At 67.4% G+C, this 113,199-nt stretch carries 104 protein-coding genes, 2 tRNA genes and 1 pseudogene (2 of these 107 only partly in view); 59 read left to right on the forward strand and 48 right to left on the reverse strand.

The window, feature by feature from the left end:
* Window positions 1-1,148, reverse strand: partial view of a DNA mismatch repair endonuclease MutL gene (gene mutL, locus SPHPH_RS0111060; protein WP_028966751.1) — the 5' portion only. The gene continues 667 nt to the left of window position 1, outside the view; only the first 1,148 of its 1,815 coding nucleotides appear in the window; it begins with the start codon at window positions 1,146-1,148; its stop codon lies off the left edge, out of view.
* 140 nt (window positions 1,149-1,288) lie between these two features.
* Between mutL and SPHPH_RS0111065 the strand changes: the two genes are divergently transcribed.
* From SPHPH_RS0111065 to SPHPH_RS19535, 13 genes are all read left to right on the forward strand, one after another.
* Complete coding sequence (locus tag SPHPH_RS0111065) at window positions 1,289-2,329, forward strand: rod shape-determining protein (protein ID WP_028966752.1); 1,041 nt, start codon at window positions 1,289-1,291, stop codon at window positions 2,327-2,329.
* Window positions 2,330-2,504: 175 nt separating this feature from the next.
* A complete protein-coding gene (gene mreC / locus SPHPH_RS0111070) occupies window positions 2,505-3,407 on the forward strand; it encodes a rod shape-determining protein MreC (protein ID WP_028966753.1) in 903 nt (300 codons plus the stop codon).
* Window positions 3,404-3,913: a hypothetical protein gene (locus SPHPH_RS0111075; protein ID WP_028966754.1), complete on the forward strand. Its 510-nt coding sequence runs from the start codon at window positions 3,404-3,406 to the stop codon at window positions 3,911-3,913. The genes mreC and SPHPH_RS0111075 overlap by 4 nt, the downstream gene beginning before the upstream one ends.
* Window positions 3,910-6,039, forward strand: a complete 2,130-nt coding sequence (gene mrdA / locus SPHPH_RS19515; RefSeq protein WP_037488464.1) for a penicillin-binding protein 2 — start codon at window positions 3,910-3,912, stop codon at window positions 6,037-6,039. The genes SPHPH_RS0111075 and mrdA overlap by 4 nt, the downstream gene beginning before the upstream one ends.
* Complete coding sequence (rodA, locus tag SPHPH_RS0111085; protein ID WP_028966755.1) at window positions 6,036-7,148, forward strand: rod shape-determining protein RodA; 1,113 nt, start codon at window positions 6,036-6,038, stop codon at window positions 7,146-7,148. Before mrdA ends, rodA begins: the two co-directional genes overlap by 4 nt.
* A 100-nt stretch (window positions 7,149-7,248) precedes the next feature.
* Window positions 7,249-7,324 (forward strand) — tRNA-Lys (locus tag SPHPH_RS0111090).
* 1,338 nt (window positions 7,325-8,662) lie between these two features.
* On the forward strand, window positions 8,663-10,348 hold the full coding sequence (locus SPHPH_RS0111100; RefSeq protein ID WP_028966757.1) for an Hsp70 family protein: 1,686 nt from the start codon (window positions 8,663-8,665) through the stop codon (window positions 10,346-10,348).
* Complete coding sequence (locus SPHPH_RS0111105) at window positions 10,345-12,054, forward strand: hypothetical protein (RefSeq protein ID WP_156025983.1); 1,710 nt, start codon at window positions 10,345-10,347, stop codon at window positions 12,052-12,054. Before SPHPH_RS0111100 ends, SPHPH_RS0111105 begins: the two co-directional genes overlap by 4 nt.
* A 146-nt stretch (window positions 12,055-12,200) precedes the next feature.
* Window positions 12,201-13,682, forward strand: coding sequence for a DUF4153 domain-containing protein (locus SPHPH_RS19525; protein ID WP_156025984.1), 1,482 nt, complete (start codon window positions 12,201-12,203; stop codon window positions 13,680-13,682).
* A gap of 32 nt (window positions 13,683-13,714) precedes the next feature.
* Complete coding sequence (locus tag SPHPH_RS0111115) at window positions 13,715-14,419, forward strand: response regulator transcription factor (protein WP_028966759.1); 705 nt, start codon at window positions 13,715-13,717, stop codon at window positions 14,417-14,419.
* Window positions 14,416-15,969, forward strand: coding sequence for a sensor histidine kinase (locus SPHPH_RS0111120; RefSeq protein WP_028966760.1), 1,554 nt, complete (start codon window positions 14,416-14,418; stop codon window positions 15,967-15,969). The genes SPHPH_RS0111115 and SPHPH_RS0111120 overlap by 4 nt, the downstream gene beginning before the upstream one ends.
* 55 nt (window positions 15,970-16,024) lie before the next feature.
* Window positions 16,025-16,369 (forward strand): ribosomal maturation YjgA family protein, encoded by a 345-nt coding sequence (locus tag SPHPH_RS19530; RefSeq protein ID WP_238303048.1) that lies wholly within the window; start codon window positions 16,025-16,027, stop codon window positions 16,367-16,369.
* A 78-nt stretch (window positions 16,370-16,447) separates the two neighbouring features.
* A complete protein-coding gene (locus SPHPH_RS19535; RefSeq protein ID WP_037488470.1) occupies window positions 16,448-17,227 on the forward strand; it encodes a DUF1206 domain-containing protein in 780 nt (259 codons plus the stop codon).
* Window positions 17,228-17,245: 18 nt separating this feature from the next.
* Here the strand turns inward: SPHPH_RS19535 and SPHPH_RS0111135 are convergent, their stop codons facing one another.
* From SPHPH_RS0111135 to SPHPH_RS0111155, 5 genes are all read right to left on the reverse strand, one after another.
* Entirely contained in the window at window positions 17,246-18,040 is a 795-nt protein-coding gene (locus SPHPH_RS0111135; protein ID WP_028966761.1) for a hypothetical protein, read from the reverse strand.
* Window positions 18,041-18,115: 75 nt separating this feature from the next.
* Window positions 18,116-18,655, reverse strand: coding sequence for a hypothetical protein (locus tag SPHPH_RS0111140; protein ID WP_028966762.1), 540 nt, complete (start codon window positions 18,653-18,655; stop codon window positions 18,116-18,118).
* A 15-nt stretch (window positions 18,656-18,670) separates the two neighbouring features.
* Window positions 18,671-18,865, reverse strand: a complete 195-nt coding sequence (locus SPHPH_RS0111145) for a hypothetical protein (RefSeq protein ID WP_028966763.1) — start codon at window positions 18,863-18,865, stop codon at window positions 18,671-18,673.
* 61 nt (window positions 18,866-18,926) lie between these two features.
* Window positions 18,927-19,172 carry a hypothetical protein gene (locus tag SPHPH_RS0111150; RefSeq protein ID WP_028966764.1) on the reverse strand — a complete coding sequence of 82 codons (246 nt, stop codon included), beginning with the start codon at window positions 19,170-19,172 and terminating at the stop codon, window positions 18,927-18,929.
* A gap of 43 nt (window positions 19,173-19,215) precedes the next feature.
* A complete protein-coding gene (locus SPHPH_RS0111155) occupies window positions 19,216-19,524 on the reverse strand; it encodes a hypothetical protein (RefSeq protein WP_028966765.1) in 309 nt (102 codons plus the stop codon).
* Between the two features lie 190 nt (window positions 19,525-19,714).
* On the opposite strand from SPHPH_RS0111155, the gene SPHPH_RS0111160 reads away from it, so the two are divergent.
* Both SPHPH_RS0111160 and SPHPH_RS0111165 read left to right on the forward strand, forming a co-directional pair.
* Complete coding sequence (locus tag SPHPH_RS0111160) at window positions 19,715-20,323, forward strand: hypothetical protein (protein WP_028966766.1); 609 nt, start codon at window positions 19,715-19,717, stop codon at window positions 20,321-20,323.
* 713 nt (window positions 20,324-21,036) lie between these two features.
* Window positions 21,037-21,330 carry a hypothetical protein gene (locus SPHPH_RS0111165; RefSeq protein ID WP_156025986.1) on the forward strand — a complete coding sequence of 98 codons (294 nt, stop codon included), beginning with the start codon at window positions 21,037-21,039 and terminating at the stop codon, window positions 21,328-21,330.
* Window positions 21,331-21,370: 40 nt separating this feature from the next.
* Here the strand turns inward: SPHPH_RS0111165 and SPHPH_RS0111170 are convergent, their stop codons facing one another.
* Genes SPHPH_RS0111170 through SPHPH_RS19540 form a run of 7 tightly spaced genes read right to left on the reverse strand, consistent with a single transcriptional unit; the run spans window position 21,371 to window position 25,882 of the window.
* A complete protein-coding gene (locus SPHPH_RS0111170) occupies window positions 21,371-21,724 on the reverse strand; it encodes a LuxR C-terminal-related transcriptional regulator (protein ID WP_028966768.1) in 354 nt (117 codons plus the stop codon).
* A complete protein-coding gene (gene sctT, locus SPHPH_RS0111175; RefSeq protein WP_028966769.1) occupies window positions 21,721-22,512 on the reverse strand; it encodes a type III secretion system export apparatus subunit SctT in 792 nt (263 codons plus the stop codon). The genes SPHPH_RS0111170 and sctT overlap by 4 nt, the downstream gene beginning before the upstream one ends.
* Window positions 22,509-22,778, reverse strand: coding sequence for a type III secretion system export apparatus subunit SctS (gene sctS, locus SPHPH_RS0111180; RefSeq protein ID WP_028966770.1), 270 nt, complete (start codon window positions 22,776-22,778; stop codon window positions 22,509-22,511). The genes sctT and sctS overlap by 4 nt, the downstream gene beginning before the upstream one ends.
* A 13-nt stretch (window positions 22,779-22,791) precedes the next feature.
* Window positions 22,792-23,466, reverse strand: a complete 675-nt coding sequence (sctR, locus tag SPHPH_RS0111185) for a type III secretion system export apparatus subunit SctR (protein WP_028966771.1) — start codon at window positions 23,464-23,466, stop codon at window positions 22,792-22,794.
* Window positions 23,467-23,469: 3 nt separating this feature from the next.
* Window positions 23,470-24,429 carry a FliM/FliN family flagellar motor switch protein gene (locus tag SPHPH_RS0111190; RefSeq protein WP_037488474.1) on the reverse strand — a complete coding sequence of 320 codons (960 nt, stop codon included), beginning with the start codon at window positions 24,427-24,429 and terminating at the stop codon, window positions 23,470-23,472.
* A complete protein-coding gene (locus tag SPHPH_RS0111195) occupies window positions 24,426-24,743 on the reverse strand; it encodes a FliO/MopB family protein (protein ID WP_028966773.1) in 318 nt (105 codons plus the stop codon). The genes SPHPH_RS0111190 and SPHPH_RS0111195 overlap by 4 nt, the downstream gene beginning before the upstream one ends.
* The gene (locus tag SPHPH_RS19540) at window positions 24,743-25,882 is read right to left on the reverse strand and encodes an EscU/YscU/HrcU family type III secretion system export apparatus switch protein (RefSeq protein WP_051272972.1); all 1,140 of its coding nucleotides are present in this window, start codon (window positions 25,880-25,882) and stop codon (window positions 24,743-24,745) included. The genes SPHPH_RS0111195 and SPHPH_RS19540 overlap by 1 nt, the downstream gene beginning before the upstream one ends.
* A 458-nt stretch (window positions 25,883-26,340) precedes the next feature.
* Here SPHPH_RS19540 and SPHPH_RS20480 point away from each other — a divergent pair, with 458 nt between their 5' ends.
* The 14 genes from SPHPH_RS20480 (at window position 26,341) to SPHPH_RS20490 (ending at window position 39,031) form a co-directional block, all read left to right on the forward strand.
* Window positions 26,341-27,054, forward strand: a complete 714-nt coding sequence (locus SPHPH_RS20480) for a lytic transglycosylase domain-containing protein (protein WP_156025988.1) — start codon at window positions 26,341-26,343, stop codon at window positions 27,052-27,054.
* A 3-nt stretch (window positions 27,055-27,057) separates the two neighbouring features.
* The gene (locus SPHPH_RS0111210) at window positions 27,058-29,046 is read left to right on the forward strand and encodes a flagellar biosynthesis protein FlhA (RefSeq protein WP_028966774.1); all 1,989 of its coding nucleotides are present in this window, start codon (window positions 27,058-27,060) and stop codon (window positions 29,044-29,046) included.
* A gap of 15 nt (window positions 29,047-29,061) precedes the next feature.
* Entirely contained in the window at window positions 29,062-30,963 is a 1,902-nt protein-coding gene (sctC, locus tag SPHPH_RS0111215) for a type III secretion system outer membrane ring subunit SctC (RefSeq protein WP_162143926.1), read from the forward strand.
* Complete coding sequence (locus SPHPH_RS0111220) at window positions 30,960-32,078, forward strand: SctD/MshK family protein (protein ID WP_028966776.1); 1,119 nt, start codon at window positions 30,960-30,962, stop codon at window positions 32,076-32,078. The genes sctC and SPHPH_RS0111220 overlap by 4 nt, the downstream gene beginning before the upstream one ends.
* Window positions 32,079-32,103: 25 nt before the next feature.
* Window positions 32,104-32,412, forward strand: coding sequence for a hypothetical protein (locus SPHPH_RS0111225; protein ID WP_028966777.1), 309 nt, complete (start codon window positions 32,104-32,106; stop codon window positions 32,410-32,412).
* A 15-nt stretch (window positions 32,413-32,427) separates the two neighbouring features.
* Window positions 32,428-32,826, forward strand: a complete 399-nt coding sequence (locus tag SPHPH_RS0111230) for a hypothetical protein (protein ID WP_037488476.1) — start codon at window positions 32,428-32,430, stop codon at window positions 32,824-32,826.
* A 16-nt stretch (window positions 32,827-32,842) separates the two neighbouring features.
* Complete coding sequence (sctJ, locus tag SPHPH_RS19550) at window positions 32,843-33,577, forward strand: type III secretion system inner membrane ring lipoprotein SctJ (RefSeq protein WP_051273286.1); 735 nt, start codon at window positions 32,843-32,845, stop codon at window positions 33,575-33,577.
* Window positions 33,574-34,041, forward strand: coding sequence for a hypothetical protein (locus tag SPHPH_RS21320; RefSeq protein ID WP_028966779.1), 468 nt, complete (start codon window positions 33,574-33,576; stop codon window positions 34,039-34,041). The genes sctJ and SPHPH_RS21320 overlap by 4 nt, the downstream gene beginning before the upstream one ends.
* The gene (locus tag SPHPH_RS0111245) at window positions 34,038-34,658 is read left to right on the forward strand and encodes a FliH/SctL family protein (protein WP_028966780.1); all 621 of its coding nucleotides are present in this window, start codon (window positions 34,038-34,040) and stop codon (window positions 34,656-34,658) included. Before SPHPH_RS21320 ends, SPHPH_RS0111245 begins: the two co-directional genes overlap by 4 nt.
* Window positions 34,648-35,973, forward strand: a complete 1,326-nt coding sequence (locus tag SPHPH_RS0111250) for a FliI/YscN family ATPase (RefSeq protein WP_028966781.1) — start codon at window positions 34,648-34,650, stop codon at window positions 35,971-35,973. The genes SPHPH_RS0111245 and SPHPH_RS0111250 overlap by 11 nt, the downstream gene beginning before the upstream one ends.
* Entirely contained in the window at window positions 35,970-36,431 is a 462-nt protein-coding gene (locus tag SPHPH_RS0111255; protein ID WP_028966782.1) for a hypothetical protein, read from the forward strand. The genes SPHPH_RS0111250 and SPHPH_RS0111255 overlap by 4 nt, the downstream gene beginning before the upstream one ends.
* Window positions 36,428-37,069, forward strand: a complete 642-nt coding sequence (locus tag SPHPH_RS0111260) for a hypothetical protein (protein WP_028966783.1) — start codon at window positions 36,428-36,430, stop codon at window positions 37,067-37,069. The genes SPHPH_RS0111255 and SPHPH_RS0111260 overlap by 4 nt, the downstream gene beginning before the upstream one ends.
* A gap of 118 nt (window positions 37,070-37,187) precedes the next feature.
* Entirely contained in the window at window positions 37,188-38,108 is a 921-nt protein-coding gene (locus tag SPHPH_RS20485; protein ID WP_051272974.1) for a Tle-like phospholipase domain-containing protein, read from the forward strand.
* Window positions 38,081-39,031: an ankyrin repeat domain-containing protein gene (locus SPHPH_RS20490; protein WP_051272975.1), complete on the forward strand. Its 951-nt coding sequence runs from the start codon at window positions 38,081-38,083 to the stop codon at window positions 39,029-39,031. Before SPHPH_RS20485 ends, SPHPH_RS20490 begins: the two co-directional genes overlap by 28 nt.
* A gap of 172 nt (window positions 39,032-39,203) precedes the next feature.
* Here SPHPH_RS20490 and SPHPH_RS0111275 read toward each other — a convergent pair whose 3' ends face one another.
* Entirely contained in the window at window positions 39,204-39,578 is a 375-nt protein-coding gene (locus SPHPH_RS0111275; protein WP_028966784.1) for a hypothetical protein, read from the reverse strand.
* A 63-nt stretch (window positions 39,579-39,641) separates the two neighbouring features.
* On the opposite strand from SPHPH_RS0111275, the gene SPHPH_RS0111280 reads away from it, so the two are divergent.
* Window positions 39,642-40,385 carry a dienelactone hydrolase family protein gene (locus SPHPH_RS0111280; protein WP_028966785.1) on the forward strand — a complete coding sequence of 248 codons (744 nt, stop codon included), beginning with the start codon at window positions 39,642-39,644 and terminating at the stop codon, window positions 40,383-40,385.
* 104 nt (window positions 40,386-40,489) lie between these two features.
* Here SPHPH_RS0111280 and kduD read toward each other — a convergent pair whose 3' ends face one another.
* From kduD to SPHPH_RS0111310, 6 genes are all read right to left on the reverse strand, one after another.
* Complete coding sequence (gene kduD, locus SPHPH_RS0111285; RefSeq protein ID WP_028966786.1) at window positions 40,490-41,245, reverse strand: 2-dehydro-3-deoxy-D-gluconate 5-dehydrogenase KduD; 756 nt, start codon at window positions 41,243-41,245, stop codon at window positions 40,490-40,492.
* Window positions 41,242-42,078 carry a 5-dehydro-4-deoxy-D-glucuronate isomerase gene (gene kduI / locus SPHPH_RS0111290; RefSeq protein WP_028966787.1) on the reverse strand — a complete coding sequence of 279 codons (837 nt, stop codon included), beginning with the start codon at window positions 42,076-42,078 and terminating at the stop codon, window positions 41,242-41,244. The genes kduD and kduI overlap by 4 nt, the downstream gene beginning before the upstream one ends.
* Window positions 42,079-42,093: 15 nt before the next feature.
* Window positions 42,094-43,206 (reverse strand): glycoside hydrolase family 88/105 protein, encoded by a 1,113-nt coding sequence (locus tag SPHPH_RS0111295; RefSeq protein WP_028966788.1) that lies wholly within the window; start codon window positions 43,204-43,206, stop codon window positions 42,094-42,096.
* The gene (locus tag SPHPH_RS0111300; RefSeq protein ID WP_028966789.1) at window positions 43,203-44,489 is read right to left on the reverse strand and encodes an MFS transporter; all 1,287 of its coding nucleotides are present in this window, start codon (window positions 44,487-44,489) and stop codon (window positions 43,203-43,205) included. The genes SPHPH_RS0111295 and SPHPH_RS0111300 overlap by 4 nt, the downstream gene beginning before the upstream one ends.
* 60 nt (window positions 44,490-44,549) lie before the next feature.
* On the reverse strand, window positions 44,550-47,492 hold the full coding sequence (locus SPHPH_RS0111305; RefSeq protein WP_238303050.1) for a TonB-dependent receptor: 2,943 nt from the start codon (window positions 47,490-47,492) through the stop codon (window positions 44,550-44,552).
* 84 nt (window positions 47,493-47,576) lie between these two features.
* On the reverse strand, window positions 47,577-48,299 hold the full coding sequence (locus SPHPH_RS0111310) for a FadR/GntR family transcriptional regulator (RefSeq protein WP_028966791.1): 723 nt from the start codon (window positions 48,297-48,299) through the stop codon (window positions 47,577-47,579).
* A gap of 114 nt (window positions 48,300-48,413) precedes the next feature.
* Here SPHPH_RS0111310 and SPHPH_RS0111315 point away from each other — a divergent pair, with 114 nt between their 5' ends.
* Entirely contained in the window at window positions 48,414-49,349 is a 936-nt protein-coding gene (locus SPHPH_RS0111315; RefSeq protein WP_028966792.1) for a DUF4861 family protein, read from the forward strand.
* 2 nt (window positions 49,350-49,351) lie between these two features.
* Window positions 49,352-50,623, forward strand: a complete 1,272-nt coding sequence (locus tag SPHPH_RS0111320; RefSeq protein WP_037488484.1) for a DUF2264 domain-containing protein — start codon at window positions 49,352-49,354, stop codon at window positions 50,621-50,623.
* A 131-nt stretch (window positions 50,624-50,754) separates the two neighbouring features.
* On the opposite strand, the gene SPHPH_RS0111325 is transcribed toward SPHPH_RS0111320, so the two are convergent.
* The 3 genes from SPHPH_RS0111325 to SPHPH_RS0111335 are packed head-to-tail and all read right to left on the reverse strand — an operon-like array spanning window position 50,755 to window position 52,697.
* On the reverse strand, window positions 50,755-51,837 hold the full coding sequence (locus SPHPH_RS0111325; protein ID WP_238303057.1) for a glycoside hydrolase family 43 protein: 1,083 nt from the start codon (window positions 51,835-51,837) through the stop codon (window positions 50,755-50,757).
* Window positions 51,838-51,885: 48 nt separating this feature from the next.
* A complete protein-coding gene (locus SPHPH_RS0111330; RefSeq protein ID WP_028966795.1) occupies window positions 51,886-52,461 on the reverse strand; it encodes a sugar O-acetyltransferase in 576 nt (191 codons plus the stop codon).
* 5 nt (window positions 52,462-52,466) lie between these two features.
* Window positions 52,467-52,697: a hypothetical protein gene (locus tag SPHPH_RS0111335; RefSeq protein ID WP_028966796.1), complete on the reverse strand. Its 231-nt coding sequence runs from the start codon at window positions 52,695-52,697 to the stop codon at window positions 52,467-52,469.
* 75 nt (window positions 52,698-52,772) lie between these two features.
* Here SPHPH_RS0111335 and SPHPH_RS0111340 point away from each other — a divergent pair, with 75 nt between their 5' ends.
* On the forward strand, window positions 52,773-53,531 hold the full coding sequence (locus SPHPH_RS0111340; protein WP_028966797.1) for a ZIP family metal transporter: 759 nt from the start codon (window positions 52,773-52,775) through the stop codon (window positions 53,529-53,531).
* Between the two features lie 10 nt (window positions 53,532-53,541).
* Here the strand turns inward: SPHPH_RS0111340 and SPHPH_RS19565 are convergent, their stop codons facing one another.
* On the reverse strand, window positions 53,542-54,897 hold the full coding sequence (locus SPHPH_RS19565; RefSeq protein ID WP_051272976.1) for an alpha-L-fucosidase: 1,356 nt from the start codon (window positions 54,895-54,897) through the stop codon (window positions 53,542-53,544).
* 64 nt (window positions 54,898-54,961) lie between these two features.
* Window positions 54,962-56,083, reverse strand: coding sequence for a glycoside hydrolase family 43 protein (locus SPHPH_RS0111350; protein ID WP_028966798.1), 1,122 nt, complete (start codon window positions 56,081-56,083; stop codon window positions 54,962-54,964).
* Between the two features lie 316 nt (window positions 56,084-56,399).
* Here SPHPH_RS0111350 and SPHPH_RS0111355 point away from each other — a divergent pair, with 316 nt between their 5' ends.
* The 4 genes from SPHPH_RS0111355 (at window position 56,400) to SPHPH_RS0111370 (ending at window position 60,738) form a co-directional block, all read left to right on the forward strand.
* Window positions 56,400-57,320, forward strand: a complete 921-nt coding sequence (locus SPHPH_RS0111355; RefSeq protein ID WP_028966799.1) for a formylglycine-generating enzyme family protein — start codon at window positions 56,400-56,402, stop codon at window positions 57,318-57,320.
* Between the two features lie 8 nt (window positions 57,321-57,328).
* On the forward strand, window positions 57,329-59,167 hold the full coding sequence (locus tag SPHPH_RS0111360) for an arylsulfatase (RefSeq protein WP_202900661.1): 1,839 nt from the start codon (window positions 57,329-57,331) through the stop codon (window positions 59,165-59,167).
* A gap of 61 nt (window positions 59,168-59,228) precedes the next feature.
* Window positions 59,229-59,405 (forward strand): YezD family protein, encoded by a 177-nt coding sequence (locus SPHPH_RS20810; protein ID WP_081668608.1) that lies wholly within the window; start codon window positions 59,229-59,231, stop codon window positions 59,403-59,405.
* A gap of 412 nt (window positions 59,406-59,817) precedes the next feature.
* Window positions 59,818-60,738 (forward strand): TauD/TfdA dioxygenase family protein, encoded by a 921-nt coding sequence (locus SPHPH_RS0111370; RefSeq protein ID WP_028966801.1) that lies wholly within the window; start codon window positions 59,818-59,820, stop codon window positions 60,736-60,738.
* 80 nt (window positions 60,739-60,818) lie between these two features.
* On the opposite strand, the gene SPHPH_RS0111375 is transcribed toward SPHPH_RS0111370, so the two are convergent.
* On the reverse strand, window positions 60,819-63,716 hold the full coding sequence (locus SPHPH_RS0111375; RefSeq protein WP_028966802.1) for a TonB-dependent receptor: 2,898 nt from the start codon (window positions 63,714-63,716) through the stop codon (window positions 60,819-60,821).
* Window positions 63,717-64,334: 618 nt separating this feature from the next.
* Between SPHPH_RS0111375 and SPHPH_RS0111380 the strand changes: the two genes are divergently transcribed.
* The gene (locus SPHPH_RS0111380; protein WP_028966803.1) at window positions 64,335-64,538 is read left to right on the forward strand and encodes a hypothetical protein; all 204 of its coding nucleotides are present in this window, start codon (window positions 64,335-64,337) and stop codon (window positions 64,536-64,538) included.
* Between the two features lie 188 nt (window positions 64,539-64,726).
* On the opposite strand, the gene SPHPH_RS0111385 is transcribed toward SPHPH_RS0111380, so the two are convergent.
* Window positions 64,727-64,802, reverse strand: a tRNA-Thr gene (locus SPHPH_RS0111385).
* A gap of 163 nt (window positions 64,803-64,965) precedes the next feature.
* On the opposite strand from SPHPH_RS0111385, the gene SPHPH_RS0111390 reads away from it, so the two are divergent.
* The 3 genes from SPHPH_RS0111390 to SPHPH_RS19570 all read left to right on the forward strand — a co-directional run bounded on the left by SPHPH_RS0111390 (window position 64,966) and on the right by SPHPH_RS19570 (window position 71,797).
* The gene (locus SPHPH_RS0111390; RefSeq protein WP_028966804.1) at window positions 64,966-66,192 is read left to right on the forward strand and encodes a PAS domain-containing protein; all 1,227 of its coding nucleotides are present in this window, start codon (window positions 64,966-64,968) and stop codon (window positions 66,190-66,192) included.
* Between the two features lie 73 nt (window positions 66,193-66,265).
* Complete coding sequence (locus tag SPHPH_RS0111395) at window positions 66,266-70,894, forward strand: NAD-glutamate dehydrogenase (RefSeq protein WP_028966805.1); 4,629 nt, start codon at window positions 66,266-66,268, stop codon at window positions 70,892-70,894.
* Between the two features lie 207 nt (window positions 70,895-71,101).
* Window positions 71,102-71,797 (forward strand): FkbM family methyltransferase, encoded by a 696-nt coding sequence (locus SPHPH_RS19570; RefSeq protein WP_162143927.1) that lies wholly within the window; start codon window positions 71,102-71,104, stop codon window positions 71,795-71,797.
* Between the two features lie 102 nt (window positions 71,798-71,899).
* Here the strand turns inward: SPHPH_RS19570 and SPHPH_RS0111405 are convergent, their stop codons facing one another.
* The 9 genes from SPHPH_RS0111405 to cobS form a co-directional block, all read right to left on the reverse strand.
* Window positions 71,900-72,583: a Fe2+-dependent dioxygenase gene (locus tag SPHPH_RS0111405; protein ID WP_028966806.1), complete on the reverse strand. Its 684-nt coding sequence runs from the start codon at window positions 72,581-72,583 to the stop codon at window positions 71,900-71,902.
* Window positions 72,584-72,808: 225 nt separating this feature from the next.
* On the reverse strand, window positions 72,809-75,211 hold the full coding sequence (locus tag SPHPH_RS0111410; protein ID WP_028966807.1) for a TonB-dependent receptor: 2,403 nt from the start codon (window positions 75,209-75,211) through the stop codon (window positions 72,809-72,811).
* A gap of 59 nt (window positions 75,212-75,270) precedes the next feature.
* Window positions 75,271-75,546 (reverse strand): ribbon-helix-helix domain-containing protein, encoded by a 276-nt coding sequence (locus SPHPH_RS19575; protein WP_051272978.1) that lies wholly within the window; start codon window positions 75,544-75,546, stop codon window positions 75,271-75,273.
* Between the two features lie 32 nt (window positions 75,547-75,578).
* Window positions 75,579-77,402 (reverse strand): cobaltochelatase subunit CobT, encoded by a 1,824-nt coding sequence (gene cobT / locus SPHPH_RS0111420; protein ID WP_028966808.1) that lies wholly within the window; start codon window positions 77,400-77,402, stop codon window positions 75,579-75,581.
* Window positions 77,402-77,788: a type II toxin-antitoxin system VapC family toxin gene (locus tag SPHPH_RS0111425; RefSeq protein ID WP_028966809.1), complete on the reverse strand. Its 387-nt coding sequence runs from the start codon at window positions 77,786-77,788 to the stop codon at window positions 77,402-77,404. Before SPHPH_RS0111425 ends, cobT begins: the two co-directional genes overlap by 1 nt.
* A complete protein-coding gene (locus SPHPH_RS0111430; RefSeq protein WP_028966810.1) occupies window positions 77,788-78,072 on the reverse strand; it encodes a type II toxin-antitoxin system Phd/YefM family antitoxin in 285 nt (94 codons plus the stop codon). The genes SPHPH_RS0111425 and SPHPH_RS0111430 overlap by 1 nt, the downstream gene beginning before the upstream one ends.
* 126 nt (window positions 78,073-78,198) lie before the next feature.
* Entirely contained in the window at window positions 78,199-78,504 is a 306-nt protein-coding gene (locus SPHPH_RS0111440; RefSeq protein WP_238303059.1) for a HepT-like ribonuclease domain-containing protein, read from the reverse strand.
* Between the two features lie 25 nt (window positions 78,505-78,529).
* On the reverse strand, window positions 78,530-78,823 hold the full coding sequence (locus SPHPH_RS0111445; RefSeq protein WP_028966812.1) for a nucleotidyltransferase family protein: 294 nt from the start codon (window positions 78,821-78,823) through the stop codon (window positions 78,530-78,532).
* Entirely contained in the window at window positions 78,820-79,824 is a 1,005-nt protein-coding gene (gene cobS, locus SPHPH_RS0111450) for a cobaltochelatase subunit CobS (protein ID WP_028966813.1), read from the reverse strand. Before cobS ends, SPHPH_RS0111445 begins: the two co-directional genes overlap by 4 nt.
* 204 nt (window positions 79,825-80,028) lie before the next feature.
* On the opposite strand from cobS, the gene SPHPH_RS0111455 reads away from it, so the two are divergent.
* The 15 genes and pseudogenes from SPHPH_RS0111455 to mazG all read left to right on the forward strand — a co-directional run bounded on the left by SPHPH_RS0111455 (window position 80,029) and on the right by mazG (window position 96,364).
* The gene (locus tag SPHPH_RS0111455) at window positions 80,029-80,442 is read left to right on the forward strand and encodes a VOC family protein (RefSeq protein ID WP_028966814.1); all 414 of its coding nucleotides are present in this window, start codon (window positions 80,029-80,031) and stop codon (window positions 80,440-80,442) included.
* Window positions 80,439-81,215, forward strand: a complete 777-nt coding sequence (locus SPHPH_RS0111460; RefSeq protein ID WP_028966815.1) for a VOC family protein — start codon at window positions 80,439-80,441, stop codon at window positions 81,213-81,215. Before SPHPH_RS0111455 ends, SPHPH_RS0111460 begins: the two co-directional genes overlap by 4 nt.
* Window positions 81,212-81,685 (forward strand): VOC family protein, encoded by a 474-nt coding sequence (locus SPHPH_RS0111465; RefSeq protein WP_028966816.1) that lies wholly within the window; start codon window positions 81,212-81,214, stop codon window positions 81,683-81,685. The genes SPHPH_RS0111460 and SPHPH_RS0111465 overlap by 4 nt, the downstream gene beginning before the upstream one ends.
* A gap of 139 nt (window positions 81,686-81,824) precedes the next feature.
* Window positions 81,825-82,607 (forward strand): succinate dehydrogenase iron-sulfur subunit, encoded by a 783-nt coding sequence (locus SPHPH_RS0111470; RefSeq protein WP_028966817.1) that lies wholly within the window; start codon window positions 81,825-81,827, stop codon window positions 82,605-82,607.
* Window positions 82,608-82,897: 290 nt separating this feature from the next.
* Window positions 82,898-83,992 carry a cell division protein ZapE gene (zapE, locus tag SPHPH_RS0111475; RefSeq protein WP_028966818.1) on the forward strand — a complete coding sequence of 365 codons (1,095 nt, stop codon included), beginning with the start codon at window positions 82,898-82,900 and terminating at the stop codon, window positions 83,990-83,992.
* A 117-nt stretch (window positions 83,993-84,109) separates the two neighbouring features.
* Window positions 84,110-85,075, forward strand: a complete 966-nt coding sequence (gene mdh / locus SPHPH_RS0111480) for a malate dehydrogenase (RefSeq protein WP_028966819.1) — start codon at window positions 84,110-84,112, stop codon at window positions 85,073-85,075.
* A 63-nt stretch (window positions 85,076-85,138) separates the two neighbouring features.
* A pseudogene (locus SPHPH_RS19580) lies at window positions 85,139-85,429 on the forward strand (GIY-YIG nuclease family protein).
* Window positions 85,430-85,481: 52 nt separating this feature from the next.
* The gene (sucD, locus tag SPHPH_RS0111490) at window positions 85,482-86,372 is read left to right on the forward strand and encodes a succinate--CoA ligase subunit alpha (RefSeq protein WP_028966820.1); all 891 of its coding nucleotides are present in this window, start codon (window positions 85,482-85,484) and stop codon (window positions 86,370-86,372) included.
* Between the two features lie 130 nt (window positions 86,373-86,502).
* Window positions 86,503-89,472 carry a 2-oxoglutarate dehydrogenase E1 component gene (locus SPHPH_RS0111495; protein WP_028966821.1) on the forward strand — a complete coding sequence of 990 codons (2,970 nt, stop codon included), beginning with the start codon at window positions 86,503-86,505 and terminating at the stop codon, window positions 89,470-89,472.
* A 72-nt stretch (window positions 89,473-89,544) separates the two neighbouring features.
* Entirely contained in the window at window positions 89,545-90,756 is a 1,212-nt protein-coding gene (gene odhB, locus SPHPH_RS0111500) for a 2-oxoglutarate dehydrogenase complex dihydrolipoyllysine-residue succinyltransferase (protein WP_028966822.1), read from the forward strand.
* Window positions 90,757-90,852: 96 nt separating this feature from the next.
* Window positions 90,853-91,143 carry a GIY-YIG nuclease family protein gene (locus SPHPH_RS0111505; RefSeq protein ID WP_028966823.1) on the forward strand — a complete coding sequence of 97 codons (291 nt, stop codon included), beginning with the start codon at window positions 90,853-90,855 and terminating at the stop codon, window positions 91,141-91,143.
* 91 nt (window positions 91,144-91,234) lie between these two features.
* Window positions 91,235-92,629: a dihydrolipoyl dehydrogenase gene (lpdA, locus tag SPHPH_RS0111510; RefSeq protein WP_028966824.1), complete on the forward strand. Its 1,395-nt coding sequence runs from the start codon at window positions 91,235-91,237 to the stop codon at window positions 92,627-92,629.
* Window positions 92,630-92,769: 140 nt separating this feature from the next.
* Complete coding sequence (locus SPHPH_RS0111515) at window positions 92,770-93,081, forward strand: hypothetical protein (RefSeq protein WP_028966825.1); 312 nt, start codon at window positions 92,770-92,772, stop codon at window positions 93,079-93,081.
* Between the two features lie 85 nt (window positions 93,082-93,166).
* Window positions 93,167-95,608 (forward strand): T6SS phospholipase effector Tle1-like catalytic domain-containing protein, encoded by a 2,442-nt coding sequence (locus tag SPHPH_RS20495; RefSeq protein WP_028966826.1) that lies wholly within the window; start codon window positions 93,167-93,169, stop codon window positions 95,606-95,608.
* An 18-nt stretch (window positions 95,609-95,626) separates the two neighbouring features.
* Complete coding sequence (gene mazG / locus SPHPH_RS0111525; protein ID WP_028966827.1) at window positions 95,627-96,364, forward strand: nucleoside triphosphate pyrophosphohydrolase; 738 nt, start codon at window positions 95,627-95,629, stop codon at window positions 96,362-96,364.
* Window positions 96,365-96,597: 233 nt separating this feature from the next.
* On the opposite strand, the gene hflX is transcribed toward mazG, so the two are convergent.
* From hflX to SPHPH_RS0111585, 12 genes are all read right to left on the reverse strand, one after another.
* Window positions 96,598-97,890: a GTPase HflX gene (gene hflX / locus SPHPH_RS0111530; RefSeq protein WP_028966828.1), complete on the reverse strand. Its 1,293-nt coding sequence runs from the start codon at window positions 97,888-97,890 to the stop codon at window positions 96,598-96,600.
* A gap of 10 nt (window positions 97,891-97,900) precedes the next feature.
* On the reverse strand, window positions 97,901-98,410 hold the full coding sequence (gene hfq / locus SPHPH_RS0111535; protein ID WP_028966829.1) for an RNA chaperone Hfq: 510 nt from the start codon (window positions 98,408-98,410) through the stop codon (window positions 97,901-97,903).
* Window positions 98,411-98,762: 352 nt separating this feature from the next.
* On the reverse strand, window positions 98,763-100,133 hold the full coding sequence (ntrX, locus tag SPHPH_RS0111540) for a nitrogen assimilation response regulator NtrX (RefSeq protein ID WP_028966830.1): 1,371 nt from the start codon (window positions 100,131-100,133) through the stop codon (window positions 98,763-98,765).
* A gap of 5 nt (window positions 100,134-100,138) precedes the next feature.
* Window positions 100,139-102,376 (reverse strand): sensor histidine kinase, encoded by a 2,238-nt coding sequence (locus SPHPH_RS19590; RefSeq protein ID WP_051272980.1) that lies wholly within the window; start codon window positions 102,374-102,376, stop codon window positions 100,139-100,141.
* A gap of 173 nt (window positions 102,377-102,549) precedes the next feature.
* Window positions 102,550-103,956 (reverse strand): nitrogen regulation protein NR(I), encoded by a 1,407-nt coding sequence (ntrC, locus tag SPHPH_RS0111550; protein ID WP_028966831.1) that lies wholly within the window; start codon window positions 103,954-103,956, stop codon window positions 102,550-102,552.
* On the reverse strand, window positions 103,953-105,014 hold the full coding sequence (locus SPHPH_RS0111555; protein ID WP_051272981.1) for a two-component system sensor histidine kinase NtrB: 1,062 nt from the start codon (window positions 105,012-105,014) through the stop codon (window positions 103,953-103,955). The genes ntrC and SPHPH_RS0111555 overlap by 4 nt, the downstream gene beginning before the upstream one ends.
* A complete protein-coding gene (gene dusB / locus SPHPH_RS0111560) occupies window positions 105,014-106,006 on the reverse strand; it encodes a tRNA dihydrouridine synthase DusB (RefSeq protein WP_037488494.1) in 993 nt (330 codons plus the stop codon). The genes SPHPH_RS0111555 and dusB overlap by 1 nt, the downstream gene beginning before the upstream one ends.
* A 141-nt stretch (window positions 106,007-106,147) precedes the next feature.
* On the reverse strand, window positions 106,148-106,915 hold the full coding sequence (locus SPHPH_RS20500; RefSeq protein ID WP_051272982.1) for a CPBP family intramembrane glutamic endopeptidase: 768 nt from the start codon (window positions 106,913-106,915) through the stop codon (window positions 106,148-106,150).
* Window positions 106,912-107,877 carry a class II fructose-bisphosphatase gene (gene glpX / locus SPHPH_RS0111570; RefSeq protein WP_028966834.1) on the reverse strand — a complete coding sequence of 322 codons (966 nt, stop codon included), beginning with the start codon at window positions 107,875-107,877 and terminating at the stop codon, window positions 106,912-106,914. Before glpX ends, SPHPH_RS20500 begins: the two co-directional genes overlap by 4 nt.
* Window positions 107,878-107,967: 90 nt before the next feature.
* On the reverse strand, window positions 107,968-109,389 hold the full coding sequence (locus SPHPH_RS0111575) for a carbohydrate porin (protein ID WP_028966835.1): 1,422 nt from the start codon (window positions 109,387-109,389) through the stop codon (window positions 107,968-107,970).
* A 129-nt stretch (window positions 109,390-109,518) separates the two neighbouring features.
* The gene (dapD, locus tag SPHPH_RS0111580; protein ID WP_028966836.1) at window positions 109,519-110,346 is read right to left on the reverse strand and encodes a 2,3,4,5-tetrahydropyridine-2,6-dicarboxylate N-succinyltransferase; all 828 of its coding nucleotides are present in this window, start codon (window positions 110,344-110,346) and stop codon (window positions 109,519-109,521) included.
* Window positions 110,343-111,008, reverse strand: a complete 666-nt coding sequence (locus SPHPH_RS0111585; protein ID WP_028966837.1) for a pyrimidine 5'-nucleotidase — start codon at window positions 111,006-111,008, stop codon at window positions 110,343-110,345. The genes dapD and SPHPH_RS0111585 overlap by 4 nt, the downstream gene beginning before the upstream one ends.
* Window positions 111,009-111,191: 183 nt before the next feature.
* Here SPHPH_RS0111585 and SPHPH_RS0111590 point away from each other — a divergent pair, with 183 nt between their 5' ends.
* The 3 genes from SPHPH_RS0111590 to SPHPH_RS0111600 form a co-directional block, all read left to right on the forward strand.
* On the forward strand, window positions 111,192-112,190 hold the full coding sequence (locus SPHPH_RS0111590; protein ID WP_028966838.1) for an LLM class flavin-dependent oxidoreductase: 999 nt from the start codon (window positions 111,192-111,194) through the stop codon (window positions 112,188-112,190).
* Window positions 112,191-112,388: 198 nt separating this feature from the next.
* Complete coding sequence (gene purE, locus SPHPH_RS0111595) at window positions 112,389-112,865, forward strand: 5-(carboxyamino)imidazole ribonucleotide mutase (RefSeq protein ID WP_028966839.1); 477 nt, start codon at window positions 112,389-112,391, stop codon at window positions 112,863-112,865.
* On the forward strand, window positions 112,862-113,199 hold the 5' portion of the coding sequence (locus SPHPH_RS0111600) for a 5-(carboxyamino)imidazole ribonucleotide synthase (protein ID WP_028966840.1). It continues 730 nt past the right edge of the window; 338 of the gene's 1,068 nt are visible here — the first part of the coding sequence; it begins with the start codon at window positions 112,862-112,864; its stop codon lies off the right edge, out of view. Before purE ends, SPHPH_RS0111600 begins: the two co-directional genes overlap by 4 nt.

The raw sequence follows: 113,199 nt of genomic DNA on the forward strand, positions 1-113,199 counted from the left end.
CGTAGCCCCTCCCCCATCGGGGGAGGGGTTGGGGTGGGGGCGTGAGGTTCGAACGGCCCGCCAAACAACGCCCCTCCCCCAACCCCCTCCCCGGAGGGGCGGGGGCTTTGATGTTCCGGCACCCACATCGCCATGATATCCGCCGGCGCCGAATGCGCCACCCGGTGCCCCGCCGCATCCAGCGCGCGGCGGAGCCCTGACACGATCATCCCGCGCACCAGCGCCGGATCGCGGAAGCGCACCTCGGTCTTGGCAGGGTGGACGTTCACGTCGACCTCGCTCGGCGGCACGTCTAGGAACAGCGCCACCACCGCATGGCGGTCGCGCGGCATCATCTCGGCATAGGCACCACGGATCGCGCCGATCAGCAGCCGGTCGCGCACCGGGCGACCGTTGACGAACAGATATTGATGATCCGCCACCCCGCGGTGGAAGGTCGGCAACCCCGCCACGCCGCCCAGCACATGCCCGTCGCGTTCCAGATCGATCGCCACCGAATTGTCGACCAGCGCGCGATCGGTCAGCGCCGCGACGCGTGCGGGACGGCTCTCCGCGGCGGCGACCGACAAGGCGCGTCGGCCGTCATGTTCGAGCGAGAAGGCGATGTCGGGCCGCGCCATCGCCAGCCGCCGTACGACATCGAGGCAGGCGGCATATTCCGATCGCGCCGAACGCAGGAACTTGCGCCGTGCGGGCACCTGCGCGAACAGCGCCTCGACCACGACGCGCGTGCCCGGCGGCAGCGCGGCCGGGGCGTCACGCTCCAGCACGCCATTGTCGACCGTGCGCGCCCAGCCCTCCGCGCCCGCCGGCCGGCTCTCGATCGTCAGCCGCGCGACCGAGGCGATCGACGGCAGCGCCTCGCCGCGAAAGCCCAGCGTCGCCACCCGGTCGATATCCTCGTCGGGCAGCTTGGAAGTGGCGTGCCGTTCCAGCGCCAGCGCGATTTCCTCGGGGGCCATCCCGCAGCCGTCGTCGGCGACCTCGATCCGCTCGACCCCGCCGGCGGCCAGCACCACCGCGATCCGGGTCGCGCCGGAATCGATCGCATTCTCGACCAGCTCCTTTAACGCGCTGGCTGGTCTTTCCACCACTTCACCGGCGGCGATACGGTTGACCAGATGCGAGGGGAGACGGCGTATTGACACGCGGCAACACCTAGACCAAGCCGCGGCATCCCGCGACCCCGCAGATACCATCGCCAGCATGATTCCTGCGGGATGCGCGGACTTGGACGATCACTGCCGGCGCCCCCTATCCGGCGACAAATACACGGACGACAACGTCAATGATATTCTCGCGCCTGTTCAAGATGACCTCGCACGACATGGCGATCGATCTCGGAACCGCGAACACGGTCGTCTATGTGCGCGGCCGCGGCATCGTGCTCAACGAGCCGTCAGTGGTGGCGGTTGAGACGATCAACGGCGTCAAGCGCGTGAAGGCAGTCGGTGAAGACGCCAAGCTGATGATGGGCAAGACGCCCGGCTCGATCGAGGCGATTCGTCCGCTGCGCGACGGCGTGATCGCCGACATCGACGTCGCCGAGCAGATGATCAAATATTTCATCGAGAAGGTGCACGGGCGTCGCCGCTTTATGCGCTGGCCGGAGATCGTGATCTGCGTCCCTTCGGGCTCGACCAAGGTGGAGCGTCGTGCGATCCGCGACGCCGCGCAGAACGCCGGCGCCAGCGCGGTGTATCTGATCGAGGAGCCGATGGCGGCGGCGATCGGGGCCGACATGCCGGTGACCGAGCCGGTCGGCTCGATGGTCGTCGATATCGGCGGCGGTACGACCGAGGTCGCGGTCCTCTCGTTGCGCGGGCTTGCCTACACAACGTCGGTGCGCGTCGGCGGCGATAAGATGGACGAGGCGATCGTCAGCTACGTGCGCCGCAACCACAATCTGCTGATCGGCGAGGCGACCGCAGAGCGGATCAAGCAGGAATTGGGCTGCGCCAAGCCGCCCGCCGATGGCATCGGCAAGACCGTCTTCATCAAGGGACGCGATCTGGTGAACGGCGTACCGAAGGAAATCCAGATCACGCAGGCGCAGATCGCGGAGGCGGTCAGCGAGCCGGTCGCGGCGATCGTCGACGGCGTGCGGATCGCGCTGGAGAATACCGCCCCCGAACTCGCGGCGGATATCGTCGATCAGGGCATCGTGCTGACCGGCGGCGGCGCGCTTCTCCACGGGCTGGACGAGGTGCTCCGCGACGAAACCGGGCTACCGGTGACGGTGGCGGACGAACCGCTGATCTGCGTTGCGATCGGCACCGGCCGCGCGCTGGAGGATCCGCTGTTCCGCGCGGTGTTGCAGAACGGGTAACCGAAGCTCCGTTCGTGCTGAGGAGGTGTTGAGCCTGCCGAAACACCGTCTCGAAGCATCGCCCGGCGCGGCCCCTTCGAGACAAGGCTTCGACAGGCTCAGCCTTTCCTCAGGACGAACGGAAGGACTTGGACTGGCAGGTAACCACATAATCTGAAGGCGGGAGGTGACGGCAATGGCGCCGTCGCGGGATCGGCGTCCGGGCTTTTCGCGGCGCGCGCAATATGGACTGTTCGTCACCTACATCCTCGGCATCGCCGGGGCGGTGGTGGGGGCGGTGCTGCTTGCGCTGTCCACCTTCAATCCCGCGGCCTTCGCGATGGCGCGCGCCGCGCTTGCCGAGGTGACCGCCCCCATCTCCACTGCCAGCGCCGCAATCGTCCGCACCCTCGCCACGGTGCCGGAGGAGATCGGGACGTGGTGGCGCGTCCATGACGAGAACGCCGAGCTGCGCGCACGGCTGGAACGCGCACGCGGAGCCTTGCTCGTCGGGCGTCAGGCGCGGCTGGAAAACGTCCGGCTGCGCGCGCTGCTCGCCTTGCGCGATCAGAACCCGCAGGTGGTCGCCACCGCGCGGATCGTCAGCACCAGCGCGTCGAGTACGCGCCGCTACGGCCTGTTGAACGCCGGGACGTGGCAGGGTGTCGCCGAAGGGCAGCCCGTCCAGGGGCCGGAGGGGCTGATCGGACGCGTCCTCTACACCGGCCCGAATACGGCGCGCGTGTTGCTCGTCACCGACGCCGAAAGCGTCGTGCCGGTCCGCCGCTCGCGCGACGGCCGACCCGCGCTGGCGGCCGGGCGCGGCGACGGGCTGATCGACATCCGCACCATCGACACCGCCGACGGCAAGTTCCGCCCTGGCGACATCTTCGTTACCTCCGGCACCGGCGGGATGTTCGTCCCCGGCGTCCCCGTCGCGCGCGTGCTTCGCGACGGCACCGACAGCGCCCCGGCGCGGCCGTTCGTGCGCCCGGACACGCTGGATGTCGCGATCGTCCATCGTGCGTTCATGCCGCCCCCACCACCGACGACCTCACCCGCCCCCACACCGACTCCGACGCCCACGCCCGATCCGTGACGCCCCTAGCCCGCCCGCCCTTCGAGGAACCGCTCGGCCGTGGACGCGCGCGGCTGTTGCCGTGGGCGACGGTGATGGCCGGCTCGCTGGTGACGATTTTGCCGTGGGGCGCGACGCTGCCACTGTTGCCGCCAGTCGGGCTGCTGCTGATGCTTTCGTGGCGATTGCTCGCGCCGCTGTCGCTGCGCGTGTGGGCGCCCGCGCTGCTCGGACTGTTCGATGACCTGCTCTCCGGGCAACCGCTCGGCAGCGCGATGCTGCTGTGGACGCTGGCCTATTTTTTGGTCGATGCGATCGATGCGCGCTCAGGCGTGCGTGATTTCAAGCAGAGCTGGGCGATCGCCGCGCTGGCGATCGCGTTCGTGCTGCTCGGCGGCCGACTGGTGGCGACGCCGCTCGATGCCCATGTCGACAGCGTGCTATTGCTCCAGATCATGACCTCGGTGTTGCTCTTCCCCGCCGCCGCGCGGTTGGTCGCGTGGATCGACCTGCGGCGCGCGCTATGAGGCCGCGCGCACCGAAGATCATGACCGAGGCGGCGCAGAGCTACAGCTTCTCGCGTCGCGCCTGGCTGCTCGGTGCCGGGCAGGCAGGGCTCGGGGCGCTGTTGATCGGGCGGATGGGTTATCTCGCGATTGCGCAGAACGAGCATTACAACCTGCTCGCCGAAAGCAACCGCGTCAGCATGACGATGATCCCGCCGCGCCGCGGCTGGATCGTCGACCGCCACAATCAGCCGATCGCCAGCAACCGCACCGATTTTCGCGTCGACGTCATCCCCGACCGGCTGGAAGACAAGGATCGCGTGCTTGCGCATCTGCGCGGACTGCTCGGCCTCACCGACGAGGATCTCGCGCAGATCAATGCCGAGCTGGAGCACGCCCCCGGTTTCCGCCCGGTCGAGATCGCCGAGAACATCGATTGGGAACGCTTCGCCGCAGTGCAGGTCCGCCAGCCCGAACTGCCCGGCGTCGCGCCGACGCGCGGCTTTGCGCGCCATTATCCCGCGGGCCCTGCGGTCGCGCATCTGATCGGCTATGTCGGCGCGGCGACCGCCGAGCAATATAAGAAGACCCGCGACCCGCTCTACGTCACGCCGGGGTTCAAGCTCGGCAAGGACGGGCTGGAAAAGACGATGGAGCCGCTGCTGCGCGGCACCGCGGGGGCGAAGCGCGTCGAAGTCACCGCGCGCGGCAAGCTCGTCAAGGAACTCGCCACCCGCCCCGACGTGCCTGGCCGCACGCTGCGGCTGACGATCGACGCGGGCCTTCAGGAATATGCGGCGCGGCGGCTCGGCACCAACTCGGGCTCGGCGGTGGTGTTCGACTGCACCAATGGCGAGATGCTCGCGATGGTGTCGATGCCGGCGTATGATCCCAACACCTTCTCCGAAGGCATCAGCCAGCTCGAATGGAAGATGCTGAGCGAGGATGATCACGTGCCCTTGATGAACAAGGTGACGCAGGGGCTCTATCCCCCGGGCTCGACCGTCAAGCCGATGAACGGCCTTGCGCTGCTCGCCGCCGGGGTCGGCGCGAACGAGCGCGTGTTCTGCTCGGGCGCGATGCGCGTCGGCAATGGCGTGTTCCACTGCCACAAGCGCGGCGGCCACGGCCCGCTCGATCTCAAGAACGCGATCATGCAAAGCTGCGACATCTATTTCTACGAAATGGTGCGCCGCGTCGGGTATGACAAAATCGCCCCGGTCGCGCGCGAGCTGGGGCTGGGGCAGAAGTTCGACCTGCCCTTCGCCACGCAACGCTACGGCACGGTCCCCGACAGCGCGTGGAAGCAGCGCAAGTACAAGACCGACTGGAAGGTCGCCGATTCGCTCAACGCCTCGATCGGCCAGGGCTATGTGCTCTCCAACCCGCTGCAATTGGCGGTAATGGCCAGCCGACTGGCATCGGGGCGCCGGCTGGTGCCGTCGCTGATCCGCGATCCGTTCAAGCCGCAGGCCGAGATGCTGCCGATCGATCCCGAGCATTTCCGCATCATCCGCGAGGCGATGGACGGCGTGGTCAATCATGGTGGCACCGGCGGCGCGGCGCGGATGCTGGTGCCCGGCATCTCGATCGCGGCCAAGACCGGCACCGCGCAGGTCCGTCGTATCACGATGGCGGAGCGGCGCTCGGGCGTGCTCAAGAACGGGCAATTGCCCTTCAAACTGCGCGACCACGCCTTGTTCGTGTGCTTCGCGCCCTTTGACAATCCGCGCTATGCCGCGGCGGTGGTGCTCGAACATAACGGACATACCGTCCGCAACCTCGACACACCGATGATCGGCCGCGACATCATGACCTATCTGTTCGACCGCGACCGCGCGATGAAGAGCCTTGCCGAAGTCGAGCCGACCTGGGGCGGCGACATCGCAACGCGCATGGCCGCGCAGCGCGCCACCTACCGCGCCGCGCACGCCCCCGCCCCGCCGGTGGTCGACGACGACGACGTGCCCGCCTCGAACTCACCCGCGGTGGAGGCGGCGACCGATGCGTCGAACGCGAGCGCCGAGGCGACCGCGCGCGACATCGCCACCAGCGGCGGCCCCGCCCGCACCGGCTCGCCCGAGCCTGAGACCGACAGCGAGCGCCGCGCCGCGCCGCTCGACCCGGGCACGAACCCGCAACCATGAGCGGCTTCGTCCCAGCCCCGCTCGCGGTCCTGCCGTGGCGCGTGCTGCTGCTCGTCACCGCGATCGGCGGCTTCGGCCTCGTCGTCCTCTATTCCGCCGCCGGCGGCAGCCTGCGCCCGTGGGTGATCCCGCAGGGGTTGCGCTTCGCTGTCTTCATGGTCGGTTCGATCGCGCTGTCGCGCGTGCCGCTGGAATGGTGGAAGAAGTCGGCTTTCTACATCTATGGCATATTCCTGATCCTGCTGGTGCTCGTCGAGCTGCTGGGCGCGGTGCGCGGCGGCAGCCAGCGCTGGCTAGGTTACGGCCCGCTGCGCATCCAGCCGTCGGAAACGATGAAGCTCGCGATCGTGCTGGCGCTCGCGCGCTTCTACGATCTGCTGCCCGCCGCCGAGACGCGCCGCTTTCAGGCGATCTGGCCGGCGGCGGTGCTGATCGGGATGCCCGCGCTGATCGTCATGGCGCAGCCGGATCTGGGCACCGGGCTGATGATCTGTGCGGGCGGCGCGACGGTGATGTTTCTCTCCGGCGTACCGCTGCGGCTGTTCGTCGGCGGCGCACTGGCGGTGGCGACCGCGATCCCGCTGGCCTTCAACTATGTGCTTCACGATTATCAACGCCATCGCATCCTGATCTTCATGGACCCGGAGAGCGACCCGCTCGGCACCGGCTATCACATCAGCCAGTCGAAGATCGCGATCGGTTCGGGCGGGCTGTTCGGGAAGGGCTTCCTGCAAGGCACGCAGAGCCATCTCGACTATCTGCCGGAGGGTCATACCGACTTCGTCTTCGCGACGATGGCGGAAGAATGGGGGCTGGCGGGCGGTGCGTTCCTCATCATCGGCTTCCTGCTGGTGATTCGCTGGGGCGTGAACGTCGGCGTTCGCGCCGAGGATCGCTTCGCCAAGCTCGCCGCCGCGGGGCTGGCGACGACGATCTTCTTCTACATGGCCATCAACCTGATGATGGTGATGGGGCTGGCGCCGGTGGTCGGTATCCCCTTGCCGTTGGTCAGTTTTGGCGGATCGGCGCAGATGACGGTGCTGATCTCGCTCGGCATCCTGATGGGCATCGACCGCTCGATCTCGAGCCGCCAGTCGTCGCGCTGGTGAAAAAAGTCAAAAAAGGGGTTTGCGAATCCGGGAAGCGCTGTTAGAGGCGCGCTTCCCGATCGCGGGGCGGTTCTTCGGAAACGCTTCTCCCACGATCGATGGACGCATAGCTCAGTTGGTAGAGCAGCTGACTCTTAATCAGCGGGTCCTTGGTTCGAGCCCAAGTGCGTCCACCAGTTTCAGGGCCGCGGAAAACCTCACTTTTCCGCGGCCACTTGAACCAGCCAGCCGCGACAAATTTGAGCGACGTAAGCAGCGTGACGGGTTTCGATCTCGTCCACTGGGCGGGCTCAACAAGTATCAGCGCCCCTCGACCAACGCCGCAGCCACGCTGGTCGGCTTTGCCGGCGGGTTGCGTTGTCCACTCCGGGTGAGCGAGCCCATCATGGGTGATACGGGTCGCACAGGATGCGCGCCGCCCTGCGGGCCGAAAGCCATCAGTGTGGCCGCGGTTGGGGCGAACGGCTGATGCGCGACATCGCATCCGCGCGTTTGGCCGGTCGCAGATTGTGACCCTCGACGAACGACGGCCGTCACAAGTGCCGATCGCGCCGAATCTTTTGGGACGATGGCTCGTGACAGCCAAGCCGAACCTTATCTGGCCGACCAACATCACCTACATCTCGATTGGTGGGAGCTGGCTATATCTGGCCGCCGTGCTCGACCAAGCGACACGCAAGGTTGAACTCGTCCAATGTCGATGGGCCAGGAAGGCCGAAGCGAGGCAGGCGCTTTTCGGGTAGATCGAGAGGCCACTACAACCGGCGCCGCAGGCACTCGGCCGCCGGTACCTCACGCCTGCCAGCGAGGCCCAGGCCGCATCGGCCGAGCGTATGGCCTCTCGTGCGGCGGCGTCCGCCTGAAACCGTTCGGCGCGATTGACCGCCTCGGCCTGACGGACACGCGACGGCACGAGGCCGCCGCACCGTAACCGCGCAGGTTGCCGTCGGTTAGGCGAGCACCGCACCATATCCGCCGCTCAGGTCGAGCGAGGGCGCTCGCTCCGCCATTGCCGCCGCCGATGCGCTTGGTCAGGGCCGCTCTACACCCAGGTTCTCGCAATGAATGTCGATGAACGACATCATCATTCTGTCGGCAGCCGAGCCCTGGCATCACTTTATATACTGAAGGCGTGCGAAGTATCTCGCTGAATTGACTGAATTCCTTGAGCCGTAATCTGCGTGGTGCTCCCCGACCACTCACATCGCCAGGTCACGGACGTCAGAGGAGCCCCCCGGGAAACCGGAAAGCATCACGTTTCAGCGTCGCCGCGAGCGGTTGAAAACCATCTTCTCGCCAGTCGCGTTCGCTATCCACGTACTGGACACACTCTCCGCAGAGAAACACCGGTAAATGAAAGGCAAAATCTTCCTATTTCACTCGGCTTTTCCATTCCTACCCAAATTGGTCGGGTCATGTTACCCGCATCTCTGCGTAGCCGGAACTTTATAGGGGCAGTCGCTTTACCTTTAAGAATGAAGCGGAAGTGTCGGATATCGAAAGCGGATGTGCGCATGATCGTCGGCATCGATCTGGGGACTACCAACAGTGCGGTGGCATGGTGGCATGATGGTGAAGCGAAATTGATTCCAAATGCCCTCGGCGAGTTTCTCACGCCATCCGCGGTGAGTATAACCGACGATGAAGAAATTTTGGTCGGCGTGGCGGCGCGCGAACGCCAGACCACGCATCCACGTTCGACCGCCACGACCTTCAAACGCCTGATGGGCTCGACGAAGCCTGTCATGCTGCAGAAGACGCGCTTCCTACCCGAAGATTTGTCGTCGCTCGTTCTACGCAATCTTAAGCGCGACGCCGAAGTACATTGCGGCCAGGAAGTGACGGGCGCGGTTATCACCGTTCCGGCCTACTTCAACGATCGTCAACGCCGCGCGACCCGGCGTGCCGGCGAGTTGGCCGGATTGAAGGTCAAGCGGCTGGTTAACGAGCCAACCGCAGCAGCATTGGCATATGGCATCGCAGACCGCGAGGATCGCGAGCCGTTTCTTGTCTTCGACTTGGGCGGCGGCACCTTCGACGTGTCGATCGTCGAGGTTTTCGACGGCATTGTGGAAGTTCGCGCCTCTGCCGGCGACAATCGATTGGGCGGCGAGGATTTTACCGACGTCATCCTGAACCTTGCACGTTCGGCGCTGAACCTTCCCGCCGCCTTCGAGGACCTGCATTTGGCCGAGCAGGCCCGTGCTGCCGCAGAGCGTACGAAGCGCGCACTGTCAGAAGGCGAGAGCGCGACATTTTCCGTCCTCTGGAATGGTGAGCAGCACAGCACTCAAATCACCGCGGCAATGTTCGACGGTGAAGCCGCCCCGTTGATCGAGCGACTTCGCGCCCCGGTGTTGCGTGCGATGAGCGACGGGAACGTGCGCGCCGACGCCATGAGTGAAATCGTGCTGGTTGGCGGCGCCACCCGTATGCCGCTGGTGCGACGGACGGTGACACGCATGTTCGGCCGCTTTCCGAATACCGCTTTGCATCCCGATCATGCCATCGCGCTGGGCGCCGCGGTTCAAGCGGGACTAGTTGAACGCAAAGCCGATCTCGCCGAGGTGCGGCTGACGGACGTTTGTCCGCATTCGCTCGGCATCGACGTTATGGAGGTCGATCAATTTGGTGATGCACGCACGGGTTTGTTCGCGCCGATCATTGAGCGCAACACCGTGCTTCCCGCCAGTCGACTGAAACACTTCCGAACCTCGATGCCCATGCAGCCGAAGGTCCAGTTCGGCATCTACCAGGGCGAAGCACGTAACGTCATCGCGAACGTCCTGTTGCGCGAGGTCGATATCCCCGTTCCACCACAATCCGCCAGCACCCAAATAGACTGCCGCTTCACCTATGACGTCAGCGGGCTGCTCGAGGTTGATGTCACGATTCCAGCGTCGGGCGAAACGCATCAGCTTGTCATCTACGATGAAGACAACGACGACAATATTGAAGAACGCCGCGCTGCGCTGGCCTCTCTTAAGATCCTGCCACGCGATCAGGAGCGCAATCGCGCCATCATCGGTCGTGCCGAAGCCTGCTTCGAAACCTTCCTTGGCGAGAAACGAGAGGTGGCGGGCGAACTGCTCAAGTACTTCGAAGGCGTGCTTGAAGGCCAGGATCCTCGTGCGATCGCCGAGGCAGCCACCGAGGTGAGCACGCAGCTCGATCAGTTGGAAAGCGAGCGCTATCTGTGAGCCCGTGGAAGACACTCGGCCTGTCACCAGGGGCCGACCGCAAGGCGATCCGTCGCGCCTATGCCGATCGTCTTCGTGCCATGGAAGCCGAAATCGATCCTCAGGCATTTCAAACGCTCCGTACTGCCCGTGATGCTGCGCTTGCCGAGGTCGACGGCAGTGAAGTTCCCGACGATCACGACACCCTTGTCGTAAATTCGGATATCGCCACGTCCGAAGCCGGCAGCGAACGGTACGAAAACGTCGATCTGACGGAAATCTATCGGCTTCGCGACATGGTCATGGGTACGATCCCAGAGGTCGACGCGGCAGCGATCGAGGAACAGGGTCGCCGAGTCTTACGCGATCCGGCACTTCTCGACGTTGCAAACGCCGACGCGATCGAAACCTTTCTGGCCGAGCTGATCTATGAGGGTACACCCAACAGCGATCCGCTGCTCGATGGAATGATTGCGTTTTTCAAATGGAACGCCGAAGACAGCACCGCTGACCAGACGCCACTGATCGCTTGGATTCTTCAGCGTGCCAAAGATCGGTGGTTCGAGCTGGGACTTCGACATCAGCAGAAGCGATGGGCCCGCCTGCTCGACGATCTGCGCACGCTCAGCGGGTATGAATGGGCTGCCCGCGCTAGTAAGCCTTCGACGCACAAAGTCGAATTCTTCCTTATCTATCTCAACAACTATCATCCGACGACCTTGGCCAGCTTCTCCGACGACGGCTATCGCTGGTGGCGCACGAGGATAAAAAATCGGGAGTCGCGAGGCGGAGTCTTCGCGCGCTTCGATGCATGGCAACGACGCGAGGCGTTTTCCGCGGCGGCTCACCAGTTCGGCTTGCCACCCGCCGAGGACACCCATGCTACAGCACCCATGTCGCTCGTCATCTTGATGCTGTTCGGCCTTCTAACCGCCTATCGATCCTGCAGCGAGCGTCCGTTTCCGTTTAATCAGCCGCTGGCCGACAAGGTCGAAAGGGCGTCGGAGACGAACGGCGAGACTTTCCTAGAAGGAGCGGCATCCCTCGGGGATCAGAACGCAGGATCGTTGCCGACCGATGGTCACCCTCAGATTGCGGCGACCCCCATCCCTGCCTTCTCCGACGTCGATAGCGATCTCGCCACCGTTCTTGACAACGTGACCCGCGGTCATCTCGTCGATGTGGCTGAACTGAAACAGCGCAATCCGGATTTCTACATGCAGGCCAAGGAAGATTGGCAGGCCGCGCGTAGCGCGGGCCGCTCGATCGAGGATTGGCGGGCGCAGGTGGCTCGTCGAGCGATGACGACGTTTCAAAATGCGCTTTCCGGCCCCGACGATCAGTTGATCATCGATCATGCACGGTTTCGCGCCTCACTCCTGCGCTGGGTAGCGCAGACCGGCATGCAGCAATGTGTCGATCTGATCGAAGGCCGCCCGATAATAGAGCCTTATGATTTCTCCAGCTATCGCGGCAATCTGCTGTCTCGCGCCATCCTGGCGCCTCCTGTCACCCCGCGGGGCCGGGGAGGCGCCTTTGCCATACCGCGCGCAGTCAGCGCCGATGCCGCAAAACGCAGCCAGATGAGCGAAGAGACATTCGCATCGGCGATCCGCGGGAAAGGCAGCGCAACCCATCGCTGCAATGCCGAGATAGCATTGCTCGACGGCGCGACCATTCATGGCGAACCCGGGCTTGCGATGCTGCGAGATATGCTGGGCTCCTAACGAACTTCCGTCGCGAAGGCGGCCACCGGCGTTTTCACCCGTCTGCACATGATCTGCACAGAGGCTTCGCCAGATTTCCTTCACGAACTCGTCAGCAGCGCAACGCCGCCATCTAACCGTACCGGTCACGACATCAGGAGCGTTCGGTGCGGTACAGTTTCCTCGTCAAGGCATGCGTCACGGCGGGGCTGGTCCTCGCATTCGATCGATTATTTCCCGGCGAAATGGCGGTATCGGCGATCGGGGTCTTCGCCGCTGCATGGCTGATCGGCCTCGTCGCCGTGCGCGCCGATGTCCGGCGTGACCTGCGCGCGCTCGTTGCGGTTCTGGCGGCGGCACTCTTCGCCACCGCGCTGATCGACGATCCCGGTCCGCTGGCATGGACGATGTTCTGGTGCGCGCTGTCGGTCGCATCGCTGATACCCCGCACCGTGCGGTTCGACGATGCCTGGCGCTGGGCTGCGCGCCTGGTGGTCCATGCCGCGAGCAGCGCGGTGCGCCCGTGGCGCGATCTACGGCAAGGCCTGCGCCGCCCCCGCGGGAAGCGGCGCGGCGCGCGCGCAACGCTGGCCATCCTCGCGTTCCCACTGATCGGCGGCGCATTGTTCCTCGGGCTGTTCGCCGCCGCCAATCCGCTCATTGCCGACGCGCTGGCCGCGATCGAACTGCCCTCGCTGTGGCAGGTGGTGATCTGGGCGATCGTCGGCTGCGGCATTTGGCCCAGCCTGCGTCCGCACCCCGCGGTGCTGCGTGTCGCCACCCGGCTGCCCGATCCGGAACCCGTATTGCCCGGCACCTCGCTGCCCTCGGTGTTGATCGCGCTGGCGCTCTTCAACGCGCTCTTCGCAGTTCAGAACGCGCTCGACATCGCCTTTCTGTGGAGCGGCGGACCGCTGCCGGCCGGCATGACCCAGACCGGATATGTCCATCGCGGCGCCTATCCGCTGATCGTCACCGCGCTGATTGCGGGAGTGATGGCGCTGGCGATGCTTCGCCCCGGCAGCGCCAGCGAACAGCATCCGTGGGCAAGGCGCATGGTAGTGCTCTGGGTCGCGCAGAACCTTATCCTCGTCGCCTCCAGCGTGTGGCGGACCATTGACTACATCGAGGCGTCGATGCTGACGGAGTGGCGGATCGCCGCGCTGGCATGGATGGCGCTGGTCGCGCTGGGGCTGGCGACGATCTGCTGGCGCATCATCAAGCGTCGCAGCGCGCGCTGGCTGGTGAATTGGAACGCAGCGGCGGCGTTGGCGGTGCTGACACCATGTACCTTCCTCGACCTGGGCGCAATCGCCGCCGAGTGGAACGTGCGGCATCGGGCGCCGGCAGCGATCGACCTGTGCTATCTGGCCACGGTAGGCGACGGCGCTCTGCTCCCGATGATCCAGCTGGAACGCCGCCCGATGGACGCGACGACCCGCGCCGGCGTCCACTTCTACCGCGAGTGGCTGCTCGGACGACTCCATGCGCGGCAAAGCGCCTGGCAGACGTGGACACCACGAGGTGCGCGCCGGCTGACACAGGCGAAGGCCGCACTCGGACGCTCGTATCATCCGGCGTGGCCGGTCAATGGCGACAACGGTCGTCCTTGCGATGCGTACCAGTCCACGACCACGACAATGCCTTGACCGGGGCCGCAATGATGATGATCCCCTGCCCCATGCCGCGCACGATCCTGATCGCCGACGACGATCCGCACATCCGCCAATTGCTGGCCTTCGCGCTTGCCAAGGCCGGGCTCGACACGATTGAGGCCGGTGATGGCGACGCCACGCTGGCAGCGGCAGAGACGTCCGCGCCCGACCTGATCGTCCTCGATATCAACATGCCGCGCACGGACGGGATCGAGGTCTGTCGCCGCCTGCGCGCGAACAGCGACGTCCCGATCCTGTTCCTGTCGAGCCGCGACGACGAACTCGACCGCGTGCTCGGCATCGAGCTGGGTGCGGACGATTACGTCACCAAGCCTTTTTCCCCGCGGGAAGTGGTCGCGCGGGTGATGGCGATCCTCCGCCGCGTCGCCGCGCGCCCGCCGCTCGTTGCGGCGGCAGCCGCGAGCGTCATGCGGCGCGGACAATTGTCCCTTGACACGGAAGGATGGCAGGCAAGCTGGGCGGGACAGACCGTCACGCTAACCGTCACCGAGTTCAGCATTTTGCGCACGCTGGCGACGATGCCATCGAAGGTGTTCGGTCGCGACGCGATCATCGACCGGCTGCACGGTCCCGGTTTTGCGGTCACCGACCGCACGATCGACAGCCACATCCGCAACCTTCGCGCCAAGTTCGCGCGGGTAGGAGCTGAAGACGTGATCGAAACCCGCGCCGGGATCGGCTATCGTCTCGGCACCTGCGGCGCGGGATGATCGAGGCATTCAGGCGCGTCGTCCGGCGGCACTGGCCGCGGCTACGGTTGCGGACGATCCTGCTGTTGACGTTCACCTTCATTGCCGCGCTGCCGGGGTTCGGCGCGCTGTTCCTGCGCGTGTACGAGAACGCGTTGGTGCGGCAGACCGAGGCGGAGTTGATTGCGCAAGCGTCCGCATTGTCGGCGACTGCTGCGCTCGCATGGCCCGCCGGCGGCAGGGTCGTCGTGCCGCACGCGCAATCGCCTGCGATCGATCTGCGCCTGACCCCGATCCTTCCGGTTCGCCCTACGCTGCGCCCGGCAACCAGCACGCCGGATGCGACGGCGCGTGACTGGAGGCGCCGCATCGATCCGTCCTTGCGCCTGACGTCCACGGCAACCGGCGCCGACATTATATTGCTCGACGGTCGCGGCCGCGTGCTCACCGGGGCGCAGCAAGGCGATGACGCGAGCGGCCTGCCGGAAATGCGCGCGGCGCTCCGGGGACGGCCCGCTACGGTTCTGCGCCGCAACCCGGACTATCGGCAACCCGGCGGCGCGGAATGGCTGAGCCGGGCCGCCGACCTCCGCATTGACCTCGCCACTCCGGTCATCGCCGATGGGCAAGTCGTCGGCGTCCTCCTGCTCTCGCATGCACCACGCGCGCTGCTCGCCGGGCTGCAAGCGGATCGCGGCAAGATCGCCCTCGGCGTCATCCTGATCTTCGGCACCTTGGTCGTGCTCAGCGGCTTGCTGTCGCGCGGCATCGTCCGCCCGGTTGAGGCGCTCGGCACCGCCACGCGCGCGGTGGCCAACGGCGGCGGCAGCGTGCCCGACGTACCGACCACCGCCGCCATCGAGATTCAGGCGCTTTACTGCGACTTCGGCAGTATGGCCGCTGCGATCGACCGCCGCTCGCGGTATCTGCGCGACTTCGCCCACGCGGTCAGCCACGAATTCAAGACGCCCTTGGCCGGGATCGGCGGCGCGGTCGAGCTGTTGCAGGATCATCCCGACATGGCCGCGGACGATCGCGACCGCTTCCTCGCCAACATCGCCGAGGATGCCACCCGGCTGACGCAACTCGTCAGCCGCCTGCTCGACCTCGCCCGCGCCGACATGGGCGAGACGAGGGACGGCGCGATGGCCGATGTCACCAACGCCGTGCGACGGGTGGTGGATGCGCATGGCGATTTCCCCATCGAATTGAGCCTTCCTGCCGCATTGCCACGCGTGGTGGTGCCGCAAGGTGCCGTGGAAGCCGTGCTGACGAGCCTTATCGAGAACAGCCGTCAGGCGGGCGCCACCCGCGCCGCGATCGTCGGCGGGGAAGTTACGAACGCCGTCATCCTCACGATCAGTGACAACGGCCCCGGGATCCCGCCCGGCGACCGCGACCGCGTGTTCGAACCGTTCTTCACCAGCCGCCGCACGGAGGGAGGCACCGGCCTTGGCCTCCCGATCGCCCGCTCGCTGCTCGAAGCGCAGGGCGGAACGATCAAGCTCGATCACAACATGCAAAACGGCGCGACCTTCCGCGTCGCCCTGCCGACCTCACGCTATGCATAGGCGTCTGCCGCACCGTTCGGCTTCGCTGTCGATCGCTCTCATCGCAGGGACAATGGTGGCAGGTCTGGCGATCCGCAAATTGCCGCTAGACCTGCCCGCTACGATCGTGAAGCATGGCGGTTCGGTGCTGTGGGCGTCGATGATCTACTGGATCGTCTCGACCCTTCGTCCGGGCTGGACGCCGCGCCGCAGCGGGATCGCCGCCGCCGTCGTGACAACCCTCACCGAGGTATCGCAACGCTATCACCTCCCGGCACTCGACGCCTTTCGACGGACGAACGTGGGTGCCTTGTTGCTGGGGCGGGTCTTCTCCCTCCGGGATGTGCTCACCTATGCCGTAACCGTCGGAGCGGCCGTGGCGATCGACGAGATGATCCGCACATGGCCGGCGCGGCGCTGACGCATAACCTCGTCGATCATTACACGCTTGGAACGAGCAGGGCCGTGCCGGGTTTCTCCGTTGACCGGAGGAACTTGAATGAACGTCGATGCCCGCCTGACATTGTTGACGCGGGTGGGTTTCGCCACGCGCGGCCTCCTCTACCTCGTGATCGCCACGCTGATCCTGCGCACGGGCCGGGCGGAGGATCCCAGCGGCGCGCTGGAGTACCTCGGCCAGGGCGGCGGACAGCTCCTGCTGGGCGTGCTGACCGTTGGGCTGATTGCCTATGGGATCTGGCGACTGGCCGACGCAGCATGGGATATCGAGCGGCACGGCACGGACGGGAAAGGCTGGGCGGAACGCGCCGGGGCGGGGGTCAGCGGCATCGTCCACCTCGCTCTGGCGTGGCAGGCGATCGGCCTCATGCGCGGCGCGGCACAATCTGGCGACAGCACGCGGGAGGGCGCGCAGATGGCGCTGCGGCTTCCCGGCGGCTGGGCGCTCGTCATGATCGCCGCGGCCATTTTGTTTGCGCTGGGCGCCGTGCAGCTCGTGAAGGCCGCCAAGGGCTCGTTCCTCCGCTACCTCGATCCGCGCATCGTTCGGCAGCCGTGGGTACGGTGGAGCGGTCGCGCCGGTTACGCCGCGCGCGGAATCGTGTTCCTCATCATCGGCTGGCTGCTGCTCAATGCCGGTATAGAGGAACAGGCCAGCGGCACCGGCGGCATGGCGCGGGTATTGGGCTGGCTGACCCATCCGTTCGATCTGATCGTCGGCGCAGGATTGCTGGGGTTCGGCCTGTTCAGTCTGATCGAGGCACGCTTCCGCCGCTTGCAGGATGTGCCGATCGACTCCGTAACGCGCAAATTCATCTAGCGGCAGCCGCAAGCGCGCTCAGATCGTCGTGCGGCGATCGACGCGGTAGCGCATCTCGGCGGCGAAGCTGCGGGTAAGCGCCACCAGATGCGGGTTGGTGGTGCGATCCTCAGCGATCACGTCCAGCATCGCGAACGCACGCGGGCCCCAGCGCTTGTCGGCGAACAGCGCAGTGGCGCGATCGGGCACCGCCTCCTGCGCCGCCGGCCAGCTGGCGAGACAGGCGAGCCCGGTCAGGAGATCGCGCAGCTCGGGCGGCGTCATCTCGAGCCGCTTCAACGCCCGCGCATCGCCATAGCTCGCCGGGAAGCCATCCTCGAACGCCGCCAGCGTGGCGGCCTGCTCGGTCGCGGGCACCTGCGCCCCCGGGGTACAGCGCGGCGCGACCGGCACGTTGCGCGCGACCCGCGCCGCGTCGAGCAGCCGCACTTCACCGTTGCGGTACGCGTAGCGCGCGCCCGCGATCGGCACGATCAGCGCACCGTCGGCGACGCGCGGCTTCCCGGCGGCCGCGCAGGTGCCGAACGGCGTGCTCGTCACCAGTTCCTCGGCGGAGCGGCGCGTGACCACCACGTAACGCGCCGGGCATTGCGGGCCGCCGTCGCCGCGCACCAGCCACAGCCGCTCGCGCCCGATCCGGTACGCGCCAACCACCGCCAGCCCGTCGACCAGCGTGCCGCCGAACGGCCGCGACACCGTCACTGTCCCGATCCGCAGCGCCTGCTCGCTACCGGCATTGACCACTTGCGCCCGCTGTGCGCTGAGCGGCGCAGCGACCAGCGCCACTGCCAGACCGCCGATCGCGGCTGCCATCGTCCGTCGCATTAGATCGACTCTCCTGATCCCGTCGCCGCCTCTACGCCGCCGCGCGCGGCCGGTTCCGGCGGCTTAGACGCCGGTACCGCTCGCCAGTTGCTGCGCGGCGGCCTGCAGCCGCGAGATCACGCCGTCCGCGCCATCGCCGGCACGGGTGTCCAGCGCCTCGCCCAGCGCCGCACGCATCCCGGCGAGCTGCCGGTCGGCCGGCGCCCCAGACATCCCGGCCAGCTGCACTACCGCCTGCCGAGTCACATCCTCCAGCGCGCGGCGCAGCTCGCCCTCCTGTGTCGGGGTCGCGCCGGTCCGCGCGCCGAGATCGGCGGCCAGCCCGCGCAGCTCGTACACATCCCCGCCGCGCGCCAGCTCGGCCGGATCGGGGCGGAACCCGCCCGCCGCGACCCCGCTCGACGCCGCCCAGGCGTGCGAGGCGGTGTCGAGCGTCCGCGCGCTCTGCCCGACCCAGGCGAGAACGCGGTGCCCGATCTCGCCGATCGCGGTCCCGGCCAGCGAGCGCGCATCATCGTGCGCGCCGTCACCGATCGGCGTGACCGCTCCGGCCGCGTGGACGGGCGTGGTGGGCAGGCGAGAGAAACCGTCGATCGCGGTCATGACGTCACCTCTGGATCAGCGGAGCGGGGCCGCGCCATGATCGGCGTCGGCGACATGAGACGCCGGCTCTGGCGCGGCGAAACGATCGAGCGGACCCGGCTCGGCCAGCAACCGCTCCAAAGGCGTCTGCCGCTCGGCCGGGGCGGCCATCGGATCGGTCGAGGGCGCACCCCGCACGGGGGCGGCGCCGATGCTGGCGACAGGGTTCATCTCACGCTCCTTACCGACCCTAGATGGCGTATCCCGGTCGTCCGCGCCATCATCGTTACGATTAGGTGCGATCCACCGGCTGCTCGTCGGCAAACCGGTCGAGCGGCCCGGGTGTCGACAGCAAGCGATCGAGCGCGGTCTGCGGCAGCGCCGGCTTCGCAGCGTCCGCGCGACGATCGATGATCTGGTTCTGCATCGCGGCATTCGCATCCTGCACGATCCGCTCCGCCGCCTTGCGATCGCCGCAGCCCAGCCCGACGACAGGCAGATGCACCGTCGCCCCGGTCGCACGATTGATCCCGTCCATCTCCGACCTCCTCGTCATCCTGCCTCGCCGCCGGACGATCGCGTCAGTACCCGCCCTTCCGGCACAGCGCCAAAAGACGCGGCAGCTTCGGATCGTCCTCGCCCGCCGCCATCCGGTCGCGCGCTTTCTCGCAAATCTGCCGACTGCGCGCCGGCGAGCCCTTCGCCTTGCCAGCGCGAGCGTGCGCCTGCGCCGCGCTCGCCGCCTGCACCGCCATCGGCGCGCTGACCGCCGCCGGGTCCATTGCCCCACCGGACCAATCCTGCGCGGTCAGCGGCGTGGCAACCGCCAACCCGCCGAAAAGCGTCACCCACCGCCAGTCCGATAGGCCGCCGCGCTGTCGGTTCGTCACACACGCCTCCGTCATCATCGCACCTCCCCGCGGTACGCGCCCGCCGGGTGCACCGGCATCATCGTTTCGATTAGGCGATCGCCCCTCGCCTAATCGAAACGCTGATACCGGCTCCAGCCGCGACGCCGCATAAACGGTTCATCGAACGGCAACCGGCGTCATGGCAGACGCCGCAATTGGGAGAAAGCAGATGGTTTTCGGTATCGGCAACTTCAGCCCGGTCTCGCTCCTCGCCACCGCGGCGCTCGGCCCGGCCGGCGGCCTGGCGGCGTCGCTCACGTCGCAGCTTTACGCGAGCATCGGACAGGAAATCATCGGCCGCCTCGGCGCGCAGCTCGGCTTGCCGCAGGCGTCGATCTCGCTAGCGCAGAACGCGTTCGCGGCGGGTTCGGGGAACTTTCCGAGCCAGGTCGGCGGCGTGCGCGACGCGATCCAGGAACTCGGTAGCTTCACCAACGCTTCTCCAAGTGAGATCGGCGAGCAGCAGCGTACGACCGAAAACTTCATCAGCGACATCGTACGTCAGAGCCGCGAACAGGCCGAGGAGTCGCAGGGCGGCGGGGTACGCGGTGCGAAGGGCCAGGGCTGGTTGATGGCCATGGCGAAGGCTCTCGGTGCCCAACTCGACAAGCTGGGTGCCGAAATGGAGGACATGGCTGGACGAATCACCAAAGATACGCCGAGCCTCTCCGCCGAATTCAGCGTCGTCTCGCAGCAGTTTAATATGTTGATGAGTGCTACGACCAACGCCATCAAGACAGTCGGCGAAGCGATGGGCAACGCCGCTCGTAAGAACTAACAATCCAACTGCGTGACCAGGCTCGCCTGGTCACGCATCGTTTTTGACGCTTTACGAAAAGCGATGTATAGACTTAGTAGCGCAATTGAGGATGCTACAATGAAGATGGCCCTGACGTTTGCTCTGGTGGCGATGCTCGGCACTCCGGCGGTGGCACAGGTCGACCCGGCAACCGTCGGACTAAGCCAGGTGCTCCGTGCACAAAACGAGGGCTATGCTGATCGCGCACGTGGGCGCACAGCTATTGCGCGCCCATCGCCGGCGCGGGTAAAGTATCTTTGTACGCAGCGCCTACCTAGCTTTCGCGCGCAGTACGGCGCGAATAACGCCGACGTAGTTGAATTGGCTGGTCTGTGTCGCAGGGCGGGCTATTAAGCTGCGCTCGTGCCGATCATCAGGCTCGGGAGGCGGAAGGAAAACGCAATGAAAGCCCGGCGGCCAGCTCTTATCCTCGCATTTTGTCTGAATCCTCTGCTGTCCCTGTCTCCCGCGACAGCGCAGATGGATACAACAACCCAAGCTCAGGGCATGGTCCTGATGGGGCAGAGTCAGGGTTACATTGATCGTGCGCGAGCGCGCGCAGACAGGTCGCGCGCGACCGTATCGGAAATGGCTACCATCTGCACGAAGGGGCTACCGAAGTATCGCCAACAATATGGCGCAAGTCATCCCCAGCTTCGCTTGGTCGAGCAGCGTTGCCGCCGGGCAGGCTATTGAGCCGCGCCATGCGCTACCGTCGTATCGCTCGCACCACGGTCTTGCCGTTCGTGCTCGTTGCCGTGCCCGCAACCGCGCAGATCGACACGGGTGCGATCGTTCAAGGGCAACTCTCACGGTCGATGATGGACGGCCACGCCGAGCGTGATCGGGGCACGCGTGCAAAGAAAGGCAACGCCCGCGCCGCGACCATCTGCACCGATTATCTTCCAGTATATCGCCAGCAATATGGCGACGATCATCCCAAGATGCAGAAGATGAAGGCCATGTGCCGCCGTTTGGGGTATTGATTTACCGCCGAGCGACCGCCTGCGCTCCGCCGTGGCAAGGTCAATCGGTCGGGTAGAACAGCAACCCCGCCAGCACCGCCAGCTCGCGCATCCCGTCCAGCTCCAGCTTGCGCGCGACATTGGCCAGATGCACGCGCACCGTATTCTCCGACATCAGCATCAGCGTCGCGATGTCGCGATTGGCACGCCCCCAGCCCAAGAACCGCACGCAGGTCAGCTCGGTCGGCGTCAATTTCAGCAGCGCATCGCGGTGCCGGGCGGGCACGCGCGCCGCCTCGACGATATGCTCGCCCAGCGTCACCGGCGCCGGCGCGCCCGGCTGCGCATCGGCGCGGCGCAGCAATTCGGCGATCGCGGCGATCCGCTCGTCCTCTGTCACGGTCGCGGTGGTCACGGCGCGCTCCCCTGCGCCGCGAACGCGCGGAGCAGCGCGCGCAGCGCCTCCGGCCGGGTTGCGACGTCATGGACGATCGCCGCGACATAGCTGCCGAGCAGCAGCAGGATCAGCGCGGTCGACGCGAACGCCTTCAGCGACATCGAAAGGGTGAAGACGTTCAATTGCTGCGCGAAGCGGTTGATGAGCCCCAGGCACAGGTCGATCAGGAACAAGGCGCTCAGCACCGGCGCGGCGAACAGGGTGGCGAGCACCATCAGCCGTCCGAACTCGCCCTCGAACAGCACCAGAGTCGCGGCGTCCAGCCGCGGCATCGGTGCGGCGATCGGCCAGATCGCATAGCTTTGCACCACCACCTGCACGACCATGCTCAGCCCGCCCGCGAACAGGAACACGACGCTCGCCAGCCGCCCGAGGAACGCGCCGTTGAGCGACGTCTGGTTCCCCGACAGCGGATCGACCACCTGCCCCAGCGTCGCACCGACCTTGGCGTCGATAATCTCGCCCGCGCCTTGCAACGCCCACAGCACCGATCCGAAGAAGAAGCCGATCGTCAGCCCGACCAGCACCTCCTTGGCGATCAGCCCGACCCATTGCTGCGGCGCGAGCGTCGAGACGAGCAGCGGCGGCTGGATCATCAGCGAAATCACGCCCATCGCGACGAAGATCGAGTTGCGCACCATCGCCGGCACCGTCTCGGTCGAGAACATCGGCAGCAGCAGGAACGTCGCCGCGACCCGCGCGGTCGCGACGCCCAGCAGCAGGACCTGATCGGCCCAGCCGGTCATCGGACGATCAGCGCCGGGAATTGCGTGAACACCCGGTCGCCGAACCGGTACAGCGACCCGCCGAGCAGCGACGCGGTGACGAACAGCGTCAGCACGATCGCGAAGAACTTGATCGTATATTGCAGCGTCTGTTCCTGGATTTGCGTCGCGGCCTGCACCACCGCGACCAGTAGCCCCGCCACCGCCGCGACGACGATCGGCGGCGCCGACAGGATCAGCACCAGCCACAAGGCGTCATAGGTAAGCTGGACGAAATCGGCATTCATGCGCCCGCCTCCTCTATGCGTAGGATAGCACGAGCCCGTGCGCCAGTTTCACCCAGCCGTCGACCAGCACGAACAGCAACAGCTTGAACGGCAGCGAGATCGTCGTCGGCGACAGCATCATCATCCCCATCGCGAGCAGGATGTTCGAGATGACGAGATCGATGACGAGGAACGGCAGAAAGATCAGGAAGCCGATCTGGAACGCCGCGCTCAGTTCGCGCACCACGAACGACGGGATGACGACCACGAAGTCGCGGTCGGTCATCGTCCTCGCGCGCTGCGGATCGCCGACCCGCTCGGCGGTGCGCAGGAAGAACCGCCGCTCGCGCTCATCGGAATGTTTCAGTAGGAAATCGCGCAACGGCTCCTTGGCGGCGGTCGCGGCATTGACCATCGTCGTGGTCGATCCCATCACGCTGCCGGTCTGCGCCTGCATCACCTGATCGGCGACGATCGCATCCTGCATCCGCTGCCCGACCGGATACATGACGTACAGCGTCAGCACGAGCGCCAGCCCGTTGAGCACGATATTGGGCGGCACCTGTTGCAGTCCCAGCGCATTGCGCAACAGGCTGAGCGTCACGACGATCTTGGTGAAGGACGTCACCATCACTGCGAAGAACGGCGCGATCGCCAGCGCGACGACGACGACCAGCGCGGAGCCGGGCGTGAAGGTGGACAGGTCCATGCCTCAGCGATCCCCGGTCCGCGCGGTGACGATCACGCCGAACCCGTCGCCGATCGCGACCAGCTCGCCGGTGCCGATCGTCGCGCCGCCGCTCAGTATTCGAACCGGCAACGTCTCGCCGGTGGCGGGCAGCGGCAGCACGCTCCCCGCGCCCAGCGTCGCGAGATCGCCGGCGGGCATGGTGCCGCCGTCGAGCGCGAAGGTCAGGCGGACCGGTATGTCGCCGGGCACCCCGGTCGGTGCGGCGTCGGGCTCGGTCGTCGGGTCGATCGGAGCCGTGGCATCTTCCTGCACGATAATCCTTCCCTGTCTGGGGTCGAGGTGCGCGGCGCGGGTCAGCGCGCCACAGCGCAATTGGGTCTGCAACGGCGCGATGCCGAGCAGCAGCAGATCGCCGCGCGCCAGCGTCGCCGCGCGCGCCGCGGCGAGCGCCGAGCCGGTGATCGTCGCAAGCCACGCCACCGGCACCGCCGCCAGCGCGGCGGGGTCGAGCGGCGGCGCGGTCAGCGGATCGGGCGCGAGCGGAAGGCCGGCCGGCACCGCCACCAGTAGCCGGATCGTCGTCGTATCATCGCTCAGCGCGTCGAGATGCAGCACAAACCCGTCGCCCGCCGCCGCATCGGCCACGCCGACCGGCTGGAGCGCACCGCCGATCACCGTCTCCAGCGCGGCGACCAGCGGCTCGATCGGATCGAGCAAGGCGGCCGCCGACACCGCGTCCTGCAAAATCGTCGGCGACACCGCCGCGCCGTCGACGATCAGCGGCGCGACCGCCACCTCGCCATCCGGTGCGGCAAACCGCAACCAGCCCGGTGCGCCGTTCCGCTCGTCATCGGTCGCCGCACGCGCCTCGGTCCGCCACGCGCCGACGCGGCGGCGATTGAGCGATCCCACCAGCCGCAGCTGCGTCTCCGCATGATCGGGCGCGATCCGCCGCAGCCGCGCCGCCAGCGCGCCGCTCACGGCGTCACCGTGGCGTCGTCCGCCAGCGGCGCGGCGTCGCTGCCCCAATTGCGCAACAGGCTGACCGATCCCGCCGACACGCCGATCAGCATCAGCTCGCCCTGCGCCTCGACCAGCAACAGCCGCTCGCGCTGCCCGATCGGCAGCGCGCGGACGAACCGCAGCTGCCGGTCGGCATCGCCGCCGCGCTCGAACCCGCGATCCTGCCAGCGCTTGAGCGTGCGCAGCGTCACGAACGCCAGCCCCAGCACGATCGCCAGCGCGATCACCATCCCCAGCAATCCGGTCAGCGCGGTCCCGATCGTCGAATCCATCACTCCACTCCCTCAAGATCGACCGGCTCGGCGACAACACCGTCGTCGCGTGCCTTTTGCGCCCACAGCACGATCTGCGCGATCGCATCGAACATGTCGCGCGGGATCACCGCATCCACTTGACCATCCTCGTAAAGTCCGCGCGCGACGGGAACATGACGGACGATCGGCACCCCGGCCTCGACCGCAGCGGCGCGCATCGCCTGCGCCAGCGGCCCCTCGCCCTTGGCAGTCATCACCGGCACCGGACAGCGCTCCGCGTCATAGTCGAGCGCGATCGCGATATGCGTCGGATTGACGACCAGCACGCTCGCGCCGCGCGCCGCGCCGATCGCATTCTGGTTCGCCCATTCCTCGTGCAGCTGCCGGCGGTTCGACTTGATGAGGGGGTTGCCCTCATTCTCCTTCGATTCCTCGCGGATGTCGCGCAGGCTCATCCGCAGCTTCTTGATGTAACGATGCCGCTGCCACGCCATGTCGAGCACCGCGACGAACAGGAACACCCCGAACGTCCACATCAGCGCGTCACGCACCACCCGGCCCGACGACATCAGCGCCGCCCCCGCCGCCGCGCGCCCGTCGGTCGCGCCCGAGGCCAGCCACGCCGGTCCCGCCCCGCCGAAGATCGCCGGCATCGCGCCCTTGAACACCAGCCACATCACCGCGACGATCAGCGTCGCCTTGGCCAGCGTCTTCAGCAGCTCGCCCAGGTTGTCGATGCTGAACATCTTCTTGATGCCCTCGATCGGGTTCAACTTGTCGAGCCCGGGCTTGACCTTGTCGAGCGTGAAGACACCCCCCGCCTGCAGGAATTCGGAGAGAAATCCTGCGATCGCCGGCGGGATCAGCGCCGCGGCGGTGATGAACAGCAACGCACCGGCCGCGCTCCAGCCCAGATCGGCCGCGACCGGCGCGAACGGCCGCCCCGCCGCGACCGCGACGAACGTGTCCTCGAAAAGCCCGACCAGCCGCGTACCCGCCACGCTGACGCCGAGCAGGAACACCATAGCCCAGACGAACAACGTCACCGTTGCGGTTACGTCTTTCGATTTGGCGACGTCGCCCTTCTTCCGGGCATCGGCCAGCCGCTTGGGGGTAGGCTTTTCGGTCTTGTCGCCGCCGTTATTCTGTTCCGCCACGCACCGCTCCGCTCACGACGGCGTTGCCCACCCGCACACGGGGAGCCACGCGTCGGCCTTTGCCGGCAACGTCGGTTTGTTCGCCGCAGGACCCATTCCACGTGTCGAACCGATGGCGCTTATTAACCCATGATGCGGATGAGTCGCAAATGATGGCAGGATTACGGCAGCTTCGGGCAGCAAACGATTAAACCCAAGCAATTCAGCGGATTATTGCGTCATCGGAACTATGTAATCGGTTCCAACATGGTTAATTTTCATGGACTAACCGTGCCGAACAAGCGTTCAGCCGTGCGTTTTTGTAAGAAATGTCCGGTTACGATCCAGCCGCGCGGCAGCTACTTATAAAGCCGCAACGACGGTGCCGCAGGACCCCCACGGACGTCGACCTTTCACGAACAGCACGCCGGCGATGTCGGTGCTGCGCCAGACGGAGAGGCCGATTGATGGCGATGCGAATGCAAATGTCGACGGGCGCGATGCTGGCTTTTCTGCTGGCGGCGCCCCAGCCGGCCTCGGCCGCTTCCTGTGGAGGCATGGCGCTCGATCCCCGCTTCCGCGAGGCGATGGCGCTGTGCGGCGATACGCGTGGCGCAGACGCGCCGGCCGCTGCCCTTTCCAACCCGACGCAGCCGACGGTCGAAAAGCCGTTGACGGCTTCGGAGCCGACGACGGCGCGCGCGGTATCGATCGCGATGCCCGGCACCCGCCGCGTCGCATCGACCCGCGCGACCCGCGCGACCCGCGGGAACGCGCGACGGCCCACCGCTGCCCCCACCCCGCTCGTCGCCGCGATCAGCCGCAAATACCGGATCAACCCGCACCTGTTCGCCTCGATGATGCGGCAGGAATCGGGCGGCCGGATGGATGCGGTGTCCGGCAAGGGCGCGCTCGGGCTGATGCAGGTGATGCCCGCGACCGCGCGCAGCGTCGGCGTGGCCGATCCCAAGGCGATGCTCACCAACCCGGTGCTCGCGATGTCGGCGGGTGCGGTCTATCTGAAGCAATTGCAGGCCAAGTTCGGCAACGACGTGCCGCTGGTGCTCGCCGCCTATAATGCCGGGCCGGGCGCGGTGATGAAGGCCGGCCGCCGCATCCCGAAATATCGCGAGACGCAAGGCTATGTCGGCGCGATCATGCAGCGCTGGCAGCGCACGCGACAGGGGCGCTGAGCGATGAGCGTCGAACGCTACTTCCAGTCCGCCGGGCTGGCGCCGCGGCTGTCGCTGTCCGCGCGCTTTTCCGATCTCGGGCTGGTCGCGGTGCTGGTCGCGATCGTCGCGCTGCTGTTCCTGCCGCTGCCGATCGTCATCGTCGACATGCTGGTGGCGATCAACATCACGGTCGGGGTCATGCTGCTGCTGACCACGCTCTACATCCGCGGCCCGCTCGATTTCTCCTCCTTCCCGTCGGTGCTGCTGGTCAGCACGCTGTTCCGGCTCGCGCTGTCGATCACCACGACGCGGCTGATCCTCAGCGAAGGGCATGGCGGCCACATCATTCAGACCTTCGGGCAGTTGATGGCAGCGGGCAACGTCGTGGTCGGGCTGGTGATGTTCCTCATCATCACCGTCGTGCAGTTCATCGTCATCGCCAAGGGCGCCGAGCGCGTCGCCGAGGTCGCGGCGCGCTTCAGCCTCGATTCGATGCCCGGCAAGCAATTGTCGATCGACAGCGACCTGCGCTCGGGGCTGATCGACAAGGACGAGGCGCGCCGCCGCCGCCGCGTATTGGAGCTTGAGAGCAAGCTGCACGGCAGCCTCGACGGCGCGATGAAGTTCGTGAAGGGCGATGCGATCGCCTCGATCGTGATCGTCGTCGTCAATCTGATCGGCGGGCTGGCGATCGGCGTCATGCAACAGGGCATGGAAGTGGGCGCCGCCACCCACAAATATTCGATCCTGACGATCGGCGAAGGGCTGGTCGCGCAGATCCCGGCGCTGCTCGGCGCGATGGCCGCCGGCCTGATGGTCACGCGCTCGATCGACGAGGAGCAGGACGCCAATCTCGGCCATGCGATCCAGCGCCAGCTGACCGCGCAGCCGCGCGTGCTGCTGGTGGTCGGCGCGATCGCGCTCGCCTTCGCGATGATCCCCGGCTTTCCCACCGGCACGTTCGTGCTGCTCGGGCTGGTGCTGATGCTGGCGGGCGCGTCGCTCCACCCGCGTCTACGCCCGCACGTCCTGCGTCACGCCGGTCCGCTCCGCCGCGTCGTGGCGCGCGGGCGCGAGGCCCCGCGCCCGCTGACGCTCGCCGCCGAGCCCGCCGCCCCACGCCCGGTGCTGCCGCTGCTGCTGCAACTCAGCGGCCCGCGCCCGCCTGCCGAGGAGGAAGCCGCGCTCGCCGCTTCGCTGCGCGCGATGCTCGAACAATTGCAGCACCGCTCGGGCGTGCCGCTCCCGCGCGTCGCGATCCATTTCGTCGCGCCAGACGGCCCACGCGCGTGGCAATTGCTCGCCTATGAGCTGCCGGTCGGCGAAGGCGCGTGGACCGGCGCCGACGACGCGATCGCGGGCATCGCCGCGCTGATGCGCCGTCACCTGCCGCGCTTCCTCGGGGTGCAGGAAGCGGTGACGCTGCTCAACCGCGTCGGCGAGGACTATCCGGAGGTCGTCAAGGAAGCGGTCCGCGCGCTGCCCGCGCCGCGCATCGCCGACGTGCTCCGCCGCCTCGCTGCCGAGGAAGTGTCGCTGCGCAACATGCGCGACGTGCTCGAGGCGCTGACCGAGGCCGCCGCGCAGGAGCGCGACGTGCCGCGGATCGCCGACCTCACCCGCGTCTCGATCAAGCGCTACCTGCTCGAACGCGCGCAACGCGACGGGCAGGTCCATGCGTTGGTCATCGCGCCCGAATTGGAAACCGCAGTACGCGACGCCGTGCGGCTGGTCGACGGCGAGGAACGCGTCGCGCTCCCGCCCGAGGTCGCGCGCCGGGTGGTCGAGACGATCGTCGCCGCGGTCGAACAAACGCAGGCGAGCGTGATCGTCACCGCCTTCGAGGTGCGTCGCACGTTGCGTCACCTGCTCGAACCCGAGCTGTTCGACGTGCCGGTGATGGCGTTCAACGAACTGACTTCAAACGCTTCTATCACGATCGTCGGCCAGATCGGCCTGCCGCCGGGCGTCCTGCCCGCGCAGCCCGCGCTCGTCGGCTCGGAAGGATAATCAAGGGACATGTGGATGGGTGTGAAACGATCCGGTGTGACGGCAATGGCGATGGCACTGGCGGCAACCACGGCGCTCCCCGCCGGGGCCGCGGCGCAGTCGCGCGGCGGGACCGCGACGGTGTCGATCACCGCGCGCGATCAACCGGTCGCGGCGTTCCTGCGCGACCTGTTCGGGCGGATCGGTCGCCCGGTCATCACCAGCCCCAACCTGACCGGCACCGTCAACGGCGTCTTCTCGGGCCCGGTCGACCGGATCTACCGCGACATCTCGCGCGCCTTCAATCTCGTCAGCTATGACGACGGCGCCGCGCTCTACGTCTACACCACCAACGAGCTGGGGGTGCAGACCATCCAGACCGCCGACGGCGCGCGCATCCTCGCCCGCGTCCGCGCGCTGCGGTTGCTCAACGACCGCAACACGCTGCGCGCCGCCGCCGATGGGACGTTGGTCGCCAGCGGCACGCCGCGCTTCATCGAACAGGTGACTGCGCTCGCCCGCACCGGCGCGGCCGCCACCGCCGCGACCACGCCGGGCGCGCGTCCGCTGCCCGGCTATGGCGGCGCGCTGCCCGCCAACGCGCCGGTCCAGCCGCTCGAATTCCGCGTCTTCTACCTCCGCTACGCACAGGCGCAGGACACGACCGTCTATTCCGGCCAGCAACAACTCACCGTCCCCGGGCTCGCGACGATCCTCCAGAATCTGGTGCTCGACCAGCGCCCCGGCGGTAGCGCCGCGCCCAATGCGCCGCAGTTCGGCGCGCGGCTCGTCCGGCAGAGCCAGCCGCGACTCAAGGGCTTCGGCTTCGACGCGGTCCAGCCCAACGGTCAGCAAACGCCGCGGCTCGGCCTGCCGCTCGGCGGCGCCTATCCGCAGGGCGACAGCGACGTGCTCGGCGGGCCGGTGACCGGCGGTGGTGGCGGCGATCTCGTCGCGCCGCTGACACAGGACGTCGTCCGCATCGAGCCCAGCCCGCAGCTCAACGCGGTGATCGTCCGCGACGTGCCCGAGCGGATGGCCTCCTACGATTCGCTGATCCGCGCGCTCGACGTCGAGCCGCAGGTGGTCGAGGTCGATGCGACGATCATCGACATCGACACCACCAAGCTGCGCAACCTCGGCATCAACTGGCGGTTCGGCTCGGGCGGGTTCGGCGCGCTGTTCGGCAGCGGTGACAGCGACAGCGACGGGCGGCTCAACCGCACCGGCGGCGACCGGCGCGGCAACGTCGACAACATCACGCCGTCCGCACAGGGCGGCGTGATCTCGGCGATCATCGGCAACAGCCGCGAGTTCATCGGCCGCCTCCAGGCGCTGGAGCGCAAGAACGTCGCGCGCGTCGTGGCGCGGCCACAGGTGATGACGCTGTCGAATGTCGAGGCGCTGTTCGACCGCACCCGCACCTTCTACGTCCGCGTCGCCGGGCGGCAGGAGGTCGATTTGTTCAACGTCACCGCCGGCACGATCATGCGCGTGACCCCCAACGTCTTCCGCGACCACGACCAGACCCGCATTCGCGTCCGCGTCGCGATCGAGGACGGCGCGATCACCTCGGATCGCGTCGACGGGCTGCCGGTCGTCGACCGCGCCAGCGTCACCAACCAGACGATGGTGCAGGACGGCCAGAGCCTGTTGCTCGGCGGGATGACCGTCGATCAGGACAGCGACGTCGAGTACAAGATCCCGCTGCTCGGCGACATTCCGATCCTCGGCAATCTGTTCAAGTCGCGCTCGCGCTCGCGCGGGCGGATCGAGCGGCTGTTCCTGATCTCGCCGCGCGTCGTCGATGTCGGTACCAACGCCAGCACCGCGACGATGTCCGTCCCCGCCCAGCCGGTGCGGCCCGCCGCTTCCGCGCCGCTGGTACCGGGCACGCGCGCCGCGACGCCGCCGACTGCGAGTACGAGCCGACCATGACCGACACCGCCGTCCTGCGCGTCCTGACCGGGCGCCTGTCGGGCACCGAGAAGCGCCTGCCCCCGCGCGGCCGCGTCTCGATCGGGCACGAATTCTGGCAGGACGTGGTGATCCGCGATCCCGCCACAAAAGGCGTCGCGGTCGAGCTGGAGCGCGATGGCGAGGCGGCGCAGCTGACCGTGCTCAGCGGCAGCGCGACGCTGCTCGGCTCGCCGGTCGAGGCGGGCGGCACCGCGCTGCTCCCGCCCTATGTCCCGTTCGCGATCGGCGGCGTCGCGCTTGCCTGGGGCGAACCCGACAGCGCACGCTGGGCCGAGGCGGGGCAGCTCGCCGACACCCAGCCCGCGCCGCCCGAACTGCCCGAGCCGGTCGCCGACCGCGCGCTCGCCGCGCTGGGCGATGCGCGCACGCAGCTCGGCCGGATCGGCGGCAACCGCCGCGTCGTCACGATCGCCGGGATCGCGCTGGCGATGCTGCTGCTCGTGCTGGTGATGCCGACCGCGGTCGCCGGGCTCGGGCTGTTCGGCACCAACGAAAGCCGCGCCGAACGCGCGCTGGCGCAGGCCGGGCTGACGCAATTGCGCGTCGCCGCGCGCCCGGACGGCGACGGCGTGCTGGTCGAGGGATTCGTCGCCAGCCCCGCCGCGCGCGACAAGGCCGAACAGGCGCTCGCCGCGCACGACATCCCCGCCGAGCTGCGCATCCGCACCACCGCCGATCTCGCCGCCGCCTCCGCGGATGTCGCGCGCTTGCAGAACATCCGCGCCGCCGCGCGCCCGCTGGGCCTGCGCGTCGTCGAGTTGCGCACCGTGCCCGTCACCGAGGCGCAGCGCACGCGGCTGATCGCGGCGATCCGCAGCGACGTGCCCGGCATCCGCCAGCTGCGCGTCCGCGGCGACCTGCCGCCCGACGAAGAGGTCGCGGTGCGCAGCGTGTCGGATGCGACCAAGAAGGTCTCGACCGTCGTCGCGGGCGACCCGTCGTACATCCAGACCGTCGACGGGGCGCGCTATTTCAGCGGCGCGCTGCTGCCCAGCGGGCACCGGCTGGTCGCGATCCAGGGTAACATGGTCGTTCTCGACAAGGCCGGCCGGCAGACCCGCGTAACTTTCTGATAATGAACCAAGAAGGAGCAAGGTGATGAGCGATATGACCGTGACGACCGGCCTCACCACGATGGCCACCGCCCCGCTGAACAACCAGCGCCCGCACGGCACCTCGGGCAGCTGGTTCGAGGCATTGTCCGACGCATGGGGCGCGACGCTCGACCGGCAAGCCGGCAAGCTCGACTCGCTGTCGCAGCAGCTCGGCGCGGGCGGACAGGACAACCCCTCGCAGATCACCGAGCTGACCGCCGAGGCGATGCGCATGTCGTTCCTGTCGAACAGCTCGTCCAGCTCGCTCGACAGCGTCGGCAAGGCGCTGGAGACGATGGCGCGCAAGGGCTAAGACGGGAGAACCGCAATGACGATCGATCCGATCGCGGCGGGCGGCATGGGCGTGTCGGTCGACACGCCCGGCGTCAGCCAGATGGGGCCGGGCGCGAGCCTGGCCGATATGACCGGCTTTCAGGGGGCGCTCGGCGCCGCGGGCGTGCAACCGGCGATGTCGGTCGGCAGCCCCGACGCGCTCGCCCCGGCGATGAAGGCGATGCTGGGGCAGATCGAGAAGGTGAATGGCGAGGCGAAGTCGGTCGGCGAGATCGCGCGCGCCGCACAGGCCGGCGGCGCGGACATGACGCCGGGCGAGGTCGTCAACCTGACGATGAAATGCCACGAATTCATGTTCCACTGCCAATTGTCGTCGTCGATCGCGAACCGCACGTCGGACGGCATCCAGCAGCTGTTCCGCCAGCAATCGTGACCCGGGGATCATGACGATGCGCGCCCCCCCGCTCGCCGCGATCGGCGCCTTGCTGCTGCTTGCGGCGTGCGGGCGCGCCGAGCTGTATGGCAAACTGACCGAGCCGCAGGCCAATGAGATGGTCGCGGTGCTGCAAAGCGCCGGGATCACCGCCGACAAGGAAGAGGCCGGCGAGAACCAGTGGAAGATCTCGACCGCCAAAGGCGATTTCCCGCGCGCGATCGAGCTGCTCCACGCACAGGGCTATCCGCGCGAGGAGTTTCAGTCGCTCGGTACGCTCTTCCCCAAGAAGGGCGTGCTGTCCTCGCCCACCGAAGAGCGCGCGCGGCTGACCTATGGGCTCCAGCAGGAACTCCAGCAGACGATCTCGGAGATCGACGGCGTGGTCGCCGCCCGCGTCCATCTGGCCTTGCCGGAGGCACAGCCGCTCGCGGAGACGCCCCCGCCCGCCTCGGCGTCGGTGTTCGTCAAATACCGCCCCGGCACCGCGATCGACCAGCAGATCGGCAAGATCAAAGCGCTGGTCGTCAATGCGGTTGAGGGGCTCAAATACGAGCGCGTGACGGTCGAAACCTTCCCCGCCGAACCGATGCGGCTGGTCGCGCCGCAACCGGCGGCCAGCGGCGTGTCCGCGACGGTGATCGGCGGCATCGTCGCGCTGCTCCTGCTCGTCGCGGCGCTGCTCGGCTATCCGGCGTTCCGACGCTGGAACCAGCGACGGCGCGCGATCGTCCCGCAGGCGCGACCATGAGTGCCGCCGAGCGCGCCGCGCTCGCCGCGCTCGGCCGTGACCTCGGCGGGGTCGCCGCCCCGCGCAAGCGCGCGCTTACCGACCCCAATGCCCCCGCGGTCCGCTGGGAGGAACTCGCGCTCGTTCCCGACTGGCTGCGTCAGGACGAGGGCGCGCGCGACACGCTGGCGCGCCGCGTCGCCGCGCTGGCGCTTGCCGACGAACTCGCGCGCTCGATCGACGGCGCGTGGCTCGGCACGCTCGCCAAAGTGGCGGGCAGCGCCGCGATCGACCATGCCATCGCGCACGCCGACACTGGCTTACCGCAATGCGCTTGGGTCGAGGCCGGCGCGCTCGCCCCGCTCGGCCATGCGATCCTGCGCCGCGCGCTGCCGCTCGGGTTACGCAGCATCCTGCCCCCCGCGCCCGATTTCCCGCTGGCGCTCACCGCGTCCGAGGCGCGGCAATTGGTGGCCGCGGCATGAGCTTCACGATCCTCGCCGCCGATCGCTTCGCGACCTTGCTCGCCGACGATCCGCTGGTCCGCGCCGCCGACATCGCGCCGCTGCGCGACGCGCTCGCGTTGCTCGCCCACGCCCGTGACCTGCACGACACCCGCGCCGCCGCAATCGACGCCGCCACCGCGCAGGGCCATGCCGAGGGGCACGCCGCCGGCTATCGCGACGGCCGCGCCGCCGGCGAGGTAGCCGGCGCGGCGCTGCTCGCCGAGATCGCCGCGCGCGATCAGGCGCGCGACGCCGGCCGCGCGCAGGAGATCGCCCGGCTCGCGCTCGAGGTCGTCCGCCGCATCGCGGGCGAGATCGGCCCCGCCGACACCGTCGCCGCGCTCGCTGCGCGCGCCGCCGAAACGGTCGCCGCCCCCGCCGAAACATTGGTCCGCGTCGCGCCGCAGGCGGTCGCGGCGACCGAGGCGCGACTTGCGCACGGCGCGGGCCTGCGCGTCGTCGCCGACACCAGTCTTGACGCGACCGAGTGCGTGATCGAAACCCCGCTCGGCCGCGCGCGCGCCGGTCTCGACGTGCAACTCGCGCAGCTTGCCGCGGCGTGGGGGTTACAGGACGGGGCCGGCGATGCTGCGTGACGATGCCGCGCTGGTCGACCGGCTGATCGCCGGGCTTGACGGCGCGCGGACGCTCGACCGCCGCGGCCGGATCGTCGAGATCCTCGGCACCACGCTCAAGGTGACCGGGATCGCCGCGCGGATCGGCGAGACGTGCGAGGTCGTCGAGCCCGGCACCGGGCATGTCGTCCCCGTCGAGGTCGTCGGGATCGCCGGCAACGCCACCGTGCTCACCCCGCTCGGCGACGTCCGCGGGCTGTCGGTCGATGCCGAGGTGATCGTGCGCACCGGCGACGACCGGGTCGCTTACGGCGACGCCTTGCTCGGCCGCGTGCTCGACGCGCGCGGCACCCCGATCGATGACCACGGCCCGCTGCCCGCCGGTATGCCGCGCCGCGCGCTCCACGCCCCCGCCCCCAATCCGATGCGCCGCCGGCTGATCGACGCGGTGCTGCCCACCGGCGTGCGCGCGATCGACACCCTGCTCACGCTTGGGCGCGGGCAGCGCATGGGCGTGTTCGCCGCGGCGGGCGGCGGCAAGTCGACGCTGCTCGGCTCGATCGCGCGCTTCGCCGCCGCCGACGTCATCGTCATCGCGCTGATCGGCGAGCGCGGGCGCGAGGTCCGCGAGTTCATCGAGGATGCGCTCGGCCCCGAAGGGCTGGCGCGCGCGGTGATCGTCTGCGCCACCTCCGATCGCGCCGCGATGGAGCGCGTCCGCGCCGCCTATCAGGCGACCGCGATTGCCGAGGGCTTTCGCGCGCAGGGCCGCGACGTGCTGCTGCTGATGGATTCGGTCACCCGCTTCGCGCGCGCGCTGCGCGAGATCGGGCTCGCGGCCGGCGAGCCGGCGGTGCGCCGCGGCTTCCCGCCGTCGGTCTTCGCCGAGCTGCCGCGGCTGTTCGAGCGCGCCGGCACCGACGAGACCGGTTCGATCACCGCGATCTACACCGTGCTGCTCGAGGATGAGGATGAGGGCGATCCGGTCGGCGAGGAAGTGCGCTCAATTCTCGACGGCCATATCCTGCTGTCGCGCAAGCTCGGCGCAGCGGGCCACTATCCCGCGATCGACATCCTCGGCAGCCTGTCGCGGCTGTTCCCGCGCCTCGCCACACCCGACCACCGTGCCGCCGCGACGCGCGTCCGCGCGTTGCTCGCCAAACATGCCGAGATCGAGTTTCTGGTACAGGTCGGCGAGTACAAGCCCGGCGCCGACGCGCTCGCCGATCAGGCGATCGCCGCGCGGCCGGAGATCGACGCGTTGCTCCGCCAGCCCCCCGACCGCGCCGAGCCGCTCGACACCGGCCTGTTCCGCTTGCGGGCGATCGGCGGATGAGCCGCGCGGCTGACGAGCGCCGGCAGGCGACGCAGTTGCTGCGGCTGCGGCAGGTCCGCCTGCAGGCTGCCGCGCGCGCACTGGCCGAGGCGCGCGCGCACGCCGACGCCGCGCAGGAGGCTGCGCACCGCGCCGCCGACGCCGCCGCCACCGCCGCGCAGACGCAGGCCGAGGCGCACGCTGCGCTTGCCGCCGATCCGGCCGAGGCCGAACGGCGGCTGGCGGTGCTCAACGCGGCGCTGTTTCGCCGTTCGGTCGCCGAACAGGCCCACAGCGACGCCGAAGTGGCCCGCACCACCGCCGAGGCGCAGGAAAGTGCGCACCGACGCGCCGCGATCATCGCCCGTGCGCGTCACGACCTGCTCGCCGAGCGCACCGCAACGCTCCGCCGACGTGCCCATCTGCGCACCGACGAGCGCCAGCAACGCGACCGCGAGGATACCAGGAGGTTCAAATGACCAGCGTTTCCGCGACCCGCAGCACCCCGACGCGCGCCGCCGAGCCGCAACAGCGCCCCGATCAGCAACCGCGCAGCGACGATGTGCGCGCCATGAGCGACGCTTTCGCCCGTGCACGCGCCAAGATGCAGCCGGAAGGTACCGCGCCGCGCCCCGCTCCCGCCAAAACCGGCACCGGCAAGGACGCACCACGTCAAAACGCCGGCACCATGACCGGCGAAACCCGCGAACGCGCCGCCGCTCTGCCCACCGATGACCGCTACGCCATCCACCGCGAGGAGGAACGCGACACCGGCGGCCAGTCGGGCGGTCAATCCTTCGCCGGGCAGCTCGCCGCCCCCGTCATCGGCGTCCCCACGATGCCCGCCCCCCACGTCGACCCCAGCGCCTTCGCGCAGATGCTCGCCGATCTTTGGACGCGCGAGAACGGCAAGGGCGCACGCGAGGTCTCGGTGCGCTTCGGGCGCGACGCCTGGCCGGCGACCGGCGCGCGACTGGTCCGCAACGCCACAGGAACGCTCGACATTTCACTGGAGGTCGCGAGTGGCTCGCCCGATTACGCCGATCGTCTCCCCGGCCTCGCGCGTCATTTGACCGATGCCGGCATCGGTGTCGGCGCGCTCGCGTTGGCGAGCTGACCACCCCCGTCACCCCGGACTGGAGCCGGGGTCCCGCTTCTTCTGCGACTAAGCGTTTCGATTAGAGCCACTTGCGCCCGATCACCCTATCCTCGTCCCCACGATCAGGGAGGTGAGGATGCAGATCGGCCAGACCAACGCGCTAAGTCCCGCATTACGCGCGACAACGCCGCTCCCGCTCGCGCGCACGACGCTCGGCACGATCGCCCCGCTCGCGGGCAGCGCGGCCCGGATGCTCGCCAGCCCCGCCGCGCCCGCGTCGCAGAATCCCGCCGAGCTGCGCGCCCACGCCTTGCTCGCGCAGGACGTCTACAACGACACCGCCGCGCCACCCGCCGGCTACCGCGTTGCCAGCGAAGCGGAATTGCGCGACCTCAACCTCGATCCCTCCGTCCTGCAAGCCGGCGATTTCCGCGCGCGCGTCTATGCCGAGGGCAGCGGCGACGATACGCGCTACGTCATCGCGATGCGTGGCACCCGCTTCGAAAGCCTCGCCGACTGGACGACCAACGCGCAGCAGGCGTTCGGTGCCGAGTCCGCGCATTATCGCTCCGCGCTGCTGATCGGCGAGCGCATCGGGCGTTCCGAGCTGGCGGATCAGGTGTCGTTCACCGGCCACTCGCTCGGCGGTGGGCTCGCCTCGGCCGCGGCGATCGCCGGCGGGCGGCCCGCCGATACCTTCAACGCGTCGGGTCTTCACGACGCGACGATCGCGCAGGCCGATACGATCCGCGCCACCAACGGCACGACCACACAGGCGTCGGTGCAGGCGTGGTATGTCGACGGCGAGATCCTGTCCGGCATCCAGGACGGCGGCGATCGCGTGATAGGCGGCGTGCTGGGCGGCGTCCTGACCGGAGGTCCGGGCGGCGCGGCGGCGGGCGCGGTGCTGTTGGACCTGCCCGAAGCCTATGGTACGCGGCATGAGATGGAGGCCGTCGCGCCGGAGGGGTTGAATTGGTTCGAACGCAATCTCAGCCCGATGCTGCCGATCGACCGGCACAGCATGGATTGGGTATTGTCGAGCCTGCCGCGCTGACGCGCTGGCTGACCCTTGCCGCGGCGCTGGCCATCGTGGTGCCGGCGACGGCCTGTTCGCGCCCCGCCCCCGCGGCGGCGCAGGGATGCAAGGGACGCGGCGCGACGATGAAGTTCGACGAACGACTGATCCTCAAGGCGGTCACCAACGGCCAGTCGGGGCGCGACATCGCCGCCGCGATCTTCGCGGGTGATGTCGCGAAGGTCCGCGCGTTGGTGCAGACCGATCCCGCCGTGCTCACCACCCACGTCCCGCCCGCGCGCTACCCCGACTTCCGGCCGGATGGTCAGGCCGGCGACCTGCTGTCCTTCGCGGTCGCGCGCTGCGACCCGGCGATGCGCGATGCGTTGCTCCAGCTCGGCGCGAAGCCCGATGGCGCGATCCCCGGCCTGCCGCTCGACACCGCGATCGACGTGCACGATCTGGACGCGATGCGCGCCCTGCTTGCCGCCGGTGCCAGCCCCGATCCGCAGGGCGAGGATGCGGTCTGGCCGCTACGCACCGCCGCGCGCGTCGCCGATCCCGCCGCGGCGAAGCTGCTGATCGCGCACAAGGCGAAGCTCGACCGCACCGACTCTACCGGCAGCAGCCCGTTGCAGGACGCGGTCGATATGGATTCGATGCAGGTCGCCGAAGTGCTGATCGAAGCGGGCGCGAACCCGTGGGCGGTCGGCGCGGGCGGCGCGCTGCCCGCCTATGGCATCGCGCAACCGCTGAAACTCTCGTCCCCCGATGAGGAAGCCGCACGGCAGCGGCTCGAGGCGAAACTGCGCGCAAGCGGCGCCCCCTGGCCCCCGCCCGCCCCCGCCGACGTGAAGGCGGCGATCCGCGAACAGCGCTGGCCCCCCGCCGCGCTCGCCAAGGTCGGTGCGACACCGCCGCCGCCGGTGGTGGTCGCGACGCTGACCAAGACGACGCGCTAGGAGTGATCGACGTTCGAAACCTGCATGCGGCGGCGATTTGAGCGGAGCACTCCCTTCAACGTCACCCCGAACTTGATCCGGGGTCCCGCTTGTACCCGCCATAAGGAAGAAGCGGGATCCCGGATCAAGTCCGGGATGACGGAATGAGGCAAGTGACCGGTGCAGACGCACCCTAATCCGCGAACAACCACGCCCGCGCTTCCTCGACATTCTCGAACAATGCGCAGCGTTCGTCGGCGATCCGCTTCGTCTGCATACGGTGCAGCGCCCCCGAAAAGACCAGTGCGATCCGCTTGGACGGCGAGTCCGGGCGCACCATCTTCGCGAACTCGGCGGCGACGGTCTGCGGCACGACGTTCTTGCGCTTCATGTCAATCAACGTGCGCAAGTGACCGTGGCGTGTCCCTTCGGCCACCATCCGCCGCAGCGTCGCCCCGACTTCGGCGGCGAAGCGCGCGGTGATCTCCGCATCCCAGTCGCCGGTCAGCGTCAGCTTCAGGAATTCTCCCGTCGCGTCCGCTTCGATATGGAAAGTGGGTGGTGCCATCCCGCCACGGTTACACGATAGTACTTTCATAATAGTTTCTACAACCAAGAGGATAATTGTCCCATGATCCTGCGCAGCGATGAAACCGTCGATGTCGATGTGCCGGGAACCGGGGCAATGCGGATGCACCTGTTCCGTCCCGTGGCGGACGGACGCTATCCAGGCGTGCTGCTCTATTCGGAAATCTATCAGGTCACCGCGCCGATCCGGCGGCTGGCGGCGATGCTGGCGGGCAACGGCTATGTCGTCGCCGTCCCTGAAGTCTATCACGAATATGAGCCCGCGGGCACAATACTCTCCTATGACGCGGCCGGTACGGAGCGCGGCAATGCGCTGAAGTTCACCAAGCCCGTCGCAGCCTTCGATGCCGACGCTATCGCCGCGATCGGCGCGCTGATGGCGCATCCGGCCTGCACGGGCAGGCTGGCGACGTTCGGCGTGTGCCTGGGCGGGCATCTCGCCTGCCGCGCTGCGCTCGACCCGCGCGTGGCGGCGGCGGCATGCTTCTACCCGACCGACATCCACTCGGGCACGCTCGGCGAAGGCCGCAGCGACGACACGCTCGCACGATTGGCGGAGCTGAAAGCCGAACTGTTGCTGGTGTGGGGACGACAGGACCCACACGTCCCGCTCGACGGCCGCGCCACGATCCGCGCGCGGCTGGAGGCGGTCGGCGCATCATACGAATGGCACGAATGGAACGCGCAGCACGCCTTCCTCCGCGACGAAGGCCCGCGCTACGACCCCGCACTGTTCCTGCAGGCGATGCAGCAGACGCTCGCCTTCTTCCGCCGCACGATCGGCTGAGCGCCTCGTCATTGCGAGCGGAGCGAAGCAATCCAGGGCCGGACCAGGACGCCCTGGATTGCCGCGCTACGCTCGCAATGACGAAGGGGTTGCGCGGCTTGTCGCTACCGCGCCAGCCACCCGCCATCGACCGCCAGCACATGCCCCTGCACATAGGCCGCCGCATCGGAGGCGAGGAAGACGGCCGCCCCGCCCAGATCCCCCGGCGCGCCCCAGCGCCCCGCCGGTATCCGCTCCAGAATCGCACGGTTGCGTTCCACATCAGCCTGCAACGCCGCGGTATTGCTGGTCGCGATATAACCCGGCGCGATCGCATTCACCGTCACGCCGTGCTTCGCCCATTCGTTGGCGAGCAGCTTGGTCAGCCCGCCCACCCCGCTTTTCGCCGCGGTATAGCTCGGCACGCGGATGCCGCCCTGAAAGGTCAGCATTGACGCGATGTTGATGATCCGCCCGCCTCCGGCCGCGATCATGTGCCGCCCCGCCGCTTGGCTGAGGAAGAACACCGACTTGAGATTGGTGTCGATCACCGCATCCCAGTCTTCCTCGGTGAAGTCGACCGCGTCGGCGCGGCGAATGATCCCGGCATTGTTGACGAGAATGTCGAGCCGCCCGAACGCCTCCAGCGTCTCCGCAACCACACGCCCAAGGGGCTCGATCGTGGAGAGATCGGCGTGGATCACCGCCACACGCCGTCCCAGATCGCGGATCATCACCGCCGTCTCCTCGGCCGCGGTACGCCCGACGCACGCGACATCTGCCCCCGCCCGCGCCAGCGCAACCGCGATCGCCTGTCCGATCCCGGTATTCGCACCGGTGACGATCGCGACGCGCCCGCTCAGGTCAAACGGATGGTTCAGCGCAACTGGCATATGTCGCAAACGTCCATGTCGTTATAATCCTGGTTTTCGCCCGCCATCGCCCAGATGAAGGTATAGTTGCTGGTCCCCGCGCCCATGTGCACCGACCACGGCGGACTGATGACCACCTCTTCATTATCGACGACGATATGCCGCAGGTCGTCGGGGCGACCCATGTAATGGAAGACGCGATTGTCATCCTCCAGATCGAAATAGAGATAGATCTCGCTGCGCCGCTCATGAACGTGCGGCGGCATCGTGTTCCACACCGATCCGGGCTTCAACTGCGTCAGCCCCAGGCACAGCGACGCACTGGCGCACAGATGCGGCAGCACCAACTGATAGATGGTGCGGTCGTTCGACGTCTCCAGACTGCCACGCTGCATCGGATTGGCGTCGGCCAGCGTCACCTTGCGCAGCGGGAACGGCGCGTGCGCCGGCACGCTGAGCAGATAGAAGCGCGCCCCCTCGCCCGCAAACGTCACCGCCGACGATCCCATCGGCACGTACAGCGCCTCGTAGCGCGCCACCTCGAATACCTGCCCATCGACCGAGACGCTGCCGGTGCCGCGCCCGATATTCACCACCCCCAGCTCGCGCCGTTCGAGCAATGGATGCCCCGCCGCGCTTTCCGGTTCGCTGTGCGTCGGCAGCGCCAGCGTCGCCGCACCGGGCACCGCCCCGCCGATGATGAAGCGCTCGCCATGCGAATAGGTCAGCACGATCTCGCCATCGCGAAACAGCCCGCCGACCAGATAGCGGTCGCGCAGCGCCTGATTGGAGGCGCCCTCCATCATATCGGGATGGGTGGCGTAATAGGTCTTGGCGTACACGGTCGTTGCTCCTGTTCAACGGGCGCGGTCGAGCTGCGCGACCTGCGTCGCTGCCAGCAAGAACGCGCCCACGCCGTAATATTGCGTCTCCTGCGCGGCGACCTTGTCGGGCCGGTCGCTGACCTGCTGCACCCAGCCGAGCCGCCCGTCGGGCTGGATCGACCGCTCCAGCGCCGCCCAGCCCCGCTTTGCTATCGGGGAATAATCGGCGCGCGGCAGGATGCCGGCGTTGACGCCCCACGCCATGCCATAGGTGAAGAACGCGGTACCGCTCGATTCCGGCGGCGCGTCCTCGGGGGCGAGCAGCGATGGCGCCCAATAGCCATCGGGCTTCTGCAACGTTTTCAGCTTTGCCGCCATATTGCGGAACAGCCCTTCCATCCGCACGCGGTCGGGGCTGGTCTTCGGCAACAACGGGATGATCCGCGCCATCCCCGCGAACACCCAGCCATTGCCGCGTGCCCAGAATTGCTTGCGGCGCTGCGCATCGCGGCGCTCGAAGAAACGGCTGTCGCGATAGTAGAGCTGTTCGACCGGATCGAGCAGGAAGTCGGTCGTCGCCCAGAATTCCTTCATCGCGAAGTCGCGATACTTCGGATTGCCGGTTTGGCGGCTGAGTTCGACCAGAGCGGGCGGGGCCATGAACAAGGCGTCGCACCAGCACCAGCGCGTCAGGCACTCGGTCGCGCCATAGCCCTCGGGCGGCACCGCGAAGGCGAGCGTCGTCACCGCCGGCTTGTCGACAACGCGGTCGAACGTCGTCTTCGCGCTCGCCAGCGCCTGCGGCGGACCGCCATGCGCGGCGGCCCACAGATAGCTTTGCACGATCGCATGATCGTCCGCGAAATAGGGCTTCTCGCCCGGCCGCCAGCCGTTCGCGCGCCCCATCGCCATGATGGCATCCTTGATCCGCGGCGGCGCGCCGGCATCGGCGAGCGCGGTCATCCCGACCCAGAACACCGCCGGTTCCCACGCGCGCATGTCGCCGCTGCGCGGGTTCACGTCCATGTGCGACAGCTGCCAGTCGGCCAGCTTCACCGCCTGCGCGATCGGCCCCTGTTGCTGTGCCGCCGCGGGCGCGGCGACCGCCATGATGCTGGCGGCAAGGGCAAGGTGTCGAAGGATCATGCGGCACTCTCCATGGACGCGAAACGGGCCGGGGCCAGCCGGGGGCTGATGACGTGCAGCGACAGCAATGCCAGCAGATAGGCACCCCCCGCCACCGCGAAGATCGGCGCATAGCTGCCCGAGATGCCAAGCACATGACCGACGAACTTGGCGATCAGCATCCCGCCGATCGCGCCCGCCGTCCCGCCGATTCCCACCACCGATCCGACCGCCGCGCGCGGGAACAGGTCGGACGGCAAGGTCAGCAGATTGGCGGAAAACGCCTGATGCGCGGCGGTCGCCAGCCCGATCAGCGCGACCGCGATCCACAGGCTGTCGACGTACTGGACGGTCACGATCGGCAGCACCGCGATCGCGCAGCCCAGCATCGTCGCCTTGCGCGCCGCATTCGCCGACCAGCCGCGCCGGAGCAATCGCGACGAGGTCCAGCCGCCCAGCACGCTCCCCGCATCCGACAGCAGATAGATCGCCACCAGCGGCGGCCCGAATGACTTGAGATCCAGCCCGTAGCGCTTGCCGAGGAAATCGGGCAGCCAAAACAGGAACATCCACCAGATCGGATCGGTCAGGAACTTCGGCACCGCATAGGCCCAGGTCTCGCGATACGCGAACAGCCGCAGCCACGGCACGCGCTGCACCGCCGGCGCGGGATCGCTGCGGATGAGCGCCAGTTCGCTGGCCGTGACGCGTGGGTGCTCCTCGGGCCGGCGATAGATCGCGACCCAAGCGATCAACCACAGCACGCTGAACGCACCGGTCGCGATGAACGCCATCCGCCAGCCATAGGCGATCGTGATCGCGGGCACGAGCAACGGCGTCGCGATCGCCCCGACATTCGCCCCGGCATTGAACAGCCCGACCGCGAACGCGCGTTCGCGCTGCGGAAACCATTCGGTCACCGCCTTCAGCCCGGAGGGGAAATTGCCCGCCTCGCCCAGCCCGAGCGCAAACCGTGCCGCGCCGAATTGCGCGACGCTGCTCACCAGCCCGTGCGCGACATGCGCCAGCGTCCAGAAGGAAAAGGCCAGCGCATAGCCGAGCCGCGCCCCGAACCGGTCGATCAACCGCCCCATCATCAGGAAGCCGACGGCATAGGCGGCCTGAAACCAGAAGACGATGTCGGCATATTGCGCTTCGCTCCACCCCAGATCCTTCTGGAGCACCGGCTTGAGCACGCCGATCATCTGCCGATCGATATAGTTGATCGCGGTCGCCGCGAACAACAACGCGCAAATCGTCCAGCGATAGCGCCCGGTCGGCGGCGCGGCGGCAATGTCCGGCATGTCGAGCGCTCCGGAAAGAAAGAGCGCGCGACACCGCCGCGCGCCCAGGTGGGGGACGTCTTAGAACTTGCCGCGGATACCGAACGAGAAGGTCCGCCCATTGAAGTAGGAATTGTCGCGGTGCGTCTCTCCGACGGACTTCGACGGATTCTGGTAGAAGGTATAAGTATTTTCGTTGGTGATGTTCAGCGCATCGACACGCAGCTCGATATAGTCGTTGATCTTGAACGCGACGGTCGCGTCGAGATAGCCCTGCGCCGCGAAATACGAGATTTCGTCGTTTGCGGTATTGCGCTGTGCACCGCCGGTCTTCGACCGGTAATTGTACGATCCGCGCAGCGAGAACGGTCCCTTTTCATAGAAGCCGGTGATGCTGTACGTATATTTCGGCACGCTCTGCAGCGCGACGACGCTGCCGTTGGTCAGCACGAAATTATAGTCGATGCCCTTCTGCTGCTGGTCGATCAGCGTGAAGCTGCTGGTCAGGCCCAGGCCATCGAACGGCTTGGGCAGGAACGTGAAGTTCTGCTGATACGCCGCCTCAAGCCCGCGCAGCTTCAACTGCCCCGCGTTCTGAACGATCGTGCGCAGGATGCGCGGGTTGTTGTTGGTCAGTGCGTTGACCTGCGCCAACGTGCAGGTGCCGGTCGGTCCGCCGAACGCCGCGCAGCTGAAATAGCTCGGGTCCAGCCCGGCAGCGGCGAACGGCACATCCTCGGTCACCGCGACCGGCTGGTCGGTGATGTCCTTTTCGAACAGCCCGATGCTCACCAGCGCCGCCGGCGCAAAATACCATTCGAGCACCGCGTCATAGGTGGTCGCGACCTGCGGACGCAGGTCGGGATTGCCGACCGTCACCGCATTGTTGAACACGTTCGGCACGACGATGCTGCCGGCGATGTCGTTGAGCGCGCCGCGCGTCACCGTATTGCCGATCGAGCCACGCAGCAGCAGCTTGGGCGTAATGTCGAAGGCGAGGCTCGCTGACGGCAGCCAGTTCTGGTAGCCGCCGTTGCGCCGGTTGGGCGTGAATGCGCCGCCCAGGTTGGTGTAATTGTTAATGATCGTCTCGGTATCCGAATAGCGGATGCCGGCATCGCCGCGCAATTCGTGCCCGCCGATCGTCAGCTTGAACGACGTCTCCAGGAACGCCGACTTGACCCGCTCCTCGGCCTCATAGGTGGCGTTGAGCTGGCGCGGCGCCTGCCGGTTGGCTTCGTTCGCCCCCAGCGTACCCATGACGAAATCGCGCGAGAAGGTCGCGAAATTGGACGGATAGCCCGCGTTGCCGCCGTTGTTCAGCGTGCCGTATTGCAGGAACGGGTCCATGTACTGGAACACGCCATTGCCGCTGGAGGCGAAGGTGCCACCGTTCGGCAGCGTCGCGGCGCGCGCGATCGACGAGCCGTCCTGCGCGGTCCGGCTCTTCAGGCTGGAGACGTAGCTGCCGCCCACCTTGAACGCCATGCTGCTGTCGCCGGTATCGACCACCGTCCAGTCGAGCACCGAACGCAGGCTCTTCACCGTATCGTCCTCGCGCTGGATCGAAAAGCCGAGCGACGGATCGCGGAAATTGGCGGGATCGGTGAACGACGTCGGGGACGTGATCGTCGGATAGGAGACGTTGACGGTCGGATCGTAGGTCGTCGTGATGCCGTAGATGTTCGAGACGATCCGGTTGCCCGATTGCCACGCCCGGCTCTTGGAAATGCTGCCCTGCGCCTGCAACGTCACCTGGTCACTGAAGTCGTACTTCGCGCGCGCCACGCCGTAGGAGAACTTCGTCTCGAAATCGCGGAAGAAGCTCTCGCCGATGATGCTCGTGTTGCCGAAGGTGCCGTACAGATTGTTGTACTGGTCGATCTTCACGTCGAGCGGGATGATGCCGGAATTGGTGCCGGTCCCCGGGATCGCGGTCGTGCCCGGGGCGGTGCGCGAGTTGCGCACTGGCACGCCGAACGTGAACTCGTCCATCTGATCGGCCAGCTTGGAATAGATGCCGTCGATGCTCGCCTCGAACCGGCCGCTCTTATATTGCACCGAGCCGACGAAGCCCATCCGCTCGCGTTCTGTGTTCGAGGTATAGACGCGGTAGAAGCGCGGCAGCAGCGCGTTGGCGACCTGCGCGCGCGTCAGGTTGCCGAGATTGGCGAGCGGGCTGTCGAGGTTCAGCTCGAACTGGAACGGCCCACTCGTGTTCGACGGCACCGAACCGTAATAGGGACGGCGGCCGAGCGTCGACGAATTATAGCCGCCGGTCGACTGGAAACCCGAGCGCTCGTTGACGGTCTTGGCATAGGCGGCACCGAACAGGACGCCGAAATTGCCCCAGTGATCGCTCACGATCAGCGACCCGCGCGGGCGCCACTTCTCCGATTGGTCGTTGTAGCTATATTGCGCCGTATAGCGGAACACGCGATCCTTGCTGTCGAACGGGCGCGGCGTCTGCAGGTCGACGTTGCCGCCGATCCCGCCCTCTTCGAGATTGGCGAGCGGCGACTTGTAGACGTCGACGCGGCCGAACAGCTCGGACGGAAAGACGTCATAGTTGAACGCGCGGCTCGAACTGCCGACGCTGCCGGCCGAGGTGGTGCGCACCGGTGCGCCGTTCAGCGTCGTCACGACGAAGTCGGAGCTGAGGCCACGAATGGCCACTCGCTGCCCTTCGTTGGTCCCGGCACCGCCATCGCGGCTGAGGATCACGCCCGGGATGCGCTGCATCGAATCGGCGACGTTCGCCTCGGGGAATTTGCCGATGTCTTCCGCGACGATCGAATCGCGAATGCCGACCGCCTCGCGCTTCAGCTCCAGCGCTTCGGCAAGGCTGCGACGAAAACCGGTGACGACGATGTCCTCGCTCGTCGCATCGGCGGTGGTCTGCGGGTCGCTGGCCGGGGCGGCGGCAGGCGCAGCCGGTTCGGTCTGCGCTGCGGCGGGAGCCGCCACCAGCGCCAATGCGATGGCATGTGCCGACGCCATGCCGATGAACAACGACCTGCCCACGATAACCCCCTCCTCTTGCACCGCTGATCGCGGCTCATGAATCGGGTTATCATACAACTTTCAGGTCACGTCAATCCGCTTGCATCATCCGTCGCGTGACAGCCCCGCCGCCTCGCTTAGCTCAGTATGACGGCTCAGGCTTTCCTGCATATGGTGCCGCGCCGCATCGCGCGCCCCGGCCGGATTCATCCGTACAATCGCATCGACGATCGCTTCATGCTCGGCACGCACCTTCTCGACATAGGCGCGCTGCGCCTCCGGCGGCTGGTCGCGCAGATACAGGTTGCGCGGCGGCACCAGCCGCACGCCAAGGAAGTCGATCAGCTTGACGAAGGTCTCGTTCTGCGTCGCGCGCGCGATCGCGGTGTGGAAGCGCGTATCCGCCGCCGCCGAAGCGACCGGATCGTCGGCCACCTCCGCCATGTCGCGCAGCGCCGCGCGCATCGCGGAAATGTCGGTCAGGGTGCGCCGCGCCGCCGCAAAGGCCGCCATTTCCGACTCGACCGACAGCCGCACCTCGAGCAGCCGGATCACATCCGCCAGCTCGCTCATGTCCTGCCGCGTGATCTGGAACGCCTGATAACGCGCATCGTCGGACACGAACACGCCCGACCCCTGCCGCGCGATCGCCATGCCGTGCGCCTCCAGCCGCGCGACCGCCTCGCGCACCACCGTGCGGCTGACCTTTTCGTCCTCGGCGATCTCCTTCTGCGTCGGCAGACGCGCACCGGGCGGCATCTCGCCCGAACGGATCCGCGCCTCCAGCTTCATGTACAGCGCATCGGCCATCGAAATGGTCTTGGTCATTCCCGCTCTATATCAAGGTACAAGGCCAACCCCCATCGCCAAAGCACCGCCTTGGCAAAATAGATATGATGTCTTAGGTTATCGTACAACATTGATGAGCGAGAGGAACCGACGATGCGACGCCCGCGGATGATCGCGACCGCGACGGCATGGCTGCTGCTGGCCGCGCCTGCGGTGGCGCAGCAGGCCCCGCCACTCCCGGTAACCGCCCCGCTGCCCCCGCCGCCCGATCGCACGCCGCACGCCGTCGCACTGCTCGCCGACTATCGCTACGATGACCTGCTCTGGGAAAACGACCGCACTGCGCACCGCATCTACGGCCATGCGCTGGAGGCCGCCGAGCCGCCGTCGGGCTCTGGGATCGACAGCTGGGGCAAGAATGTCCGCTGGCCATTCGCCGACCGCCAGCTGCGCACCGGCGACCAGCACGCCTATCATGGCGAGGGGATCGACTTCTACAATGTCGGCACCACGCGCGGCGCGGGCGGGCTGGGCATCTGGCACGACAACAAATTGTGGACCTCGCGCAATTTCGTCCGCCACCGCATCCTCGCCAGCGGCGGAGACCGCGCCGACTTCACCGTCGATTACGCGCCCTGGCCGGTCGATACGGTGCGCAAGGTGTGGGAGACGCGGCGCTTCACGCTGCCGCTCGGCACGCATTTCACGCGGATGATCTCGACCCTGTCCTCCGACCGCCCCGAGCCGCTGCTGGTCGGCATCGGCATCGGCAAGCGTACCACCGGGCAGGGCGCGGGGGAGTTGAGCGTCGATCGCGCCCGCGGGCTGCTGTCCTGGTGGGGGCCGGACGATCCCGGCCACGGCCGGATGGCGATCGCGATCCGCGTCGATCCGCGGATGATCGCCGACGTGCGCGCCGATGCCGATAACCAGCTGGTGTTGCTGCGCGTCACGCCCGGCACGCCGTTCGTCTATTATTCGGGCTCGGCATGGAGCCACGGCGAAGGCGATTTCCGCACGCGCGCGCAATGGGACGATTACGCCAAAGGCGCGGCGCTCGACTTCACGATACCGAAGGCAGGGCAATAGTGATGCAAATCGATCGACGTGCGGTGCTGGCCGGCGGCCTGACGGTGGCCGGGTTGGCGACGACCACCGCCGAGGCGCAGACTCGCGTCACCGAACCGCCGCTCCCCGATGGCGCGACCGACCGCGCCGACGCGCTCGCGCTGCTGCGCCGGATGGCGGAACCGGTTCTCGGCCGCATGGCGCGGGGTCGGCTCCACGCCGAATGGACGCCGGAACTCAGCCCGACATGGGACGGCCGCAACCCCGGCGTGGCCTATCTCGAGGCGTTCGGGCGGCTGATCGACGGCATTGCGCCGTGGCTCGCGCTCCCCGACGACGCCAGTGAAGAGGGGCGGCTCCGCGCCACGCTGCGCACGCAGGCGTTGCAAAGCTACACCCATGCGGTCGATCCCAGGAGCCCTGACTACCTCCTGTGGCGCGGACATGGACAGGCATTGGTCGATTCCGCCTATTTCACCAGCGCGCTGCTGCGCGCGCCCGACGCGCTGTGGAAGCCGCTCGATGCCAAAACGAAGGCGCGGATCGTCGAGGAGATCAAGGGCCTGCGCCGCATCTCCCCGCCCTACCAGAACTGGCTGCTGTTCGCGGCGATGAACGAGGCGTTCCTGTTCGCGATCGGCGAGGACTGGGACCCGATGCGCGTCGACCTGACCATCAAGAAAATGCTCGAATGGTATGTCGGCGACGGCTGGTACGGCGATGGCCAGCGCTTCCACTATGATTATTACAACAGCTACGTCATTCAACCGATGCTGGTGCAAATCCTCGCCAGGCTGGCCGCGGGCAAGCCGAGCTTCAACAACCTCCGCCCTGCCGAGGAACTGGCGCGCGCGGTGAAGCGCGAGCAACGCTACGCCGAGCATCTCGAACGCATGATCGCCCCCGACGGCAGCTATGCCGCGATCGGCCGCTCGCTCACCTATCGCACCGCGGTGCACCAGCCGCTCGGGCATCTGGCGTGGCGCGGGCAATTGCCCGACACGCTGCCACCGGGGCAGGTGCGCGCCGCGACGATGGCGGCGCAACGGCGCGTCTTCGCCGATCCCAGCAACTTCAATGCCGACGGCTTCCTGACGATCGGCTTCGCGCGCCATCAGCCGACGCTGGGCGACGTCTATTCCAACGCCGGCAGCATGTATATCGCCTCGGAAAGCCTGATCGCGCTCGGCCTGCCCGCCGATCACGCTTACTGGACGGCCGCGCCGCAACCGTGGACGATGCGCCGCGCCTTCGACGGGCAGGATTTCCGCAAGGACTATGCAGTCGATTACTGAGCGACGGCTAGCCTGCCCCTTCGTCGTCGCCCCGGCCTTGAGCCGGGGCCCCGCTTCTTCCCCGCGTCCGCGGAAAAAGCGGGATCCCGGATCAGGTCCGGGATGACGTGAAAAGGGATGAGGCCTCGGGCCTAATCTCCCGCCGCCGTCACCACCGGCCGCGTCTCCCCATCCAGCTCGGTCAGCTCGCGCTCGACCGCGATCGTGTCGCCCAGGTCGCGCATCGCATACAGCTTGCCGCGCGCATTCTCGAACGGGCGGTGCAGCACCATCGTCAGCTTGCCCTCGAAGGTGCGGAACAGCATCCCGTGCCCGCTGTCGCCGCGCACCAGCGGCGGCAATTGCTCCCACGGTCCGCTGACCTCGCCGCTCTTCGACCGTGCCAGCGACTGGACGTAACCGCGCCGGTCATAGCTCGACCACAGCATCAACAACGTGCCGGTGCGCGTGCGGAACAGCTCGGGTCCGTCGGTAACGTTGCCGTCCTTCATATCGGCCGGGTCGGCGCGCTTCGCCCACGGCGCCTCGGACGCGCGGAACAGCAGGCGCGGCGGCCCGGCGACGGCCAGCGTGTTGTCCAGCGGCACCGCCTCGATCGTCCCGTCGCCCACCTGCACCCATTCGTGCGCGTAGACCATCCACGGCTTGCCCGAACGATCGACGTGCAGCGACCCGTCGAGCGTCATCCGCGCGGCATCGACGATCGGCGCACCGCCACGCTCGAGCCGGTATGGCCCACCCAGCGTCGCCGACGAGGCGAGCAGGGTCGAGCGTCGCACCGGCTGACGCCCGTTCTGCCCGGGCAGCTTGAGGCCGTCATTGTAGAAGGTCGAAAACAGATACCATCGCCCCTTCCAGCGATGCACTTCCGGCGCCCAGGCGCCGTCGTTCGCCCAGCTGTCCTCGGGCAGCGTAAAGACCACGACCGGCCGCTGCCAATGCTTCAGGTCCGTGCTGCGGTAGGCCATGATCCCCAGCCGCTGGTCACCGGTCAGCCGCTTCTCGTTGCGGGTGAACAGCCAATAGGTGCGCGTGGCGCGGTCGGCGACGATCCACGGATCGTGCAATGGCATGTCGGGCAACAGCAACGGCGCATCGGTTGCGCGCGGGGCAGCGGCGGTCACCACCGGCAATGCGACGCCCGCAAGCGCCGCCATAAGGACAATGCGCCACACAGCGGTTGCGCCGGCACGTCCGGCGGCAAGGAAGGTCATTCATCAGTCTCCCGGTTATGTCGGACAATAATCGGGGACGGGTTCGGGTCAACCCGCCGCCATGACGTCCCCGCTCCGCTCGCGCGCCGGATTGCCCGCAACGGTCGCGCGTGCACGCACGTCGCGCGTCACCACGCTGCCCGCGCCGATGATCGCATCGTCGCCGATCGTGACACCGGGCAGGATCAGCGCTCCACCCCCGATCCACACGTTGCGCCCGATCGCGATCGGCCGTCCCCATTCGGCGCCGGTCGCGCGCGCCGCCGGATCGCGCGGATGATCCGCGGTCAAAATCTGCACCCCCGGTCCGATCTGCGTCCCTTTTCCGATCGTCACGGTCACCACGTCCAGAATGATGCAGCTATAATTGAGGAAGACGTCGTCCCCGAGGCGGATGTTATAGCCATAATCGCAATGGAATGGCGGCCGGATCACCGCCCCCTCGCCCACCGCCCCCAGCCGCTCGCGCAGGATCGCGCGCCGCTCGTCCGCCGGCAGCGCCGCTGCTGCATTGTAGCGCGCCATCCACGCCAGCGCCGCCTGATGGTCCGCGATAAGTTCCGCGTCGCCAGCATGATACGGCTCGCCCGCCAGCATCTTCTGCTTCTCGCTCCGCTGCGCCATCGCCCTCAATCCCGCGCCGTCAGCGGCACCGAGGACCGCCCGGCGGCACGCGCGTCCCCACCCGCAGCGTCCTGCCGCGTTGCGTGGAGATGCCGCAATATCAACGCCAAATCCGCCTCGCTCAGCCCGGATGCCGGGTCGATCACGATCCCCGCCGGCAAGGGCTCCACCCATGCCGCAAGACGGTTGCACGCAGCGCCCAGCGCCGGATCGGCGGAATCATCGAAAGCAGCCATAGGCTTACTTATGCCCCGCCCACCGCGTTCGACCAAGTGCCGGAGCATTCGCGCGCGAAGGACGTTTGCTCGTCCATGACGGGCATGTGGACGGCGGGTTTCTGGGGACTGGTGGGCGGGTCGGCGCTGGTGCTCGGCGCGGCGATCGCCTGGTTCGTCAGTCTGCCGCAACGACTGATCGCCGCGATCATGGCGATCGGTGCGGGTGTGCTGATCTCCGCAGTGGCGTTCGACCTGATGGACGAAGCATTCCAGCGCGGCGGATTCGATTCAACCGCGATCGGCTTTCTCGGCGGAGCGGCGACCTACACCGCCGCCAACGTCTTCATTTCCCGTCGGGGTGCCCGTCATCGAAAACGCTCGGGATCGAACCCGCACGAACGCCAGCCCAACGCGGACAGCGGCTCGGGCGCGGCGATCGCCATCGGCGCCCTGCTCGACGGCATTCCCGAATCGGTGGTGATCGGAGTCAGCCTGCTAGGCGGCGCCGGCGTCAGCGCGGTCACCGTCGCGGCCGTGTTCCTCTCCAATGTCCCCGAAGGGTTGTCGAGCGCTGCCGGCATGAAGGCCGCCGGCCGCTCGCCCGCCTATGTCTTCGGCGTGTGGGGCGGGATCGCACTGGCGTCGGCGATCGCCGCGATGATCGGCAACGTCGCGCTGGCCGGAAGCAGCCCCGACCTGATCGCCGGCGTCACCGCGGTGGCGGCGGGCGCCATTCTGGCGATGCTGGTCGACACGATGATCCCCGAGGCGACCGAAGCGACACACGACTATGCCGGATTGATCGCGGTCGTCGGCTTCCTGCTCGCTTTCGTCCTCACCAAAAGCGATTGATCCCCAAGTCTCAGCGCAACGTCAGCTCGATCACCTGATCCCAGCTATCACGGAGCGGCGGCAGCCCGGAAAGCTCGACGCCGTTGCCGCGCTGCGCCACCTTCACCCGGGCGCCACCGTCCAGCAACCGCGCACTGGCCACCGGTGCCTTCAACGGCAGCGCTATTCGGCCGTCATGCGCGCGCAGCAGATGGACATATACGGTCTTGCCCTTCTGCGTGGTGACGCCCCAGTCACCCGGCGAAACCGGCCCGCCCCGCGTGCCGTAGATGCTGGTGCCGTTCACCTTCAGCCAGTCGCCGATCGTGTGGAACGTCGCGAGGTTCTCCGGCTGGATCTCGCCATTCGGCATCGGTCCGGTATTGAGCAGGAAATTGGCGTTGCGCCCCGCCGCCCCGACCAGCGTCTGCACCAACGTCTTCGGCGACTTGTACTGCTCGTCGGTTAGGTTGAAGCCCCAACTGCCGTTCATCGTCTCGGCGGTTTCCAGCGGCAGCGCGCCGACCGTCGCGGTGCCGCTGAACCCGGTCTTGTTCTCGCCCGGCAGGTCGCGCTCGAACGTCTGATAATCCTCGCCCGCGAACGGAGCGTGATGGTGGTTGTTGACGATCAGCGCGCCGGGCTGAAGCTGATGGATCAGCTTGTACGTCCGCTCCAGCCGCCAGCGATCGCGCAGCGGCGTCTTCTCCTGATCCCACCAGCCGTCGAACCAGATTCCGCCGATCGGGCCATATTGCGTCAGCAACTCGCGCAGCTGCGCGTCCTGATAATCGAGATATTTGTCCCAGTCGCCCGCCTCCGGCCGACCCGCCGATTGGCCAGTCTGCCCACGTGGAAAATAGTCGGGGTTGTGCCAGTCGAGCTGCGAATAATAGAAGAACAGCTTCACGCCCTGCCGCCGGCACGCCGCGGCGAGTTCGCCGATCGGATCGCGCTTGAACGGTGTCGCCTTCACGACATTGTACGGCGACACCTTGCTATCGAACATTGCAAAGCCGTCGTGATGCTTGCTGGTGATGACGATGTAGCGCGCCCCCGCATCCTTGAACGAACGCACCCAGGCATCGGCGTCGAACTTTTGCGGATAGAAGAACTTGGCGAGCCTCTCGTACTTGGCGGCCGGAATCTTGTTGTTCTGCATGATCCACTCGGCACCGCTCGACGATCCGGTGCCGCCCAGTTCGCTGTACAGGCCCCAATGGAGGAAGATGCCGAACTTGGCGTCCTGAAACCATTGTCGCGCGGCGAGATTCTCGGCCGCGGGCGTATAGGTTTCGGCCGACTGGGCGGCTGCGGGTGGCGCGGCGAGCGTCGCCGCAATCGCCACGGTAAGTCCCTGCCACAACCGCCGGCGTGCGCTGCCCATCGTCCTCTCCCGATATGTTCTTGAACTAGGATGACGCCGAAGCGGCGCGCTGTCACCCTCCCCGTCAACGCTCTCCGAAATACCCCCGCAGCCGCTCGGCTTCCTCGGGCGTGATCGCCATCACCGTGCCATGCTTGGGCGCGGTGAAGTTGGTGGTCTTCATCGGCGACCCCGGATCGTTGAACCGGCCGATATTACGGAACGTCTTGAAATCGGTCGTCTCGGCGAACCCCATATTGTTCGGCTTGGTCCCGAACACGTCGTACATCAGCACATAGGTGTTGGTGCCGTAGCGCTTCCACAGGTTCGGCGCCTCCGCCGCCACCTTCTCCGGATCGATCTTCTGCGCGTCGTAGACGTACCCGCCGTCGATCCGCCGCGACACCGCCTGCCGGATGCTGCCGGGCTGCTCATGCGCGACATAGAACATGTGATAGCGGTCGCCGATTTTGGTGATGTCGGCGTCGATCGTGTTCACTGCCGGGCGCGGATAATGGAGGATCTGCTTCGGCTCGGTGGTCAACGTCGTGAAGGCCGGGTCGGCAAGCGACTGCACCATGAAGTTCGGGCCATTGCCGATCCGCGTCGTGAAATAGACCATCATCCGCTTGCGCGCCGGGTTCCAGATGGTCTCCGGCGCCCAGGCATTGCCCGCCTGCGCATAGGCAGGAAACAGCGCACTGACATTCACCTTCGCCAGCGTCCAATGCAGCAGGTCGTGGCTCTTCATCAGGATCAGGTTGCGGTTGTTGCCCCAGCCGTAATCCTTCTCCGGCCGCTCCCAATCGGTCGTGCGCAGCCCCTCGCGCTTGGCGAAGATGTGCAGGTCGGTCATCGACATATAGAAGTCGCCGTCCGGCCCACGCATGATGTGCGGATCGCGAATGCCCTTCTGGTCTGCGACCGCACGCCCCGACAGCACCGGCGCGCCGTCATTGACGTCGGTGAAGGTATAGCCATCCGCTGAGGTCGCGAAATGCAGCGAGTGCGTCTCGTCCTTGAAATAGGCGAGAAGATACGCCGACCGCCCCGCCGCGCGAACCTTGGGCGCCGGGAAGTCGTCGAGGGACCGCACGACGTCCAGCCGACGGGTGGCGTGGGCGGTTTCCTCCGCCTGCGGGCGCGCGGCCAAGGCCGTTGTGCCGAGCATCAGCGCCAGGCTCGTCACTGCGATCAACGCCTTCATATCGTCTCCTGTGCCCCGTTCTGGTATTGCAGACCCGTTCGGATCATAGACGTAAATACTCCGACAAGACGGAGCAAGCATTTCAATTTGTTTCGCATCTTGCCACACGAACGGCGTCCGAAAAGCTGCCCTTCTCTTGACCCAAGATTTGCGGCCTTCCGAAATCCTATCGATCTAGTGTGCATTGTTGCGGATGGATGGCGCGAGGGTGTTCGGCGATGCGGGGAATGCGGCGGTGACATGGACGAAGGCGGCCATGTCACGGTTCGCGCGTCACCGCGCGCGGCGCGCCCACGCCTCGGTGGATCGCTCAACGATGGTCGAGGTGCCCGGTGGCATGTTCCAGATGGGATCGGATCGCTTCTATCCGGAAGAGGCCCCGGTGCGGCGCGTTCGGGTCGACACCTTCTGGATCGATCCGCACCCCGTCACCAATCGTCAGTTTGCAGCGTTCGTCATCGCTACTGGCTATCGAACGCTTGCGGAGGTCGCGCCCGACCCGCGCGACTATCCCGGCATGGCCGCCGGGATGGCGCACCCCGGATCGTCGGTCTTCGCCCCGCCGGCGCGGCTCGACGATCCCCGCGACCACCGCCAATGGTGGCATTTCGTTTTCGGGGCCGATTGGCGGCACCCGACCGGTCCCGACAGCTCGATCGACGGGCTGGAGGATCATCCCGTCGTCCATGTCGCGCATCAGGATGCCGTCGCCTATGCCGACTGGGCGGGCAAGGCGCTGCCGACCGAGGCGGAGTGGGAATATGCCGCCCGCGGCGGGCTGGACGGCGCCGACTACGCCTGGGGCGACGAACTGTCACCGGAGGGAAGAATCCTCGCCAATTACTGGCACGGTGCATTCCCGCTCGCCAACGAGACGCCCGATGGCTGGCACCGGACGTCCCCGGTCGGCACCTATCCCGCCAATGGCTACGGTCTTTACGACCTGATCGGCAACGTCTGGGAGTGGACGGACGACTGGTATGCGCTCGCCGCGGCACCGGCACGCACCTGCTGCGTCCCCGCCAATCCGCGCGGCGGCACCCGCGCCGAGAGCGGCGGTCGCAAGGTGCTGAAAGGCGGCTCGCATCTCTGCGCCGACAATTACTGCCGCCGCTACCGCCCGGCCGCGCGCCACGCCCAGGCCACCGACACCGGCACCACGCACATCGGCTTTCGCTGCGTCTGGCGCCCATCGCCGCCTGCCACCGCATCCAAGCAAAGGGGGAAAAGAAGATGAGACGAACGATGACGGCGCTGGCCGCCATCCTGTCGCTGACGACGCAGGTCCAGGCGCAAGCGCCGCAGCAACAATCATTTGCGGGCAAGGTCGGGCACACGCTGGCGGAATCGACCGAGGCATGGCCGGCACGGGCTCGTGCACCGGCCGGCGCGCCGAACATCGTCTGGATCCTGCTCGACGACGTCGGCTACGGTGCCGCCAGCGCGTTCGGAGGCGGGATCAGCACGCCGCGGCTGGAAGAGCTGGCGCAACAGGGACTGCGCTACACCAACTTTCACACCACCGCGATCTGCGCCCCCACGCGTGCCGCGCTGCTGACGGGGCGCAACAGCTCGTCGGTGCACGTGGCGGGCTTCTCGCACCATGCGCTCGCCGCCGGCTTTCCCGGCTGGGACGGCAATCTCCCCGCGACCGCAGGCACCGCAGCGGAAATCCTGCGCGACGCCGGCTACAACACGTTCGCGGTCGGCAAATATGGCGTGACCCCCGACGAGGACGCAACCGACGCCGGGCCGTTTGACCGCTGGCCGACCGGCAAGGGCTTCGACCATTTCTTCGGCTTCCTCGGCTCGCAAACCGATCAGTACAAGCCCGATCTGGTCGAGGATCAGGCGCACGTCGCCCCCGACGGCCGCCATCTCAGCGAGCAGATCACCGACAAGGCGATCAGCTTCATCGATCGTCAGCAGAATGCCGCACCTGTCCGCACCGGGCTGGGCACGCCGCCGCTCGCCCCGCCCAAGCCGTTCTTCCTCTATTACGCACCTGGTGCGACCCATGCGCCCCATCAGGTGCCCGCCGACTGGCGCGACCGTTATCGCGGCCAGTTCGACGCCGGCTGGGATGTGTATCGGCAGCAGGTGTTCGCGCGACAGAAGAAGCTGGGCGTGATCCCGGCCAATGCGATACTGCCCGATCGCGATCCGGGAATCAAACCATGGGCCAAGCTGAGCCCAGACGAGCGCAAATTGTACGCGCGCTTCATGGAAGTCTATGCCGGCTATCTCGGCTATACCGATGCGCAGATCGGCCGCTTGATCGATCACCTGAAGAAGATCAACCAGTTCGACAACACGTTGTTCGTGGTGATCATCGGCGACAATGGCGCCAGCAAGGAAGGCACGCTGAACGGCGACGTCGACCGCTCGATCACCGCTCCGCCGCTCTCCGAAAAGGAGAACCTCGCCTATAACCTCGCGCATATCGAGCAGATCGGTACGCCCGAGGGCGTCGAGGCCAACTATCCGCTCGGCTGGGCACAGGCCACCAACACGCCGTTCCGCTGCTGGAAACAGGACGCCAATTGCGAGGGGGGCACGCACAATCCGTTGATCGTGTCGTATCCAAAGGTGATTTCGGCACGCGGCGTTCGCCAGCAATATGGCCATGTGATCGACATCCTGCCGACCACATTGGACATCGCGAAGATCGCCGTACCGGTTACGATCCGCGGCATCGCGCAGCAGCCGATCGAAGGGACGTCGCTGGCCTATTCGATCGACGACGCGACCGCCGCCTCGCGTCACCGCACCCAATATTATTACATCTTCGGCGCTCGCGCGATTTATCAGGATGGATGGAAGGCGTCGCTCGCCGCACCCAATCCGCTGATCGCGGGAGCCAGTCTCGGCGCGGAGAATGGCGCGCCGACGTGGCGACTCTACAATGTCGACCAGGACCCGACCGAGCGCCTCGACCTGGCCGGGAAGAACCCCGCCAAGCTCGCCGAACTCCAGGCGTTGTTCGACAAGGAAGCACAGGCGCACAACCTCTATCCGCTCGTCACCTGGCAAGACATCGCCGATCGCCGACGCCAGCAGGTACAGCAAGACGGCGCGCACTGACCATCATCGGGGAGCGGCCGCCCGGGCGCTCCCTTTACGTCGAAAGCGGATAACCCATGCGATGACCTCTCAAACACCTTCGGACGCCCAACACCCGGCACTGTCGCCGCACGGGCCGGTGCTGCGCGCAGTGGAGGAAGCGATCGCGGGCCTGGATTACGGCTCGATCGTCATCACCGTTCATGGTGCGCGCGTCGTTCAACTCGACGTCACCCGACGTCGTCGCTTCGCGGATTGAGCTTGGGCGGCTGATAAGAAAGCTTTCGTTGACGTCAAACCCTATCAGCTTGATAGATATTGACGACGGATTGGCCATCCGCCGCCCGGCTCGCCGGATCGTCAGGCCCGCGGCTTTTGATCGGGATGCAGCTTGCTCCGCGTCACCAACAGCTAAAGCGCACGATGCCGAGGCGACCACGCCAGGTTTCGTGTCTTCCCCCCGCCGTGAAGGGGAATGTAATGCGCGCAGTCAGCTAGTTACGTCGCCTCGCCACGCCTTAGCGCGCCGGCGACCTCGGATTTCACAAAAATCAATCGACCGGTTCATGGCGCACGCAGGCGGCGCCTGGGCCACCGGCGAGGCTGTCCATCGCAGCCGGCGTCATCGGGTCGAACGCTTCTGCCCTCCACCACGAAGAAGGAGAAATGCCATGACGTCTCTCGTCCACCAGTTCGTGAACGCCGCCGAAGCGGAAAGTCCGCTCGACATCCACCCGGTTGCAGGCCGCATCGGCGCAGAGATCCGGGGCGTGAAGCTGGGCGGCGATCTCGACCCGCTCACCGTCGCTGCCATCCAGGCCGCGCTCGTCCGTCACAAGGTGATCTTCTTTCGCGAACAGCACCTCAGCGATGCCGCGCACGAGGCGTTCGCCGCCCTGCTCGGTGATCCGGTGGCGCATCCGACCGTGCCGGTCGCGGAAGGATCGCGCTACCTGCTCGAACTCGAATCGAAGGAGGGCTATGCCGCGTCTAGCTGGCACACCGATGTCACCTTCGTGCCCGCCTATCCCAAGGCGTCGATCCTGCGCGCGCTGGTGATCCCGGATGCGGGCGGCGACACGCTCTGGGCGAATGGCGAAACAGCCTATGAGGAACTACCGGACTCGCTGCGGACGCTCGTCGACGGGCTGACCGCGGTCCACAGCAACGATTACGACTATGCCGAGGTGCTGGCCAGCGACTCCAAGACGCTGGCGGAGCATCATAAGGTCTTCACCTCGACGATTTACGAAACCGAGCATCCCGTCGTGCGCGTTCATCCCGAAAGCGGTGCGCGCGCGCTCCTGCTCGGCCATTTCTTCAAGCGTTTCGTCGGGCTGAACACCGCCGACTCACAACGGCTCTTCGCCATCCTGCAGGAGCATATCACCAAGCCCGAGAACGTCGTACGCTGGCGCTGGCAGGCCGGCGACGTAGCGATCTGGGACAATCGCGCGACCCAGCATCGCGCCGTGGCCGACTTCGGCTTGCAGCGACGCCACTTGCGTCGTGCCACGGTAGCCGGCGACGTGCCGCGCGGCATCGACGGCCGCACCAGCCGCGCGATCAAGCCCGAACCCGCCGTAGCCTAGCCGATCCGACCCGCCCGAGGGTTTCGAGCGGACAGGTACAAATCCCGCTGCGCGTATCGCCACCCGCAGCGGGATCCGGCCTAGAAGCGGAAGCGTGCGCCTACGCCATAGTAGCGCCCTTCCTCGCGGATATCGCGTGGATAGTATCGATCGTCGGCATACTGGCGATAGTTGTTGAACGGCTTCGCCAATATGTTTTGGGCATCGAACGTCAGCGTCACCTGGTCGGTGACGTTATAGTTGAACGAAAAGTCCAGCCGCTCGACATTTTCCGTGCCTTCTCCGTTGTAGAACGTATCGGTTGGCAGGAAATTGTTGTTCAGGAAGGCCGTGCGGTTGTTGAGCGATAGTCGCGTCGAAACGTCACCCTTCTCGTAGAACAAGGCCGTGTTGTACGTCCACTTCGACAGGCCGGGAATGGTCACGAACGGCGGCGCCGACGTGCCCCCTGCGGCGAGGAAGAGATTGGCGGGGAAACGGTTTTCGCCCTTCAGATAGGTCACGTTGGCCTGGAAACCGAAACCGCTCAGCAGTCCGGGAAGGAAGTCCAGGAAGGTCTGTCCGCCCAGTTCGAAGCCGCGGATGCGCCCCTTGCCCGCATTCTCGGGCCGCGTGATCTCAATCAGGCCATAGACCGGATCGACCGTCCGCGTCGTATAATCGCTGATGAAGCCGTTGAGGTCACGATAGAAAGCCGCCGCGGTCAATGAGGCGGTGGCGCTGAAGTAATATTCAATCGAGGCGTCATAGTTGGTTGAGGTCAGCGGCTGCAGGTCGGGATTGCCGCCGCTGCCATAGGCCACCGGGCGCCCCTGCAACCCGGCAGGGAAGCGCGGATCGGCCAAGATCGGCCCATCGGGGATCGCGGCGGTGTTCTGCTCGATCCGCAACGCCGGATTGAGCTGTCCGAACTCTGGCTTGGTCCGGGTCTTCGTGAAGCCGAAGCGGAGCTGCAGCTTGTCGGTCGGCCGCACCCGCAGGCTCAGGTTCGGCAGCACGTCGACATAATTGGCGCGGGTCTCCCGCGGTACCACTTGGGTGACGCCGTCGAAACGCACGCTCGACAAGCCACTATAGCGTCCGACGGTATTCACCGCGCGTACGCCAAGCAGGCCATCGACCCGCCATGACCCGATATCGAATTCATATTTGGCCTGCCCGTACATGGCATAGGTCTGCTCCTCGGCGACGAACGCGCGGAGCGGGTCGAGCTGGACGTTGGGGCTGGCGAACTTGGCGAGCGCGTCCTTATAGCCCTGATCGTTCGGATTGGCGGCGACGATCTTGACCAGCGCGTCGTAGGAGAATTGCCGCAGCTGCGCGGCGTTGCCGGCAATGCCGTCCCGCGTCGGCATCAGCCATTGTGTGAAACCCTGATTGCCGCGGAAGACGTCCTGGGTCAGCTTCAGGTCGCCGGTCGGAGTGCTCGCGAGCGGAACGTTGAGCGTCTCGGTGTAGGCGTAACGGTCACCGCGGCGCAGCGACGCGTCGCGATCGGTCCAGCGCACACCGAACTGGAGCTTGGGGAACAGCGACACGTCGGTGTCCAGGTCGAGGTCACCGCGCCATTGCCAGCCCTTGCCCTTTACCCGGTAGATGCTCTCGTAATAGCCCCGCCATTTGTAGTTGCTCGGGTCCGAGACGTTGAAGCCCGGCAGTGAGAAGGACGAGCCGCCCTTCACGAAGAAGTCGACGTCCACGGTCGGCGCGCTGGTCCAGGCGGTGTCGAAGCTCCATTCGTCCGATCCATATTCGCTGCGCGTGTAGGCAAGGTCGGTCGAAAGATGCGCGCGCCCGACGTCCCATTTGGCGCCGCCGGCGGTCTGGTAAGTGTTGGTGTAGCCCTTTTGCGTGCTGCGATACGCTTCGGGGCGGAAACCGCCGATCTTGGTCAGCGTCTGCACCTGATCGGGCTTGCCCTCGCGCAGCACGACATTGCTCAGCGTCGGGTTGCTGTCCAGCAGCGGCACCCGGAACCAGTCGTTGCCGATCTCGCCACGATAGCCTTGATACAGGAAATCATAATAGAGTTCGAGGTTCGGCGCCGGCTTCCACTGCACGCTGGCGTTCACCGCCGGGCGCCAGCGCTTGCCGCTGTCGTTGTATACGCCAACTGCATTGGGGATCGAGAAGTTGCGCCCCACCGACGCGGGCAGGATCGTCGTACCGTCGCCCGGCTTGGTGATGAAGCCGTCAGCCCAGCGCACCGCATTGCGATAATGCGCCTGCGTGTAGGAGGCGTTGATGAGCCAGCCGATCTCGCCAATGCTGGTATCGGCACGCTGCGAAATCAGGATGTTGCCGAGCGGGTCGTACTTCTTGCTCTGGTCGTTGTAGGTGCCGCGGATGCCGCCCGCGATCGACAGCCCGTCCTTGAAATCGAACGGACGGCGCGAGCGGACGTTGATCAGTCCGGCCAGACCCGGCTCCAGCAAGTCGGCAGTGCCGGACTTGTAGACTTCCAGTCCGGCAAGCGCGCCGGCCGGAAAATCCTGAAGCTGCGAGCGCCGCAGTTCGGCGGTGAAGATGTCACGTCCGTTGAAGGTGGTGGCCACGTCGGGCAGGCCGCGGACGAGCACCTGGCTCACCTCGTCGCTAAAGCGGTTGACCTGTACACCCGTGACGCGCGCGAGCGATTCCGCCGCGGTGTTGTCCGGCAACTTGCCGATGTCCTGCGCCACGATGGCGTCGAGAATGGCATCCGAATTGCGCTTGATCGCCTGTGCGCTGCCCAGGCTGGCGCGGTATCCGGTGACGACCACGTCGCGCGGATCGGGTTGCTCGGGCAGATTTTCGGTCGCGCGCGTGCCCGGACTACGATCCGCCGCCGCCTGCGTCGCCGCGCCCTGCGCCGCGGGCGCCTGCTCCTCGATGGGCGTGGACGTCGCTTGATCGCTTGGCGGCGGTGTCTGGCCTGAGGCCTGCGTTGCAACCAGTGCCAATGGCGCGACGGACAACCACAGCGGATAGCGCTTCATATCATCCCCTCCTTTTATCTGCGGCGCCGGATATCGGTCTCTGCAGACCTTTCTTTTGTCGGACTATAATCAATGATGTCAAGCGGTTGCCGCATGGGCGATGAACCATGCCGCCACTTCGACGACGCCAGCACCAGTGGCCCGCAGGGGAAATCGTTTCTTTACAGTCACTTCGTACACCTTCCTTAAGGCGACCGGAGCTTATCCAAAGACATAGACACCGGGCTCTGTTTGCGCGTTGATCGCGCAACCTCACGCAGAGAAAGGCAAAAAACGCCGCCGGCTTCATCATTAAGGTATGACGGTCGACCAAGCACACGCATCAATCAGCGACCACCGATCCCCGTCATACGCGTTCAATCGTCGGCCTGCGCTCGCACCCCGACTTGGCGCTTGTACCCGGACTAGACAACGCCCGCGCCGGAACGGCGCCATCCAGGCGCACCCGTCATCGGGAGGAACGATATGGGACACGATCGGCGCCGGCAGCACGATGACCTCCGTCGGGTCACAGCAATAAGCCCATGTTCCTATAATGTTCTTGCGAATCACGCCTGCTTCTGCCTAGCGTCTTGCCAACGCCGATGGCCGGCGCATCGACATCGAAGGAGCCTTGGCATGGAGCATGACTTCCTGCTGCGTGCGGCGGCGCGCGCGATCTATGACGCCTGCTATCCAAACGAGGAGTGGTCACCAACTCGTTTCGATGAGGCTGAGCACTTCGGAACAGTGCATTACCGCCAGGCTGTCGACGCAGCACTTCAGGCCCGTGCCGTGCTGGGGGTCCGCGGCGAGCAATTGTCACTCCCAACGCTGGTGTAAGCGTCAAAGGCCGCTGACCATCCGAGAGTCTCGCAAAGCCTCTGCGACCATGAACAACTTTGGGGTAGCAAAGTTCGCGAAGCGGGATCGTTGATGGGACTGTAAGCCGCAGCTTGCGCGCCCAGCCCGCTTCCTCAAGGCTCGACGCCAAAACGCCTTGGCCGCCGCCGTCTAGCTTGTGGAAGGGGTGGTGCCGCTTACAGGACTCGAACCTGTGACCCCCGCATTACGAATGCGATGCTCTACCAGCTGAGCTAAAGCGGCCAACGCGTCTCCGCGTGGGAAACGTCGTGGAGGCGGCGCTTAGCAGCGGGAAACGGCGTTGACAAGCGTCTCGCGGCTTTACCCGGCCTTTACCATCCACGCGGCAAAAGCGTCGGGCGAATCCGGCCGAATGACAGGCCGCTCGCCGGAATGGACGATGAGCATGGACAGCGCGCGCGGCTACGACGATCTTCGCCAGGACGACGATCCCACCGAGGGCGGCGTCGGCGAGCCGCATGCGCCGGTCGGCTCCGACGAACGCCGGATGCAGGTACGTGCCTATAATCACTGGGTATCGTTGCTGCGCGGCCGCGCCTATCCGGCGATCGAGGATCTGGAGCCGGAAAGCATCGCCGATTTCGGCCCGCACAGCGTGCTGCTCGATTTCTCCGCCGGCGTCGAGGACCCGGCGATCCAGTTCATCGGCCGCGCGCTGCGCGAGGAATGCGCGGTCGATCAGTCGATCACGCGCATCTCCGACGTCCCGTCGCGCTCGTTGCTGTCGCGGCTGACCGACCATTATCTGCAGATCATCGCCAATCGCGCGCCGATCGGGTTCGAGGCGGAATTCACCGGCACGCGCGGGCACAATACGATGTACCGCGGCATCCTGATGCCCTTCTCGTCGGACGCACAGTCGATCGACTATATCTACGGCGTGATCAACTGGAAGGAACTGGTCGCCGCCGACGATCAGGCCGGGCTGGATGCCGAACTGGCCGCGGCGATGCGCGCGCCGCGCCACGATCCGCTGCCCGGCGGCGTCTGGGCGGACGGTCCCTGTGCCGCCGCCCCGGCCGCGGAGCCGGAGGTCGCGCCCACGACGCTCGACGAATTGCTCGCCGCGGCGCGCGACAGCGCCGCCGCCGCCCGCACCGCGCACCTGCGCAGCCATGCGGCGCTGTATCGCGCCCTCGGCCGCGCATACGACGTCGCGCTCGCCGCGGCGGCCGATCCGGTGCGGCTGGAGGAACTGCTCGCGGCCGCCGACATCCGCGTCCAGGCGCGCGCGCCGATGACCGCGATCGCCAAGCTCGTGTTCGGCGCGGATCACGACAAGACGCGGCTGACCGAGGCCGCCACCGTGCTCGCCTGGGCGCAGCGTACCGGGATCGAAGCAGGCGCGCTCGCCCACGCGCTGGAGCGCGCCGAGGGCGGGATCAAGGGGATCGTCGCCAGCGAACGCGCGCTGCGCCAGCCCGAAGAGGCCACGCCGCTGCTGCCGCTCGCCGAGCGCACGCCGCTCGCCGAACTGGCGATCGACAGCGGGCTCGACGAAGGCGCGCCGGTCGTGCTGCTCGGCCGCGCCACCGCGACCGGGATCGTCGTGGTGGGCACGGTCGGCGACGATGCGAAGCTCGCCGCGCAGGTGCTGCGCCGACTGCATTGATGCAATTCGACGCTGCACCAATGCAGTACGGCAACGCTTGAGCTAGGCGCGCGAGGGGCGCATAGCTTCGCGCATGCCGGAAAAGTCTCTTCAGATACTGTCTGCTGCGCTGGCGGCGCGGCTCACCTATCGCGCGCTCCCGGGCGAGCTTGCCGGCTTCGGCGAGGACAAGCAGGCGGAGGCGGCGGCCTTCCTCGCGCAGACCGCAGCGGTGCGCGCGCCCGGCACCCCGGTGCTCGCGCTGGAGCAATTGCCCGGCGACGGCGCACGGCGGCGGATGCGGCTGGCGATCGTCAACGACGACATGCCGTTCCTGGTCGATTCCGTCGCGGCGGCGATCGGCGACCGTGACATCGCGGTCGATCGCGTCATCCACCCGGTGATCCGCGTCTCGCGCGATGCCGAGGGCCGGCTGACGGACATCGAAGGCGCCGACGGCAAGCCCGAATCGATGATCTATATCGAGCTGGAGCGCGTCGACGCGCGCGACCGGCGCGCGCTGACCGACGAGATCGAACGCCTGCTCGCCGATGTCCGCGTCGCGGTGCGTGACTGGCGCGCGATGCAGGCGACGCTCGCCGCCGACGCCGGGGTGATCGACGATGTCGGCGGCGACCCGGAAGGCGCGGCGCTGTTGCGCTGGTTCCTCGACCGGCATTTCACCTTGCTCGGGCATGAGCGCTGGCACGCCGACGGCACGGTCGACACGGCCGCCCCGCTCGGCATCGTCGTCAACGAGCATGAGGTGCCGATCCTCGCCGATCGCTCGCGGCGGCTGGCGATCGACTATTTCACCGCAGGCAATTCCGCGCCGCTGCTGCTCAAGTCGAGCCTGATCTCCCCGGTCCACCGCCGCGTCCCGCTCGACCTGCTCGTGGTGCCGCTCCACACCGGCGGGCGTGTCACCGGCCTATCGATCCACGCCGGGCTGTGGACCTCGGCGGCGCTCAACGCCCCGCCGCGCAGCGTGCCCGTCCTGCGCCAGCGGCTCGCGGCGAGCGAGGCGAAGTTCGGCTTCGATCCCGCCGGCCACACCGGCAAGGCGCTGACCCACGCCATCGCGACGCTCCCGCACGATCTGATGACCGCGATCGGCGCGGCATCGATGGAGGAACTGGCGCTCACCGCGATGAGCCTCGCCGACCGCCCGCGCCCGAAGCTGGTGCTGGTCCCCTCCCCGCTCGGCCGGCACCTCTATGCGTTCGTGTGGCTGCCGCGCGACGAGATGACCACCGCGCGCCGCGTCGCGATCGGCGAGATGCTGGCGGAGGCCGCGAACGGCCAGGTGCTCAACTGGTCGACCAGCGTCGAGGACGGGCGGGTCGCGCTGCTTCGCTACACGATCGACCTGCGCGGCGCGGGCGTGCTGCCCGATGCGCTCACCCTCGACGCGCAGCTCGAGAAGATGGTGCGCGGCTGGGCGCCGTCGATCGAGGCCGCGCTGGCGGACGAGGTCGGCCCGGCGCGCGCCGCCCGGCTCGCGCTGCGCCACGCCGCCGCCTTCCCGGTCCGCTACCGCACCGGCGCGAGCGCCGACGAAGCGGCGCGCGACATCGTGTCGATCGCCAATCTCGACGGCGATGCCGATCGCGAGGTCCGCTTCACCGCCGGCGGCGACGGGATGCTCCACCTCAAGGTCTATCGCCAGGGCGGCCCGCTCGCGCTGTCGGACGCGGTCCCGGCGCTCGAACATTTCGGCTTCCGCGTCATCGAGGAAATGCCGACCGCGCTGACCGACGAGGAACGCAGCTCGATCCACGATTTCACGCTGGAAACCAAGGCCGACATCCCCGCGGTGCTCGCCAGCGCGGATACCTTGCAGGAAGCACTGGCGCAGGTGCTCGAAGGCCGCGCCGAGGATGACGGCTTCAACCGGCTGATGCTGGAGGCCGGACTGTCGCCGTCCGAGGTTGTGCTGTTCCGCGCCTGGTATCGCTATTTGCGGCAGGCGGGGATGAGCTACGGCCCCGCCAATGTCGTCGACACGCTGACCCGCGTGCGCCCCGTCACCAAGGCGCTGGTCGAGCGCTTCGTCGCGGTCCACGACCCCGCCTCCACCGCCGATGCCGAGGCGGCGCAAAGCGTGATCGACGCCGGGCTCGACGCGGTCACCGGGATCGACGACGACCGCATCCTGCGCGCCTTCCGCGCGGTGATCGACGCGACGCTGCGCACCAACGCCTTCACCGAGGCGGCGAACGAGGCGCTCGCCTTCAAGCTCGACAGCGCGAGGATCCCCGGCCTCCCCGCCCCGCTGCCGTGGCGCGAAGTGTGGGTCTACAGCCCCCGCGTCGAGGGCATTCATCTGCGCGCCGGCCCGGTCGCGCGCGGCGGGCTGCGCTGGTCCGACCGCCGCGACGACTTCCGCACCGAGATCCTCGGGCTGATGAAGGCGCAGCGCGTCAAGAACGCCGTCATCGTGCCGACCGGCGCGAAGGGCGGCTTCTACGCCAAGCAACTCCCCGCCCCCTCGAACCGCGACGCGTGGCTGGCGGAGGGGACCGAGGCGTACCGCATCTTCATCCGCACCCTGCTGTCGATCACCGACAACATCGAGAACGGCACCGTCGTCCACCCGCAGGGCGTGACGATCCTCGATGGCGATGACCCCTATTTCGTCGTCGCCGCCGACAAGGGCACCGCGACCTTCAGCGACGTCGCCAACAAGATCGCGCTCGACCGCGACTTCTGGCTTGGCGACGCCTTCGCCAGCGGCGGCTCGCAGGGCTACGACCACAAGGCGATGGGCATCACCGCCAAGGGCGCGTGGGTCTCGGTCCAGCGCCATTTCGCCGAGCGCGGCCTCGACGTGCAGACGCAGCCGATCCGCGTCGTCGGGTGCGGCGACATGTCGGGCGACGTGTTCGGCAACGGGATGCTGCTGTCGAAGGCGATCAAGCTGGTTGCCGCCTTTGACCACCGCCACATCTTCCTCGACCCCGATCCCGATCCGGCGATCAGCTGGGACGAGCGCGCCCGCATGTTCGCGCTCCCCCGGTCGAGCTGGGCCGATTACGACACCGCGCTGATCTCCGCGGGCGGCGGCGTGTTCGCGCGCGACATGAAGTCGATCCCGCTCACCCCACAGGTGCAGGCCGCGCTCGGCATCACCGCCGACCGGATGGAGCCGACCGCGCTGATCTCGGCGATCCTCAAGAGCCCGGCCGATCTGATCTGGTTCGGCGGCATCGGCACCTATGTAAAGGCCGCGGCCGAGAACAACGCCACCGTCGGCGATCCCGCCAACGACCGGCTGCGCGTCGATGCCGAGGAACTCCGCGCGATCGCGATCGGCGAGGGCGCGAACCTCGGCGTCACGCAGGCAGCGCGCATCGCGTTCGCGGTGCGTGGCGGGCGGATCAACACCGACTTCATCGACAATTCGGCGGGCGTCGACTGCTCGGATAACGAGGTCAACATCAAGATCGCGCTCAACCGCGAGATGATCGAGGGCCGCTTGTCGTTCGAGGACCGCAACGTCCTGCTCGGCAGCATGACCGACGATGTCGCGCGGCTGGTGCTGGAGGATAACCGCCTCCAGACGCTCGGCCTGTCGATCGCCGAGCGCGGGGGCGCGCAGGCGCTGCCCAGCTACGTCCGGCTGATCGAGGTCTTCGAGGAATCGGGCCGGCTCGACCGCCATGTCGAGGGGCTGGCGAACAACACCGACCTGCTGCGCCGCACCGGCGAGGGTCGCGGTCTCACGCGTCCCGAACTGGCGGTGCTGCTCGCGACCGCGAAACTGTCGCTGCAGGACGCGATCGAACATTCGGCGCTCGGCGAGGACGATGCGTTGCTCCCCGACCTGCACGCCGCCTTCCCGCGCGCGATGCAGGAGCAGTTCGCCGGGGCGATCGACGCGCACCGCCTGCGCGGCGAGATCGTCGCGACCAAGCTCGCCAACCGCATCGTCAACCGCATCGGCATCCTCCACCCGTTCGAACTGGCCGAGGAAGAAGGCGCGACGCTCGCCGACATCGCCGCGATGTTCGTCGTCGTCGAACGGCAATTCGGCCTCGCCACCTTGTGGCAGGCGATCGAAACCACGCCGATGCCCGAGGCCGGACGGCTCGCGCTGTTCGACGAGGTCGCGGTCGCGGTCCGGTCGCAGATCGCCGACCTGCTCCGCGCCACCGCGCCCGGCACCCTGCCCTCGACCGTGCTCGCACGGCTCTCGGGCGGGATCGACCGGCTCGCGGCGGCGACCGACGACCTGCTGCTCGACGAGGCGCGCGCGCATTCGCGCCGCATCGCCGACACGCTGGAGGCCGCTGGCGCGCCGCACGATCTGGCGCTCAGCGTCGTGCGGCTGTTCGAGCTGGACGGTGCGGTCGGCCTCGCCGACCTCGGCGAGCGCGCCGCGATCGACGAGACGCAGCTGGCGCGCGCCTTCACCCGGCTCGGCGAAGGGCTCGGACTCGACTGGGCACAGGGCACCGCGACGCGGATCAACCCCAGCGATCCGTGGGAGCGGCTTCTGATCGCCGGCCTCGCCCGCGATTTCCAGCAACTCCGTCTCGACTTCCTCGGCCGCGGCGACGCGGGCGATCCCGTCGCGCTGGTCGATGCGTGGCTGTCCAAGAACGCCGCCCGCGTCGGGCAATTCCGCGCGGTGATCGACCGCGCCCGCAACGCGCAGGCCCCCAACGCCGCGATGCTGGCACAGATCGCCGGACAAGCACGCGTCCTCCTCGGCCGCTGAACTGTCCTACGTCATTGCGAGCGGAGCGAAGCAATCCAGGGCCGGATCACGACGCCCTGGATTGCTTCGCTCCGCTCGCAATGACGATGCGCTTTGACGCAGGCGATCCCACATCCGCCGCCGAGCCCCCCCACTCACCCTCCAACTTTACAGTGGCGCGCTCCCGTCGCTTCTGACATGCCCGCCGCGCACGACGGGGGGTTGAAGATGTTGGGTGCGCTCGCGAACAAGGTCCTGAACCGCTTCGGTATCGAGGCGGCTCGTGCGGCCACCTTCGGCAATTTCCTGCGCACACGGCACATCGATCTGGTCGTCGACGTCGGCGGCAACCTCGGCCAGTTCGCCGAAAGCGTCCGCGAACGCGACTACACCGGCCGCATCCACTCCTTCGAACCGGTGGGCAAGGTGTTCGCGGCGCTGGAAGAGAAGGCCGCGCGCGATCCGCAATGGACCGTCTCGCGCCTCGCGCTGGGCGCTGCGCCGGGCGAGGTCGAGATCAACCTCTACGACAACCACACGCTCAATTCGCTCCACGCGCTCGACGGCGACACCGCGGAGCGGCTCGCGGTCGACCCGCGCGTGATCGGGACCGAGACGGTGCCGATCGCCACGCTCGATGCGGTGCTGGCGACCGATCCCGCCACCTCGATCCTGCTGAAGATCGATACGCAGGGCCACGAGCGCGCGGTGCTGGACGGCGCGCAGGCGGTGCTGGCGCGCACCTCGGCGCTGCTCCTCGAACTGCCGGTGCTGCCGCTCTACGAGGGGCTGTGGTCGTTCAACGAGGCGCTGGCGTACATTGATTCGCTCGGCTTCACCCCCGCGCAATTCCGCACCGTCAACACGATGGTCGACGACCCGGCTTGCGCGGTCGAATTCGACTGTCTGTTCCGGCGGAAGTAAGCGGAGAGGTCCTTATCCGTCATTGCGAGCGTAGCGCGGCAATCCAGGGCGTCCTGATCCGACTCTGGATTGCCGCGCTACGCTCGCAATGACGGAAGCGCCCTACACCTCCGCCCAGCGGCGGAGCAGATTGTGGTACACCCCCGTCAGCTGCACCGTCGCCGCCGCGCCCTGCCCCTGCGCCGCCGCCACCGCCTGCACCCCCTGATCCAGCTCGAACAGAATGCGCCGCGCACCATCGTCGCGAACCATCGACTGGATCCAGAAGAAGCTCGCCAGCCGCACCCCGCGCGTCACCGGCGCGACGCGGTGCAGGCTCGACGCGGGATACAGCACCATATGCCCCGCGGGCAGCTTCACCGCCTGCGGCCCGAACTGCTCCTCGATCACCAGCTCGCCGCCGTCGTAACTGTCGGGATCGGCGAGGAACAACGTCGCGGACAAGTCGCTGCGCAGCCGAAAGTCGCTCCCACGCTTCATGCGGATCGCATTGTCGACGTGGACGCCGAAGTCCTGCCCGCCGGCGTAGCGGTTGAACAGCGGCGGAAACACTTTCGCCGGCAGTGCCGCCGCAACGAACAACGGCGTCCGGCCGAGCGCATCGAGGATCATGCCCCCCGCCGCGCGCGCCGCCGCGCCGTCCTCGGGCAACTGGCTGTTGCGCTTGGCGAGCGCCGCCTGCGGCCCCGACGTCTCGTTGCCGTCGACCCAGTCCGCCGCATCGATCGTCGCGCGCACCTCCGCCAGCGTCGCGGCGTCGAGCACATCTGGGATCGCGATCAGCATAAATGATCCTTTACTACCGTCACTTTCGATCCAGTCGCTTCGACAGGCTCGACACGCACGGTCACGAGTGCCACCCGGATCACGATTGATCTGGACGGAATGTTATCATCTCGCCCCGGAAGCGTCATTGCGAGCGCAGCGAAGCAATCCAGGGCGTCCTGATCCGGCCCTGGATTGCTTCGCTACGCTCGCAATGACGAACGTGGGTTGGCATGTAAGTCTGGTCTAGAAGCTATAGAACACACTCAGCGTCGCCTGCCGCCGATCGCCCGGCATCGCCCAGCCCCCGGTGACCACGCCGGTCGTCGCATTCACGTTGTTGCGCACGTTCGTCAGATACTTCTCGTCGGTGAAGTTCTGCACGTTCAGCTGCATCGTCAGCCCCTCGCGGAAGCTGTACGCCAGATAGGCGCGGTGGATCAGGTAATCGTCGGTCTTCAGCAGCGCGGCATTGGCAAGCGTCGGGACATAGGTGGTGAACGCCCCCTGATAGGTCAGGCCGTACCCGACCTCCAGCCCGAACGGCAGCTTGTAGGTGGTGAACAGGCTGCTCGAATGCGGCGGGGTCTGCACCAGCGGGCTGCCGCGCTGCGGATCGGGGTTGGCGACGGTGTTACCGCACCCGCTGCGCCCCGGATTGGCGAGGCAGAAATCCGAAACCGACTGCAGCACCTTGCTGTCGAGGTAGGTGTAATTGGCAAAGACCGTCCACGCGCGGGTGACATTACCCGAGACGCCCAGCGCGATCCCGTCGACGCGGCTGTGCCCGTCGAGCACCTGCACCGTTGGCAAAGCGGGATCGTTCGACGGGATCCGGTAATTGGTCCGCTCGTTGCGGAACGCTGCGGCGGTCAACTCCAGCCGCCGCCCAAACAGCCCGGCCTTCACGCCAACCTCGTAATTGCGCGCGGTCTCCGGCGCGACGTCGCAGGTGTTGGTGACGATCGCATTCGAAACACTGACGCAGCCCGCCCGGACGGTCGCCGACGACGGCGTCTTGGCGTTGCCGTAGCTGGCATAGACGCTGACGTCCTGCACCGGATGATACACCAGCCCCGCCCGGTACGAGAACAACCGCTCGCGGTTCACCTGCCGCGCCTGTGCCGCCACCGGCTGCGTGACGCCGGGCGCCGCGACGATCGGAAGCTGGTCGAACTCGGCATGTTGCTGTTCCCAGCGGACGCCGGCGTTCACTTCGAAATGCCGCCCCAGCTCCAGCGTATCGAACGCATAGACGGCGACGTTGCGGGTCGAGGATTGCGAATGCGCGGTCGTGACGTAGTTGATCGGCCCGCGATAGACGCTGTCGGGGTTGCTGATCGCCAACACCGGCAATGCCGCGATCGCTGAGCCATCGGCATTGCGCAACAGCGATCCTGTGATGATGTTGTAATCCTCGACCATCCACGAAGCGCCGATGTTCGCGACGTTGCGCACCCCGCCTTTGTCGCCATGTTCCAGACGAATGTCGGTCTGATTGGCGAACAGTTGGTTCACCTGATCGCGCACCAGCCCGCGTGGTCCCGACGGCAGCCATTGCCCGGGGCGCAGCGTCGACGGACACGCCGCGCCGGTCGTGCCGCCCGCCACCTGCACCGGCTGCGTGCCGCTCGCCAGGCAGAACGTTCCCTGCGGCGCGCTGGTGACGCTATATTGCCCGACGCGCTGCCATCGCGTGAGATTGCGCACCGATAGATGGTCGTCGACCTGATGGCGCAGCGTCGCGGTCAGCCGGTCGACGTCGATGTCCTGCCGGTCGAGGTTGCGATACCCGTAATAATCGCTGCGGTCCGCGCCGGTGATCAACCCGCCGACCAGATCGTTGTTGAAGAACGGGATGCCGTACAGCGGCGTGTTGCGATCCTGCTGGTGGACATAGGCCAGCGTCAGACTGGTCGGCGCGCCCATCCCGATCGTCACCGCGGGCGCAACGCCCCAGCGTTCGTACTTTTCCACGTCGCGGCCGGGCACGTCATTGTGGTGATAGACCGCGTTCAGCCGGACGCCGATCGTGTCGTTCACCCGCTCGTTGGCGTCGAGCGCGGCGCGGTAATAACGGTCGGTGCCGATCGCCCCTTGCGCGATCGTCAGGTCCTCGGGGCGCGGCTCCTTGCTGACGAGATTGATCGTCCCGCCGACCGAGCCCGATCCGTTGAAGACCGAATTGGCGCCGTTATAGACCTCGATCTGCTGCAGATTGAACGGGTCGGTGCGGCTGTATTGCGCGCTGTCGCGGATGCCGTCGATCGTGATGTCGTTGTTCGCCGAATAACCGCGCAGGTTGATGCTGTCGCCATAGCCGCCGCCGCCCTCGCCCGCGCCGAAGGTGATGCCGGGCAACGTCTGGAGCGCGTCGCGCAGCGTCAGCAAATTCTGCTTGCGGAGCACCTGGTCGGAAATGACCGTCACCGTCTGCGGCGTGTCGAGCAGCGCGGCGGTCGCCTTGGGGCTTTCGAGCTGGTCGGGCGCCCGCTCGCGCGCGCCGGTCACGATCACGTCATCGCGATCGATCCGCGTGCGACCGTCCTGTTCGCTCGCCGGGCGCTCCGGCGTCTCGGCATAGGCCGGCGCGGAGGCGATGAACCCGATGCACGACAGCGCGAGGAACGAGGCGGAAGACGACGACATGTTGGTGAACCCCCTTTGTTATGGGGTCCGCCTATTGCGAGTGACTTTCACTGTCAATGCTAATGCGATTGGATCGCATCATTGTCGCCAAAATGCTCCGGATTGGCGGCAAGCCATGTCCGCAGGGCGCTGGCAAGGTTAGGCGGATCATCCTGCGCGATCCGTACCGCGTCGATCTGCGCGACGAGCGCCGACAGCGGCAACGATCGCGTCAGCGCGGCCCGCTCCAGCGCGATCCAGAACACCGGTTCCAGACTGACCGACGTCGCGTGACCCGCGATCGTGACCGAGCGCTTGACCGGACCGATGAAGCCGCCGGATGGTGGCGCGATCATGATCGTGTCACGCGCCGGTCAGGCGAACGACGTCACTCCGCATCGAACAGCGCCGCGAGCTGCTCGATGATCGTCCCGCCCAATTGCTCGGCATCCATGATCGTCACCGCGCGACTGTAATAGCGCGTCACGTCATGCCCGATCCCGATCGCGACCAGCTCGACGGGCGATCGCTTCTCGATCCACGCGATCACCTGCCGCAGATGCCGCTCCAGATACGATCCCGAATTAACGCTCAGCGTCGAATCGTCGACCGGCGCACCGTCCGAAATCACCATCAGAATACGCCGCTCCTCGGGCCGCGCCATCATCCGCGCGTGCGCCCACAGCAGCGCCTCGCCGTCGATATTCTCCTTCAGCAGCCCCTCGCGCATCATCAGACCCAGCGCAGGGCGCGCGCGCCGCCACGGCTCGTCGGCGCGCTTGTAGACGATGTGGCGGACGTCGTTGAGCCGCCCCGGCTGCGGTGGCCGACCGGCGGCCAGCCACGTCTCGCGGCTCTGCCCGCCCTTCCACGCCCGCGTGGTGAAGCCGAGGATCTCGGTCTTCACCCCGCACCGCTCCAGCGTCCGCGCGAGGATATCCGCGCTGATCGCCGCGATCGAGATCGGCCGCCCGCGCATCGACCCCGAATTGTCGATCAGCAACGTCACCACCGTATCGCGGAAATCGGTGTCGCGCTCGATCTTGTAGCTCAGCGACTGGGTCGGATTGACCACGACGCGCGCCAGCCGCGCGGCGTCGAGCAGCCCCTCTTCCTGATCGAAATCCCACGACCGCGACTGTTGCGCCATCAACCGCCGCTGGAGGCGATTGGCGAGCTTCGACACCGCCGATTGCAGATGGACGAGCTGCTGGTCGAGATAGCCGCGCAGCCGCGCCAGTTCCTCGGCGTCGCACAATTCGGTCGCGGCGACGACCTCGTCGAACCGCTCGGTCCAGACCTTGTAATCGAACTGCGCGGACAGATCGGCCGGCGGGCGGTTGGGGCGCACCGGCTGCATCCCTTCCTCGCCATCGTCGCCCGGCTCGCCCTCGGCGTCGTCAATGTCGTCGCCTTCGAGCTGCTCGCTCTCGCCTTCCTGCGACTGATCGTCGCGCTGCTGGCCGCGCGCCTCGACCTCGGATTCGCCTTCGGAGCCTTCCGCCTCGCCCTCGTCGGCCTCGTCCGTGTCCTGCCCTTCCTCGCCTTCCTCGTCCTCCCCGCCCTCGTCGCTGTCTTGCGGCTCCTGCTCGCCCTCGACGAGTTCGAGCTGTTCGAGCAGCTTGCGCGTCAGCCCCTGGAAGGCGCGCTGGTCATCGAGCGCGAGCGCGAGCGCGGACAGGTCGACCTTCGCGTCGATCCACTCGCGCACCAGCGCCAGCCCCGGCTCCGCCTCGGCCGGCGGCAGCCGCCCGGTCAGCGCCTCGCGCACCATCAGCCCCAATGCCGAGGCGAGCGGCACCTCGCTCTTCGTCCGCGCGCGCGTGATCGGGTCGCTGCGCAACCGCACGTCGAGCGCACGCGCCAGATTGTCGGCGATCCCGTCATACCCGCGGCTGCCCAGCGCCTCGACGCGCGCATTCTCGATCGCATCATAGACCGATCGCGCCGTCGCCTCGGCAGGCGCGCCCCGCGCGTGGAGCGCGTCGTCATGATGGCGCAGCCGCAGCGCGAAACCATCGGCGAACCCGCGCGCCTCCGCGACCTGCTCGGCGGGCAAGGTCCGCGCCGGCATCGGCACGCGCAGATGCTTGCCCGACTGCGCCGGCGCATCGGCGGTATAGGCGAGTTCCAGCTCCGCCTCGTCGGACAGCGCACGCGCCGTCCCGCCGAGCACGGCCTTGAAGCGGTCGAGGGGAGTGTCGGTGGTCATTACCAGAACGTCTCACAGCCGAAATTGGCCATTACCTTATCGCACGTCACCAGAATCAGGTCCTCCATCAGTGCCTGAGCGGCCAGCATGCGGTCGAAAGGGTCTTTATGTGCCCCCGGCAGCGCACCGCTGCGCACGCCATGCGCCATCGTGATCGACAACGCGCGAAACCCGTCGTCGGCCAGATAGTGCTCGAAGTTTGCCATCCGGTCGGCAATGCCGGCCAGTTGCCCTTTGCGGACTTTGGTCGCGATCTCCCAGCCCGACGCCGCGCTGACGTAGACCTCGTTGTCACGATCCCCGATCGCCGCCTTCGCCCGATCCGGCAGCGTCGCGTCGTCGAACCACCACCATAGCAGCGCATGCGTGTCGAGCAGCAGTCGCATCAATGCTTCGGCGGAAAGATGCTGCGGTTCTCGATCTCGTCCAGTTCCGCGTCGGTGAAGCAGGGGGCGACCGCCTCTTCGGGCGACAGGTCCATCAGGCCACGGAACCGCCCCGGCATCCGCCGGGCGGGCACCGGCGGGTCGATCGGGACCAGCTTGGCATAGGGCACGCCCGCCTTGGCCAGCACGATCTCCTCGCCCGCATGGGCGCGCTCGATCAGCCGCGACAATTGCGTCTTGGCCTCGTGAACGTTGAAGGTCTTCTGCGGATCGGCCTCGGCCATCGCCCGTCTCCTCGAGTGGACTAAGTAGCTTAGTCCACCCCCGGCATCAACCCTTCGCCACCACGCTCTCGGGCAGATCCTTGCCGAACACGCGCTGGCGAACAAACGAAGCGGCATCGGTGGTCATCAGCGCTCCAGTGCCCGTTCGGCGGCCGCACGGATCCGCGGCACCTCGATGCGGGCCAGGTCGAAGATTACGTCGCGGGCGATCTCGCGATATTCGTGACGCAGGCGATTGCCGAAGCCCCTCATCTTTGCGACGGGAACATCGGGACCGAGTTGCGCCGCTTCCGCAGGAGCGATCTGCACGGCCGCTTCGGTGATCCGCTGGAGCAACCGCTCGACCGCGAAAACCGTGCGTTCGTCGGCGACGAACATCGCAAGGGTCATGCCGTCGACGAAGTGCAGGATTCGATCGGCATCGTCGATCATGTCGCGCAACCGCAATCGTGTGCGGTCAGAAAGCGTCGATGCGGTCACGGTTGATCTCGGCTTGCAGGCGGGGACGCGAAACGGGCTCGGTGACGATATCGACCGGCACGCCCAGCAGCGCGGCGACGCGTTCATCGAGCGTGAAAAAGTCCCACCCCAGTCGCATGTCGTCGCGAAGTCGCACTGCGAGATCCAAGTCCGACTGCTCACCGGCACTGCCACGCGCGGTTGACCCAAAGATCGCGACATGCTCGATCCCCATCGCCCGCAGATCGTCGCGATGTTGACGGAGCCGTTGCAATGCCTCGGCGCGTGTCATCCGCGGGCCACCACGCTCTCGGGCAGGTCCTTGCCGAACACGCGCTGGTAATATTCCGCCACCAACGCGCGTTCCGCCTCGTCGCACTTGTTCAGGAACGACAGCCGGAACGCGAAACCGACGTCACCGAAGATCAGCGCGTTCTGCGCCCAGGTGATGACCGTCCGCGGGCTCATCACGGTCGAGATGTCGCCGTTGACGAAGCCCTTGCGCGTCAGGTCGGCGACGCGGACCATGTTCTCGACCAGCTTCTTGCCCTCGGGCTTGTCATATTCGCCCGACTTGGCGAGCACGATCCGCGCCTCGGTGACCGCCGGCAGATAGTTGAGCGTCACGACCACGTTCCAGCGGTCCATCTGCCCCTGGTTGATCTGCTGCGTGCCGTGATACAGCCCGCTGGTATCGCCCAGCCCGACCGTATTGGCGGTCGCGAACAGTCGGAAATAGGGGTTGGGGCGGATCACGCGATTCTGGTCGAGCAAGGTCAGCTTGCCCTCGGTTTCCAGCACGCGCTGGATCACGAACATCACGTCCGGGCGACCCGCGTCATATTCGTCGAACACCAGCGCGGTCGGGGTCTGGAGCGCCCACGGCAACAGCCCCTCGCGGAACTCGGTCACCTGCTGCCCATCGCGCAGTACGATCGCATCGCGCCCGACCAGATCGATGCGGCTGATGTGCGCGTCGAGGTTGATGCGGATGCACGGCCATTTCAGCCGCGCCGCAACCTGCTCGATATGGCTCGACTTGCCGGTCCCGTGATAGCCCTGCACCATCACGCGGCGGTTGTGCGCAAAGCCCGCGACGATCGCCAGCGTCGTGTCGGGATCGAAGACATAGGCGGGGTCGAGATCGGGCACGCGCTCGTCGGCGACCGAGAAGGCCGGCACTTCCATATCCGAATCGATCCCGAACAGGTCGCGCACGCGCACCATCTTGTCGGGCGCATCGAGGATCGTGGTGTCGCGGCTGTCGGGCTGCGTGTTCGGAATATCGGTCATGCGTCGGGGCCGTTTCACTGGAGTTTGTGGAACCACTGCGAAGCCGGCGCGCCCGCGTCAACCCGCCGCACGCCTCGCCCGGCCGGTTCGGGGCTGGAGAACGGGGGTTGAACGCATGCATCTGGCGCCGGTTTCCTGGCACTTGCCGCGCACAGGCGTTGGCGCATGATGGCGCGATAACGACTCGGGGAGAGGGCGAGCGCGATGCGGACGATCTTCATCAACCTGCCGGTCGGCGATGTGGCCCTTGCCACCGCCTTCTACGAAGCGATCGGATTCGAGAAGAACCCCGATTTTTCGAACGACGTCGCCTCGGCGATGCGCTGGTCGGACGCGATCAGCGTGATGCTGCTCGACCACGGCTTCTACGCCACCTTTACCGACAAGCCGATCGCCGACACGCAGCAGGTCAGCGCGGCGCTGTTCTGCCTGTCGTTCGACGATCGCCCGGCGGTGGATGCGATCCATGCCGCCGCACGCGCGGCGGGCGGGACCGAGACGCGCCCGATCGCCGATCAGCAGTTCATGTACGGCGGCGCGTTCGAAGATCCCGACGGTCACATCTGGGAGACGGTGCACATGGACATGTCCGCCGCCTCGGCAGGAGAGGCAGCATGAGGAACCCGCACGGCACCCCGATCTGGTACGAATATCACGCCGCCGACGCCGACCGCGCACAGGCTTTCTACGAACGCTTGTTCGGCTGGCAAGTCGCGCCGTCGGGCGATGTGGCGGGCATGGACTATCGGATCGTCAGCACGGCGGGCGGCGAGGGCGTCGCGGGGCTGATGCCGCGCCCGCAGCCCGACGCGAAACCCGGCTGGCTGTTCTATGTCGGGGTCGACGATGTCGACGCCGCGATCGCGACCGCGCAGGACGCCGGCGGCACGCTGCTGATGCCGGCGGTCGACATGGACGGCGTCGGTCGCATGGCGCTGCTCGCCGATCCCGAGGGGCGACCCTTCTACGTGATGCGTGGCGCGATGGACCAGCCGTCGCGCGCCTTCGTCACCTCGCCCTACGACGGACCGGGGCAGATGGTGTGGAACGAGTTGACCGCGCCCGATCAGGAACGCGCATTGGCCTTCTATGCGCGCGTGTTCGGCTGGCGGCACGAGGGCGGGATGCCGATGGGGCCGCTCGGCGAGTATAAGTTCGTGCACGCCGGCGACACCTGTCTCGGCGCGACGATGCCGGTGTTGCCGCACGGCGTCCCCGGCTGGCTCTTCTACGCACAGGTCGATGACGTCGACGCGGCGGTCGCGCGCGTGGTCGAGGGCGGCGGCACGATCCTTCAGGGTCCCGATCCGATCCCGCACGACCATTTCTCGGTCGTCGCCGCCGACCCGGACGGCGCACGGATCGGCTTTGTCGGGACGCGGTCGGCGTGACCGACAAGGTGACGACCTGGCTGTGGTGCAACGGCACCGCCGAGGAACAGGCGCGCTTCTACACCGCCCTGATCCCCGACAGCACGATCGACCGGATCATGCGCGCGCCGCTCGACTATCCCGGCGGCGCGGCGGGCAAGGTGCTGACGGTCGAGTTCACGCTGGCCGGTCGCGGGTTCGCGCTGCTCGACGGCGGCCCCGGTCCGCAGCACAGCGAAGCGATGTCGCTGTCGGTCGATTGCGCCGATCAGGCGGAGGTGGATCGCTATTGGGACGCCTTCCTCGCCGATGGCGGCGTGGAAATGCAGTGCGGCTGGCTCAAGGATCGCTGGGGCTTGGCTTGGCAGATCGTGCCGCGCCGTCTGACCGAGTTGATGAACGACCCGCAGCACGCGGCGAAGGCGATGGCGGCGATGATGGAGATGGTGCGGATCGACGTCGCGGCGCTGGAACGTGCGATCGCCTCTTGAGCCGCGGAGCATAATAGCTAACTAGGCGGGCGACGGGCATGTTTGCGGCGAGCCTCGCGATCGTGTACCCGCCGCCCGAGTAACGGCGCCGGTGCGCCCCCTGTGCGCCGACGATCCCTGACGAAGACGAGACGCGCGCATGGCCGAGTTCACGCTCCCGAAGAACAGCAAGATCAAGGGTGGGCAGAAGCATCCGTCGCCGCAACCCGGCGGCACGATGCGCAACTTCAAGGTCTATCGCTACGATCCCGACTCGGGCCAGAACCCGCGCTACGACACGTTCGAGGTCAACCTCGACGAATGCGGCCCGATGGTCCTCGACGCGCTCATCAAGATCAAGTCGGAGCAGGACCCGTCGCTTACCTTCCGCCGCTCGTGCCGCGAGGGCATCTGCGGGTCGTGCTCGATGAACATCGACGGACGCAACGGCCTCGCCTGCACCACCGCGATCGAGGACGTGAAGGGCGAGATCAAGATCACCCCGCTGCCGGCGATGGACGTGATCAAGGACCTCGTTCCCGATTTCACCCATTTCTACGCGCAATATGCGTCGATCACGCCGTGGCTGCAGACCGTCACCCCGCCGCCGGCCGGCAAGGAACGGCTCCAGTCGCCGGAAGAGCGCGCCGAGCTCGACGGCTTGTACGAGTGCATCCTGTGCGCGTGCTGCTCGACGTCCTGCCCCAGCTATTGGTGGAACAGCGACAAGTTCCTCGGCCCGGCGATTCTGCTCCAGGCATATCGCTGGCTCGCCGACAGCCGCGACGAAATGGCCGGCGAGCGGCTCGACGCGCTGGAGGACCCGTTCCGCCTGTATCGCTGCCACACGATCATGAACTGCGCGAACACCTGCCCCAAGGGGCTGTCGCCCGCCAAGGCGATTGCGGAGATCAAGAAGATGGAAGTCGAGCGGCTGGTCTGACGCCGGGCGCTCGCCGCCGTCATCGCGAGCGAAGTTACACGAACCAGCGCCCTGTCCGGGGCGCTGGTTTTTTTGTGCTCCCGTTCGTGACCGGGGTCGCCGATTGTCGCCTGATCGCCTTCGATACGCCACCGCACGCGTCCGAACGGGGGTATTTTCGGGGTCGCTCCGGCACGCGCCGCGACGAACGCGGCACCTCGCGCTACCGGCGTGCGACTTGATCGATTGCGCCGGCTCGCCCAAAGCAGCCGATTATTGTGCACAGCAACATCGACGTTGGAAGGAACGACATGGGCAAGGTGCTCGCCGCCTATGAAACGCTGATCGCAGCCGACGAACTGCGTCTCGACGCCGAGCAGGCCGCCGGCGCCGCCCGCCTCGACGCGCTGGCCGCCGAGCTGGAGAAGCCACGCACCACCGGCCTGTTCCGACGCCGTCCGATTCCGGCGCGTGGGCTCTACATGTGGGGCGGCGTCGGCCGCGGCAAGTCTATGTTGATGGACCTCTTTTTCCATCATGTCGGCATTGCGAAGAAGCGCCGCGTCCACTTCGCCGAGTTCATGCTGGAGGTCCACGCGCGTATTGCGGTCGAGCGCCGCAAGGAACAGGGCGACCCGATCCTCCCCGTCGCCGAGGCGCTCGCCGACGAGGCGCGGCTGCTCGCCTTCGACGAGATGATGGTCACCAACTCACCCGACGCGATGATCCTGTCGCGGCTGTTCACCGCGCTGATCGAAGCCGGGGTGACGGTGGTGACGACCAGCAACCGCGCGCCGACCGACCTCTACAAGAACGGCTTGAATCGAGAGCATTTTCTCGGCTTCATCACGCTGATCGAAGAGCGGCTGGACGTCATCGCGCTCAACGGTCCGGTCGATTATCGCCGCGACCGGCTCGGCTCGCAGAAGACGTGGTGCGTTCCCAACGGCGAGCAGGCGACCGCCGACCTCTCCGCCGCCTTCTTCCGCCTCACCGACTACCCGCCCGAGGATCGCCAGCATGTTCCCGCGGAGGAACTGATCGTCCAGGGCCGCACGTTGCGCGTGCCCAAGACGTTGAAAGGCGTGGCGGTTTTCGCGTTCAAGAAGCTGTGCGGCGAGGCGCGGGGCGCCGCCGACTATCTCGCGATCGCCCGGCGCTACCACGCGGTGATCCTCGTCGGCATCCCGGTGCTGGGTCCGGACAACCGCAACGAGGCCGCGCGCTTCGTCCAGCTCATCGACGCCTTGTACGAACACAAGGTCAAGCTGTTGGCCTCCGCCGACGCCGAACCGGACCAGCTCTATCCGCATGGCGATGGCGCCTTCGAATTCCAGCGCACCGTCAGCCGGCTGGAGGAGATGCGCTCCGAAAGCTACCTTGCCGAAGGGCATGGCACCGCCTAATGATGCTGCGAACCATTTGCAATTAAAGTTTGCGCGCACGCGCTTTACGGGTTGCCCCCTGCACCCGAAGGGCGTAGGCGGCATGACCATTCACACGTCAACGACGGAAGGGATGGGATGGCCCGCAAGAAGATCGCGCTGATCGGCGCCGGCAATATCGGCGGCACGCTCGCGCACCTCGCAGCACTCAAGGGCTTGGGCGATATCGTCCTGTTCGACGTCGTCGAGGGCGTGCCGCAGGGCAAGGCGCTCGACCTGTCGCAGTGCGGCCCCGTCGAGGGTTTCGACGCCTCGATCAAGGGCTCGAACGACTATGCCGACATCGCCGGCGCCGATGTCATCATCGTCACCGCCGGTGTCGCACGCAAGCCCGGCATGAGCCGCGATGACCTGCTCGGCATCAACCTGAAGGTGATGAAGGCGGTCGGCGAAGGCATCCGCGACAACGCCCCCGACGCGTTCGTGATCTGCATCACCAACCCGCTCGACGCGATGGTCTGGGCGCTGCGCGAATTCTCCGGCCTGCCGCACAACAAGGTCGTCGGCATGGCGGGCGTGCTCGACTCGGCGCGCTTCTCGCACTTCCTCGCCGAAGAGTTCGGCGTGTCGGTGAAGGACGTGAACACCTTCGTGCTCGGCGGCCACGGCGACACGATGGTCCCGGTGCTCGAATATTCGACCGTCAGCGGCATCCCGGTCGCCGACCTGATCGAGATGGGCTTCTCCACCAAGGAGAAGGTCGACGAGATCATCAAGCGCACCCGCGGCGGCGGCGGCGAGATCGTCGCGCTGCTCAAGACCGGCTCGGCCTATTACGCCCCCGCCACCAGCGGCATCGCGATGGCCGAGGCGTATCTTTACGACCAGAAGCGCATCCTGCCCGCCGCGGCGCACCTGACCGGCCAGTATGGCATCGACGACCTGTACGTCGGCGTACCGGTGGTGATCGGCGCCGGCGGCGTCGAGAAGGTGGTCGAGGTCAAGCTGTCGGACGAGGCGAAGGGCAACCTTCAGGTCTCGGTCGACGCGGTTAAGGAACTGCTGGTCGCCTGCAAGGGCATCGACGGTTCGTTGGAGAAGTAAGCCCTGCCCGTCACCCCGGCGAAGGCCGGGGTCCAGTCCCGACCGCAGTCAGGATGACGGAACATGGAAAAACGCGGTTACGTCTACATCATGGCGAGCGGTCGGAACGGAACGCTCTACATCGGCGTAACCAGCGACCTGTTGAGGCGCGTGTAGGAGCATCGCGAGAATGTCGCGGAAGGCTTTACCCGCCGATATGGGTGCAAGATATTGGTCTGGTTCGAGGTGCATGATCGTATCGGTGATGCGATCCGGCGTGAGAAGCAGATGAAGGAGTGGCGGCGGAGCTGGAAGCTGCGTCAGATCGAGGCGATGAACCCCGACTGGCACGACCTCTTCCCGACGCTGGCGTAGCAACTGGACCCCGGCCTGCGCCGGGGTGACGGCTAGAAGGTACAGGCAACCGATGAGCATCCTCGTCGACAAGAACACCAAGGTCATCACGCAAGGGATGACCGGCAAGACCGGCACCTTCCACACCAGGGCGGCGCTGGATTACGGCACGCAGATGGTCGGCGGCGTGACCCCCGGCAAGGGCGGCACCACCCATGAGGAACTGGGCCTGCCGAACTTCAACACCGTCGCGGAGGCGGTCGCGAAGACCGGCGCGAACGCCAGCGTCATCTACGTTCCGCCGCCCTTCGCCGCCGACTCGATCCTCGAGGCGATCGACGCCGAAGTGCCGCTGATCGTCGCGATCACCGAGGGCATTCCGGTGCTCGACATGGTGCGCGTCAAGCGCGCGTTGTCGGGCAGCAAGTCGCGCCTGATCGGCCCGAACTGCCCGGGCGTGCTGACGCCGGGCGAGTGCAAGATCGGCATCATGCCGGGCAACATCTTCAAGAAGGGCTCGGTCGGCGTCGTGTCGCGTTCGGGCACGCTGACCTATGAAGCGGTGTTCCAGACCTCGAACGCCGGGCTCGGCCAGACCACCGCGGTCGGGATCGGCGGCGATCCGGTCAACGGCACCAACTTCATCGACGTGCTCGAATTGTTCCTCGCCGACGAGGAAACGCAGTCGATCATCATGATCGGCGAGATCGGCGGCGACGCCGAAGAGCAAGCCGCGCAGTTCCTGATCGACGAGGCCAAGCGCGGCCGCAAGAAGCCGATGGCCGGCTTCATCGCGGGCCGCACCGCGCCTCCGGGGCGGCGCATGGGCCACGCCGGCGCGATCGTGTCGGGCGGCAAGGGCGACGCGGAGAGCAAGATCGCGGCGATGGAAGCCGCCGGGATCAAGGTCGCGGCAAGCCCTTCGGAGCTTGGCTCGACGCTGCTGAGCGTGCTCAACAAGTAAGACGACCCGACGTCATCTCGGCGGAGAGGTCGGGATCCAGAGCGGCAGGCGGGCCGCTCGCGGCTCTGGACCCCGGCCTTCGCCGGGGTGACGTATTAAAGAAGAAGCCGAGCGGCCGGGGAAGCGTGACATGGGCTACGAAGGCCAGGATTTCAGCGACATCGCCGGAGGCGTCAGCCCCCAGTTCATCGACGCGCTTTATGCGCGCTTCAAGGAATCGCCCGACTCGGTCGACACCGGTTGGCGCAATTTCTTCGAAGGGCTCGAAGGCTCGATGAACGCGCCATCCTGGACCAACAAGCGTTGGCCGCTGACCACCACCGACGACCTGACCGCCGGGCTCGACCCGACGCAGATGGAGCCGGCCCCCAAGCCCGCGAAGGGCGGCAAGCCCGCCCCCGCCCCGGCCGCCGCAGCGCCCTCGCAGGATGCGATCGTCAAGGCCGCCGCGGACTCGATCCGTGCGCAGCTGCTTATCCGCACCTATCGCGTGCGCGGCCACCTTGCCGCCAACCTCGATCCGCTCGGCCTGTCGGGTTTGCGTGAGCTGCCGGCCGATCTGACCACTGAATATCACGGCTTCTCCGACAGCGACATCGACCGCCCGGTCTATCTCGGCGGCTCGCTGGGGCTGCAATGGGCGACGATCCGCGAGCTGGTCGATACGCTGCGCGCCAATTACTGCGGCAATGTCGGGCTCGAATTCATGCACATCGCCGATGTCGAGGAGCGCAAGTTCCTCCAGGAGCGCATGGAGGGCAAGGACAAGCAGGTCGAGTTCACCGCGCAGGGCAAGAAAGCGATCCTGAACAAGGTGATCGAGGCCGAGCAGTGGGAGAAGTTCCTCGGCCGCAAGTATGTCGGCACGAAGCGGTTCGGGCTCGACGGCGGCGAGAGCATGATCCCCGCGCTGGAAAGCGTCATCAAGTATGGCGGCGCGGCGGGCGTCAACGAGATCGTGTTCGGCATGGCGCACCGCGGCCGCCTGAACGTGCTCGCCAACGTCATGGGCAAGCCGCTGCGCGTGATCTTCCATGAGTTCGCGGGCGGCTCGGCCAACCCGGACGACATCGGCGGCTCGGGCGACGTCAAGTACCACCTCGGCACCTCGACCGACCGCGAGTTCGACGGGCACAAGGTGCATATGTCGCTGGTCGCCAACCCCTCGCATCTCGAGGCGGCCGATCCGGTCGTGCTCGGCAAGACCCGCGCGATCCAGCAGATCGCCGGCGATCTGGAGACGCATTCGCGCTCGCTGCCGGTGCTGATCCATGGCGACGCGGCGTTCGCGGGTCAGGGCATCGTCTGGGAGTGCCTCGGCTTCTCGGGGATCCGCGGCTACAACACCGGCGGCTGCGTCCACTTCGTCATCAACAACCAGATCGGCTTCACGACCAGCCCGCAGTTCGCGCGCTCGTCGCCCTATCCGTCGGACGTCGCCAAGGGCGTGCAGGCGCCGATCTTCCACGTCAACGGCGACGATCCCGAGGCGGTGACCTTCGCGACCAAGATGGCGATTGAATACCGCCAGAAGTTCCACCGCGACGTCGTGATCGACATGTGGTGCTATCGCCGCTTCGGCCACAACGAGGGCGACGAGCCGGGCTTCACCCAGCCCCTGATGTACAAGGCGATCCGTGAGCATCCGCCGGTCAGCGACATTTACAGCAAGCGACTGGTAGCCGAGGGCGTGGTGGATCAGGCGTGGGTCGACGACAACGTCAAGCAATACGTCACCTTGCTCGAAGGCGAGTTCGAGGCGGGCGGGAGCTACAAGCCGAACAAGGCCGACTGGTTCGCGGGTCGCTGGTCGGGGCTCCACGCCCCCGCCGACGCCGAGAGCGCACGGCGCAGCGTCGAAACCGGGATCGAGCAGAAGCTGTTCGACTCGATCGGTCGCACGCTGACCACGGTCCCGGAGACGATCGCGATCCACAAGACGCTGTCGCGCGTGCTCGACGCCAAGCGGCAGATGTTCGAGACCGGCACCAACTTCGACTGGGCGACCGGCGAGGCGCTGGCATTCGGCTCGCTGCTCCACGAGGGCTATGGCGTCCGTCTGTCGGGTCAGGATTCGGGCCGCGGCACCTTCTCGCAGCGTCACGCGGTGTGGGTCGACCAGACCGACGAGCATAAGTTCGTGCCGCTTTGGACGATCCCGCACGGCAGCTTCGAGGTGCTCGACAGCCCGCTTTCGGAATATGGCGTGCTCGGCTTCGAATATGGCTATGCGCTCGCGGACCCCAAGACGCTGGTGATGTGGGAGGCGCAGTTCGGCGATTTCGTCAACGGCGCGCAGATCATGATCGACCAGTTCATCGCGTCGGGCGAGGCCAAGTGGCTGCGCGCCAATGGGCTGGTGATGCTGTTGCCGCACGGCTACGAAGGTCAGGGTCCGGAGCATAGCTCGGCGCGCCCCGAGCGGTTCCTGCAGCTGTGCGCGGGCGACAATATCCAGGTTGCGAACTGCACCACGCCGGCGAACTACTTCCACCTGCTGCGCCGGCAGATGCACCGCAACTTCCGCAAGCCGCTGGTGGTGTTCACGCCGAAGTCGCTGCTGCGCCACAAGCTGGCGGTGAGCAGCGCGGCGGACTTCCTCGGCGACTCGCACTTCCGCCGCATCCTTTCCGACCCGTCGGCACCGGCGGATGCCGAGACGAAGCGGCTGGTGCTGTGCACCGGCAAGGTCTCCTACGACCTGATGGAAGCGCGCGACGCCGCGGGCGACAAGAACACGCAGATCGTCCGCGTCGAGCAGCTCTATCCGTTCCCGACCGAGGCGCTGGCCGAGCGGATCGCGCGGATGACCAACCTTGAGGAGGTCATCTGGGCACAGGAAGAGCCGCGCAACAACGGTTACTGGTTCTTCGTCGAGCCGTTCATCGAAGAGGCGCTTGGCATCGCCAAGGCGCGCGTCGCAAGGCCGCGCTACGCCGGGCGCACCGCGGCGGCCTCGCCCGCGACCGGCCTGATGAAGCGTCACCAAGCGGAACAGGGCGCGCTGATCGCCGACGCTTTGGGGCATAACGTGCGCGACGAAATCCGCCGCACGCGCGAGGCCGAGACGACGAAGAAGGCAGCGGCGCCGACCGCCTGACGATCACGGCCCCGGCGCGCGCCGGGGCCAGCCAACCACTTACCGGCCACGGCCGCGACGACGAGGTTTGAGATGGCAACCGAAGTTCTGGTCCCCACGCTGGGCGAATCGATCACCGAAGCAACGGTCGGCGAATGGCTGAAGCAGCCAGGCGACGCGGTCGCCGCCGACGAGCCGATTGCCAGCCTCGAGACTGACAAGGTCTCGGTCGAGGTCCCCTCGCCCGTCGCGGGCGTAATGGGGCAGCATGCGGTCAAGGTCGGCGACACGGTCGAGGTGGGCGCGCTGATCGCGACGATCGAGAGCGGCGACGGCGCCCCTGCCAAGAGCGCCGCGCCGCAGCCGGCGGTCACCGAGACGCCCGCTGCGGCCCCGTCGGCGGCCCCGTCGGGTGACGCCGCTGCCCTGTCGCCGTCGGTGCGCCGCGCGGTGCTGGAACATGGCGTCGATCCGTCGACCGTGAAGGGCACCGGCAAGGACGGTCGACTGACCAAGGAAGACGTTGCGGCCGCCGCCTCGTCGAAGCCCGCGGCCGCGCCGGCTGCCACCCCTGCTCCGGCCCCGTCGGCCGCGGCGCCGAGCGGGCGCAAGGAAGAGCGCGTCAAGATGACGCGCCTCCGCCAGACGATCGCCAAGCGCCTGAAGGAAGCGCAGAACACCGCCGCGATGCTGACGACGTTCAACGACGTCGACATGACCGCGGTGATCGAGGCCCGCGCCAAGTACAAGGACCTGTTCGAGAAGAAGCACGGCGTCCGGTTGGGCTTTATGGGCTTCTTCGTGAAGGCCGCGACGATGGCGCTGAAGGACATCCCGTCGGTCAACGCCTCGGTAGAGGGCGACGAGATCGTCTATCACGATTATGCCGACATCTCGGTCGCGGTCAGCGCGCCGAACGGTCTGGTCGTGCCGGTGATCCGCGATGCGCAGGACCTGTCGGTCGCGGGCATCGAGAAGACGATCGGCGACTTCGGCAAGCGCGCCAAGGACGGCACGCTGAAGATGGACGAGATGAAGGGCGGCACGTTCACGATCTCGAACGGCGGCGTGTTCGGCTCGCTGATGTCGACCCCGATCATCAACCCGCCGCAGTCGGCGGTGCTCGGCCTGCACCGCATCGAGGAACGTCCGGTGGTGCGTGACGGTCAGGTCGTGGTGCGCCCGATGATGTACCTCGCGCTCAGCTACGATCACCGGCTGATCGATGGCCGCGAGGCGGTGACCTTCCTCGTCGCGCTCAAGAACGCGATCGAGGATCCGACGCGCATCCTGATCGATCTGTAAAATGTGCTCCTGCGAACGCAGGAGTCCAGAGCCACAAGCGGTTTCGCCCGTGACTCTGGGTTCCTGCCTTCGCAGGAAGACCGGGATCGCGGCGTAATGAAGAGCCCCGGCTACGTCTATTTGATGGCGAGCCAGCGTAACGGCACGCTCTATCTCGGCGTCACCAGCAATCTGGTGGCACGCGCTTTCCAGCATCGTACTGGTGCGATCGACGGTTTCTCGAAGCGATACGGCTGCACCTTGCTTGTCTGGTTCGAGGTGCATGACGACATACAGGATGCGCGCCAACGTGAAGCGCGGTTGAAGAAGCGGAAGCGGGACTGGAAGCTCGAATTGATCGAGCGAACGAACCCGCAGTGGAAGGATTTGTACGACACCCTCTTCTGAGTTCCTGCCGGCGCAGGAAGCAAGGACGACAAGCGGTGTCGCCAGCAACCCTGGGCTCCTGCGTTCGCAGGAGCACGATGGAGCGATGAAGATGGCAGACCAGTACGACTATGACGTCCTCGTGATCGGTGCCGGCCCCGGCGGATATGTCGCGGCGATCCGCGCCGCACAGCTCGGGCTCAAGACCGCGTGTGCCGAAAGCCGCGAGACGCTGGGCGGCACCTGCCTCAACGTCGGCTGCATCCCGTCCAAGGCGCTGCTCCACGCCTCCGAGCTGTACGATCACGCCGCCAATGGCGCGATGGCCAAGCTGGGGATCAAGACGACCGTCGAACTCGACCTCGACACGATGCACGGCCAGCGCCGCGATGCGGTGAAGCAACTCACCGGCGGCATCGAATATCTGTTCAAGAAGAACAAGGTGACGTGGCTCAAGGGCCGTGCGGCGTTCAAAGACGCGCATAGCGTCGACGTGGCCGGGCAGACCGTGACCGCCAAGAACATCGTGATCGCGACCGGCTCCAGCGTCACGCCGCTGCCGGGCGTCGAGATCGACCAGAAGATCATCGTCGACTCGACTGGCGCGCTCGACCTGCCGACCGTGCCGGAGCATCTGGTCGTGATCGGCGGCGGGGTGATCGGGCTCGAGCTGGGCAGCGTGTGGCGTCGCCTCGGCGCGAAGGTGACCTGCGTCGAATATCTCGACCAGATCCTGCCCGGCTTCGATGGCGATATCCGCAAGGAGTCGAACAAGATTTTTAAGAAGCAGGGGATCGACTTCCAGCTGTCGACCAAGGTCACCGCGATCAAGGTCGAGGGCGACAAGGCGCTGCTGACCGTCGAGCCCGCCGCCGGCGGTGAGGCGACGACGATCGAGGCGAGCCATGTGCTGGTGTCGATCGGGCGGCGGCCGAACACCGACGGGCTCAATCTGGAGGCCGCCGGCCTGTCGACCAACCAGCGTGGCCAGATCGAGATCGACCACGATTTCCGCACCAAGGCGGATGGCGTGTGGGCGATCGGGGACGTCGTCCCCGGCCCGATGCTCGCGCACAAGGCCGAGGACGAAGGCATTGCGGTCGCGGAGAATATCGCTGGCCAGCATGGCATCGTGAATCACGCGATCATTCCGTCGGTCGTCTACACCTGGCCGGAAATCGCGGGCGTCGGGCTGACCGAGGAGGCCGCGCGTGCGCAGGGCGAGATCAAGGTCGGCAAGTTCCCGATGATGGCCAACAGCCGCGCCAAGACCAATCACGAGCCGGACGGTCTGGTGAAGGTCATCGCCGACGCCAAGACCGATCGCGTCCTCGGCGTGTGGTGCATCGCCAGCGTTGCGGGCACGATGATCGCGCAGGCCGCGCAGGCGATGGAGTTCGGCGCGACCAGCGAGGACATCGCCTACACCTGCCACGCGCACCCGACGCATTCGGAAGCCGTCAAGGAAGCCGCGATGGCCGTGCAGGGCAAGCCGATCCACATCTGACCGGAAGCCGGAGGGCGAGCCCGCGCGGGGCCACCTTCCGGCAAAATATTCTACTCGGGGGCTGCGTGTGCGGCCCCCGATGCGTTTGGGACGGATGCGACCTCGATACCGTCCGTCTGCTGCTTCGTGGTGAGCCGTCGGTGACGCTTCCCCCCGACCCGAACCGCGCCGCACGCGAGCGGCATTGGCTGACGCTTACCCGCGAAACCTTGCCGGGTCTGGCGCGCAGCCGCGGCTGGCCGATCAGTGCCGACCATTGTTTTCAACGCGTTCTGCTCGACCATGCGTGTGGTGGCCGCTGGTACGATCACATCGCCGAACGACCAGCCTACCGCCATGCGCCCCTGCCCATCCTTGAGGCGGCGATCGCGCTCGGAGAGGCGCTGGTCGCTGGCGGCGCGGACCTGCGATCGCTCAACACGCAATCCCTGCGCTGGCGAGGAAAGCGCTAGCGCCTTCGATCAAGCACTTGCCTGCCGGCATTCGAGGGCGCAGCATCGGCGACGACGTGGGGCGCGATCGGGGGGTGAGCGGCCGATGACGGACCAGGCACAGGACAGCGCGGCCACGCCGCGTCCGAAATCGATCCTGCTGTTCTCCGACGGGACCGGCAACAGCAGCGGCAAGTTGTTCAAAACGAACGTCTGGCGTACCTATGAGGCCGCCGATCTTGGACCGCCGCAACCGGGACTGCGACCCCAGATCGCTTTCTACGACGATGGGGTCGGCACATCCTCGTTCCGTCCATTGGCGATCCTCGGCGGGATCTTCGGGGTCGGCCTGAAGCGCAACGTGCTCGACCTGTACCGATTCGCCTGCCGAAATTACGCCCCCGGCGACACAATCTACGCCTTCGGTTTCAGTCGCGGCGCGTTCACGATCCGTCTCGCGATCGCCCTGATCGCCTCGCAGGGATTGGTGCCCGCCGAGAGCGAGGCCGCGTTGCAGCGCGGGGCGGCGGACGCGTGGCGCGCCTATCGGCGGCGCTATCTGCCGCGTCGACTGCAATGGCCGACCAAGGCGTGGCGCGCGCTGCGTGCCGCGCTGACCGACGCGCGGCGGCGCCCCGAGGATCGCTACAGCCTGCGCCGCAATCGCCGCCCCGAGATCCGCTTCGTCGGCGTATGGGATACGGTCTCAGCCTATGGCGGGCCGAGCGTCGAGATCACGCGTGCGATCGACGACTGGTTCTATCCGCTGTCGATGCCCAATTACGCGCTCAACAAGCGCGTCGGATGTGCCCGCCACGCGCTGGCGCTCGACGACCAGCGCGATGCTTTCCAGCCGCTCGTCTGGGACGAGCTGGCCGAGCGCGACCTGATCGCGCGCGGGCTGGTGGACGAGGACCGGTTGCGACAATTCTGGTTCACCGGGATGCACGCGGATGTCGGAGGCGGCTACCCGGACGAGAGCCTGAGCTATGTCTCGTTGCTGTGGATGCTGGAGGAAGCGCAGGCGGCGGGGCTGCGCACGCTGGACGTCATCACCGATCGCCACCGCGCACTCGCCAGCAGCGCCGGGCCGATCCACGACAGCCGCGCGGGGCTGAACAGCTATTACCGCTACCTGCCGCGCCGAATCGATGCGCTGCTCGACCCGCCCGCGCCCGAGACCCGACTGGCGTGGCCGCCGGAGCGCGCGCGCGGTCGCGGGTTGCTGACCGCCGCGCGCATTCACGAAAGCGCGCTGGCGCGGATCATGCGCGGCACCGATCGCTATGCACCGATCACAATCCCCGAACGGTTCGAAATTCACCCGCCGCAATGCGCCGGCGAGAATGCACCGCAGCCGGCCACCGGCGCCGATGCAGCCCGCGCCGCGGCGATCGCACCGGACGTGACGGTCCCGCTGCTGTCGGCCACCGAGCGGGCGTTGCTGCTCGATCCGGCGCGTAACGCGGCGCGCGCCGCGATGATGCCGCGGGTGTGGGATGTCGTGTGGCGGCGACGCATCGTCTATTTCGCTTTCATCCTGGTCACGGTCGCGCTGCTCGCAATGCCGCTATGGGGAACCCGGTCCACGCTGTGCGAGGATAGCCGGTGTCTGCTGCCGGGGCTGTTCAGTCCGTTGAAGGCGGTGCTGCCGGGCGTGGCGGCGACGTGGATCGATACCTATACCAACAATCCCGTGTGGGCGGGTGGCCTGCTCGCCGCGCTGGCGGCGCTGACGATCGCCAGCGGGCGGCTGGGGGCGACGATCCGCGCGCGGTCCACCGAAGCCTGGGAATGCGTGCTCCGTGGCATTGCCCCGCAGCCGGATCGCGGCGGACTGGCACGGGCGGTCCGCACCTCGCCGGTCTGGCTGGGCCCGTTGCGGTTCGTCAAATGGCGATTGCTGCCGACCATTGCCGCACTGGCGGTGCTGCTGGCGGTGGTGGCGATCCCGCTTGCGCTGCCGATGCAATGGTGGCTCGCCAAGGCCGAACGCGACGGGACATTGTGCCCGATCGAGGAGAGCGGCGATCTGAACGGCGCGGCAGTGGACTTCGCCGCCAGGCGGCCCTGCACCGACCTGCACCAGACGCTGACGCCGGGCATCTCCTATCAGGTCACGCTGCGCGTTACGAAGCAATGGTGCGACCTTGGGATCAGCGCCGACCCGGTGCATGGCGACCGCGGCGGATGGTGGCTGACGCCCTTCCGTTTCCACCGCCGCGTGACCACCGCCAATTGGCTCAAGCCGCTGGCGATCGTCCGCAGCCCGGATGCGAAGGTGCGGATCGATCCGCTCGACTTCGACTACCTCGGTGCCAACACCTATCGCGCGCGGATCGTCGCGCCGGCAACGGGCGGGCGGCTCTATATGGCGGTGAACGATGCGTTTCCGCCGCTATTCTCATCGGTCTTCTACGACAACAACAAGGGTGCCGCATCGGTGACGGTCACGCCGGAGAAAGGCTCGGCCTGCCAAGACGACGGTTGCGCGATCGCGCTGCCCCCGCCACCAGCGATGGCGTGCGGCGCGCCGGTCGCGCGCTGAGCGACGAGGGACGCGGAGATGATCGAACGGCTGATCGCCATCATGGCGCGGCTTCGCGGGCCGAACGGCTGCGAATGGGACCGCGCGCAGACCTTCGCGACGATCGCGCCCTATACGATCGAGGAAGCCTATGAGGTCGCCGATGCGATCGAGCGTGATGATCTGGGGGAGTTGAAGGACGAACTGGGCGATTTGCTGCTGCAGGTCGTGTTCCACAGCCGCATTGCCGAGGAAGCGGGAGCGTTCGCGTTCGACGACGTGGTGGCGGCGATCAGCGACAAGATGGAGCGCCGGCATCCGCATATCTTCCGCGGCGAGGCAGAGGGCGGGCATCATCGCTGGGAAGAGGTGAAGGCCGCCGAGCGTGCCGCCAAGGGCGCGGCGAGCCCGCTGGACGGCGTGGCGCGCGGGTTGCCGGCGCTGCTGCGCGCCGAGAAGATCCAGAACCGCGCGGCGCGGGTCGGGTTCGACTGGCCGGACACCGCAGGGCCACGCGCGAAGATCGACGAGGAGCTGGCCGAGGTCGCGGCGGCGACGACACCGGCCGAGGTGGCGGATGAGGTCGGCGACGTGCTGTTCGCGGTGGTGAACTGGGCACGGCATCTGGGGGTCGAGCCAGAGGCGGCGTTGCGCGCGGCGACGGGGAAGTTCGAGCGGCGCTTCCGGGCGATGGAGGCGGCGGGCGGGACGACGTTTGCGGGGTTGCCGCTGGCGGAGAAAGAGGCGCTGTGGGTGAAGGTCAAGGCGGACGAGTAGACGCTCCCCCGTCATCCCGGACTCTTCGGCAAGCTCAGGAGAGCCTTGATCCGGGATCCCGCTTATCCCTCGGGCCGGCGAAGAATAAGCGGGGCCCCGGATCAAGTCCGGGGTGACGATCTCAGGAGCGTCCGTCATTCCCCCGCAGGGGGAAATCCAGAACCTCTGACGTCCCGAGTCTCACGAGAACCTGCGCGTCTGGATCCCCGCCTGCGCGGGGATGACGGGAAGGGTCACTCCCCGCGCGTGAGGAAGCGTTCGTGGTCGGACGGGGACATGCGGACCTCGTATACCACGCGCTCGTCCTCGACATGGCTGTCGAGCACCTCGCCGTGCGCGTGAAGCCACGCCGCCCCTGCCCCGTCTGCCGCCTCCAGCGCCAGCGTGTAGCGGACGTGGCCTTGCGTCAGCAGGTCGCCGATGTGGCGGACCAGCGCGTCGACGCCCTCGCCGGTCAGCGCGGAGAGCGGCACCACGTCGTCGCGGCGCGCCGCCTCCGCGAGCAGATCGTCGCGCGCGTCGCCGTCGAGCAGGTCGAGCTTGTTCCACGCCTCGATCACCGGCGTCGTCTCGGTGACGCCGACATCGGCGAGCACGCCCTCGACATCGGCCTTTTGCGCGGCGCTGTCGGGATGGGCGACGTCGCGGACGTGGACGAGCAGATCGGCGGACACGACCTCCTCCAGCGTCGCCTTGAACGCCGCCACCAATTGCGTCGGCAGTTCCGAGACGAAGCCGACGGTATCGGACAGAATCGCCTTGTCGATGCCGGGCAGCGACACCTGCCGCAGCGTCGGATCGAGCGTCGCGAACAGCAGGTCCTCGGCCATGACGTGCGCGCCGGTCAGGCGGTTGAAGAGCGTCGATTTACCGGCGTTGGTGTAGCCGACCAGCGCGATCACCGGCCACGGCGCGCGCTGACGGCGCTCGCGGTGCAGCCCGCGAGTGCGGGTGACCTGATCCAGTTCGCGCCGCAGCCGCGCCATGCGGTCGCGGATCAGCCGGCGGTCGGCCTCGATCTGCGTCTCACCGGGACCGCCGAGGAAGCCGAAGCCGCCGCGCTGGCGTTCGAGGTGGGTCCAGCTGCGCACCAGCCGCCCCGACTGGTAATCGAGGTGCGCCAGCTCGACCTGCAACCGCCCCTCGGCGGTCGCGGCGCGCTCGCCGAAGATTTCGAGGATCAGCCCGGTGCGATCGATTACCTTGGCCTCGAGCGCGGTCTCGAGGTTGCGCTGCTGGATCGGGGTCAAGCTGCCGTCGACGACGATCAGCCCGGCCTCCTCCATCCGCGCGCACGTGGCGAGTTCCTCGATCTGGCCGGAGCCGAGCAGGGTCGCGGCGCGCGGGGTGCGGATGCGCAGCGCGACGCGGTCGACGACGAGCACGCCGATCGCCTCGGCGAGCCCGGCGGTCTCCTCGAGCCGCGCCTCAGCGTCGCGGCTCGACCCGCCGAGATCGGGATAGACGACGATCGCGCGGGCGCCGCGGGTGAATTCGTCGCGGTCGCGCTCAAAGCCGGTGGTCACTGACAGTGGATCAATCCTCCCCGTCGTCGTCGGTATCGTCGTCATCCTCGCCGGTGTCGGAGAGGTTGAGCGGGCGCGACGGCTGGATGGTCGACACCGCATGCTTGTAGACGAGCTGCGCCATGCCGTCGCGCTGGAGCAACATGCAGAACAGGTCGAAGCCGGCGATCGCGCCCTGCAGCATCACGCCGTTGACGAGGAACATCGTCACCGGGTCCTCGGACTTGCGGACCGCGTTGAGGAAAATGTCCTGGAGCAGCGGCTGCTTGCGCGGATTGTCGTTCATCTGACCGACGATGCCGGCGACGTCGACCGGGCCGGCGGGCATGATCGTCGAGATCGCGTGCTTGTAGATCAGCTGCGACTGGCCATCGCGGCGCAGCAGCACCGAGAAATTGTCGAACCAGGTGACGATGCCCTGAAGCTTGACCCCCTTGACGAGGAACATGGTGACGGGCGTCTTGGACTTGCGCAGCGCGTTGAGGAACAGGTCCTGAAGCGACGTCGGCTTGTCGGCCATGAAGAGAATGTCCTTGTTCTTGGCGGGAGGTTCCCCGCGAGATGCGCCGTTGCCGGCGTCGGTGGCGTCGCACCGAAATACGACAGGCGTAAGTTAGGGTTCCGGTCGGCCAACGTCCAGATGCGGGCGGGCGCGGGGCGGAAGTTTGCGAAGGTGGCGCTAATTGGGGGTGGCGCGCAATTCTGGCGGCGGGCGGTGCGCGGCGGGCGCGTCGATCGTAGCGGATGTTGGAGGGTGTAGGACAGCCACCACTTCGTCATTCCCGCGCAGGCGGGAATCCAGAACCTCTGACGCTGGTGGCTCAAGCACGACCTGCGCGTCTGGATTCCCGCCTGCGCGGGAATGACGGGGTTTAGTCGTCCCGGGTCTCGGTGATGCCGAGCAGCTTGAGCTTCCGATGGAGCGCCGAGCGTTCCATGCCGATGAAGCTGGCGGTGCGTGAGATGTTGCCAGAGAAGCGGCGGATCTGGACGCGGAGGTACTCGCGCTCGAACGTTTCGCGTGCTTCACGCAACGGTGCGCCCATGATCGCGCTGGCGCCGGTGCCGGCGTCCTGCGTGCCGAGCACCTCGGCGGGGAGCAGGTCGAGGTCGATCCGCCCGATCCGGTCACCGGGCGCGAGGATGATCGTCCGCTCGACGACGTTGCGCAGCTCGCGGACGTTGCCTGGCCATTCGTAGGATTGCAGCGCGACCAACGCGTCGGTGGCGATCTCGGGCGGCGGCACGCGGCGATCGGCGGCGTAATGCGCGGCGAAATGCTCGACCAGCGCCGGGATGTCCTCGCGGCGCTCGGCGAGCGGCGGGATCGTGACGGGGACGACGTTGAGCCGGTAATAAAGGTCCTCGCGGAACCGGCCTTCGGCGATCTCGACGCTCAGGTCGCGCGCGGTGGCGGAGACGACGCGGACGTCGACCTTGACGACGCGCGTCCCGCCCATCCGCGTGAAGCTCTGGTCGGTCAGCACGCGCAGGATGCGCGCCTGCGTCGCGGGCGGCATGTCGGCGATCTCGTCGAGGAACAACGTCCCGCCATGCGCCTGTTCGAGCAGCCCGGTGCGGACGAGGTCGCCGCCCTCCTCGACCCCGAACAATTCCTCCTCGATCCGCTCGGGGTTCATCCCCGCAGTGCTCGCGATCACGAAATTGGCGTGCGCGCGTTGGCTCCAACCGTGGAGCAGCCGCGCGGCGACTTCCTTGCCAACGCCGGCCGGGCCCATGATGAGCACGCGGCTGCCGGTCGCGGCGACGCGCTTGAGGGTCGCACGGACGGCGTTGATCGCGGTCGAGCTGCCGGTCAGATCGGTGCCGCGCCCGGTCGCGGCGCGCAGCGACTTGACCTCGGCGCGCAGCCGCTCGGTTTCGGTCGCGCGCTCGACCATCAGCAGCAACCGTTCGGCCTGGAACGGCTTTTCGATGAAGTCGGCGGCACCTTTTCGGATCGCGGCCACCGCGGTGTCGAGCGTGCCGTGGCCCGAGATGACCAGCACCGGGATCGACGGATCGCGGCGCTTGATCTCCTCGAGCAGATCGAGCCCGTCGAGTCGCGAGCCCTGTAGCCAGACGTCGAGCAGCACGAGGCTGGGGCGGCGCGTTGCGATCGCCTCCAGCGCGGCGTCGCTATCGCCGGCCATGCGCGTGTCATAGCCTTCGTCCTCGAGCACGCCGGCCACGAGTTCGCGGATGTCGAGTTCGTCGTCGACGACGAGGATGTCGATCGCCATAAGGCTCAGATCCGATTTCTGGTCAACGCCGCGATCGTACGATCGTCGTCGTGGGAAGGAAGATGCTCGTCGCTGGCCAAAGCGGCAAGCGGGGCGGTGTCGAAGGACAGGGTCACGATCGTCCCGCCGCCGGGGCGGTCCGCGAAGCTGATCGTTCCGAAATGCTCCTCGACGATCTTTTTGACGATCGCGAGGCCCAGCCCGGTGCCGCGCGCACGGGTGGTCATATAGGGCTCGACGATCCGATCGCGTTCCAGCGGCAGCCCGACCCCGGTATCGGCGACCGCGATCGTCACGCGGCCGTCACCCTCGGCAAGCGTCATCGTGATGCTCGCCTCGCTCGCGTCGGCTTCCTCGACTGCCTCGACCGCGTTCTTGACGATATTGGTCAGCGCCTGTCCGAGCTGCCGGCGGTCGCAGACCAGCGACGGCGCGGGATCGGCGTGGTCGAGCACGAAGCGGATGCCTGGGTGCGCGACTTCGTGGAGGAACATCGTCTGGCGCGCGATATCGACCAGCGACTCGTCGCGGAACACCGGCTTGGGCATCCGCGCGAACGACGAGAATTCGTCGACCATCCGGCGAAGGTCACCGACCTGTCGTACGATCGTGTCCGTAAGGCGCGCGAAGGTGGTGTCGGCCGGGTCGATCTTGCCGCCATAGCGACGCTGGAGCCGTTCGGCGGCAAGCTGGATCGGGGTGAGCGGGTTCTTGATCTCGTGCGCGATACGGCGCGCGACGTCCGCCCAAGCGGCGCGGCGCTGATCCGTAAGTTGCTGCGTGATGTCGTCGAAGGTGATGATCGGGCCGCTGCCGTCGCGCGCGATCCGCGCCGCGAAGGTGCGCATCTCGCCCGCCACGTTGAGCTGCACCGCCGCCTCGCGCCCCGGCTGATCGAGCAACGCGTCGAGTTCGGGAGCGACATCGAACAGCTTGCGCCCGACCGGCGGCTCGGCGAGCCCCATCAGCGTCTGCGCCGAGCTGTTGATGAGTCGGATCGTGCGGTCGCGCGCGTCGATCGAGATCACGCCCGCCGACACGCCCGACATCACCGCCTCGATCAGCGCGCGGCGGCTGTCGAGCTGTGCGTTGGCGGTGACGAGCGCGGTGTTCTGCGCGACCAGCCGCGCGGTCATGCTGTTGAAGGCGTTGGACAGCGTGCCGATTTCGTCGCGTTCCAGCGTCTCGGGCACGCGTGCCGACAGATCGCCGCCCTCCACCCGGCGGGCGGCGTCGACCAGCTCGCCGACCGGGCGGACGAGCCGATCGGCGACGGTCAGCGCGATCCACACCGCCACCCCGACGATCAGCAGCGAGACGATCAGCAGCGCGGCGTTGAATTGCAGTTGCAGCGAACGCGCGCGGGCGATCAGCTGGCGGTAATTCGCCAGTGCGGCCTCGGCCCGCGCGGTCTGGGTGGTCATCTCCTTTGGATCGGTAACTCGCGCGGCGTAGAGGTACAGATCGTCGCTGCCCGGGATTTGCGTAAAGACCTGAATACGATCGCCCGTGATGATCGTCGCATTCTGTCGCTGACGCAGCTTTGCGATCGCGGCCTTCGTCACAAAGCGCGAAAAGTCGACATCATACGGGTTTACCACCGCGAGCGTCCGTACCTCACCCTGCGGCGTCAGGACGAACAACGCGCCTTCCGACAGGCTGCGATAATAGACCTGCCGACCGAACGTCGACCGGAACGACAGCGTGTCGATCGGCACTTCCTGCAGCGTCACCGACAGATCCGACGCCATCGTGAACGTCGCCTCCTGCCAGCGCTGGACAATCTGTTCGTAGGAGGTGCGGGTAAGCGAGGCCGCATTCTCGAACATCCCGCGCGAACGGTCGGAATACCAGAATTGCACGCCATATTGGAACAGCAGCGAGGCGAAGATCGTCACGAGCAGCGCCGGGATGGCGGCGACCAGCGAGAACAGCAGCACGAGGCGGACGTGGAGCCGACCGCCCGCGCCGATCGACGATCGTTCCGCGCGGCGCAGCGCGACGCGGCGACCGAACAGCATCATCAGTGCGATGCCGCCGACGAGATTGGCAACCAGCAGCGAGGCGACCAATGGCGGCTGGATCAGCCGCGCCGGATCGCCCTCGCCACGCAACGCGAAATAGCTGACGAGCGCGACCGCCACCGCGGCGGCAAGCACCATCAGCTCGATCGCCGGTGTCACACCGAACCGGCGCAGCGCGCCGGGCGGGGAAGCGGAGGAGGATGTCACTCCTGCGAACATTTCCCCCTCGCTACAGCATCAGTGTTGCATGGAAAACACATAATTGCCGATGAGTGATGCAGATCAGGGAGGGATGGACGGTCGACACCGGACCGTGGTCTGGAACACCTGTCCGTCATTGCTTCGCTACGTTCGCAATGACGGGTGACTATCGCGTTAGGGAAGGTCCAACCTCAAACGTCGATGCCTAACATATCCAGCCGCTTGCGAAGCGTGTTGCGGTTGAGGCCGATCGCACGGGCGGCGCGGAGCTGGTTGCCGCCGTGGCGCGCGAGCATCGCCTCGATCAGCGGGCGTTCGACCTCGCCGATGATCCGCGCGTAGAGCGAGCCGTCGTCGAGCGCGCGGGGTTCCTGTCGTGCCAGCCGCTCGATCATCGCGCGCACCGCGGCCTCGATCCCCGGGTCGGGGGCGGCCTCGACCGGCGCACAGCCGCCGATCGTCGCGTTCAGCTCCGCCGCGCCGATCCGGTCGTCACGCGACAGCGCCGCGAGCCGGCGCATCAGATTCTCCAGCTCGCGGACGTTGCCGGGCCAGTCGTGCGCCTCCAGCACCGCAACCGCGTCCTGGTCGAGCGTCTTGCGCGGCAGCCCCTCCGCCGCGGCGCGGTCGAGGAAATGGCGGGCCAGCTCCGCGACATCGCCACGGCGTTCGCGCAAGGGGGGCAGCGCGATCGGGACGACGTTCAGGCGGTAGTAGAGGTCTTCGCGGAACTGCCCGCTTGCCACCGCCTGTTGCAGATCGCGGTTGGTGGCGGCGACGATACGGACGTCGGCGCGGATCGTGCGCGCGCCGCCGACCGTCGTGAACTCGCCCGATTGCAGCACGCGCAGCAGCCGGGTCTGCGCCTCGATCGGCATGTCGCCGATCTCGTCGAGGAACAGGGTGCCGCCCGCCGCCTGCTCGAAGCGCCCGGCGTTGCGCTGCGCCGCGCCGGTGAACGCGCCGCGTTCGTGACCGAACAATTCCGCCTCGATCAGCTCGCGCGGGATCGCGGCCATGTTGATCGGCACGAACGGCGCGGACGCCCGCGCGCCGAGATCGTGGATCGCGCGCGCGACCAGTTCCTTGCCGGTGCCCGACTCGCCCGACACCAGCACGGTGAGGTCGTTCGAGACGACGCGCGCGATCACGCGGTACACGTCCTGCATCGCCGGCGAGCGGCCGATCAGCGGCAGCGAGGGGTCGTCGTCGCTCGCCTGCGTCTCGCCGCTGCGCCCGCCGCGCGCCAGCGCCGCGGCGACGGTGCGGGTCAGCGTGTCGAGGTCGAACGGCTTGGGAAGGTAGTCGTACGCGCCGGCCTCGGTGGCGCGGACTGCGGTGGTCAGCGTGTTGCGCGCCGACAGCACGATCACCGGCAGATCGGGGCGCGCCGCCAGCACCTGCGCGACATGGTCGATGCCGTCGCCATCGGGGAGCACGACGTCGCTGAGCAGCACGTCGGGCGGATGGCTCGCCAATTCGCGCCCCAGCTCGGCGAGCGTGGCGGCGGTGCGCACCTCATGCCCGGCGCGGCGCAGCGCGTGCGCGACGACGGTGCGGATCGCGTCGTCGTCGTCGACCAGCAGGACGCGGGTCATGCGCTGGCTCGCGGAAGGAGGATGCGGAAGACGGTCTGGTGCGGGGTGCCTTCTCGCGAATATTGGACGATGCCACCCATGTCGCGGACCAGTTTGTCGACCAGCGCGAGCCCGAGCCCTTTGCCCTCCGGCCGGCCCGAGACGAACGGGTCGAAGAGATGGTCGGCGATGTCGGCGGGCGCGCCCGGTCCGCTGTCGATCACGCAGATCTCGATCGGCAACGGGGTACGGCCGCGCCCTTTCCCTGCCGCGACCGTCACGCCGTGGCGATAGGCGGTGGCGAGCGTGATGCGGCGTTCGCCGCGCTCGCCCAGCGCGGCGGCGGCGTTCTTGAGCAGGTTGAGGATCACCTGCAGCAGCGAATCGCTATTGCCCATCGCGGGTGGCAGTGACGGATCGTAGCGTTCCTCGATCGCCACGCCGCGCGCGAAGCCGGCCAGCGCGACCCCGCGCGCGTGCGCGAGCAGCGGATAGATGTTCATCGGCGACACCTCGCGCGGGCGGGTGTCGGTGAAATCCTCCATATGGTCGATCAGCGCGGTGATGCGGTCGACCTCGGCGATCATCAATTGCGTCAGCTCCGCGGTGTCGACGCCATCGGCGATCAGCTGCGCCGCGCCGCGGATGCTCGACAGCGGGTTCTTGATCTCGTGCGCGAGCATCGCCGCCGCGCCGACCGCCGAGCGCGCCGCCGCCGCGCGGTCGGTCGACACGCCGAGCCGCCGCGACGCGCCGGCGTGGTGGAGCGTGATCGTGCGCCAGCCGGGATGATCGACCACCGCCGCCTCGATCAGATCGACGCGCAGCCGCACCCCGCGCATCGTCTCGACATCGGCGTCGAAGATCGCGAAGGCGTGCGCGTCGCGCCGCGCCTCGGCATCGGGGAAGGACAGGATCGCGGCCAGCGGCTGCCCGAGCATCGCGCGCTCGGACAGGTTGAGCAGCGTCTCGCACTCGGCATTGACGCGCGCGATCCGGTCCGCGGCGTCGACCACCAGCACTGCGACCGGCAGCGCGGCGAGCAGTTCCGCCGCCCCCGGGCCGCGCGTCTCGAGCATCACGCCGCTTCGCTCAGCCGATAGGGGGCGTAGAAGTCGGCGAGCATCGCCTTGACGCGATCGGCGTCGGGCTCCTGATTGACGCGGTTGCGGAACTCCGCCGAGCCATTCAGCCCCTTGGTGTACCAGCCGATGTGCTTGCGGGCCATGTTGACGCCGGTGAAGGTGCCGTAATGCTCCAGCATTGCGTCATAATGTTCGGCGATGACGCGGTATTGCTCGTCGAGCGACGGGTCGGGCAGCCGCTCGCCGGTGCGCAGCCAGTGCATGACCTGCGCGAGCAGCCACGGACGGCCATAGGCGCCGCGTCCTATCATGATGCCGTCGGCGCCCGACTGTTCCAGCGCCGCGGTCGCGTCCTCGACCGAGCAGATGTCGCCATTGGCGATCACCGGGATCGACACCGCGTCCTTGACCGAGCGGATGAAGCGCCAGTCGGCGTTGCCCTTGTACATCTGGTTGCGGGTGCGGCCGTGGACGGTGACCATCCTGACGCCGAGATCCTCGGCGATCCGCGCGAGTTCGGGGGCGTTGAGGCTGTCGTGGCACCAGCCCATCCGCATCTTGAGCGTCACCGGCGCGTCGACCGCCGCGACGATCGCCTCGATCAACTGCGTCGCGAGCTTCAGGTCGCGCATCAGCGCCGAGCCGGCATCGCCGTTGGTCACCTTGCGGACCGGGCAGCCCATGTTGATGTCGATGATCGCCGCGCCCTTGTCGCGCGCCAGCTTCGCGGCCTCGGCCATCTCATAGGGGGTGCAGCCGACGAGCTGCATCGACACCGGCTCCTCGGAGAGATGCCACGCCGCCTTCTGGATCGACTGGCGCGTCTCGCGGATCGCGGCCTGGCTGGCGATCATCTCGGTGACGTTGAGCCCCGAGCCGTAGCGGCGAACGAGCGTGCGGAACGGCTGGTCGGTCACGCCGGTCATCGGCGCGAGGACGACGGGCTCGTCGATGCGGACGTCGCCGATCTGAATGGGTCGGAGCATAGGGGTTCGGAAGCTGCCTGAAAAATGGGCAGATAGGGGATTCGGGCGATTCGGGCAATGCCGGTCGGGATTCCGTCATCCCGGACTTGATCCGGGATCCCGCTTCTTATGTCGGCCATCAAGAAGAAGCGGGGCCCCGGATCAAGTCCGGGGCGACGAAGGAGTGTCGTTGGTGGTCGATGGTAAACCGGTCGGTGATCCGAAAAGCCGCACCTTGCCCGCCAGCACCGGGCGCAGGACCAACCCGTTGAAATCGATCGCGGCGTGGACCAGCATCGCCGCCCACAGCCGCTCCGACACCAGATAGACCAGCGTCAGCAACACGCCCGCGATCAGCGTGCCGATCACGCCGCGCCAGCCCTGATAGGTATGGGCATAGCCGAAGGCGGCGGTCGCGCCTGCGAACCCGAGCAGCGCCGATCCGCTCGCGCCGGCGATCAGCAACGGCAGCAGCAGGCGGAAGAACAATTCCTCGGTCACCCCCGCCTCGACCGCGAGGAGCACACCCCAGCCGAGTTCGGCGCGCCGCATCGGCGTGACCGCACGCAGATCGCCGAGCGTCATGCGCCGCCCGCGGCGTTCGAGCAGCGCCGCGATCACCACCCCGGCGGCGGCACCGAACGCCAGCGGCTGCCAGCCCGGTTGTCCGACCCACGCGACCGCCAGCGCGCGCGCCGGCTCCAGTTCCGCCGGAAAGCTCCAGACCGCGTCGACGCGCCCGAGCAGCGCCAGCAACAGCAAGGCGACGCCGCCGAAATGCACCAGCGAGCGGAACGCCAGCCGCGCAAACCAGCGATGCCGCACCGCGCCCGGCGCGACCGCGGGCGGGCGCGGCCAATAGCCGAGGCGCCCGCCGTGCAGCAGCAGCCCGAGGCTGGCCAGCGCAACCGCCAGCGCGGCGACCGTCACTGGTCGAGGCGGTGCTCGCCCTTCACCCAGCGTACCGTGCCCGACGAGGCACGCATCACGACGCTTTCGGTGGTCATCTTGCCGCCGAGGCGGCGCACGCCTTCGAGCAGCGAGCCATCGGTGACGCCGGTCGCCGCGAAGATGCAGTCGCCCTTCGCCAGATCCTTGAGATCATACTGGCGGTCGAGATCCTCGATCCCCCATTTGCGCGCGCGGCCGCGCTCGTCGTCGTTGCGGAACAGCAGCCGGCCCTTGAACTGCCCACCGACGCAGCGCAGCGCCGCGCAGGCCAGCACGCCCTCCGGCGCGCCGCCCGACCCCATGTAAACGTCGATCGTCGTGTCGGGATCGCTGGTCGCGATCACGCCCGCGACATCGCCGTCGCCGATCAGCACCACGCCACAGCCGATCCCGCGCAGTTCGGCGATCAGCGCCTCGTGCCGCGGGCGATCGAGGACGCAGGCGATAATGTCCTTCGGCGCGACGCCCTTGGCCGCCGCGATCGCCTCGATATTCTCGGTTGGCGTGCGATCGAGGTCGATGACCCCGGCGGGCAGCCCCGGGCCGACCGCCAGCTTGTCCATATAGACGTCGGGTGCGTTGAGCAGGCCGCCCTTTTCGGCGATCGCCAGCACCGCGAGGCTGTTCGGCCCCGACTTGGCGCAGATCGTCGTGCCCTCCAGCGGATCGAGCGCGATGTCGATCGCCGGTCCTTGTCCGCTGCCGACCTTCTCGCCGATGAACAGCATCGGCGCCTCGTCGCGCTCGCCCTCGCCGATCACCACCGTGCCGTCGATGTCGAGCTCGTTGAGCGCCGCGCGCATCGCTTCGACCGCGGCGGCGTCGGCGGCCTTTTCGTCACCGCGGCCGGTCAGCGTCGAGGCGGCGATCGCAGCGGCTTCGGTGACGCGCACCATCTCCAGCACGAGCACACGGTCGAGAACCTTGCTGGCAGTCGGCATGGGAAGTCCTTCTTCTCTGATCGCACCGGGATAGGCGCGCCACATGACGGTGTCGAGGCATTTTGTTTTACATGTTATACAACAAGGCGATCAGAGCGTCAGCGCCGCTTTCAGCCCGACGACGCCGACATCTGGCGCATCGCGCACGCCGCCGGGCTGATGCACCCATTGCACGTTCGGGCGCAGTTCCAGCCAGTCGATCGGGTGCAGGCTGTAATAGACCTCGGCGGCATATTCGGCGTCGCGCACCGGGGTGCCCGGCACCAGTTCGTCGGCGCGGGCGGCGCGGCCGTTGACGTTGGTGCGCGCCACCGCGACGCCCAGCACGTCGCCGGGGAGTGCCGGCACCAGCCCCTTGTAGAACAGCCCTGCCGACACCTGATTGTCGGTGACGCTGGTCTTGCGGTCGGTCTGCGTCACGTTGAGAAAGATGCCGAGCCCGGTCAGCGACTTGCCGTCTTTCGACGTGCCGGTGAGCTGTTGCTGCATCGTGAAGTAGACGCCGTAGCGGCTCGACCGGCGCAGCGGATCGGTGCCGGTCAGCACCTGCGGTCGCCGATTGCGGTCGAGCAGCACGTCGTCGCCATCGGCGGTCGCAATCCAGCCGCCGACCTTGTACGACCCGACCTTGCCGTCGTCGCCGCCGCGGCTGACGCCGGTCTCGACCGGGATCAGCACGCCGGTCGCGCCGTGGAAGTGACCGACGAAAAAGTCTTTCTCGAGATTCCGCGGGTTGATCTCATACACCGCGCCCTGCACGTAGCGGTCGTCGTCGAGCGCGACGCGCACCCGCGCGCCCCATTGGCTGACCGGCCAATTATACCAGTAATCGCCGGCCAGATTGCCCGGCTGCGCGCCGCAGAAGCTGAGGTTCATGAAGTGGCAGGAGAAGGCCGCGAAATCCTCGCCGGGGTTTGTGCGGCCAAGCTTCACCTCGGTCCGGGTTCCGATCTTCTGCTCCCACCACAATTGCGTGAGGCGAACCGTCTGCCCGCGGCCGTAGATTTCCTGCGCCTGTTGCAGCGTGTTGAGCCCGGCATCGGTAGTCAGGTCGTAACCGCGCCGCCACGTCACCGTCGCCTGCACCGCGCCGCCGGTGATCCCGGCCAGCTTCTCCATGTCGAGCAACGCGCCGACGTCGAACTGCCCGGTTTCGCGGAACAGCTTCCGATCGCCGCCGCTGAAATTATACCCGCTTTCCGACGCATAACGCGCGGTCAGCCCGATCCCGCGCCGGCCGAGCCGCGTGCGAATCTCCTGCCAGTCGCCGATCAATCCCGGCGGCGGCGAACTCTGCGTGTCGCCGACCAGCGACGAAGGCGAGGTGTCGCGCGGGCGGCGCGCGGCCGGCGTGCGCGGCTGGCGCTGCGTATCGCCAGAGCGGGTCGCCGCACTTGCGCCCGGCTTCGGCGCGTTGGGATCGTCGGGCGGCGAGGCGCCGATGTCGACCTGCTGCGCGTGCGCCGCACCCGCCACCAGCAAGGCGGCGGCGGCGAAAAGCCCCTTCTTCATGAACCCCGGCGACCTTCTTTGCTTATCGTTACGTCGCGGCAACGAAGAAGCTGGGAAAAGGTTCGCGTGGCTTTTCGGCTCCCGTCATTGCGAGCGTAGCGAAGCAATGACGGGAGGATGCGGTTTTTATTAGTCCCGCAGCAGGTCGTTGATGCTGGTCTTGCTGCGCGTCTGTGCATCGACGCGCTTGACGATCACCGCGCAATAGAGCGCCGGCTTGCCGTCTCCGCCGCCGATCGAGCCGGGCACGACCACCGCATAGGGCGGCACTTCGCCGCGGAACGTCTCGCCGGTTGCGCGGTCGATGATCTTGGTCGAGGCGCCAAGATACACGCCCATCGACAGCACCGCGCCCTCACCGACGCGCACGCCCTCCGCCACTTCGGCGCGCGCGCCGATGAACGCGCCGTCGCCGATAATGACCGGATCGGCCTGCAGCGGCTCGAGCACCCCGCCGATCCCGACCCCGCCCGACAGATGGACGTTCTTGCCGATCTGCGCGCAGCTGCCGACCGTCGCCCAGGTGTCGACCATCGTGCCCTCGCCGACATAGGCGCCGATGTTGACGAAGCTGGGCATCAGGATCGCGCCCTTGCCGACGAACGCGCCGCGCCGCACCACGCTGCCGGGCACCGCGCGGAAGCCGGCGGTGCGGAACTCGGCCTCGCTCCAGCCCGAGAATTTGCTCGGCACCTTGTCGAACCAATGGCCCGCGCCGGGGCCATTATCGATCAGCGCGTTGTCGTTGAGGCGGAAGCTGAGCAGCACCGCTTTCTTGAGCCACTGATTGACGCGCCAACCGCCTTCACCGTCCGGTTCCGCCACACGCGCCTGCCCGGCGTCGAGGAGCGCCAGCGCGCGATCGACCGCGACGCGCACATCGCCCCCGGTGGTCAGCCCCAGCTCGGCGCGGTTCTCCCACGCGGCGTCGATCGTGGCGGAAAGCTCGGCGGTCATTGGTCCTCCAAAACAGACTGAACCCACACGGTGACGTCGGTCACGCGGTGGTCGACATAGGATCGGTCGGCGTCGTGGTCCTGCTCGGACCCGTTGTCCACCCAGACGGTGGTCATCCCGATCGCCTTGGCGGGTTTGAGGTTGCGCGCCATGTCCTCGACGAACAGGGCGCGGGTCGGATCGATGTCGAACGCGGCGCACAGCCCGGCATAGGCCGCGGCGGCGGGTTTCGGGGTCAGGTCCATCGCGACGATGTCGTGGACCGCCTCGAAACTCTGCCCCAGGCCCAGCCGGTCCAGCACCTTGAGCGCATACGGGCGGTCGCCGTTGGTGAAGACCAGCTTGCGCCCCGGTAGCTGCGCCAGCGCGGCGGCGAGCGGGGCGTTCTCTTCCAGCGCGTCCATCTCGATGTCGTGGACATAGGCGAGGAAGGCATGCGGATCGACGTCGTGATCGGCCATCAGCCCGGCGAGCGTGGTGCCGTGGCCGAGGAAATATTCCTTCTGGATGCGGCGCGCCTCGATCGCGTCGACGTTCAGGAAGTCGGCGATGAACGCGGTCATCCGCCGGTCGATGTGCGCGAACAGGTCGGCACGCGCCGGGTAGAGCGTGTTGTCGAGGTCAAAGATCCACGTATCGACGTGCGCGAAGGCCGGGTGCATGGCGCGGCGCTTTAGTGGGTTTGGCGGCGGGCGTCATCCCCGGCTCGTCCTCGTCATTCCCGCGCAGGTCCTCGTCATTCCCGCGTAGGCGGGAATGACGCAAGGGAGGGGCAAACCCCTGCTATCCTGCCGCCAACCGTAACTCCGCTGGCAGTCTTGCACCGCTCTCCCCACTTAATTGACATGACCCGTTATTCCCTTCTCGACCTCGTTCCCGTCACCGAAGGCGGCTCGGTCGCACAGTCGCTCGCCAATGCCGCGGATCTGGCCGCCCATGCCGAGCAACTCGGCTTCAATCGCTATTGGGTGGCCGAGCACCACGGCATGACCGGGATCGCCTCCGCCGCCACCGCAGTGGTGATCGCGCACGTCGGGCAGGCGACCAGCCGCATCCGCATCGGCGCGGGGGGGATCATGTTGCCCAATTCCGCGCCGCTCCAGATCGCGGAGCAGTTCGGCACGCTCGACGCGTTGTTCCCCGGGCGGATCGACCTCGGACTCGGCCGCGCGCCCGGTTCGGACCAGCGCGTCGCACACGCGCTGCGTCGCAATCTTTCCAGCGACGCCAACGAATTCCCGCGCGATGTCGTGGAGTTGCAGAGCTACTTCGCCGACGACGGGCGCACCGGCATCACCGCCACTCCGGGCGCTGGCGCGAAGCCGGAGATGTGGATCCTCGGCTCCAGCCTGTTCGGCGCGCAATTGGCGGCGATGCTGGGACTGCCCTATGCCTTCGCGTCGCATTTCGCGCCCGACGCGCTCGACCCGGCGCTCGACATCTACCGGCGCGATTTCCGGCCGTCGGCGGCGCTCGCCAAGCCCTATGCGATGGCCGGGTTCAACGTCTTCGCCGCCGACACGCATGAGGAGGCCGAGCTGCTCGCCAGCTCGCAGCAGCAGCAGTTCGTCGCGCTGCGCACCGGCAATCCGGGGCGGATGAAGCCGCCGGTGCCGGGCTATCGCGCCTCGCTGCCGCCGCAGCACGCCGCGATCCTCGACCATGCGCTGTCGGCGAGCGCGATCGGCACTCGCGACGAGGTGGCGCGCGGGATCGCGGCGTTCGTCGCACGCACCGGGGTCGACGAGCTGATGCTGACCAGCGCGGTCTACGACCATCAGGCGCGCCGCCACTCGATCGCGCTGGCGGCGGAGGCGATGCGGGAATTGCCGCTGGCGGCGTGACCTCAGCACCGCAACAAACGCCGTCGCCCCTGCGCAGGCGGGGGACTATGGCTGTAAGGTCCGTCCCGTCGGCCTGACACATGTACCACTTGCCATGTGTCAGCCACTCACCCGGACAACACAGACATGGGCCCCTGCCTGCGCAGGGGCGACGGAAAGGCGGTTGCCCTGCCCGCGCCACCCCGCTAACCGCACGCGATGGCGCACGTCGGCATCATCATGGGCTCCACCTCGGACTGGGAAACGATGCGTCATGCGAGCGAGACGCTCGAGGCGCTCGGCGTCGCGCATGAGACGAAGGTCGTCTCCGCGCATCGCACCCCGCAGCGACTCTACGACTACGCGACCGGCGCGGCCGGACGCGGGCTGAAGGTCATCATCGCGGGCGCAGGCGGCGCGGCGCATCTGCCCGGCATGGCGGCGTCGATGACGCATTTGCCGGTGCTGGGCGTGCCGGTCGAATCCAAGGCGTTGAAGGGCATGGATAGCTTGCTCTCCATCGTCCAGATGCCCGGCGGCATTCCGGTCGGCACGCTGGCGATCGGCAAGGCCGGCGCGATCAACGCCGCGCTGCTCGCCGCGTCGATCCTCGCCTTGTCGGACGAGGCGCTATCGCAGCGGCTTCAGGCGTGGCGGGCTAAGCAGACCGACGGCGTCGCGGTCGATCCGGCATGACGGTGATCGCGCCCGGCAGCACGATCGGCATCCTCGGCGGCGGGCAGCTCGGTCGGATGATCGCCAGCGCGGCGGCCGATCTCGGCTATCGCACCCACGTCCTCGCCCCCGACCGCGAAAGCGTCGCGGCGCAGACCGCCTCGTCGCTGACGCGCGCCGATTATCACAACAAGGTCGTGCTCGCCGACTTCGCCGCGCAATGCGACGTCGTCACCTATGAGTTCGAGAATATCGCCGTCGGGCCGGTCGAATGGCTCGCCGAGCGCGTGCCGGTCTATCCGGGTCCGCGCAGCCTCGCGGTGGCGCAGGACCGTGTGCGCGAGAAGCAATTCGT

Source organism: Sphingomonas phyllosphaerae FA2 (genome assembly GCF_000427645.1).
In the GTDB taxonomy this organism is placed as follows: domain Bacteria; phylum Pseudomonadota; class Alphaproteobacteria; order Sphingomonadales; family Sphingomonadaceae; genus Sphingomonas; species Sphingomonas phyllosphaerae.

Excerpts from the sequence above, each read along its gene's own strand:
- SPHPH_RS0111145 (WP_028966763.1), bottom strand. The coding sequence starts at position 18,865 with ATGAACCCTGTCGCCAGCATCGGCGCCGCCCCCGTGCGGGGTGCGCCC.
- SPHPH_RS0111440 (WP_238303059.1), bottom strand. The coding sequence starts at position 78,504 with ATGATCGACGATGCCGATCGAATCCTGCACTTCGTCGACGGCATGACC.
- SPHPH_RS0111300 (WP_028966789.1), bottom strand. The coding sequence starts at position 44,489 with ATGCCGGACATTGCCGCCGCGCCGCCGACCGGGCGCTATCGCTGGACG.
- SPHPH_RS0111590 (WP_028966838.1), top strand. The coding sequence starts at position 111,192 with ATGACCCGTTATTCCCTTCTCGACCTCGTTCCCGTCACCGAAGGCGGC.
- SPHPH_RS0111195 (WP_028966773.1), bottom strand. The coding sequence starts at position 24,743 with ATGGATTCGACGATCGGGACCGCGCTGACCGGATTGCTGGGGATGGTG.
- mrdA (WP_037488464.1), top strand. The coding sequence starts at position 3,910 with ATGAGGCCGCGCGCACCGAAGATCATGACCGAGGCGGCGCAGAGCTAC.
- SPHPH_RS0111210 (WP_028966774.1), top strand. The coding sequence starts at position 27,058 with ATGAGCGTCGAACGCTACTTCCAGTCCGCCGGGCTGGCGCCGCGGCTG.
- SPHPH_RS0111445 (WP_028966812.1), bottom strand. The coding sequence starts at position 78,823 with ATGACACGCGCCGAGGCATTGCAACGGCTCCGTCAACATCGCGACGAT.
- SPHPH_RS0111280 (WP_028966785.1), top strand. The coding sequence starts at position 39,642 with ATGATCCTGCGCAGCGATGAAACCGTCGATGTCGATGTGCCGGGAACC.
- sctJ (WP_051273286.1), top strand. The coding sequence starts at position 32,843 with ATGCGCGCCCCCCCGCTCGCCGCGATCGGCGCCTTGCTGCTGCTTGCG.
- hfq (WP_028966829.1), bottom strand. The coding sequence starts at position 98,410 with ATGGCCGACAAGCCGACGTCGCTTCAGGACCTGTTCCTCAACGCGCTG.
- odhB (WP_028966822.1), top strand. The coding sequence starts at position 89,545 with ATGGCAACCGAAGTTCTGGTCCCCACGCTGGGCGAATCGATCACCGAA.
- SPHPH_RS0111220 (WP_028966776.1), top strand. The coding sequence starts at position 30,960 with ATGACCGACACCGCCGTCCTGCGCGTCCTGACCGGGCGCCTGTCGGGC.
- cobT (WP_028966808.1), bottom strand. The coding sequence starts at position 77,402 with ATGACCACCGACACTCCCCTCGACCGCTTCAAGGCCGTGCTCGGCGGG.
- SPHPH_RS0111395 (WP_028966805.1), top strand. The coding sequence starts at position 66,266 with ATGCCGGAAAAGTCTCTTCAGATACTGTCTGCTGCGCTGGCGGCGCGG.
- SPHPH_RS0111575 (WP_028966835.1), bottom strand. The coding sequence starts at position 109,389 with ATGAAGAAGGGGCTTTTCGCCGCCGCCGCCTTGCTGGTGGCGGGTGCG.
- SPHPH_RS0111140 (WP_028966762.1), bottom strand. The coding sequence starts at position 18,655 with ATGACCGCGATCGACGGTTTCTCTCGCCTGCCCACCACGCCCGTCCAC.
- SPHPH_RS19535 (WP_037488470.1), top strand. The coding sequence starts at position 16,448 with ATGAACGTCGATGCCCGCCTGACATTGTTGACGCGGGTGGGTTTCGCC.
- SPHPH_RS0111325 (WP_238303057.1), bottom strand. The coding sequence starts at position 51,837 with ATGACCTTCCTTGCCGCCGGACGTGCCGGCGCAACCGCTGTGTGGCGC.
- SPHPH_RS19570 (WP_162143927.1), top strand. The coding sequence starts at position 71,102 with ATGTTGGGTGCGCTCGCGAACAAGGTCCTGAACCGCTTCGGTATCGAG.
- SPHPH_RS0111295 (WP_028966788.1), bottom strand. The coding sequence starts at position 43,206 with ATGATCCTTCGACACCTTGCCCTTGCCGCCAGCATCATGGCGGTCGCC.
- SPHPH_RS0111330 (WP_028966795.1), bottom strand. The coding sequence starts at position 52,461 with ATGGCGCAGCGGAGCGAGAAGCAGAAGATGCTGGCGGGCGAGCCGTAT.
- dusB (WP_037488494.1), bottom strand. The coding sequence starts at position 106,006 with ATGCTCCGACCCATTCAGATCGGCGACGTCCGCATCGACGAGCCCGTC.
- SPHPH_RS0111370 (WP_028966801.1), top strand. The coding sequence starts at position 59,818 with ATGACGTCTCTCGTCCACCAGTTCGTGAACGCCGCCGAAGCGGAAAGT.
- SPHPH_RS0111430 (WP_028966810.1), bottom strand. The coding sequence starts at position 78,072 with ATGGCCGAGGCCGATCCGCAGAAGACCTTCAACGTTCACGAGGCCAAG.
- sucD (WP_028966820.1), top strand. The coding sequence starts at position 85,482 with ATGAGCATCCTCGTCGACAAGAACACCAAGGTCATCACGCAAGGGATG.
- SPHPH_RS0111100 (WP_028966757.1), top strand. The coding sequence starts at position 8,663 with ATGATCGTCGGCATCGATCTGGGGACTACCAACAGTGCGGTGGCATGG.
- SPHPH_RS0111315 (WP_028966792.1), top strand. The coding sequence starts at position 48,414 with ATGCGACGCCCGCGGATGATCGCGACCGCGACGGCATGGCTGCTGCTG.
- mreC (WP_028966753.1), top strand. The coding sequence starts at position 2,505 with ATGGCGCCGTCGCGGGATCGGCGTCCGGGCTTTTCGCGGCGCGCGCAA.
- SPHPH_RS0111355 (WP_028966799.1), top strand. The coding sequence starts at position 56,400 with ATGGTCGAGGTGCCCGGTGGCATGTTCCAGATGGGATCGGATCGCTTC.
- dapD (WP_028966836.1), bottom strand. The coding sequence starts at position 110,346 with ATGACCGCCGAGCTTTCCGCCACGATCGACGCCGCGTGGGAGAACCGC.
- SPHPH_RS0111405 (WP_028966806.1), bottom strand. The coding sequence starts at position 72,583 with ATGCTGATCGCGATCCCAGATGTGCTCGACGCCGCGACGCTGGCGGAG.
- SPHPH_RS0111065 (WP_028966752.1), top strand. The coding sequence starts at position 1,289 with ATGATATTCTCGCGCCTGTTCAAGATGACCTCGCACGACATGGCGATC.
- SPHPH_RS21320 (WP_028966779.1), top strand. The coding sequence starts at position 33,574 with ATGAGTGCCGCCGAGCGCGCCGCGCTCGCCGCGCTCGGCCGTGACCTC.
- mdh (WP_028966819.1), top strand. The coding sequence starts at position 84,110 with ATGGCCCGCAAGAAGATCGCGCTGATCGGCGCCGGCAATATCGGCGGC.
- SPHPH_RS0111375 (WP_028966802.1), bottom strand. The coding sequence starts at position 63,716 with ATGAAGCGCTATCCGCTGTGGTTGTCCGTCGCGCCATTGGCACTGGTT.
- glpX (WP_028966834.1), bottom strand. The coding sequence starts at position 107,877 with ATGCCGACTGCCAGCAAGGTTCTCGACCGTGTGCTCGTGCTGGAGATG.
- SPHPH_RS0111260 (WP_028966783.1), top strand. The coding sequence starts at position 36,428 with ATGACCAGCGTTTCCGCGACCCGCAGCACCCCGACGCGCGCCGCCGAG.
- purE (WP_028966839.1), top strand. The coding sequence starts at position 112,389 with ATGGCGCACGTCGGCATCATCATGGGCTCCACCTCGGACTGGGAAACG.
- SPHPH_RS0111350 (WP_028966798.1), bottom strand. The coding sequence starts at position 56,083 with ATGAAGGCGTTGATCGCAGTGACGAGCCTGGCGCTGATGCTCGGCACA.
- SPHPH_RS0111555 (WP_051272981.1), bottom strand. The coding sequence starts at position 105,014 with ATGCTCGAGACGCGCGGCCCGGGGGCGGCGGAACTGCTCGCCGCGCTG.
- SPHPH_RS0111255 (WP_028966782.1), top strand. The coding sequence starts at position 35,970 with ATGAGCCGCGCGGCTGACGAGCGCCGGCAGGCGACGCAGTTGCTGCGG.
- SPHPH_RS19565 (WP_051272976.1), bottom strand. The coding sequence starts at position 54,897 with ATGGGCAGCGCACGCCGGCGGTTGTGGCAGGGACTTACCGTGGCGATT.
- sctT (WP_028966769.1), bottom strand. The coding sequence starts at position 22,512 with ATGACCGGCTGGGCCGATCAGGTCCTGCTGCTGGGCGTCGCGACCGCG.
- SPHPH_RS0111470 (WP_028966817.1), top strand. The coding sequence starts at position 81,825 with ATGGCCGAGTTCACGCTCCCGAAGAACAGCAAGATCAAGGGTGGGCAG.
- SPHPH_RS0111410 (WP_028966807.1), bottom strand. The coding sequence starts at position 75,211 with ATGTCGTCGTCTTCCGCCTCGTTCCTCGCGCTGTCGTGCATCGGGTTC.
- sctC (WP_162143926.1), top strand. The coding sequence starts at position 29,062 with ATGGGTGTGAAACGATCCGGTGTGACGGCAATGGCGATGGCACTGGCG.
- ntrX (WP_028966830.1), bottom strand. The coding sequence starts at position 100,133 with ATGGCGATCGACATCCTCGTCGTCGACGACGAACTCGACATCCGCGAA.
- SPHPH_RS19575 (WP_051272978.1), bottom strand. The coding sequence starts at position 75,546 with ATGATCGCGCCACCATCCGGCGGCTTCATCGGTCCGGTCAAGCGCTCG.
- SPHPH_RS0111495 (WP_028966821.1), top strand. The coding sequence starts at position 86,503 with ATGGGCTACGAAGGCCAGGATTTCAGCGACATCGCCGGAGGCGTCAGC.
- SPHPH_RS0111150 (WP_028966764.1), bottom strand. The coding sequence starts at position 19,172 with ATGGACGGGATCAATCGTGCGACCGGGGCGACGGTGCATCTGCCTGTC.
- SPHPH_RS0111310 (WP_028966791.1), bottom strand. The coding sequence starts at position 48,299 with ATGACCAAGACCATTTCGATGGCCGATGCGCTGTACATGAAGCTGGAG.
- SPHPH_RS0111320 (WP_037488484.1), top strand. The coding sequence starts at position 49,352 with ATGCAAATCGATCGACGTGCGGTGCTGGCCGGCGGCCTGACGGTGGCC.
- sctR (WP_028966771.1), bottom strand. The coding sequence starts at position 23,466 with ATGGACCTGTCCACCTTCACGCCCGGCTCCGCGCTGGTCGTCGTCGTC.
- SPHPH_RS0111115 (WP_028966759.1), top strand. The coding sequence starts at position 13,715 with ATGCCGCGCACGATCCTGATCGCCGACGACGATCCGCACATCCGCCAA.
- mazG (WP_028966827.1), top strand. The coding sequence starts at position 95,627 with ATGATCGAACGGCTGATCGCCATCATGGCGCGGCTTCGCGGGCCGAAC.
- lpdA (WP_028966824.1), top strand. The coding sequence starts at position 91,235 with ATGGCAGACCAGTACGACTATGACGTCCTCGTGATCGGTGCCGGCCCC.
- SPHPH_RS0111390 (WP_028966804.1), top strand. The coding sequence starts at position 64,966 with ATGGACAGCGCGCGCGGCTACGACGATCTTCGCCAGGACGACGATCCC.
- sctS (WP_028966770.1), bottom strand. The coding sequence starts at position 22,778 with ATGAATGCCGATTTCGTCCAGCTTACCTATGACGCCTTGTGGCTGGTG.
- SPHPH_RS0111585 (WP_028966837.1), bottom strand. The coding sequence starts at position 111,008 with ATGCACCCGGCCTTCGCGCACGTCGATACGTGGATCTTTGACCTCGAC.
- SPHPH_RS0111335 (WP_028966796.1), bottom strand. The coding sequence starts at position 52,697 with ATGGCTGCTTTCGATGATTCCGCCGATCCGGCGCTGGGCGCTGCGTGC.
- zapE (WP_028966818.1), top strand. The coding sequence starts at position 82,898 with ATGGGCAAGGTGCTCGCCGCCTATGAAACGCTGATCGCAGCCGACGAA.
- SPHPH_RS0111225 (WP_028966777.1), top strand. The coding sequence starts at position 32,104 with ATGAGCGATATGACCGTGACGACCGGCCTCACCACGATGGCCACCGCC.
- SPHPH_RS0111160 (WP_028966766.1), top strand. The coding sequence starts at position 19,715 with ATGGTTTTCGGTATCGGCAACTTCAGCCCGGTCTCGCTCCTCGCCACC.
- SPHPH_RS0111250 (WP_028966781.1), top strand. The coding sequence starts at position 34,648 with ATGCTGCGTGACGATGCCGCGCTGGTCGACCGGCTGATCGCCGGGCTT.
- SPHPH_RS0111135 (WP_028966761.1), bottom strand. The coding sequence starts at position 18,040 with ATGGCAGCCGCGATCGGCGGTCTGGCAGTGGCGCTGGTCGCTGCGCCG.
- SPHPH_RS0111120 (WP_028966760.1), top strand. The coding sequence starts at position 14,416 with ATGATCGAGGCATTCAGGCGCGTCGTCCGGCGGCACTGGCCGCGGCTA.
- SPHPH_RS20480 (WP_156025988.1), top strand. The coding sequence starts at position 26,341 with ATGCAAATGTCGACGGGCGCGATGCTGGCTTTTCTGCTGGCGGCGCCC.
- SPHPH_RS0111455 (WP_028966814.1), top strand. The coding sequence starts at position 80,029 with ATGCGGACGATCTTCATCAACCTGCCGGTCGGCGATGTGGCCCTTGCC.
- SPHPH_RS0111340 (WP_028966797.1), top strand. The coding sequence starts at position 52,773 with ATGACGGGCATGTGGACGGCGGGTTTCTGGGGACTGGTGGGCGGGTCG.
- cobS (WP_028966813.1), bottom strand. The coding sequence starts at position 79,824 with ATGACCGATATTCCGAACACGCAGCCCGACAGCCGCGACACCACGATC.
- SPHPH_RS0111275 (WP_028966784.1), bottom strand. The coding sequence starts at position 39,578 with ATGGCACCACCCACTTTCCATATCGAAGCGGACGCGACGGGAGAATTC.
- SPHPH_RS0111360 (WP_202900661.1), top strand. The coding sequence starts at position 57,329 with ATGACGGCGCTGGCCGCCATCCTGTCGCTGACGACGCAGGTCCAGGCG.
- SPHPH_RS0111245 (WP_028966780.1), top strand. The coding sequence starts at position 34,038 with ATGAGCTTCACGATCCTCGCCGCCGATCGCTTCGCGACCTTGCTCGCC.
- SPHPH_RS0111380 (WP_028966803.1), top strand. The coding sequence starts at position 64,335 with ATGGAGCATGACTTCCTGCTGCGTGCGGCGGCGCGCGCGATCTATGAC.
- SPHPH_RS0111230 (WP_037488476.1), top strand. The coding sequence starts at position 32,428 with ATGACGATCGATCCGATCGCGGCGGGCGGCATGGGCGTGTCGGTCGAC.
- SPHPH_RS0111425 (WP_028966809.1), bottom strand. The coding sequence starts at position 77,788 with ATGCGACTGCTGCTCGACACGCATGCGCTGCTATGGTGGTGGTTCGAC.
- SPHPH_RS19590 (WP_051272980.1), bottom strand. The coding sequence starts at position 102,376 with ATGTTCGCAGGAGTGACATCCTCCTCCGCTTCCCCGCCCGGCGCGCTG.
- SPHPH_RS20810 (WP_081668608.1), top strand. The coding sequence starts at position 59,229 with ATGACCTCTCAAACACCTTCGGACGCCCAACACCCGGCACTGTCGCCG.
- ntrC (WP_028966831.1), bottom strand. The coding sequence starts at position 103,956 with ATGACCCGCGTCCTGCTGGTCGACGACGACGACGCGATCCGCACCGTC.
- SPHPH_RS0111505 (WP_028966823.1), top strand. The coding sequence starts at position 90,853 with ATGAAGAGCCCCGGCTACGTCTATTTGATGGCGAGCCAGCGTAACGGC.
- SPHPH_RS0111460 (WP_028966815.1), top strand. The coding sequence starts at position 80,439 with ATGAGGAACCCGCACGGCACCCCGATCTGGTACGAATATCACGCCGCC.
- rodA (WP_028966755.1), top strand. The coding sequence starts at position 6,036 with ATGAGCGGCTTCGTCCCAGCCCCGCTCGCGGTCCTGCCGTGGCGCGTG.
- SPHPH_RS20495 (WP_028966826.1), top strand. The coding sequence starts at position 93,167 with ATGACGGACCAGGCACAGGACAGCGCGGCCACGCCGCGTCCGAAATCG.
- SPHPH_RS20485 (WP_051272974.1), top strand. The coding sequence starts at position 37,188 with ATGCAGATCGGCCAGACCAACGCGCTAAGTCCCGCATTACGCGCGACA.